96 protein-coding genes and 3 tRNA genes (1 of these 99 running past the window's edge) are annotated in these 115,343 nt (G+C 59.4%); 62 read left to right on the forward strand and 37 right to left on the reverse strand.

Going from position 1 to position 115,343, the window contains the following annotated elements:
• The coding region (locus tag AC1ATL_RS04935) for a transposase (RefSeq protein ID WP_476568965.1) at positions 1-401 on the reverse strand (401 nt) is incomplete at its 3' end.
• A 79-nt stretch (positions 402-480) separates the two neighbouring features.
• Between AC1ATL_RS04935 and AC1ATL_RS04940 the strand changes: the two genes are divergently transcribed.
• The 6 genes from AC1ATL_RS04940 to AC1ATL_RS04965 all read left to right on the forward strand — a co-directional run bounded on the left by AC1ATL_RS04940 (position 481) and on the right by AC1ATL_RS04965 (position 5,647).
• Complete coding sequence (locus AC1ATL_RS04940; protein WP_476568967.1) at positions 481-1,332, forward strand: lanthionine synthetase LanC family protein; 852 nt, start codon at positions 481-483, stop codon at positions 1,330-1,332.
• 57 nt (positions 1,333-1,389) lie between these two features.
• Positions 1,390-2,244, forward strand: a complete 855-nt coding sequence (locus AC1ATL_RS04945; RefSeq protein ID WP_476568968.1) for a transporter substrate-binding domain-containing protein — start codon at positions 1,390-1,392, stop codon at positions 2,242-2,244.
• Positions 2,244-2,942, forward strand: coding sequence for an amino acid ABC transporter permease (locus AC1ATL_RS04950; RefSeq protein ID WP_476568970.1), 699 nt, complete (start codon positions 2,244-2,246; stop codon positions 2,940-2,942). Before AC1ATL_RS04945 ends, AC1ATL_RS04950 begins: the two co-directional genes overlap by 1 nt.
• Positions 2,939-3,655: an ABC transporter permease subunit gene (locus AC1ATL_RS04955; protein WP_476568972.1), complete on the forward strand. Its 717-nt coding sequence runs from the start codon at positions 2,939-2,941 to the stop codon at positions 3,653-3,655. The genes AC1ATL_RS04950 and AC1ATL_RS04955 overlap by 4 nt, the downstream gene beginning before the upstream one ends.
• Before the next feature lie 9 nt (positions 3,656-3,664).
• Positions 3,665-4,420 carry an amino acid ABC transporter ATP-binding protein gene (locus AC1ATL_RS04960; RefSeq protein WP_476568974.1) on the forward strand — a complete coding sequence of 252 codons (756 nt, stop codon included), beginning with the start codon at positions 3,665-3,667 and terminating at the stop codon, positions 4,418-4,420.
• 273 nt (positions 4,421-4,693) lie between these two features.
• The gene (locus tag AC1ATL_RS04965; RefSeq protein ID WP_476568976.1) at positions 4,694-5,647 is read left to right on the forward strand and encodes an SPFH domain-containing protein; all 954 of its coding nucleotides are present in this window, start codon (positions 4,694-4,696) and stop codon (positions 5,645-5,647) included.
• A gap of 193 nt (positions 5,648-5,840) precedes the next feature.
• On the opposite strand, the gene AC1ATL_RS04970 is transcribed toward AC1ATL_RS04965, so the two are convergent.
• Positions 5,841-6,272 (reverse strand): transposase, encoded by a 432-nt coding sequence (locus AC1ATL_RS04970; RefSeq protein WP_476569337.1) that lies wholly within the window; start codon positions 6,270-6,272, stop codon positions 5,841-5,843.
• 163 nt (positions 6,273-6,435) lie between these two features.
• A complete protein-coding gene (locus AC1ATL_RS04975; protein WP_476568978.1) occupies positions 6,436-8,340 on the reverse strand; it encodes a 1-deoxy-D-xylulose-5-phosphate synthase in 1,905 nt (634 codons plus the stop codon).
• A gap of 175 nt (positions 8,341-8,515) precedes the next feature.
• Here AC1ATL_RS04975 and AC1ATL_RS04980 point away from each other — a divergent pair, with 175 nt between their 5' ends.
• From AC1ATL_RS04980 to AC1ATL_RS05000, 5 genes are all read left to right on the forward strand, one after another.
• Positions 8,516-9,517 (forward strand): zinc-binding dehydrogenase, encoded by a 1,002-nt coding sequence (locus AC1ATL_RS04980; protein WP_476568980.1) that lies wholly within the window; start codon positions 8,516-8,518, stop codon positions 9,515-9,517.
• Positions 9,518-9,569: 52 nt separating this feature from the next.
• Positions 9,570-10,067: a 5-(carboxyamino)imidazole ribonucleotide mutase gene (gene purE / locus AC1ATL_RS04985; RefSeq protein WP_003808571.1), complete on the forward strand. Its 498-nt coding sequence runs from the start codon at positions 9,570-9,572 to the stop codon at positions 10,065-10,067.
• Entirely contained in the window at positions 10,051-11,226 is a 1,176-nt protein-coding gene (purK, locus tag AC1ATL_RS04990; protein WP_476568982.1) for a 5-(carboxyamino)imidazole ribonucleotide synthase, read from the forward strand. The genes purE and purK overlap by 17 nt, the downstream gene beginning before the upstream one ends.
• An 11-nt stretch (positions 11,227-11,237) precedes the next feature.
• Complete coding sequence (locus tag AC1ATL_RS04995; protein WP_476568984.1) at positions 11,238-11,636, forward strand: Fur family transcriptional regulator; 399 nt, start codon at positions 11,238-11,240, stop codon at positions 11,634-11,636.
• A gap of 147 nt (positions 11,637-11,783) precedes the next feature.
• Positions 11,784-13,856: an LTA synthase family protein gene (locus tag AC1ATL_RS05000; protein WP_476568986.1), complete on the forward strand. Its 2,073-nt coding sequence runs from the start codon at positions 11,784-11,786 to the stop codon at positions 13,854-13,856.
• 219 nt (positions 13,857-14,075) lie between these two features.
• Here the strand turns inward: AC1ATL_RS05000 and purD are convergent, their stop codons facing one another.
• The 3 genes from purD to purF form a co-directional block, all read right to left on the reverse strand.
• Positions 14,076-15,338: a phosphoribosylamine--glycine ligase gene (gene purD / locus AC1ATL_RS05005; RefSeq protein ID WP_476568988.1), complete on the reverse strand. Its 1,263-nt coding sequence runs from the start codon at positions 15,336-15,338 to the stop codon at positions 14,076-14,078.
• 90 nt (positions 15,339-15,428) lie between these two features.
• Positions 15,429-16,463 (reverse strand): phosphoribosylformylglycinamidine cyclo-ligase, encoded by a 1,035-nt coding sequence (purM, locus tag AC1ATL_RS05010; protein ID WP_476568990.1) that lies wholly within the window; start codon positions 16,461-16,463, stop codon positions 15,429-15,431.
• Positions 16,464-16,482: 19 nt separating this feature from the next.
• Positions 16,483-17,997, reverse strand: coding sequence for an amidophosphoribosyltransferase (gene purF, locus AC1ATL_RS05015; RefSeq protein WP_476568992.1), 1,515 nt, complete (start codon positions 17,995-17,997; stop codon positions 16,483-16,485).
• Between the two features lie 237 nt (positions 17,998-18,234).
• On the opposite strand from purF, the gene AC1ATL_RS05020 reads away from it, so the two are divergent.
• The 3 genes from AC1ATL_RS05020 (at position 18,235) to AC1ATL_RS05030 (ending at position 20,575) form a co-directional block, all read left to right on the forward strand.
• Positions 18,235-19,848, forward strand: a complete 1,614-nt coding sequence (locus AC1ATL_RS05020) for a Y-family DNA polymerase (RefSeq protein ID WP_476568994.1) — start codon at positions 18,235-18,237, stop codon at positions 19,846-19,848.
• Complete coding sequence (locus AC1ATL_RS05025; protein ID WP_476568996.1) at positions 19,845-20,072, forward strand: hypothetical protein; 228 nt, start codon at positions 19,845-19,847, stop codon at positions 20,070-20,072. Before AC1ATL_RS05020 ends, AC1ATL_RS05025 begins: the two co-directional genes overlap by 4 nt.
• A 140-nt stretch (positions 20,073-20,212) precedes the next feature.
• Positions 20,213-20,575, forward strand: coding sequence for an SPFH domain-containing protein (locus AC1ATL_RS05030; RefSeq protein WP_476568998.1), 363 nt, complete (start codon positions 20,213-20,215; stop codon positions 20,573-20,575).
• Positions 20,576-20,728: 153 nt separating this feature from the next.
• On the opposite strand, the gene AC1ATL_RS05035 is transcribed toward AC1ATL_RS05030, so the two are convergent.
• From AC1ATL_RS05035 to AC1ATL_RS05055, 5 genes are all read right to left on the reverse strand, one after another.
• Complete coding sequence (locus tag AC1ATL_RS05035) at positions 20,729-22,150, reverse strand: ATP-binding protein (protein ID WP_476569000.1); 1,422 nt, start codon at positions 22,148-22,150, stop codon at positions 20,729-20,731.
• Between the two features lie 132 nt (positions 22,151-22,282).
• Positions 22,283-23,365, reverse strand: coding sequence for an ABC transporter permease family protein (locus AC1ATL_RS05040; RefSeq protein ID WP_476569002.1), 1,083 nt, complete (start codon positions 23,363-23,365; stop codon positions 22,283-22,285).
• Entirely contained in the window at positions 23,362-23,964 is a 603-nt protein-coding gene (locus AC1ATL_RS05045) for an ABC transporter ATP-binding protein (protein WP_476569004.1), read from the reverse strand. The genes AC1ATL_RS05040 and AC1ATL_RS05045 overlap by 4 nt, the downstream gene beginning before the upstream one ends.
• Positions 23,954-25,018, reverse strand: coding sequence for a peptidoglycan-binding domain-containing protein (locus AC1ATL_RS05050; protein ID WP_476569006.1), 1,065 nt, complete (start codon positions 25,016-25,018; stop codon positions 23,954-23,956). Before AC1ATL_RS05050 ends, AC1ATL_RS05045 begins: the two co-directional genes overlap by 11 nt.
• A 14-nt stretch (positions 25,019-25,032) precedes the next feature.
• Positions 25,033-25,668, reverse strand: coding sequence for a hypothetical protein (locus AC1ATL_RS05055; RefSeq protein WP_476569008.1), 636 nt, complete (start codon positions 25,666-25,668; stop codon positions 25,033-25,035).
• A gap of 174 nt (positions 25,669-25,842) precedes the next feature.
• Between AC1ATL_RS05055 and AC1ATL_RS05060 the strand changes: the two genes are divergently transcribed.
• A complete protein-coding gene (locus tag AC1ATL_RS05060) occupies positions 25,843-26,499 on the forward strand; it encodes a response regulator transcription factor (protein WP_476569010.1) in 657 nt (218 codons plus the stop codon).
• A 101-nt stretch (positions 26,500-26,600) separates the two neighbouring features.
• Positions 26,601-27,749: a sensor histidine kinase gene (locus AC1ATL_RS05065; RefSeq protein WP_476569012.1), complete on the forward strand. Its 1,149-nt coding sequence runs from the start codon at positions 26,601-26,603 to the stop codon at positions 27,747-27,749.
• 140 nt (positions 27,750-27,889) lie between these two features.
• Here the strand turns inward: AC1ATL_RS05065 and AC1ATL_RS05070 are convergent, their stop codons facing one another.
• From AC1ATL_RS05070 to purT, 3 genes are all read right to left on the reverse strand, one after another.
• Positions 27,890-31,624 (reverse strand): phosphoribosylformylglycinamidine synthase, encoded by a 3,735-nt coding sequence (locus tag AC1ATL_RS05070; RefSeq protein ID WP_476569014.1) that lies wholly within the window; start codon positions 31,622-31,624, stop codon positions 27,890-27,892.
• 146 nt (positions 31,625-31,770) lie between these two features.
• Positions 31,771-32,523: a phosphoribosylaminoimidazolesuccinocarboxamide synthase gene (purC, locus tag AC1ATL_RS05075; RefSeq protein ID WP_476569016.1), complete on the reverse strand. Its 753-nt coding sequence runs from the start codon at positions 32,521-32,523 to the stop codon at positions 31,771-31,773.
• 136 nt (positions 32,524-32,659) lie between these two features.
• Positions 32,660-33,913, reverse strand: a complete 1,254-nt coding sequence (gene purT / locus AC1ATL_RS05080; RefSeq protein WP_476569018.1) for a formate-dependent phosphoribosylglycinamide formyltransferase — start codon at positions 33,911-33,913, stop codon at positions 32,660-32,662.
• 26 nt (positions 33,914-33,939) lie between these two features.
• Between purT and AC1ATL_RS05085 the strand changes: the two genes are divergently transcribed.
• Positions 33,940-35,115, forward strand: coding sequence for a glycosyltransferase (locus tag AC1ATL_RS05085; RefSeq protein WP_476569020.1), 1,176 nt, complete (start codon positions 33,940-33,942; stop codon positions 35,113-35,115).
• A gap of 14 nt (positions 35,116-35,129) precedes the next feature.
• Here AC1ATL_RS05085 and AC1ATL_RS05090 read toward each other — a convergent pair whose 3' ends face one another.
• Together AC1ATL_RS05090 and AC1ATL_RS05095 are read right to left on the reverse strand one after the other, a co-directional pair.
• Complete coding sequence (locus AC1ATL_RS05090; protein ID WP_476569022.1) at positions 35,130-36,155, reverse strand: threonine aldolase family protein; 1,026 nt, start codon at positions 36,153-36,155, stop codon at positions 35,130-35,132.
• Positions 36,156-36,252: 97 nt separating this feature from the next.
• Positions 36,253-36,325: transfer RNA gene (locus AC1ATL_RS05095), tRNA-His, on the reverse strand.
• An 840-nt stretch (positions 36,326-37,165) separates the two neighbouring features.
• On the opposite strand from AC1ATL_RS05095, the gene rpsL reads away from it, so the two are divergent.
• From rpsL to gmk, 11 genes are all read left to right on the forward strand, one after another.
• Positions 37,166-37,537 carry a 30S ribosomal protein S12 gene (rpsL, locus tag AC1ATL_RS05100; protein ID WP_003808601.1) on the forward strand — a complete coding sequence of 124 codons (372 nt, stop codon included), beginning with the start codon at positions 37,166-37,168 and terminating at the stop codon, positions 37,535-37,537.
• Between the two features lie 5 nt (positions 37,538-37,542).
• Positions 37,543-38,013, forward strand: coding sequence for a 30S ribosomal protein S7 (rpsG, locus tag AC1ATL_RS05105; protein ID WP_003836460.1), 471 nt, complete (start codon positions 37,543-37,545; stop codon positions 38,011-38,013).
• 30 nt (positions 38,014-38,043) lie between these two features.
• Entirely contained in the window at positions 38,044-40,173 is a 2,130-nt protein-coding gene (fusA, locus tag AC1ATL_RS05110) for an elongation factor G (RefSeq protein WP_432624368.1), read from the forward strand.
• Positions 40,174-40,340: 167 nt separating this feature from the next.
• A complete protein-coding gene (tuf, locus tag AC1ATL_RS05115) occupies positions 40,341-41,540 on the forward strand; it encodes an elongation factor Tu (protein ID WP_476569025.1) in 1,200 nt (399 codons plus the stop codon).
• Between the two features lie 362 nt (positions 41,541-41,902).
• On the forward strand, positions 41,903-42,970 hold the full coding sequence (locus tag AC1ATL_RS05120; RefSeq protein WP_476569027.1) for an alpha-hydroxy acid oxidase: 1,068 nt from the start codon (positions 41,903-41,905) through the stop codon (positions 42,968-42,970).
• Between the two features lie 189 nt (positions 42,971-43,159).
• Positions 43,160-43,723 (forward strand): elongation factor P, encoded by a 564-nt coding sequence (efp, locus tag AC1ATL_RS05125; RefSeq protein ID WP_432623223.1) that lies wholly within the window; start codon positions 43,160-43,162, stop codon positions 43,721-43,723.
• 21 nt (positions 43,724-43,744) lie between these two features.
• Positions 43,745-44,188 carry a transcription antitermination factor NusB gene (nusB, locus tag AC1ATL_RS05130; RefSeq protein ID WP_432623221.1) on the forward strand — a complete coding sequence of 148 codons (444 nt, stop codon included), beginning with the start codon at positions 43,745-43,747 and terminating at the stop codon, positions 44,186-44,188.
• A 114-nt stretch (positions 44,189-44,302) separates the two neighbouring features.
• Entirely contained in the window at positions 44,303-45,493 is a 1,191-nt protein-coding gene (gene carA, locus AC1ATL_RS05135; RefSeq protein WP_432623230.1) for a glutamine-hydrolyzing carbamoyl-phosphate synthase small subunit, read from the forward strand.
• Positions 45,486-48,866 (forward strand): carbamoyl-phosphate synthase large subunit, encoded by a 3,381-nt coding sequence (gene carB / locus AC1ATL_RS05140; RefSeq protein ID WP_476569030.1) that lies wholly within the window; start codon positions 45,486-45,488, stop codon positions 48,864-48,866. The genes carA and carB overlap by 8 nt, the downstream gene beginning before the upstream one ends.
• A 2-nt stretch (positions 48,867-48,868) precedes the next feature.
• Positions 48,869-49,807: an orotidine-5'-phosphate decarboxylase gene (gene pyrF / locus AC1ATL_RS05145; RefSeq protein ID WP_432623217.1), complete on the forward strand. Its 939-nt coding sequence runs from the start codon at positions 48,869-48,871 to the stop codon at positions 49,805-49,807.
• A gap of 39 nt (positions 49,808-49,846) precedes the next feature.
• Positions 49,847-50,434, forward strand: coding sequence for a guanylate kinase (gene gmk, locus AC1ATL_RS05150; RefSeq protein WP_432623215.1), 588 nt, complete (start codon positions 49,847-49,849; stop codon positions 50,432-50,434).
• Between the two features lie 237 nt (positions 50,435-50,671).
• On the opposite strand, the gene ilvD is transcribed toward gmk, so the two are convergent.
• Positions 50,672-52,531, reverse strand: a complete 1,860-nt coding sequence (ilvD, locus tag AC1ATL_RS05155) for a dihydroxy-acid dehydratase (RefSeq protein WP_432623213.1) — start codon at positions 52,529-52,531, stop codon at positions 50,672-50,674.
• Positions 52,532-52,746: 215 nt separating this feature from the next.
• On the opposite strand from ilvD, the gene rpoZ reads away from it, so the two are divergent.
• The 6 genes from rpoZ (at position 52,747) to fmt (ending at position 59,938) form a co-directional block, all read left to right on the forward strand.
• Positions 52,747-53,031 (forward strand): DNA-directed RNA polymerase subunit omega, encoded by a 285-nt coding sequence (gene rpoZ, locus AC1ATL_RS05160; RefSeq protein WP_026646382.1) that lies wholly within the window; start codon positions 52,747-52,749, stop codon positions 53,029-53,031.
• A gap of 173 nt (positions 53,032-53,204) precedes the next feature.
• Complete coding sequence (gene metK, locus AC1ATL_RS05165) at positions 53,205-54,419, forward strand: methionine adenosyltransferase (RefSeq protein ID WP_476569033.1); 1,215 nt, start codon at positions 53,205-53,207, stop codon at positions 54,417-54,419.
• A 197-nt stretch (positions 54,420-54,616) separates the two neighbouring features.
• The gene (locus tag AC1ATL_RS05170; protein WP_476569035.1) at positions 54,617-55,897 is read left to right on the forward strand and encodes a class I SAM-dependent methyltransferase; all 1,281 of its coding nucleotides are present in this window, start codon (positions 54,617-54,619) and stop codon (positions 55,895-55,897) included.
• Between the two features lie 41 nt (positions 55,898-55,938).
• Positions 55,939-58,164: a primosomal protein N' gene (locus tag AC1ATL_RS05175; protein WP_476569037.1), complete on the forward strand. Its 2,226-nt coding sequence runs from the start codon at positions 55,939-55,941 to the stop codon at positions 58,162-58,164.
• Positions 58,165-58,229: 65 nt separating this feature from the next.
• A complete protein-coding gene (locus AC1ATL_RS05180) occupies positions 58,230-58,940 on the forward strand; it encodes an HAD family hydrolase (RefSeq protein ID WP_476569039.1) in 711 nt (236 codons plus the stop codon).
• Between the two features lie 35 nt (positions 58,941-58,975).
• Entirely contained in the window at positions 58,976-59,938 is a 963-nt protein-coding gene (fmt, locus tag AC1ATL_RS05185) for a methionyl-tRNA formyltransferase (RefSeq protein ID WP_476569041.1), read from the forward strand.
• Positions 59,939-60,007: 69 nt separating this feature from the next.
• Here the strand turns inward: fmt and serB are convergent, their stop codons facing one another.
• Positions 60,008-60,682, reverse strand: coding sequence for a phosphoserine phosphatase SerB (serB, locus tag AC1ATL_RS05190; protein WP_476569043.1), 675 nt, complete (start codon positions 60,680-60,682; stop codon positions 60,008-60,010).
• Between the two features lie 73 nt (positions 60,683-60,755).
• On the opposite strand from serB, the gene arc reads away from it, so the two are divergent.
• The 5 genes from arc to pafA all read left to right on the forward strand — a co-directional run bounded on the left by arc (position 60,756) and on the right by pafA (position 66,666).
• Complete coding sequence (gene arc / locus AC1ATL_RS05195) at positions 60,756-62,303, forward strand: proteasome ATPase (protein ID WP_476569339.1); 1,548 nt, start codon at positions 60,756-60,758, stop codon at positions 62,301-62,303.
• A 56-nt stretch (positions 62,304-62,359) separates the two neighbouring features.
• Complete coding sequence (dop, locus tag AC1ATL_RS05200; RefSeq protein ID WP_432623198.1) at positions 62,360-63,943, forward strand: depupylase/deamidase Dop; 1,584 nt, start codon at positions 62,360-62,362, stop codon at positions 63,941-63,943.
• A gap of 138 nt (positions 63,944-64,081) precedes the next feature.
• A complete protein-coding gene (locus AC1ATL_RS05205; RefSeq protein ID WP_476569046.1) occupies positions 64,082-64,912 on the forward strand; it encodes an inositol monophosphatase family protein in 831 nt (276 codons plus the stop codon).
• A gap of 96 nt (positions 64,913-65,008) precedes the next feature.
• Entirely contained in the window at positions 65,009-65,200 is a 192-nt protein-coding gene (locus AC1ATL_RS05210; RefSeq protein ID WP_432623194.1) for a ubiquitin-like protein Pup, read from the forward strand.
• Positions 65,200-66,666, forward strand: coding sequence for a Pup--protein ligase (pafA, locus tag AC1ATL_RS05215; RefSeq protein ID WP_476569048.1), 1,467 nt, complete (start codon positions 65,200-65,202; stop codon positions 66,664-66,666). The genes AC1ATL_RS05210 and pafA overlap by 1 nt, the downstream gene beginning before the upstream one ends.
• 26 nt (positions 66,667-66,692) lie before the next feature.
• Here the strand turns inward: pafA and AC1ATL_RS05220 are convergent, their stop codons facing one another.
• The 14 genes from AC1ATL_RS05220 to AC1ATL_RS05285 form a co-directional block, all read right to left on the reverse strand.
• A complete protein-coding gene (locus tag AC1ATL_RS05220; RefSeq protein ID WP_432623190.1) occupies positions 66,693-67,493 on the reverse strand; it encodes a beta/alpha barrel domain-containing protein in 801 nt (266 codons plus the stop codon).
• Entirely contained in the window at positions 67,490-67,846 is a 357-nt protein-coding gene (locus tag AC1ATL_RS05225) for a MarR family transcriptional regulator (RefSeq protein ID WP_476569051.1), read from the reverse strand. Before AC1ATL_RS05225 ends, AC1ATL_RS05220 begins: the two co-directional genes overlap by 4 nt.
• Positions 67,847-67,991: 145 nt before the next feature.
• Complete coding sequence (locus AC1ATL_RS05230; protein ID WP_003808664.1) at positions 67,992-68,273, reverse strand: HU family DNA-binding protein; 282 nt, start codon at positions 68,271-68,273, stop codon at positions 67,992-67,994.
• A 155-nt stretch (positions 68,274-68,428) separates the two neighbouring features.
• Entirely contained in the window at positions 68,429-70,942 is a 2,514-nt protein-coding gene (locus tag AC1ATL_RS05235) for a lysylphosphatidylglycerol synthase transmembrane domain-containing protein (RefSeq protein ID WP_476569053.1), read from the reverse strand.
• 45 nt (positions 70,943-70,987) lie between these two features.
• The gene (gene purB, locus AC1ATL_RS05240) at positions 70,988-72,430 is read right to left on the reverse strand and encodes an adenylosuccinate lyase (RefSeq protein WP_476569055.1); all 1,443 of its coding nucleotides are present in this window, start codon (positions 72,428-72,430) and stop codon (positions 70,988-70,990) included.
• Positions 72,431-72,469: 39 nt separating this feature from the next.
• Positions 72,470-74,029: a PGAP1-like alpha/beta domain-containing protein gene (locus tag AC1ATL_RS05245; protein WP_476569057.1), complete on the reverse strand. Its 1,560-nt coding sequence runs from the start codon at positions 74,027-74,029 to the stop codon at positions 72,470-72,472.
• A complete protein-coding gene (locus tag AC1ATL_RS05250) occupies positions 74,026-74,241 on the reverse strand; it encodes a hypothetical protein (RefSeq protein WP_476569059.1) in 216 nt (71 codons plus the stop codon). The genes AC1ATL_RS05245 and AC1ATL_RS05250 overlap by 4 nt, the downstream gene beginning before the upstream one ends.
• A gap of 263 nt (positions 74,242-74,504) precedes the next feature.
• On the reverse strand, positions 74,505-75,074 hold the full coding sequence (locus tag AC1ATL_RS05255) for a DUF6466 family protein (RefSeq protein WP_476569061.1): 570 nt from the start codon (positions 75,072-75,074) through the stop codon (positions 74,505-74,507).
• Complete coding sequence (locus AC1ATL_RS05260; protein WP_476569341.1) at positions 75,071-76,090, reverse strand: VWA domain-containing protein; 1,020 nt, start codon at positions 76,088-76,090, stop codon at positions 75,071-75,073. Before AC1ATL_RS05260 ends, AC1ATL_RS05255 begins: the two co-directional genes overlap by 4 nt.
• Positions 76,087-77,151, reverse strand: a complete 1,065-nt coding sequence (locus AC1ATL_RS05265) for a vWA domain-containing protein (protein WP_476569063.1) — start codon at positions 77,149-77,151, stop codon at positions 76,087-76,089. Before AC1ATL_RS05265 ends, AC1ATL_RS05260 begins: the two co-directional genes overlap by 4 nt.
• A complete protein-coding gene (locus tag AC1ATL_RS05270) occupies positions 77,151-77,672 on the reverse strand; it encodes a hypothetical protein (RefSeq protein WP_476569065.1) in 522 nt (173 codons plus the stop codon). Before AC1ATL_RS05270 ends, AC1ATL_RS05265 begins: the two co-directional genes overlap by 1 nt.
• Positions 77,669-78,622, reverse strand: coding sequence for a DUF58 domain-containing protein (locus AC1ATL_RS05275; protein WP_476569067.1), 954 nt, complete (start codon positions 78,620-78,622; stop codon positions 77,669-77,671). The genes AC1ATL_RS05270 and AC1ATL_RS05275 overlap by 4 nt, the downstream gene beginning before the upstream one ends.
• A complete protein-coding gene (locus tag AC1ATL_RS05280) occupies positions 78,619-79,686 on the reverse strand; it encodes an AAA family ATPase (protein WP_476569069.1) in 1,068 nt (355 codons plus the stop codon). Before AC1ATL_RS05280 ends, AC1ATL_RS05275 begins: the two co-directional genes overlap by 4 nt.
• 18 nt (positions 79,687-79,704) lie before the next feature.
• The gene (locus tag AC1ATL_RS05285) at positions 79,705-80,409 is read right to left on the reverse strand and encodes a uracil-DNA glycosylase (RefSeq protein ID WP_476569071.1); all 705 of its coding nucleotides are present in this window, start codon (positions 80,407-80,409) and stop codon (positions 79,705-79,707) included.
• 156 nt (positions 80,410-80,565) lie between these two features.
• On the opposite strand from AC1ATL_RS05285, the gene AC1ATL_RS05290 reads away from it, so the two are divergent.
• Both AC1ATL_RS05290 and groL read left to right on the forward strand, forming a co-directional pair.
• Positions 80,566-81,258, forward strand: coding sequence for a LytR C-terminal domain-containing protein (locus tag AC1ATL_RS05290; RefSeq protein WP_476569073.1), 693 nt, complete (start codon positions 80,566-80,568; stop codon positions 81,256-81,258).
• A 272-nt stretch (positions 81,259-81,530) separates the two neighbouring features.
• Positions 81,531-83,150, forward strand: coding sequence for a chaperonin GroEL (gene groL, locus AC1ATL_RS05295; protein ID WP_476569075.1), 1,620 nt, complete (start codon positions 81,531-81,533; stop codon positions 83,148-83,150).
• Between the two features lie 92 nt (positions 83,151-83,242).
• Here the strand turns inward: groL and AC1ATL_RS05300 are convergent, their stop codons facing one another.
• Together AC1ATL_RS05300 and AC1ATL_RS05305 are read right to left on the reverse strand one after the other, a co-directional pair.
• Entirely contained in the window at positions 83,243-86,137 is a 2,895-nt protein-coding gene (locus AC1ATL_RS05300; protein ID WP_476569077.1) for a choice-of-anchor A family protein, read from the reverse strand.
• Positions 86,138-86,260: 123 nt separating this feature from the next.
• Positions 86,261-86,551 (reverse strand): WXG100 family type VII secretion target, encoded by a 291-nt coding sequence (locus AC1ATL_RS05305; RefSeq protein WP_432624372.1) that lies wholly within the window; start codon positions 86,549-86,551, stop codon positions 86,261-86,263.
• A 79-nt stretch (positions 86,552-86,630) separates the two neighbouring features.
• On the opposite strand from AC1ATL_RS05305, the gene AC1ATL_RS05310 reads away from it, so the two are divergent.
• The 5 genes from AC1ATL_RS05310 (at position 86,631) to AC1ATL_RS05330 (ending at position 92,071) form a co-directional block, all read left to right on the forward strand.
• A complete protein-coding gene (locus AC1ATL_RS05310; RefSeq protein WP_476569079.1) occupies positions 86,631-87,524 on the forward strand; it encodes a TPM domain-containing protein in 894 nt (297 codons plus the stop codon).
• Between the two features lie 4 nt (positions 87,525-87,528).
• Positions 87,529-88,260 (forward strand): response regulator transcription factor, encoded by a 732-nt coding sequence (locus AC1ATL_RS05315; RefSeq protein WP_026646412.1) that lies wholly within the window; start codon positions 87,529-87,531, stop codon positions 88,258-88,260.
• A gap of 15 nt (positions 88,261-88,275) precedes the next feature.
• Positions 88,276-90,117, forward strand: coding sequence for a HAMP domain-containing sensor histidine kinase (locus AC1ATL_RS05320; protein ID WP_476569343.1), 1,842 nt, complete (start codon positions 88,276-88,278; stop codon positions 90,115-90,117).
• 150 nt (positions 90,118-90,267) lie between these two features.
• Positions 90,268-90,660: a cold-shock protein gene (locus AC1ATL_RS05325; protein ID WP_432624375.1), complete on the forward strand. Its 393-nt coding sequence runs from the start codon at positions 90,268-90,270 to the stop codon at positions 90,658-90,660.
• Positions 90,661-90,664: 4 nt separating this feature from the next.
• A complete protein-coding gene (locus AC1ATL_RS05330) occupies positions 90,665-92,071 on the forward strand; it encodes a DUF3027 domain-containing protein (protein ID WP_476569082.1) in 1,407 nt (468 codons plus the stop codon).
• A gap of 88 nt (positions 92,072-92,159) precedes the next feature.
• On the opposite strand, the gene AC1ATL_RS05335 is transcribed toward AC1ATL_RS05330, so the two are convergent.
• On the reverse strand, positions 92,160-93,167 hold the full coding sequence (locus AC1ATL_RS05335) for a universal stress protein (RefSeq protein WP_476569084.1): 1,008 nt from the start codon (positions 93,165-93,167) through the stop codon (positions 92,160-92,162).
• A 140-nt stretch (positions 93,168-93,307) separates the two neighbouring features.
• Here AC1ATL_RS05335 and AC1ATL_RS05340 point away from each other — a divergent pair, with 140 nt between their 5' ends.
• Entirely contained in the window at positions 93,308-95,908 is a 2,601-nt protein-coding gene (locus tag AC1ATL_RS05340; protein WP_476569086.1) for an ATP-dependent Clp protease ATP-binding subunit, read from the forward strand.
• Positions 95,909-96,148: 240 nt separating this feature from the next.
• On the opposite strand, the gene AC1ATL_RS05345 is transcribed toward AC1ATL_RS05340, so the two are convergent.
• Positions 96,149-97,576, reverse strand: a complete 1,428-nt coding sequence (locus tag AC1ATL_RS05345; protein WP_476569088.1) for a DUF349 domain-containing protein — start codon at positions 97,574-97,576, stop codon at positions 96,149-96,151.
• A gap of 114 nt (positions 97,577-97,690) precedes the next feature.
• Between AC1ATL_RS05345 and hisS the strand changes: the two genes are divergently transcribed.
• From hisS to AC1ATL_RS05380, 7 genes are all read left to right on the forward strand, one after another.
• Complete coding sequence (gene hisS / locus AC1ATL_RS05350) at positions 97,691-99,082, forward strand: histidine--tRNA ligase (protein ID WP_476569090.1); 1,392 nt, start codon at positions 97,691-97,693, stop codon at positions 99,080-99,082.
• A gap of 46 nt (positions 99,083-99,128) precedes the next feature.
• Positions 99,129-100,928: an aspartate--tRNA ligase gene (gene aspS, locus AC1ATL_RS05355; RefSeq protein ID WP_476569092.1), complete on the forward strand. Its 1,800-nt coding sequence runs from the start codon at positions 99,129-99,131 to the stop codon at positions 100,926-100,928.
• Positions 100,929-101,140: 212 nt separating this feature from the next.
• Entirely contained in the window at positions 101,141-101,899 is a 759-nt protein-coding gene (locus AC1ATL_RS05360; RefSeq protein ID WP_432623710.1) for an amino acid ABC transporter ATP-binding protein, read from the forward strand.
• Between the two features lie 67 nt (positions 101,900-101,966).
• Complete coding sequence (locus AC1ATL_RS05365; protein WP_476569346.1) at positions 101,967-102,779, forward strand: glutamate ABC transporter substrate-binding protein; 813 nt, start codon at positions 101,967-101,969, stop codon at positions 102,777-102,779.
• Positions 102,779-103,456 carry an amino acid ABC transporter permease gene (locus tag AC1ATL_RS05370; RefSeq protein ID WP_476569094.1) on the forward strand — a complete coding sequence of 226 codons (678 nt, stop codon included), beginning with the start codon at positions 102,779-102,781 and terminating at the stop codon, positions 103,454-103,456. Before AC1ATL_RS05365 ends, AC1ATL_RS05370 begins: the two co-directional genes overlap by 1 nt.
• Before the next feature lie 6 nt (positions 103,457-103,462).
• On the forward strand, positions 103,463-104,623 hold the full coding sequence (locus tag AC1ATL_RS05375) for an amino acid ABC transporter permease (protein ID WP_476569096.1): 1,161 nt from the start codon (positions 103,463-103,465) through the stop codon (positions 104,621-104,623).
• A gap of 127 nt (positions 104,624-104,750) precedes the next feature.
• Positions 104,751-105,737 (forward strand): PPK2 family polyphosphate kinase, encoded by a 987-nt coding sequence (locus AC1ATL_RS05380; protein WP_476569098.1) that lies wholly within the window; start codon positions 104,751-104,753, stop codon positions 105,735-105,737.
• On the opposite strand, the gene AC1ATL_RS05385 is transcribed toward AC1ATL_RS05380, so the two are convergent.
• A complete protein-coding gene (locus AC1ATL_RS05385; protein WP_476569100.1) occupies positions 105,719-108,277 on the reverse strand; it encodes a DEAD/DEAH box helicase in 2,559 nt (852 codons plus the stop codon). The genes AC1ATL_RS05380 and AC1ATL_RS05385 overlap by 19 nt on opposite strands.
• Before the next feature lie 80 nt (positions 108,278-108,357).
• On the opposite strand from AC1ATL_RS05385, the gene AC1ATL_RS05390 reads away from it, so the two are divergent.
• The 8 genes from AC1ATL_RS05390 to nhaA form a co-directional block, all read left to right on the forward strand.
• Positions 108,358-109,764, forward strand: a complete 1,407-nt coding sequence (locus tag AC1ATL_RS05390; protein WP_476569348.1) for a replication-associated recombination protein A — start codon at positions 108,358-108,360, stop codon at positions 109,762-109,764.
• A 142-nt stretch (positions 109,765-109,906) separates the two neighbouring features.
• Complete coding sequence (locus AC1ATL_RS05395; RefSeq protein ID WP_476569102.1) at positions 109,907-111,412, forward strand: MDR family MFS transporter; 1,506 nt, start codon at positions 109,907-109,909, stop codon at positions 111,410-111,412.
• 105 nt (positions 111,413-111,517) lie between these two features.
• Positions 111,518-112,138 (forward strand): ATP-dependent Clp protease proteolytic subunit, encoded by a 621-nt coding sequence (locus AC1ATL_RS05400; RefSeq protein WP_026646427.1) that lies wholly within the window; start codon positions 111,518-111,520, stop codon positions 112,136-112,138.
• 2 nt (positions 112,139-112,140) lie between these two features.
• Complete coding sequence (locus tag AC1ATL_RS05405; protein WP_026646428.1) at positions 112,141-112,842, forward strand: ATP-dependent Clp protease proteolytic subunit; 702 nt, start codon at positions 112,141-112,143, stop codon at positions 112,840-112,842.
• A gap of 106 nt (positions 112,843-112,948) precedes the next feature.
• Positions 112,949-114,262 (forward strand): ATP-dependent Clp protease ATP-binding subunit ClpX, encoded by a 1,314-nt coding sequence (clpX, locus tag AC1ATL_RS05410; protein ID WP_476569105.1) that lies wholly within the window; start codon positions 112,949-112,951, stop codon positions 114,260-114,262.
• Positions 114,263-114,352: 90 nt separating this feature from the next.
• Positions 114,353-114,429: transfer RNA gene (locus AC1ATL_RS05415), tRNA-Arg, on the forward strand.
• Positions 114,430-114,470: 41 nt separating this feature from the next.
• Positions 114,471-114,544: transfer RNA gene (locus AC1ATL_RS05420), tRNA-Arg, on the forward strand.
• A gap of 258 nt (positions 114,545-114,802) precedes the next feature.
• Positions 114,803-115,343, forward strand: the start of a protein-coding gene (gene nhaA / locus AC1ATL_RS05425; RefSeq protein ID WP_476569107.1) for a Na+/H+ antiporter NhaA. Its footprint extends 827 nt past the window's final position; 541 of the gene's 1,368 nt are visible here — the first part of the coding sequence; it begins with the start codon at positions 114,803-114,805; its stop codon lies off the right edge, out of view.

Here is a 115,343-nt window from a genome sequence, read left to right on the forward strand (position 1 = left end):
CGTCCGGACGCGACCGCGACCACCGCCTTCCGCTTCAGTTCCTCGGGCACCGGCCCGTGCCTCAGCTTGCGTTGGCCGGGCGCGAGCTCGTCGATCCACGCCATGAGCAGCTCCTTGCTTTTCGGATAGCCGAGCATCCGCATGGTGCGGCTGAGCCGTCTGCCGTATTCGAGGTAGTGGTCCACCGCGGCCCGCTTCTGCTTGTCGCTGTAGCGCCTGTAGCGTTCGCCGCGCCTGGAGGGGACGCCGGTGCGCTCCTCCTCGAGCCGGTCTTTGTGCCACATCCACAGCGAGCCCCTGCTGGGATAGCCGAGCTCGCGGATCACGTCGGCGGCGCAGCGTTCGTATTTGATGTACAGGTCCACGGCCCTGTCTCGCTGCTCCCTGCTGTACTTCGCCATAAGGGGGTTCTCCTCCCGGTCAGGGAGTCCAAGAAAACGTCACCACCTCACATCTGTTTTGTTGGACTCGGGAGTGGTGTTGTTCCTTCTTGATGCACAGGATGTTCTGCACGATCCCCGATTGGAAGAGACCATACTGAAAGCTGGCAAACGGATTCTGCGCACGGCTGATGAGACGCCGGATGGAGGCGTTCGCTTTGACATCTTCAAAGGTATCGAGGATTTCATCGAGCCTGGTTTCGAACTCGGGTCGGCGGGCGTCGGCTATCTGCTGGTCAAGCTGTATGAACACACGCACGACGACACGTATCTGAACGGTGCGAAGAAGGTCGACAAGCATCTGGACACCTTGCTCGTGAAGCAGGAGAGGGGAGCATTGCTGCCTTATCGGTTCAATCGAGAAACCGGTCAGCCGTTGGTCGAAGAGAACCAGATCGTCTATTATCTGGGGAATTGCCATGGTCCCGCGGGAACTTCGAAGTTCTATTATGAACTCGCCCAGGCTACCGGAGACAAGACCTATCTTGGGAAGATCACCGAGCTTGTCGATGGATTGGAATCCTTGGGAGCTCCGGATCGGCAGACCAATGGTCTATGGAATTCCGTGAACCTATGCTGCGGGCATGCCGGATTGATTCATTTCTTTATTGGATTGTATGCGGCTGACGGTGATGATCGTTGGCTTGATCTTGCGCGTCGGAGTGCGGCGGTGGTGCTTGGGCAGGAGGAGATTCTACCCAACGGTTCATCCGATTGGCCTCTGGCCTTCACCCGCATTGAACCGGATGTGTATTCAAGACCGATTGGATACTACACAGGCTCCGCGGGCATCGCAGCTTCCCTTCTCGAACTTTATACGCTTGAAACCGGTGAATACCACTGGCTTCGTTTGGCGGACGATCCTTTCCCGGAACGGCAGACGAAAAATTAATTGCCGGTTCTTCTTTCGTTCTATTTTGAAAATCAAGCTTTAAGGGGATTCCACACCATGAGGAAAAACATCAAGTATGTCGCATCGCTGCTTTCGGCCGTGTTGATTTTGCCGTTGACGGCGGCATGCGGCCATGTGGGCCAGGATGCTGAGGCTTCGGGGAATAACGATTCCGATGCTAAAACCATTGTGATCGGCGAGAACACCAAGACGAACAAGCCCGCAAACTATATCAACGAAGACGGCGACATCGACGGGTATGAGGCGCAGGTCCTCCGTAAGGTGGACGATCTGCTGCCGCAATACAAGTTCGAATACAAATCGCTTGACTGGCCGAATCTTCTTGTTTCCCTCGACACCGGGAAAATCGATGTTGCGGCAAGTACGCTGCAGCTGAACAAGGAGCGCAAAGCCAAGTATGAATATACGAGGCAGGGAGTGGGCAGCTACGTGGCACGTCTGGCTGTGCCGGAGAGCGACAATACGGTTCATAAGATCTCTGATCTTGCCGGCAAGACGGTGTATGCGTGGAATGGCGAGGCCACGGCGGACATACTGGAGCAGTACAACAAGGCGAATCCGAACAAGCAGATCAATCTTAAATATGGGGATTGGACCATCGAGCAGGCGCATGCGGCAGTCTCGAGCGGCGAAGCCGCGGCTGTGCCGTATACGGAAACCGGCATTGCGTCCGATAATAAGCAATACAAGACCAAGTTCAAGCCGGTGGGTGAGGTTTTGGACCAGCAGAATACTCAGTTCCTGCTTGGGAAACAGGACACGCAGCTGCGCAAGGACATCGATGGGGCCATCGCTAAGCTGCGTAAGAATGGGACGTTGAAGAAGCTGTCGGAAAAGTATTATGGCGGTGATTTCTCGGAGCCGGTCAAACCTAAGAGGTTGAGCTTCTGATGGGAGACTACTTCTCGTTTTCGCGGATGGTCAGCGCATTCCCGAAGATATTGGATTATCTTCCGGACACACTGATGATGGTGGGATATGCGCTGGCCATCGGCATCATCCTGGGACTTGTTATCGCCTATGTCCGCGTATTCCGAATTCCAGTGCTCAACCAGATTTTCGCGGTTTATATCTCCTTTGTCCGAGGGACGCCGGAGATCGTACAGCTGTTCATCGTCTATTACGGACTGCCGATTTTGGTGAAGGCTTGTTCCAACATCGATCTGGATTCAGTGGATGCGTTCTACTTCGCTGTAATCGCGTTGGGGCTTAACCAGTCGGCCTTCCTCGCGGAATTGTTCCGCGGGGCTTTGGAATCCATTCCGTCGGGACAGTACGAGGCGGGATACGCATCCGGATTGACCTGGTGGCAAACGTTCAGGCGCGTCATCGTACCGCAAGCTGTACGGTTGGTCATTCCAGGCTTGGGCGTAATGACTGTTGGTCTGTTCCAAACGACCGTACTCGCCTCCGCCATGGGCGTTATGGATGTGTTGGGTCGGGCCATTGCCCTGGGGAATGCGACGTCCCATAGCATCGAACCCTATGCGGATGCGGCAATCATCTTCATTGTCGTGAGCATACTTCTGGAGTTCATCTTCCATGTCGCGGACAAAAAGCTTTCCTTCGGAAAGGAGACCGCATTATGACCAGAGCCTTCAACTGGGCGCAATTGTGGATCAGCATCTCGCGAGGAATTCAGTTCGTTCCACAGACGCTCATCCTGGCATTTGCCCCTTTTGTCTTCTCGCTCCTGCTCGGATTGCTGGTATGCCTCATCAGGATTTGGAAAGTGCCGGTGATCGCTCCGCTGCTGAAGGCGATTGTGACAATCATGAAAGGCGTGCCGGTCTATCTTCTGCTGGTCACGGCCAGTCTGCTGGTCACACTGTATTTCAACGGTATCGCGGAAAAGCTGGGATGGACTGTTCGCGCCCGGAACATCAATGGAATCACGTTGGGAGTAATAGTGATTTCCATCGCCTCCATACCTATGATGTCCGAAGCTCTGCGCGGTGCGGCGTTGTCGGTTCCCCAAAGCCAATATGAGGCAGGTTATGCCGCTGGATTAAGCCGCTGGCAGATCACCCGAAGAGTCGTCATTCCCCAGATGATTCCGGAAGCGGTCCCTCTGCTTACCAATAACCTGGTATCGATGGTGAAAGCATCGGCATTGTGCTCGCTTATAGGCGTTCCCGAAGTGCTGAGCGCCTCCATCAGGGCTGCAAACCAACGATACGATCTGCTGGAGGGGTATATCGCCGCCGCTCTGGTGTATTGGGGACTTTGCTTCCTCATCGAAAAGGCGATGCGCCGTATTGAACTTTATACCGGCCGTTTCAAATCAATTCAGGCAAGCTGAGGTGGAAATATGATTGAAATCAGTCACGTGCGTAAAAACTTCGGAAAACTGGAAGTGCTCAAAGACGTAAGCCTGTCCTTGGAAAAAGGGGATGTCGTCTCCATATTGGGGCCAAGCGGCTCCGGAAAAACCACTTTCCTCCGGTCTTTGAATTTTCTGGAGAAGGCCGATGGTGGTACCTTGCGGATAGGCGGCGAAACCTATGATCTGCACAATGCCACGAAAAAGCAGATTCGGGATGTGCGGCTGAAAACCGCATTCGTGTTCCAGCACTACAATCTGTTCAACAACATGACGGCGCTACGCAATGTCATGGAACCGTTGGTCACCGCACGCAAGGTGCCGAAGGAGCAGGCGAGAAGAATAGCGGAGGATGCTCTGGCCAAAGTCGGTCTTGCCGATCGTCTCGATTATTATCCGTCCCAGCTTTCGGGAGGGCAGCAGCAACGTGTGAGCATTGCCAGGGCCATAGCGGTCAATCCCGAGGTCATTCTTTTCGATGAGCCGACGTCGGCACTGGATCCGGAGCTGATTGAGGAAGTGCTGTCGGTCATGCGTCAATTGGCGGATAACGGCACCACCATGATTGTCGTGACTCATGAAATGCGTTTTGCCCGCAATGTCGCCAATAAAGTCGTCTTTATGGAAAACGGCGTGATCGTGGAAGAGGGAACTCCTGAGCAGATTTTCGAACATGCTCAGCAGGAACGTACGAAACAGTTCCTGAATCGGGTCGATCTATCCTCCCAGATTCTATCTGCGTGATGGCTCTCATAATAAGGGGCGAGTCCGCTTGGTTGAATATGGGATTGGCGCTGCTGTTCATTGATGAAGGGAACGAGCAGCGCCAATCCCGTTTCGGCTCGTGAGATGCATGTTGTCCAGCTCCCGGACGCTCCCTGCCCGGCTCCCGGACAAAATATGCGGAAAAGTGCGATGCGTTGGTAAATTTTTACTTGGGTCCGGCAATGGTTGCAGAACCTACGAAAGGCCGTATGCGAAGCCTTTGAAGAGAAAACAAAGAAAGGGAGTAATGTCATGCCGTTCCTTGTAGCGCTCCTTGTCATTGCACTGATCATCGCGTTCCTGTTCCTGTCCACGTTGTTCATCGTGCCGCAGCAGCAGGCCTACATCATCGAACGATTCGGCAAATTCAACAAAGTCCAGTTCGCGGGCATCCACATCCGCATTCCGTTCGTGGACCGCATCGCAATGAAGACCAACATGCGCGTCAACCAGCTCAATGTGCAGCTGGAGACCAAGACGCTCGACAACGTGTTCGTCACCGTCGTGGCTTCCACCCAGTTCCGCGTGAACCCGGAGAACGTGGCCACCGCCTACTATGAGCTGCGCGATCCGGCCGGTCAGCTGCGTTCCTATATGGAGGACGCGCTGCGTTCCGCCATTCCGGCGCTGAGCCTTGATGACGCCTTCGCCCGCAAGGACGATGTGGCCTTCGATGTGCAGAAGACCGTCGGCAATGAGATGTCCCGTTTCGGCTTCACCGTGGTCAAGACCCTGATCACCGCCATCGATCCAAGCCCGCAGGTCAAGAACGCCATGGATTCCATCAACGCCGCCCAGCGCGAGAAGGAAGCCACCCGCCAGCGCGCCGAGGCCCAGCGTATCCAGATTGAGACCCAGGCTGCCGCGGAAGCCGAGAAGACCCGTCTGCAGGGCGAGGGCCAGGCTAATTACCGTCGTGAGATTGCCAGCGGCATCGTCGACCAGATCAAGAGCCTGCAGGCCGTCGGCATGAACATCGGCGACGTGAACAACGTGGTGCTGTTCAACCAGTATCTCGACGTGCTGCGCTCGCTGAGCGAATCCGACAACGCCAAGACCGTGGTGCTGCCCGCATCCACTCCCGGCGGATATCAGGACATGTACAACCAGATCACCCAGGCCATGATGACGGCCAACGAGACCGCAGAACGGAGCACGTACGCGCCGAAACCGTCCCATGCGACCCCATCGGTGCCGCGGATCTGAAGAATGTTGATCGAATGACGTCTTCGGCCGCATGCGCCGATTGTGGGGCATGCGGCCGAAGACGAACGAATCCCTCCTTCCATCGGGGAGCCGCGTGAATGTGACGGAGAATGCGGAAACGATGGAAAGAGGGATCGCGTATGGGTGCGTCGCCGTACCACGACGCACATCTGTTATGGGGGCGACGTGGCTGCTATTCCAAGCCGACGAGCGCCCCGCGGATCGGCATGGTCGGGCGTTCCGCCTCATGCTGTTCCGTTGATTGGATCTGCCTCTGCAGATCCATGACCTTCTTCTCCAACCATGCGATGGTCATGGATTGGGAGATGACGAGCAGGTCGCGTTGATCGGCCGCGGCTTCATTGGCGAACGACTGCGCCTCCAGCATGATCTGCGGATCGGCCTTCCAGCGTGCGATGGCGCGTTCGATGCGCTTGCTGCCCACGATTTTCGGATTGAGTCCCGCACTGGCGAAGATGCTGGTCGGTCCGTTGCCCCGCAGATACTGCGCCATGCAACGCACCTGGAAATCCCGGGAATAGGTGATGCGGTCCATCGACGCCCGCTCCACCGCGGGCAGGGTGTTGAGGTAGTAGACCTCCGCTTGTGTGAAACGACGTTTCATGATGTTCCCCCTCATGGTATGGAACCGTTCGGCTTCGTTTTCGATTCGTTGCGATGCCTTCATTGTATTTTCGTCGTTTTGCGGTTCACTGCCATTTGGCACGAAACAAGGGATTCTGGCATGAAACGAACGGCACGTTCCGTACCGGCGTCCATGCCTCCGCTCAGCGCGAGAGCGTCCGACGGATGCGGTCGACCACCGCATCCGCGGTCAACCCGTACCGTTCGTCAAGCTCGTCTAACGGCACACGATCGGTGAATTCCTTTGTTGCGCCGAAATTCAGCACATGAACGTCGGCCGCCTTCGGATTGGCAGAATTCGCATAATAGGCGGTCACTTTCTCACCCCAGCCACCTTCCAGCTGGCCATCCTCCAAAGTGACCACCACACGATGGCCGTCGGCGAGCACATCCAGCAACTCGCCATCCATCGTGGAATACTGCAACGCGTCGATGAGCGTCGCGTCGATGCCATCGTCATCCGTCAGCCTGCCGGCCACTTCGGCGGCCAGCGGCATTGTGTTGCCCAAGCCCATAACCGCCACTTCACGTCCCGGACGTACGATCTGGTACCGCATGAAGGGGCAATCGCCTGCAATGTCGACGGCCGTCTCATGCGCGTCGGCCCGTTCGGACGGGTCGAACGCCATATCGGCGGAACGCTCCATGGCGAGTATCTGTTCGCCGGGCATTCTGATGGCCACCACGCCATGGTCGGACGGGCCGGTGGCCCATGCCAGCATGTCCAGCATCTGCTCTCCGCCGGTCGGCGCCAGACAGGTCACACCGGGCGTATTGGCGAACATCGTCATATCGAACGTGCCGGAATGCGTGTTGTCCGCGCCGGAAATGCCGGCTCCGAAAATCAGCAGCGTCGCCGGAACATGGTTGAGCGAAAGCTCCTGCTGCAGCTGGTCGTAAATGCGCTGGAAGAACGTGGCGGAAGTGGCCAGAACCGGTCGCCCGCCGGCCTTCGCGATACCCGCCGCGAAGGCGGCCGCATGCTCCTCGGTGATGCCGGTGTCCACATAATGAGCGCCCGCGCGCTCGCGAAAATCGCGGGTGATGCCATTCGAACCAGGCGTGGCGGGGGATACGACCACCAGTCCAGGCTCTTGCGCAAAACGCGGTTCAAGGGAGGCCATGGCCATCTGGCCATAGTATTTGCGTGCGTCGAGCGGTTTGCCCAGAGCGCTGTCCGGATCCTGCCAATGGTTCGCCTCGCACTGGCCGGCATGAGGCTGCGGATTCGTCTGATTGCAGCCGTCCGAGCCATTCTCCGTTGCGGCTCCGTCGTCGAAGCCCAATCCCTTGGTGGTGTGGATGTGCAGCACGACGGGATGATCGATGTCCTTCAAATCCTCAAGCGCGTCGACGAGCGCATCCACGTCGTTGCCCTGCTCCACATACCGGTAGTCCAGGCCGAAAGCCTTGAACAGGTTCAGTTCCGCGGTGCCATTCGAAGCCCGCAGACGCGCGAGATTGCCGTACATGCCGCCGAAATCCTCGGCGATCGACATTTCGTTGTCGTTGACGACGATGATGAGGTTTCCGCCCTGCTCGGCCGCGTTGTTCAGCCCTTCGAATGCGATGGCCGAGCTCAGCGAACCGTCGCCGATGATGGCGACCACATTGCCGATGGGGCTCGTCCCCGTCGCAGCCCGCTGCATGTCACGGGTCTTGGCGAGACCACAGGCGAGGGAGATGGACGTGCCGGTATGTCCCAGGACGAAGGAGTCATGCTCGCTTTCCTCGGGATTGGTGAAACCGGTCACCTCGCCGAAACGCGATTCATCCAAATACGCTTCGGCACGGCCGGTAAGCATCTTGTGCACATAGCTTTGATGGGAGACGTCGAAGATGAAACGGTCGCGCGGCGAATTGAATACGCGATGCAACGCCACGGTGAGCTCCACCACGCCAAGATTGGAGCCGATGTGGCCGCCATGCCTCCTGCCGTATTCCAGCAGCGTGGAGCGAATCTCCGCACATAGGTCGCGCAGTCGCTGCGGGGGAAGAGCATGCACATCCGCCGGAGTATGAATCGAACCCAGTATGCCAGCGGTCATTATGCGCAACTGTCCTTCCCTGAACCTTTATCTTCTTACCGCGGAAAATCGTATCCCACCGTATGCCCTTGCGGGGTGTTTGCGGGCAAATGACCGCAAAGTCTACCCAACTACGGCACAATGGGAGAAGTCATCCGACATCGTGAATCGCTGAAAACCGCAAAGGAGCGCAATCATGAAAGCCGTATACGCAGCAGGGACCGATTATGCTGATCCGTTGTCGAAACTCAGGGTGGGGGAGCTTGAGGAGCCCCAAAGCAAGCCGTTCTGGAGCAATATACGCGTTGCCTCGGCGAGTGTGAACCATCACGACATCTGGAGTCTGCAGGGCGTGGGACTCGCCGCCGACCAGACGCCGATGATCCTCGGCACCGACGCCGCTGGTGTGCTCGAAGAGGACATTCCTGTTCGCAAAGGGCTGAAAGCCGGCTCCGAAGTGGTGCTCTACACCTTCGTCGGCACCGATGGCGCGGGCGTCATGCCGGGGGAGCGCCGCACGATCCTGTCCGAAAAATACGCGGGCACCATGGCCGAGATCACCCAGGTGCCCAGCGCCAACGTGTTCGCCAAACCGGCCAACCTGAGTCTCGACGAGGCGGCGACGCTCGGCACCAGCTGGCTCACCGCCTACTCGCTCCTGTTCACATCCGCCAACGTGAAGCCGGGCGACACGGTGCTCATCCAAGGCGCCGGCGGCGGCGTGTCCACCGCGGCCATCCAGCTTGCCCACGCCGCTGGATTGGAAGTGTTCGTCACCTCCCGAAGCGAAAGAAAACGCGACCTTGTCGTCTCCATCGGAGCCGACGCGGCCTTCGAAACCGGTGCGAGGCTGCCCCGCAAGGTCGACGCAGTCATCGAATCCGTTGGCGCGGCCACGTGGAGCCATTCCGTCAAATCCGTGCGTCCCGGCGGCACCATCGCCATCTGCGGAGCGACCACGGGAGACCAGCCCGGAGCCGAACTGACCCGCATATTCTTCCAGGACATCCGAGTGCAGGGCAACACCATGGGCTCCCGCGAGGATTTCGCACGACTGCTCAGATTCGTGGAACACGCGGACCTGCATCCCGTCATCGACTCCGCATACGCGCTCGCCGACGCTCCGAAGGCGTTCAGGAGAGTGGCCGAAGGGGACGTTTTCGGAAAGGTCGTGCTGCACATCGAGCCAAGTAAGTAAAGTAAGCGGTGTTCTGGAACACGTTGTCTACGTATATCTTCGGAGGTTCTTGATGGCAGATAACAAGCCTGAAGTTGCGGTGATCATGGGATCGGCGAGCGATTGGGAGACCATGAAGCACGCATGCGAGATGCTCGACCAGTTCGAGGTGCCATACATGAAGCAGGTGATCTCCGCGCACCGCACGCCGGAACTGATGGGCGAGTTCGCGCACAACGCCCGCGCCAACGGTCTGAAGGTCATCATCGCCGGCGCAGGTGGCGCGGCCCACCTGCCGGGCATGGTGGCGGCGCAGACCACACTGCCGGTCATCGGCGTGCCGGTGCGTTCCCACGCCCTGTCCGGCTGGGATTCGCTGCTGTCCATCGTGCAGATGCCGGGCGGCATTCCGGTGGCCACCACCGCTGTGGGCAACTCGGGAGCGACCAACGCCGGCCTGCTCGCGGTGAGCATCCTGAGCACTACCGACGAGCGTCTGGCCAAGGCGCTGCAGGATTATCGTGACTCCCTGAAGGAAAAGGTGGCTGAATCCAATGCCCAGCTTGTCTGAGGAAACCAACGGCCGTATCGAACGTCTGATGCCCGGAGCCACCATCGGCATCATCGGCGGTGGCCAGTTGGGCCGCATGATGGCCCTGTCGGCCCGCTACATGGGATTCCGCATCGGCGTGCTCGACCCCACTCCCGACTGTCCGACCGCGCAGGTGGCGGATTTCCAGGTGACCGCCGAATACGACGACATCACCGCAATCCGCGAATTGGCTGAGAAATCCGATGTGCTCACCTACGAATTCGAGAACGTGGACGCGGACGCCATCGACCAGGTACGTTCCCTCGCGGCGGCCCCGCAGGGCACCGATCTGCTGCGCGTCACCCAGGACCGCGTCAACGAGAAGCAATTCATCAACGATCATGGCACGCCCACTGCACCATGGAAGGCGGTCAACAGCGTCGAAGAGCTTGACGCTGCCCTCGACGAGATCCATTACCCGGCGGTGCTCAAAACCCGTTCCGGCGGCTATGACGGCCACGGTCAGACCGTGCTCAGGTCCGACGCCGATCTGGAGAAGGTGCGCGCCCGTGCCGACCGTGGTGGCGGCTTCCCACCGAGCATTCTGGAAGGATTCGTCGATTTCGCGTTCGAGGCGAGCATCCTCGTCGCTGGCAACGGCAAGGACTATGTGACCTTCCCGATTGTGCGCAACGAGCATCGCAACAACATCCTGCACATGACCATCGCGCCGGCGGAAGTGGATGAGACCGTCGCCAAGGAGGCGCACGAACTGGCGTTGCGGTTGGCCAAGGGCTTCGAGCTGTCCGGCATTCTGGCCATCGAACTGTTCATCACCAAGGACAACAAGGTGATTGTCAACGAATTGGCTCCGCGACCGCATAATTCCGGCCATTACACCATCGAGGCATGCTCGTTTGACCAGTTCGATGCGCATATCCGGGGCATTGCCGGCTGGCCGCTCGAACAGCCGCAGTTGCTCAAGCCCGCTGTCATGGTCAACGTGCTCGGACAGCATGTCGCGCCGACGCGCGCTCTCATCGCCGACCATCCCGAATGGAACGTGCACGATTATTGCAAGGCCGAAGTGCGCCATGACCGCAAGATGGGCCACATCACCGTGCTGACCGACGACACTGCCCGAACCGTGGCCGACCTTGAAGCCACCGGTTGCTGGGATGACTTGAAGAAAGCCTGACATCGCAAGCAATGAGTGAACATATCGTGCGGCAGACCCGACAGAAGGACGCCATCCGCGACGCGCTGAACGGCTGTGACGAATTCATCTCCGCACAGGAGCTGCACCGCAAGTTGGAGGACCGTGGCGAGCATATCGGCCTCGCCACGGTGTACCGGCAGCTCAACGCCTTGGCCGAGGCGGGCCGCGCCGACACGGTCCGCCTCGATGGCCAGCAGCTATTCCGCCTGTGCGGTGACGATGGGCACCACCATCACCTCGTCTGCACCGGTTGCGGCAAGACCGTGGAGATCGAATCGCCTTCGGAAAGCTGGCTGAAAGGCATTTCCGACAAATACGGCTTCACCATTGAACGGCATACGCTGGAAGTGTTCGGATTGTGCGCGGATTGCCGGAAAACGGACAAGTGACGGTCGCATGCCGTATTCCGCGGATGATTCTCATCACTGTCGGCACAACGCAATCGTATAAATCGTAAAGAAAATCAGGCCGGCGTTGTCTTTTCCAGACGCATATATGACAATAGGGCATTGCAAACAAGCTAAGTGGGGTTATGCGTGACCAAAGCAACAACGAGAAACGAGCCGATTGAGGAGCTCAGCATCGCTACCGTGGATCCGGCGGCCAGAAAGACGGGCAAGGAATTCCCGGGCTGGCTTTACGGCGTGCTGTTCGTCCTGTTCGACGCGGTGGGCGTCGCCGCATTGCAGATCGGCGTCAGCGAGTCCGCAACGCGAGTCCAGTTGTCGAACAACATGTGGCTCACCGGTTGGGGATTCGTCGGCAAGATGTTCACCAGCGCCAATTTCGTGGCGGTATTGAACCTCATCCTATGGGGTGTCCTGTATATCATTCTGCTGATGCTCACCAACCGTTTCTGGGTGGCCACGCCGGTTTTTCTGGCGGTGACGTTCATCGTCGCCGTGATTGAGCATTTCAAGGTCTCGATACGATACGAGGCGATTCTGCCGAGCGATTTGAACTTTCTGAAGGCCGACGCCGGCAATCTGATGAGTTTCATGCCCGCGGGCGCGCAATGGACCATTCTGATCGCGGTGGCGGCGTTCGCTGCGTTCGTGGCGCTGTTCGTTTTCCTGAACCGTCTCGACGCGCGCCATGGCAGACTGTTCCGCGGCTCCGACAAGCAATCCCGTTCCGTGAATGCAATCGCAAGACTGCTGCTGATCCTGCTTCCCGGCCTGTTCTTCACGCTGTATTCGATGCAGGTGAGCACCGTCGGTTCATGGGCCAAGGGCTTCGCCACCGTCATGGGGGACAAGCCCTCCATGTGGGATTCCGTGTATGACGCCCAGCGCAACGGGCCGCTGGTGGCGTTCACACGTCAGCTCAATCCGAAAGTCATGGTCAAGCCGGACAACTATTCCGAAGAGACCATGAAACAGGTGGCGGCCCGCTATGAGAAGGCCGCGAAGAAGATTAACGCGAAACGTTCTACGAACATGACCGACAGCACCGTCATCTACGTGCTGTCCGAATCCTTCTCCGACCCGTCCCGCGTGCCGGGACTCAAAGTCAACAAGGATTCCATGCCGAACATCCGCAAGATCAAGCAGAACACCACGTCCGGCTTGATGCTGTCTTCCGGATACGGCGGCGGCACCGCCAATCTGGAATACATGGGATTGTCCGGCCTGAGCATGGCGAATTTCGATTCCTCCCTGACCAGCCCGTACCAGCAGCTGGTGCCGAGCGAGCATTGGACGCCGACCATCAACCAGATGTGGGGCGCGTCCAAGAACTCCATCGGACTGCACCCGTACGAGTCGTCCATGTACTCGCGCGCCACCAACTACAAGAAATTCGGCTTCTCGCACTTCTACACGCTGACCGGACCGGACGTCATCTCGCATCAGGACAAGATCGACGATTCGCCGTACGTCTCCGACGAGGCCACCTACCAAAGCACGCTGGAGGAAGTCAGGAAAACCAAATCCAATCAGTTCCTGCAGGTCATCACCATGCAGAACCACATGCCCTACCATGACTGGTACAAGCACAACGACTTCAAAGCCTCCTCCACCACGGGAAAGCCTTTGAAGGACGACGAGAAGGAATCCATCGAAACCTATCAGAAGGGCGCGTCCCTGACGGATGAGGCGACCGCCGGATTCCTCAGCGAACTCGACAAGCTCGACAAACCGGTCACCGTGGTCTTCTACGGCGACCATCTGCCCGGCATCTACTCCTCGGCGTCCGCGGACGACGACAATTCGCTGGCCCTGCATCAGACGGACTACTTCATCTGGTCCAACAAGGTCTCCGGCACGCAAGGCAACAAGATCGACAACGCCGAATACTCGTCGCCGAACTTCTTCGTGGCTCAGGCGGCCGAGCATATGGACGCCAAAGTCTCCCCGTATCTGGCATTCCTCACCGAAATGCATTCCAAGATCTCCGCCATGGAGCCGCCGGTCGTGAACAACATCCAAGGCTGGGACCGCATTCCGGAAGGCCAGAACATCTATCTGAACTCCAAGGGCGAACCCATGGCCGAAGGTGATTTCGACACCGAAACCAAGCAACTGCTGGCCGATTACCGACTTATCCAATACGACATCACCACGGGGAAAAATTACTTGAAAAACACCTCGTTCATGACCCTGCCGTAATGAGGACGGCGCGCCTTCCGCACGGCACGACACTCGACGTACCTTTGTACGCCTTCGTGTCGTGCCGCGTGGAATTCGCGCGCGTCCTCGTTACGGCAGGGGTATGGGGTGTCTTTTCGCAGCAGGCACACCACACGCAATAAAAGGCAGGGGCTTGCTCCATCGATATGGAACAAGCCCCTGCCTATTGTGTCCGTCAGCTGTGATGATGAGCCGTCATCATGCATTCAAAGCCTTGAAGCCGATGTCGTGACGGTAGAACATTCCCTTCGTATCGAGCTTGTCGATGATGCCGTAGACCTTGTCCTGCGCGGTTTTGATGTCGGCCGCGGAGGTCTCCACGAAAAGCACGCGGCCGGAATTCGCCACCAGACCATGCTCGTCGCGGGCCACGCCGGCATAGTAGACGTGGGAATCGTCATCGACCTTGATTTCGGGAATTGCGGCGCCCTTGACCACATTGGTCGGATAGCCGTCGGATGCGAGCACCACGCCGAGGGTGGCGTTGTCCTCATCCCAAGTGAATTCCGGGGTCTCATCGTTCAGAATGGCGTTGATGCCGGCGCCGAGGTCGGAAGTGAGCTTCGGCAGCACCACCTCGGTCTCCGGGTCGCCGAAACGCGCGTTGAATTCGATGACCTTCGGGCCGTCCGCGGTGGCGATGAGACCGGCATACAGGATGCCGGTGAACGGCGTGCCCTCGTCGGCCATGGCCTGCACCGTCGGCTTCACGATGGTCTCGATGGCGGTGTCGATGACGTCCTGACCAATCTGGGGGACGGGGCTGTAGGCGCCCATGCCGCCAGTGTTCGGGCCCTTGTCGCCATCGTAGGCGCACTTGTGGTCCTGGGAAATCGGCATCGGCCAGAAATCGGTGCCGTTCACGAAGCTCATCAGGGAGAATTCCTGTCCCTCAAGGAAATCCTCGATGACCACTTTCGCACCCGCGTTGCCGAAGCGGTGATCCACGAAAATGTCTTCAAGGGCCTCGATGGCGGTCTTCTCGTCCATCGCCACGGTCACGCCCTTGCCTGCGGCCAGTCCGTCGGCCTTGATGACGATCGGCGCGCCATGCTCACGCACATAGGCGGTGGAACGTTCCAAATCGTCGAACGTCTGGTATTTCGCGGTCGGGATGCCGTGACGCTCCATGAGCTGCTTGGCGAAGTCCTTGGAACCCTCGATCTGCGCGGCGGCCTTGTTCGGGCCGAAAGCCTTGATGCCGGCGGCAGCGAAATCGTCGACGATGCCTTCGATGAGCGGCACCTCGGGGCCGACGAACACCCAATCATATCCATTGTTCTTCACGAAATCAATGAGCGCGGCATGGTTGGACGGGTTGAGCTGTGTGGTGCGGATGCCGTCAAGCTCCATGCCTGGATTGCCCGGGGCCACGGTGACTTCGCTGACGCTGCCGCCACGCATGAGCGCGTGGGCGATGGCGTGTTCGCGTGCGCCGGAACCAATGACCAGAACCTTCATTTTTCCTCCTGTAACGTCCCTTGTGGGAAAGCCTTGAAAAGCCAAAGAAATAATCGGGGGTGGCCGTTCCGGTCACCCCCGTATGTTTGTCTATCGCAGTTCGACGTCCTCGCTGGTCTTCTTGACGATGCCGCCCAGCACGTAGCCGGCCTCACCATTGGCCTTGAGCAGTTCCATGGTCTTGTCGGCGTCCTCGGCGCTGACTGCCAGCACCATGCCGATGCCCATGTTGAAGATGTTGAACATTTCCATATGATCGATCTCTCCGGCCTTTTCCAGCACGTCGAAGATCGGCAGAACCGGCCAGGAGCCGAGGTTGATGCGCGCGGCCAGGCCGTCGGGAATCATACGTGGGATGTTCTCGATGAAGCCGCCGCCGGTGATGTGCGCGACACCCTTGACTACGCCGGCCTTGAACAGCGGGGACAGCGTCTTGACATAGATCTTGGTGGGGGTGAGCAGCACATCGCCGAGCTTCTTGCCGCCGAGCTCATCCAGCTGGGTGTCGACGGTGTAGCCGGCCTGCTCGAACAGGGCCTTGCGCACCAAGGAGAAGCCATTGGAATGCACGCCGGTGGAGGGAAGGCCGATCAGCACATCGCCGTCGACGATCGAGGAGCCGTCGACGATGGCGGACTTTTCGGCCACGCCCACGGCGAAACCGGCCAAATCGTACTCGTCCTCGTCGTACATGCCCGGCATCTCGGCGGTCTCGCCGCCGATCAGGCCGCAATCGGCCTGCACGCAGCCGTCCGCCACGCCGGACACGACCTGCTCCAGCAGCGCCGGATCGTTCTTACCACAGGCGATGTAATCCAGGAAGAACAGCGGTTCCGCGCCCTGGGCCGCGATGTCGTTGACGCACATGGCCACGCAGTCGATGCCGATGGTGTTGTGCTTGCCTGCCATCTTGGCGACGACCAGCTTGGTGCCCACGCCATCGGTGCCGGAAATCAGCACCGGCTCCTTGTAACCCAGGGAGGCGAGGTCGAACAGGCCGCCGAAACCGCCGATGCCGCCGACCACGCCCGGACGGTTGGTGCGCGCTACATGCGACTTGATGCGCTTGACGACTTCGTAACCGGCTTCGACGCTTACGCCGGCTTCTTCATATGCTTTTGGCATATCAAACCTTTCTTGGGTCTCAGTGTTCTTCTTGGGATGAAGTGGTGGTGTATTCGTTACCTTCGTACTTGCTCTTGTACAGGGCAAATTCAGGCAGCCGGACGCGATCCTCCGGAGTCAGCGACTTCAGGAAGTCGGCTTCGTAATCATCCAGAGCGGTCGGGTAATCGCCGTTGAAATAAGCTACGCACAGGCCGCCATACGGCGCGTCCGCTCCCAGGCCGATGGATTCGACCAAACCGTCGAGCGACAGGAACGCCAGTGAATCGGCCCCGATGTAGTCGCGGATCTCGTCGACGGACATCTTGGCCGCGATGAGTTCCTTGGTGGTGGAGATGTCAATGCCGTAGAAGCACGGGTACTTCAGCGGCGGGGAGCTGATGCGCATATGGACTTCGGCCGCTCCGGCCTCCTTGAGCATCTGCACGATGCGCTTCGAGGTGGTGCCACGCACGATGGAATCGTCGATGACGACCACACGCTTGCCCTTGACCACGCCGCGCACGGCGGACAGCTTCATGCGCACGCCCTGCTCGCGTAGCTCCTGCGTCGGCTGGATGAAGGTGCGCGCCACGTACTGGTTCTTGATCAGACCCATTTCGTTCGGCAGACCGGCCTCTTCTGAATAACCGGATGCCGCAGACAGGGAGGAATTCGGCACGGCGATGACCATATCGGCGTCGACGGGGGATTCCTGGGCCAGACGCGCGCCCATGCGCTTGCGGGCCGAATGCACGTTCACGCCATAGATGTTGGAGTCGGGGCGTGCGAAGTAGATGAATTCCATCGAGCAGATGGCCAGCTGGGTCTGGTCGGTGTAGCGGTCGATGTGGTAGCCGCTGTCGTCCACGACCACGATCTCGCCCGGGCGGATGTCGCGCACCAGTTCGGCACCGACGGTGTCGAGCGCGCAGGTCTCGGAGGCGAGCACGTAGGCGCCGTTGGTCATCTTGCCAAGGGACAGCGGGCGGAAACCGTTCGGATCAAGTGCACCGATCATGGCATGTTCGGTCATGATCAGATAGGCGAAGCCGCCGTGCACGGTGTTGAGTGCTTCCTTGAGCTTGTCCATGAACATGGGCTTGTTGGAGCGGCGGATGAGGTGCATCAGCACTTCGGTGTCGGAATTCGAATGGAAGATCGCGCCCTCGTCTTCGAGCTTGCGGCGCAGGGAGGGGCAGTTGGTCAGATTGCCGTTGTGGCACAGGGCCATGTCGCCGTCGTGGAAGCGGAAGATGAACGGCTGGATGTTGTCGGTGCCGCCGGAACCGGCGGTGGCGTAGCGCACATGGCCGATCGCCTTGTCTCCTTTCAGGCGTTCGATTTCCCGTTCGTCGCTGAACACCTGGGTCAGTAGACCCGTTCCGCGATGACCGATGAGATGACCATTATCGTTGGAGACAATGCCGGCACCCTCCTGACCGCGATGCTGCAACGCGTGTAGACCGAAGTAGGTGAGTCGGGCGGCGTCCGAGTGGCCCCAAACGCCGAAAATACCGCATTCCTCGTGGATGTCTTCGAGTTCAGCTGACAAGCCAAAGCTCCTTCCAAAACCATGGAGACAAGGGGTTCGCTACCGTCCAACCCTACCAACGGGAGGCTACAAGCGAAGCTTCCCGGGGCGTCTCTCGTTCATGTCTCCACGAGCGGAAACAGACACATATTCGAACGGCTGTTCGAATATTCTGATATGATGGATAAGTCGAATCGCAAATCATGGTTTTTGACGTGTGGAACACGTCGGTGCGGACCGTCGCGTGGAAGGAGCGTCATGGTCGAACGGACATATGTGGCAATCGACCTGAAATCCTTCTATGCGTCTTCGGAATGCGTCGAGCACGGATTTCCTCCTCTATCCACGAATCTGGTGGTGGCGGACCAATCGCGCACCGACAAAACCATCTGTCTTGCGGTCTCGCCGTCGTTGAAGGAATATGGTTTGCCGGGGCGTGCTCGTCTGTTCGAGGTCAAGGCCAAGCTGAAGGAGGTCAATGTGGCCCGCAGGGCCGTCGCCCCGGGCGGAGTCCTGACGGGGGAGTCGTACGACGCGAAGGCGCTTGCTGCCAATCCGAATCTGGCGGCGGGAGTGTTCATCGCCAAACCGCGCATGTCGCATTATCTGGCGATAAGCGCGAAGATATATAGCATTTATCTGCGGTATGTATCGGCCGAGGACATCCATGTGTATTCGGTGGACGAGGTGTTCATGGACGTCACCGGGTATCTTCGCGCCTACGGCAAGGGCGTGGAGGAGATGGCGCGCGACATCATCCGTGACATCCACTCCCAGACGGGCATCACCGCCACCGCGGGCATCGGCACGAACATGTACCTGGCCAAGGTGGCCATGGATATCGTGGCCAAGCACATCCGCGCGGGGGAGGACGGCATTCGCATCGCGAGGCTTGATGAGATGTCGTATCGGAGGCTGTTGTGGGGTCACCGGCCGCTGACTGATTTTTGGCGTGTGGGTCGGGGGTATGCGCGGAGGCTCGAGGCCCAAGGTCTGCTGACCATGGGGGATATCGCGCGCTGCTCCATCGGCAGAGCCGACGAATACTACAACGAGGATCTGCTGTACCGGATGTTTGGCATAAATGCCGAACTGCTCATCGACCACGCGTGGGGATGGGAGTCATGCACCATCGCGGATATCAAGGCGTACAAGCCGGCCGGACACAGCATGAGTTCAGGACAGGTGCTGACGAAGCCCGTCGATTTCGGCGCAGCTCGTCTGATCGTGCGTGAAATGGCGGATACGCTGTCGCTGGATCTGGTGGCGAAGGGCGTGAAGGCGGGCCGTGTGGGATTGATGGTCGGCTATGATACGGCAAGCCTCGATCCGAAGAAGCTCGGCAAGGACGGAGCCAGATGGAAGACGGTCGCCGAACACGCCGTAGCGGTATATGACGGCCCGGTCTCTCTTGACAGATATGGCCGGCGTGTGCCCAAGCCGGCTTCGGGGTCGATCGCGTTGCCTGAACCGACTTCGGCGACATCGCGCATCTGCGAAGCCGTGGATGGTCTGTTCCGTTCGATTGTCGATAGGCGGCTGCTGGTTCGCCGTCTGAACGTGGTCGCCGCGGAACTGCTGACGGTCGATCGGCCGGAAGGACGTCAACCTGGCGATTTCGAATATGTCCAGCCTGATTTGTTCGAAACTCTGGACGATTCGTCCGAAAACGTTGCTTCCAACGGCGGAGCTATGTCGGAGACGGAGCGGTCGGGGAGTCCGAAAGACGGGGAGGCCGAACTCCACATGCAACGGACGCTGCTCGACATCAAACGCAAGTTCGGCAGAAACTCCGTCATCAAAGCCATGGACATGTTCGATGACGCGACCGGACAGCAGCGCAACCATCAGATTGGAGGGCATGCCGCATGAGTCTCACCGAAACGCATCGCTATGACGACATCATCGAATTGCCACACCACCGGTCGAAAACACATGCGCATATGAGCATGCACAACCGTGCGGCACAGTTCATGCCATTCGCCGCACTGACCGGCTACGACGACATCATCAAACAGACCGAGCAGGCCAGCAGCGAGGCCGTGGAACGTGCCAACACGCCCGTCGACCTTGCCGACGGCTACCTTCCCGCCTGATGGGCGATCGCGTCCCTCTTGCCAATAAAAGAGCCGAAAAGTCCGGTGCCAACTGGATCTCCTTTCGGTGAGGTCACGGCTCCAATGGGCGCGGCTCGGAAAGCATCATCAACGGCTCGAAGATTTATGTGCCGGAGAACATGGTGACATTCATTTTCAATCAGTCCGGCATTGAGAACATCGTCTCCCCGCCGGGCGGCTACGAATGCTATGACGGGCAAGACGGCATCTTCGGCGGCGAAGTAAAGAAATCGATTTTCAAGCAGATCGGTGGATGCGTCGGCTATGGTGGCATCACGTCCGATTACAAGAAGATCGCGTTTGTGAATCTGTGTGAGATCCGTGACATCAAGTTCGGCACATATGGTCCGCTCATGTGCAACGATTTGTACGTTTTGTTCTGTGGGGCGGATCTTGAGATTCTCGCGTATGGCTCGTCCGGTATTCAGATTGGCGATCCGGTGCGGTTCATTCGTAATTTCGTTCCGGCGACTGTCGCGTAATCTCGCTTACGTGCGGCATCCGAAGCGCGATATGGCGGAAACAAACCGCGGAATTGCGGCGTTCTGTTTTTGAATATCGGAAGAGATGCCACACGTAAGCGAGATGGTTGGCGTCAAGGTATGTCCGCGGGAACATCTGGCAGAAATATCCGATCACCGCACATCGTCGAACATGTCGTTCGCGCAGACGACGGTCAGATCGGGCTCATGGCGCTCGCGCGCGGCTGATGCTAGTTCATCCGTCTTGACGAACAATGCATAATGTCGTTCGGAATATCCGGGTATGAGGTCGGCGCGGGAACGAAGTGTTGCGATGGTGTCTGCAACGTTCAAATCGTTTTTCCATTTGCATTCGCCAAGCAGGATACGTTTTTCGGTTTCGTTCGCCGCGATTACGTCGATATCGGTCTGTTGCTTGGTTATAGGGTTCCCGCCCCACCATTTCCCGAATCGCAAGGCGACGAAAGGAAGCCGGTCGCTGCCGTTGACGCGCCAGAGCCATTGCATGCAGACGCTTTCGAACTGTTGCCCGACGTATGTGTCGAGTGTCGGGCCGAATACCATGTGCTGGGCGGTCAGCTCACCTTGGCCGTTTTCTACGTTCACGATGTTGGGGCTGACGAAACGGTACCAGAACGCGAAGAACGGGTCGGCGGGTTTCCATAGACCTTTTCGGGAACGGGCGGGGTCCTCTCCGAAGGGGACTTCGCGCTCGATCAATCCCAGGTCCTCAAGCACGCGAAGGTACTTGCTGAGGTTTGTGACCGGTTGTATGCCGGCCTGGTCAGCGATTTTGTTCTGCCTTGTCGTGCCGCTGCCGATCGCGTCCATCACCGAGTTGTAGACCGTTGGATCGCGCAATTCCTGCCGCAGCAGCATAAGCGGCTCTTCGTAGAGCAGTCCGTTGGGGGAGAACAGCAGATTGGTCACATTCTGTTCGTAAGACAGGTCTGGCCGTATCTGCTGCAAGTAGTATGGGGTGCCACCGAACGTGGCGTAGTACTTGATGACATCCTCCACGCCTGCGAAGTTGAGCATTTTTGCGGTGTCGAACACATCGAAGGGCTTGAGTCGCAGCTGCCCGGTTCTGCGTCCGTATAAGGGGCTTTTGTATCCCAGCACTTCGCTTTCCATGAATCCTTCGTTGCTGCCGCACAGCACCATCATGGTGTTCGTGTCCGCGAAGCCGTGATCTATGGCGACCTGCAACACGGATGGCAGTGAGGGGTCGGCCATGGCCGCGTAGGGGAATTCGTCGAATACTAGGAGGAAACGTTTCGTCTGGTTCTTGGTCTGTTCGATGATGAAATCGAACGCATCCTGCCATGTGCTGAAGATGAACATGCCTTCGGGCAGGTGGAAGAAGCGCTGGACTGCATGTGAGAAATCGCGCAGGTTGTTCTGTGTGGTTTGCTGGCGTGCGGTGAAGTACAGCGTGTTCTTGTCTTTTGAGAATTCGTCCAGCAAGGCGGTTTTGCCCACGCGTCTGCGGCCGAGCAGTACCATCATCTGAAACGTGGTCTGTTCCCACATGGTGTTGAGCGCTTCGAGTTCCTTGAGTCGTCCGACAAACATGGCTGCCTTCTCTGCTGTTTTATGCTTACGAGTATTATACTTATAAGTATAATACTCGTAAGCATAATATGGGATTATGCCTCATCAAATAGTAGAGAGATACAAGAAGGGAACGTTCCGCTTAGAACATTGCTATCGCTCTTTGAAATAAGCGAACAGATGTTTTTCCTTTATTGCGAGAACGCATCCTAGGGTGCCTAACACATAGGCCGAATATGCGGTGAGTATTGGGAGCGAAGCATTGAATAATACTTGCAGTCTGTCGGTTTTGTTGATGTATCCCACGGCCGCCAGATAGGACAGAGGCGCGGAAATCGTCGAAGAAACAGCAATAACGATCAGCGATTCGATGCATATTTGCAGCATCAATGCCGGTTTCGATACTCCGCAGTGCAACGCGGATGCGATTTCCAAACGTCTGACATGAACTAATGCGTATCCTAGGATCGCTCCAGCGCATGCGGCCACAATGGGAAGAAGAGCCGTGGAACGATGCCGATACATGGCCTGTCCATCGAAGGAGCTTCCGAGTGATGAGTTGAGCTGTCCCAAAGTGATTGAGCTGTCTTTGTCTGATTTGGCCGCTGGGGTGAGTGCAGACCAGATTATATCTTCCGTTTGGCTTGTCTGTGGCCAGATACTGACCCAGCAAGCATCAAAAGTTCCGGCTGAAGGCGTGGGGGAAAGAACCGCATACGAGTATCCGGGGGTTCTTCCGTCATCGGGGTATCTATAGATTCCTCGGATGCGGGTCTGGCTACCATCGCGTAATGCGAGATTGTCTCCCTCATGCAATCCGAAGGTTTTGGCCAGTTCCTTGGAAACGAATACTCCTTGGACTTTGTCGTTCTGCGTTGCATGTAATACGTGGGCGAAGCCTGGGGTGATGGCATAGCTTGGGATTTTGGTGTCGGGCAACGCCGATGCCGTCAACTGATCGCTCTCTCTGATCGCTCCGGAGGCCTGCACATCATTGAGTTTGGACAGCCGTTCACAAGCCTGTCCATCCACTCCGCCAGTGGCATTGAGCACCATGATGTTGCCGCCGGCGTTACGGTATTGTCGGGCTTGTCGAAGAATGCTTGAAGATGTCGATATCTCAAAGAGCGAAGAGCCGGTAACAAGAATGGTGATGGATAGTATCGCGAGAACGCAGCGGGATGACCCGCTGGATATACTGCGCCAGGCTTCGGAGCAGATGGAGAATAGTCTCATTGGAAATCCTTCAGGTCAATGACATCGGTGCATGCGTCGCGTGTTCGGGAATCATGGGTGGAGACGACGACGATGGTGTCGGATTGTGCGATTCGCGTCAGTGCGTCACTGATTGTGGCCGCGGTATGCATGTCAAGCTGGGCGGTGGGCTCGTCGACCAACATGAGCGAGGGATGTGCCACAAACGCACGTGCGAGCATGAGCCGTTGCGCCTCTCCTCCGGAAAGATCGGAGAACCGGTGATCGGCCACATGATTCAAGCCGAACCGCTTCAAAGCGGGAACAGCCTCATGTTCGGCCTGTTTCCGTGTCAGCCCTTTGGCGAGCAAAGGAAGGGAGACATGATCGAGTACCGTTCTTTGCGCGATGCCATGGGGATTCTGAAACACCCAACGCATGGAATCCACGTTCTGCTTCAACACTTCGCCATTTGACGGCTGTATCCAACCCGCGATAATGCCGAGCAGCGTGGATTTCCCGGAGCCGCTTGGACCGGTAAGCGCATAGACGTGGTTGGGGAGAAGCGCCGCGTTCAAGCCATGGAACAGTAGCGGCCCGCCAGCATATTGGTGTCCTATGTTGCTCAGTTCAATGCGCATCACATGTTGACTTTCCGGGATTCGTCTGGATGCTGCCAGGTGCTTTGCCTCCCAGCGTGACAAGGGTTCGTCCTAATGAACTGCCGACGACATGGGCTTTCAGAGCGGTTCCACTGGTACTGACGACGCAACCATCCGACTTATTGAGATCGACAAGTGCTTCCGCTGGAATCGAATAGACGTCAATCGGTTGTTTCAGGCGGTAGCTTACGGAAACGTCGGTGGTTTGCTCGCTATCCTTACGGTTCCCCGTATACCCTTCCCAAGAGGACATTGCGGTGAAGGCCTGTGGATTGTTCACTGTGCCGTCATCGCCAATGGAATATGTCTGGCCGTTGAGTTCGACGGTGCGTTCTCCGGCTACCCTGTCTGTCGGCAGATTCGTGGCCTTGATCGATTGTATTCCCTCGGCCGTCGTGAATGCGGCTGCGGAATCGTCATCGGATACGGACGATCCCAACTCGGTGGCGCAACCGGTGGTAATCAGGCTCTCGGCAGGAATCCAGATCACCAGTGTCTTATCGAATGTCCCATTCTGGGCTGTTCCGCCGTAAGCAGCATAAAGCTGTCTCCAGGCATTCCACGTACTCCAATCAAAAGTGCCTGACTGCGATGAGGAATATCCCAAACGTGTCAATTCGGCCTGCAGCGCCTTGACATCGGTTCCTTTATCTCCGTAGGAAAGGTCGCGATATAACGGTGTTTGAGCATATAGAGTCACCAGCGGTTCGCCATCCATATCGTATTCATGGGATCCCGAGACTATTACGCCATTGTCTGGGCAGGAAGCGTAAGTGACCTGTCCTGTTCTGCCGAAAGATATATTCTGCGCATGCGATGCCGTGACATTCAATGATATGGTGCGGGTGTCATCGAATTGCTCGGTTTGCAGAGGCAGATTTCCACTATCCGATGATGGTCTGAGCGAGGATGGCGTCTTGGATTGGGTAAGGCCAATGGCAAGACCGGCGCCGGAGCACAGACAGGCGACCATGCACAAGATTATGAATCCGAAGCCGTGGATTCTGCCATGAAATGTTGGTGGCAAGAACATGATGATAGTAATCCTCACTTATTCGGATTTGCCAGACATTGGGAGAACGATTCGGAATTGGTGTCCAGCTTCGAGCTGCCATCCGTTTTGGAGGATTCATTCAGATAATCCTGTTTGGTAAACGAGTTCGGAACCAGTTTTTTATGTTTCAGGCAGCTTACAATCAGTTCGATGTCGTCGGCATTCGAAGGATTGGTGGTCATGCGCTCGTATAGATCACGAATAAGCAGATTCGTTCCCTTCGCGCATGCGATGCTGTCGGAATTCACCTTATCGGAGTCGTAATCCTGACCGTCAACATCCATGCTTTCCTGCATCAGGCCTGTGGATTGATCCGTGCTGAACGCTATCTGGTCTCCTTTGGAAATCATGCATTGCTGGTATTTTTCGTTGGCCTCACGGTAATCGGCTTCGCTGATTTTCCCGGCTTTGATCGCTTTGGTGAGCACCTGCTTCTCGAAATCGCTGGTGGCGGATTGCAGCGCCTGACGCAATTGCGTCTCATAAGATTCGGTTGATTGTGAGGTGCTGGCGTCTGACGAGGATTGTGTGTTTAAATGGCTGCTGCTCAGGTTTGGTGAGCAGGCATTCAGCGTCAGTAACGAGACCGCAAGACCAGTGGCCAGCAACATTCGGAATGATTTGGACATCAGATTTTCTTCCTTCATTATTTGTTTTCCGATGGCGCGATATCGGTTGCAATCGTAAGAATCCATGGTCTGCCGGAATGCGTTTCTGCCTGGGAACTGACCTGACTTGACCTATTCCTGACCTCCGCAATCATGGCTGCTAAGGTGTGAGACGGAACGACAAGGATGGTGGCGGTGAAAGTTCTGATCGTGGAAGACAACACGAATCTGGCCGATGTAATTGGCATGGGACTGAATATGGAAGGCATGCAGGCCAAAGCCGTGTACGATGGCCGGGATGCCGTCGAGGAATTGGACAATGGCGAGTACGACATGGTCATTCTGGATCGTGATCTCCCAGGGGTGCATGGAGACGACATAGCCCGTATGCTCAGTGAACGGCATGCCTCCACCTATGTGCTCATGCTCACTGCGGCTTCCCAGACCGAGGATATCGTTCAGGGCTTGAACCTTGGCGCGGATGATTATCTGACCAAACCGTTCGAATATGCGGTTCTTCTGGCACGGGTCAATGCGGTTCGGCGTAGAAAAGAGCGAAATCGCGTCAGCACATTCCATAGGGGGAACTTTGAAGCGGATTTCCATACTGGCATTGTCACTGTTTCAGGACGTCGTTTGAGATTCGGTGCCAGAGAACTTGCTGTGTTGCAGACGCTGATCGAGGCAAATGGCGGCGTGGTGAGCACGGAGGAGCTGTATCAAAGGATATGGCATGATGACCATGCGCATACACGTGGCATCGTCAAGACCACCATATACGCGCTGAGAACGAAAATAGGCATCCCCGACTTCATCGAGACGATTCCAGGGCAGGGGTATCGGATTCCATGATGAGACGGAGGACGAATAACCGACATATTCAATGGTCCACAAGAAAACGACTCATCGCAGTTATCTTGGCCGTGTTCGTCTCATTAACGGCAATTATCTCCGTGACGACTCTCATCATCGTTGACCAGCAGGTCGACACGGTAACCATAGGACGCTTAGCGGCAGACCAACCTTCGGATGAACTATATGAGCAACGAGATTCCGTCAGATCCTCTCCGGACGGGTCATATTTCGAAGCGGGGAAGGACGGATCATCGGAAGGGTTTGCTGTTACCGCTTCCCGCGGTAACGAGGAAGCGCGCAATCTGTTGCTCCTTACCAGTGTGGTGCCGATTCTGATATTCGGAGTGCTTTCGGCCATTGCGACATGGAGCATATGCACGCGTTCCCAACACAGGATAGATGAGGTGGCGAGACAGATACGGGCTTCAAACGGGGAACTAACGAAACAAGTCATTCATATTACTCGGGAGAATGATGCGGCAACGGTAATAGCCGATGCCTATAACGATGCAATCGGTGACGTTGCCGCCTCCATTGCGAGGGAGAAACGGTTCATCGCCGACGCTTCCCATGAGCTCAAGAATCCACTTGCGGCTACGGCTACCGCTTTGGAAATACCGATGCATAACGGTTTGATTGATGGGAGGGCGCTTCCATTCATCGAAAAGGCTAGAGCATCCAATGCGTCATGCATTGCGCTGACCCGGCATTTACTTGATCTTGCTCATGTCCAGCAGCTTGAACGTGCCCAACTGGCATCGGTGGATATGGGAGCCCTTGTCGATGACGTGCTCACTTCTTTCTCCGATGATGCCGCCTTTGAAGGATTGACGCTGCATAAACGGATAGAGAAGAACGTATCCGTAATGGGAGATGGGCTTCTGCTTACGCAGCTTGTGAAGAATCTGACGCTCAATGCGGTACAACACAATATAGCGGATGGGCAGATATGGGTGTCCTTAGAGGAGTGCTCCGATGTGGACGGGCCAAAGACGGCATCGCTGAATATCGAAAATACAGGAACGGATTTACGCGAGATGGATCTTGACGACCTGTTCACCCCGTTCAACAAGGGACAAAACAGCAGAATCATGGAACATGATGACTCGTCTCAGTCAGTGGCGAATCACGGTTTGGGCCTGTCCATTGCCAAAGAGATCGTCGTACTGCATGATGGTTCGATACGGCTCCAGGCTAGGGATGGGGGAGGACTTCGTGTTTCCGTGGATATTCCGGTAACGCAATAAAACCGGAGATGACAGGACAAATGAAAAGCCGAGGGGATGTGCTTCAAGGGTTTATCTTGAAGCACATCCCCTCGGCTTTTCATTTGGAATCCGTCCGAATCGTCCGGGGCGTTCCTACATGATTCAGCCAGCCCAACACGTCAGGCGGCGAAGTACTCCACGCCGGCTGCGAACAGCGGCTGGTCCTTCTCGCCGGGCACGTTCACGAACGTGCCGTTGCTGTAGCGCTCGGAGTGGCCCATCTTGCCGAACACGCGGCCGTCCGGGCTGGTGATGCCTTCGATGGCCAGCAGCGAACCATTCGGGTTCACATCCAGGTCCATGCCCGGCACACCGTTCTCATCCACGTACTGCGTGGCGATCTGGCCGTTGGCCTTGAGCTGGGCGAGCACGTCGTCGGAAGCCACGAAGCGGCCCTCACCATGGGAGATGGCGATGGTGTGCATGTCGCCCACCTCGGTCTTCGCCAGCCACGGGGAGAGGTTCGACGCCACGCGGGTGCGCACCAGACGGCTCTGGTGGCGGCCGATGGTGTTGAACGTCAGCGTCGGGCATTCGGCGGTCATCGGCACGATGTCGCCGTACGGCACCAGACCAAGCTTGATGAGCGCCTGGAAGCCGTTGCAGATGCCGAGCATCAGACCATCGCGATTGTTCAGCAGGTCGCGCACGGCCTCGGTCACCGCCGGGGCGCGGAAGAATGCGGTGATGAACTTGGCGGAGCCGTCCGGCTCGTCGCCACCGGAGAAGCCGCCGGGGATCATGATGATCTGGCTCTTCTTGATCTCCTCAACCAGCGCATTGGTGGATTCGGCCACGGCGGCGGGGGTGAGGTTGTTCACGATGAGCGTGCTCACGTCGGCGCCCGCACGCTCGAACGCGGCGGCGGAATCGTATTCGCAGTTGTTGCCCGGGAACACGGGGATGATCACGTGCGGCTTGGCGACGCCGGTGCCGGTGTACACGGTCTTCTTCGGAGCCTCGAAGGACACGGTCTCGACGGTCTTGCCCTTCTCCTCGCCCTTGGAACGGTACGGGAACACGGATTCGATGCCGCCCTCCCAGGCGTCCTGCAGCTCAGCAAGATCCAGCGTCTCGCCGGCGGCCACGAACTGGTAGTCCTCGGTGGTCTCGCCGACTTCGTTGACCTCGACCAGGTTGGACACGGCCGGAACCTTCGCATTGTCCGCGAGCTCGATGATGAAGGAGCCGTAGGCCGGGGCGAACAGGTCGTCCACGGTGATGCCGTCGGCCAGCTTCACGCCGATCTGGTTGCCGACCGTCATCTTGAAGATCGCCTCGGCGCTCGCGCCGTAGCCCGGCGTGGACACGGCCAGCGCATCGCCGAAATCGGTGAGCTCCTCGACCGCGGAGAACGCCTCCAGCAGACCGTCCTTGTCCGGGGTGAGGCCATCGGCCTTGTATCGCGGTGCGATGCGGATCACGCGGTGGCCTGCGCCCTTGAATTCAGGGGAGGTGGCGCGCTTCATATTGCCCACCGCCACGGCGAAGGAGATCAGGGTCGGCGGAACGTCAAGCTGTTCGAACGTGCCGGACATGGAGTCCTTGCCGCCGATCGCGCCGGCACCCAGATCCACCTGGGCCATCAACGCGCCCAGCACGGCCGCCGTCGGCTTGCCCCAGCGTTCCGGCTCGTCGCGCAGCTTCTCGAAGTACTCCTGGAAGCTCAGGTACGCCTTCTCATGCTCGAAGCCGGCCGCAACCAGCTTGGAGAGCGATTCGACCACGGACAGATACGCGCCCGTGAACTGGTTCTTCTCCATAATGTACGGATTGAAGCCCCATGCCATCGCGGAGGCGGTGGTGGTCTCGCCGAACACCGGCAGCTTGGCGACCATGGCCATGTTCGGGGTCAGCTGCTTCCTGCCGCCGAACGGCATAAGCACGGTACCCGCGCCAATGGTGGAGTCGAAACGCTCGGAAAGACCCTTGTTGGAAGCCACGTTCAGATCGGTGAGCATGGTGTGCATGCGTTCGGCAAGGGTGCCGGTCTTCCACGGGGTGGCGTAGTCGTGCTGCGCCTCGACATGCACCACCTGATGCTTCGGAGCGCCGTTGGAAGCGAGGAATTCGCGGGACAGGTCCACGATCGTGTCGCCGTTCCATACCATCGTCATGCGCGGCTCCTCGGTCACGGTCGCGATGACCTCGGCCTCGAGGTTCTCCTCCTTGGCGTAGCCCAGGAACTCGTCCACATCCTCCGCGGCCACGTCGACGGCCATACGTTCCTGCGATTCGGAAATCGCCAGCTCGGTACCGTCCAGGCCCTCGTACTTCTTCGACACCTTGTTGAGGTCCACGTACAGGCCGTCGGCCAGCTCGCCGACCGCCACGGACACGCCGCCGGCGCCGAAATCGTTGCAACGCTTGATCAGACGGCATGCATCGCCACGGCGGAACAGACGCTGCAGCTTGCGTTCGACGGGGGCATTGCCCTTCTGCACCTCGGCACCGTCGAGTTCCAGCGATTCGACATTGTGCGCCTTGGAAGCGCCGGTGGCGCCACCGATGCCGTCACGGCCGGTACGGCCGCCGAGCAGGATGACCTTGTCTCCCGGAGCCGGGGTTTCGCGGCGCACGTGATCGGCCGGAGTTGCGGCCACGACCGCGCCCACCTCCATGCGCTTGGCCACATAGCCGGGGTGGTAGATCTCATCCACCTGACCGGTGGCCAGACCGATCTGGTTGCCGTAGGAGGAATAGCCGGCTGCGGCGGTGGTGACGAGCTTGCGCTGGGGGAGCTTGCCCTCAAGCGTCTCGGACACCGGCACGGTCGGGTCGGCGGCACCGGTCACGCGCATGGCCTGATACACGTAGGAACGGCCGGACAGCGGGTCGCGGATGCAGCCGCCGATGCAGGTGGCCGCGCCGCCGAACGGTTCGATCTCGGTGGGGTGGTTGTGGGTCTCGTTCTTGAACAGGAACAGCCAATCCTCGTCGTGGCCGTTCACGTCCACCTTCACCTTGACGGTGCAGGCGTTGATCTCCTCGGATTCGTCGAGGTTCTTCAGAATGCCGTTCTTTTTGAGCCACTTCGCGCCGATCGTGCCCATATCCATCAGACACACCGGCTTGGCGTCGCGACCCAGCTCGTGACGCATCTCAAGATACTTGTCGAACGCGGCCTTGACGGTGGCGTCATCGATCTGGACATCGTCGAGCTGCGTGCCGAACGTGGTGTGACGGCAATGATCGGACCAATACGTATCGATCACCTTGATCTCGGTGATCGTCGGGTCGCGCTGCTCCTCGGTGAAATGCTCGCGGCAGAACTGCAGATCGGCCAGATCCATGGCCAGACCGCGATCCTCGATGAACTGCTCGAGCTCGGCGTCGCTCATCGTGCGGAAGCCGTCGATGACCTCCACCTTGCCGGGCACCGGCACCTGGGTCTTGAGCGTGGTCTTCACGTCCAGCGAGGCCTCACGCGCCTCCACCGGGTTGATCACGTAATGCTTGATGGCCTCGACGTCGGCTTCGGACAGCTCGCCTTCCAGCGCGTACACCTTGGCGGAGCGCACGGTCGGGCGCTCGCCCTGGGAGATCAGCTGGATGCACTCGCTGGCGGAATCCGCGCGCTGGTCGAACTGGCCAGGCAGGTATTCCACGGCGAACACGGTCGCGCCGCCGAAATCGGGCAGGTCGGCGGACACGTTGTCCACCTGCGGCTCGCTGAACACGGTCGGCGTGGCCTTGGCGAACAGCTCCTCGCTGATGCCTTCCACGTCGTAGCGGTTGACGAGACGAACGTTCTTCAGGGCAGTGATGCCGAGGATGGTCTTGAGCTCATTGGCGAGCTGCTGCGCCTCGACGTCGAAGCCCGGTTTCTTTTCCACGTATACGCGAAAAACCATGGGTCAACTCCTTGAAAGGGGCTTAGAAAATTAGCGGGTTGATAGGAAAACGTTTGAAAACGTTGAAACGATGGAATGCTGAAAACGGATGCGAAACAACGAAGCCCGCATCCGAGCTGATACTGCAGATGCGGGCTGTACGTGCGTCATTCGGCGACTTCGATACCTTCGGACTTGGCGAGTCCGGCCAGACGGCTTTCGATCTCCTCGTAGGCGGGGATGATGTCGCCCAGATCGCGGCGGAACAGGTCCTTGTCGAGGTGCTCGACCTTGCCGGAGTGATCGCGCTGATCCCACAGACGGCAGGAATCCGGGGTGATCTCGTCGGCGAGCAGCAGCGTGCCGTCAGAGGTGCGGCCCATCTCGATCTTGAAGTCCACGAGCTTGACGTCGATCTTGGCGAAGATCTCGATCAGGGCCTCGTTGATGCGGCGGGCGAGCGGAGCGATCTCGGCCAGATCCTCACGGGTGCACACGCCGAACGCCACCAGATCGTCGTCGTTCACGAACGGATCGTGCAGTTCGTCGTTCTTCAGGAAGTATTCGAGCACCGGTTCCTTGAGCTCGATGCCCTCTTCGACGCCCAGGCGGGAGCAGAAGTGTCCGGCCGCGGTGTTGCGCAGCACGATTTCGAGCGGGAACATGGTGACCTTCTTGACCAGCTGGGAGGTCTCGCCCACGCGGGCCACCAGATGGCTGTCGATGCCGCGCTTCTTCAGCAGATCGAAGATCAGCGTGGTGATGAGGTTGTTCAGCCTGCCCTTGCCGGCGAAATCTTCCTTCTTCTCGCCGTCACCTGCGGTAGCGGAGTTCTTGTATTCGACCCAGAGGACCTCCGGATCGTCAGTTGCGTACAGTTGCTTGGCTTTGCCCTCGTAGAGCTTTTCCAACTTCTCCATTACTCGCCTTTCCTGGTGTTTGGGAGGTAGATAGTTTGGTGAACTTGACGGTTACAAGATACCAACGGGAGGCTACATTGACGCGGTTTTCGGGCGCGTTCCGTCAGGGCTTGCGCCGGCATCCGCCAATCGTCCGTCAGGCAATGTCGATTTCGAGCGATTCGGCCACGTTCCCGGCTTTGGCGCGCGCGTCGGCCGCGTCTTTTCCGATGGCCAGGGCCACGGCCATGCGGCGGTGCCCGTGCACTTCCGGCTTCGCGAAGACGCGCAGGTCGGTGCCGGGCTCCGACAAAGCTGTGGCGACGTTGCGGAATTCCGCCTCGCCATCGCCTTGGACGACGATTGCATGGCTTGCCGCGACGGTGCCTTCCGGAATCGACAGCGCGACATGCTCCTGCGTGATCGGCAGTCCGAGAATCGCGCGCGCATGCAGTGCGAACTCGCTCAACCGCTGGGACATCATCGTGACCATGCCGGTGTCATGAGGACGGGGGGAGACCTCGTTGAACAGCACGGAACCGTCGGTCAACACGAACAGCTCCACGCCGAACACGCCCCAGCCCTTTTCTCCGGAATTGCGGGCCTTCGCGACCAGTCCCTCCACAGCGGTGCGGGCGATATGTTGCGCCTGCTCGAGCACGTCCTGGGTGAAGGACGCCGGCTGCCATGATTCGCGATAGTCGCCGCTTTCCTGACGCTGCCCGATCGGCGAGCATGTCACGATGCCGGCGCTGGAGCTGACAGTCAACACCGTCAGCTCGTAATCAAGCGGTGCCAACGCTTCCACGATCACGCGGGAGACGTCGCCCTCGTCGTGTGCGCGCCGGCCTTCCTGCGCTTCCGTCCAGGCCGCGTCAATCGCGTCCGCGGAACGCACCACGGACTGTCCATGGCCAGAAGAGCTCATAATCGGCTTGACCACGCATGGATAGCCGACGATTTCGGCGCCCGCGCGCAGTTCCTCCAGGGAACCGGCGAAACGGTACGGGGTGGTCGGCAGACCAAGTTCCTCATGCGCGAGCACGCGCAGACGTTCGCGATCCATGCAGATCGCCGCGATCTCGGCGCTCGGCACCACCTGCGCGCCATGTTCCGCCGCGGCGGCGAGTTCCGAAGTGGCGATTGCCTCGACTTCCGGCACGATGATGTCCGGTTTGATCTCGTCGAACAGCGCGCGCAGTTCGGTTGCGTTGGCCATGTCGAGCACGCGGCATTCATGCGCCACCTGCTGGGCCGGAGCGCCAGCGTACGAATCGGCCGCGCACACCCATGCGCCCAGCCTCATCAATTCAATGGTGACCTCCTTGCCGAGCTCGCCGGAGCCAAGGAACAGAACACGGGTCGGATGCTTGCCAAGCGGAGTGCCAAGGGCACGATTCTCTTCGTTCATGGCTCCTATTGTGCCATCGGCGTAGGATGGAACGCATGTCCGAGATTGAGAAGAACGAAACGCGATGCCCCCTGACCATCGCCATGGTGGTCGACACGTCGGGAAACCGGGGCAATGGAACCTCGAATTCTGCGCTGCAATGGGCCCAGGAGTTGGAACGCCAAGGCCATCATGTCCGTCTCGTGGGCATCGGAGCGCCCGAGTATCCGGCGCGTGTCAACCATGTGCCGCTGGTCAGCTGGGTGGCCAAGAAACAGCAGATGCAGTTCGCCGAGCCGAGCGACACGCTGTTCCGCAAGGCGTTCGACGGCGTGGATGTGGTGCATATCTACACGCCGTTCCGATTCGGACAACATGCCTGCAAAATCGCCAGGCAGATGGGCATAGCCGTTACCGCCGGATACCATGTGCAGCCGGAGAACATCACGTATTCCGCAGGGCCATTGAAATACATTCCGGGCATCGATTCGTTTATCTACTGGCTGTTCGACATGTGGCTGTACCACAAAATCGGGCACGTGCATGTGCCGACGGAGCTGGGAGCGAGCCTGTTGCGCTCGCACGGCTACAAGTCGAAGCTGCACGTCATCTCCAATGGCTATGAATCACGGTTCACCGCGAAACGTCAGCGCGAGGCCGACGAGGCGGCACCGGTGCCGTTCCGCATCGTCGCGTCGGGAAGACTTACGAATGAGAAGAACCATGTCGCGTTGATTCGGGCGATCGCCCGCTGCCGGCACGCGCAGGACATCGAACTGACGATCGCCGGCACCGGTCCGCTCAAAAAGAAGCTGCAGCGCATGGCCGACCGTCTGCTGGCCCGTCCCGCCTCGATTGGCTTCCATAAGAACGCGGATATGCCGGCGCTTTTGCGTTCCGGCGATCTGCTGGTGCATCCGTCGATAGCCGATCTCGAATCGGTGAGCGTCATCGAAGGCATGGCGGCCGGTCTGGTGCCGGTGATCGCCTCGTCGACATTGAGCGCTGCCAGCCAGTTCGCTTTGCTGGACGAATCGTTGTTCCCCGTAGGGGACATCGACGCGCTCGCCCGACGCATCGATTGGTGGATCGACCATCCGGCGCAGCTTTCGCAATGGGGCGCCACCTATGCCGAACATACGAAAACCAACTATTCGGTCGAATCGTCCGTTCGCAAGTTCGTCGAAATGGAACGTGAGGCGATCGCCGACAACCAGCGCTGACCGGCGCAGGTCGTCTACAACAGCGCTATCAGCTGCTCCACCTGTTCGTCGGTGGTCGCCCAGCTGGTGCAGATGCGCATCACGGTATGCGTGTCGTCGGCCTTCTCCATGAAGCCGAGACGCACGTGGCGTTGCAGTCGTTCGGCGGTTCCGTTGTCAAGAGTGATGAAGATCTGATTGGTGGGCGCGTCGAACGTCAGCGTGTATCCGCGTTCCGTCAGCACGTTGCGGATACGGTCCGCCGCATCATTGGCATGACGGGCGATGCGGCTGTACAGGTCATCGGTGAAAAGCGTGTCGAATTGCAGTCCCAGCAGCCATCCCTTGGCCAGCAGGGCGCCATGGCGTTTGACAAGCGTCACGAAATGCTTCGGCATGTTGCCGTGCGTGAACACCACGGCCTCTCCGAACATCGCGCCCACCTTGGTGCCGCCTATGTAGAAGACATCGGCGAGCCTCGCCACGTCAGCAAGCGTGACGTCGTTGCCGGTCGCGGTGAGCGCGTAGCCAAGTCGTGCGCCGTCGATGAACAGCGGCATCTCGTATTTCGTGCAGACCTCGCGGATCGCCTCGAGTTCGGCCAACGAGTACAACGTGCCGTATTCGGTCGATTGTGAGATGTATACGCAACCGGGAAACACCATATGCGTGTAATTGCCGTCCGCATAGAACGTCGTGCAATACGCGTCAAGCTCCTTCGCATCGATTTTGCCGTCGTGATGGGGGAGGGTGATCACCTTATGCCCGGTGGCCTCGATGGCTCCGGCCTCATGCACGTTCACATGGCCGGTGGTCGCAGCCACCACGCCGGCGTACTGAGGGGTGATGGAATCGATGACGACCTGATTGGTCTGCGTTCCACCGACCAGGAAGAAGATTTCGGCATCGGGACAATCGCATGCCTGCCGTATCTTGGTCTTCGCGCTTGCGCAGATATCGTCGTTGCCGTAGCCGGGATACTGGTTGTGCGCGGTTTCGGTAAGACGGGCGATGATTTCCGGAGCCGCCGCGCAGGAATAATCGTTTTCGAAAGACAGCATGTGCAGCCTCCTGTTTTCGTGCGATTGAAAACATGTCGGTAGATGGAACGCAACAGATAGCAAAAAACCTCGGAGCGAATCCGAGGTTTTCCAGCTGGGTGGCTAACGCGGCTCGAACGCGCGACCTTCTGAACCACAATCAGATGCTCTACCAACTGAGCTATAGCCACCATGTTTTCACTTCCATGCGGAAGCGCAACAGATGAACACTATACACGGTTTTTTGAATTCGTGCGCATCGGCGTGTTGCGCTGCGGTGTTTGGTGTTTTTGGTGGGTATGTGAATGCGTCGGCGTTTCTCTTCCAAACGCGCAAGAAGAGACATTCATTGTTTGTTTCTGATCTATGTCAAAACGGGATTGTGAGCTTTTGTTATTTTCTACAGAACTGGACTTAGGCATTGGAAATATTAGGTTTGCTGGCTATTTTAAACTTGCCAAATGTGCGTTTTGATGTATACTGAAAGTGAAGGCCGGAGTTGCGGATCGGTCGAGGATTCGTCAGGTCGCAACGAAGCGCCGATGGCCGTGAGGCCCATGCGCAACGCCTTCAAGATAATTGAAGATAGCGATTCGAGAGGGCGGCATAGGTTGTACGGCAAGGATGCCGGGCCGCATGATTTATGACGGAATGCAACGTAACGAAAACGGTGCGCGCAAGGTGGCGCGCGAGGATTTGGTGGCTCCGACGCCGGGATGGCGTCGGAGCCACTCCTTTTTGGGATGTGATTTATCGAACGATGTCGACCGCGACACGAATGGCATTTCGTTGTCCGACTAATCCGTATACTGGTAATTCGTGTGTGCCAACGGCATGCCTTATGTGACAGGCGTGTGGGTTGGGATATCCCGGAACTCGATTGAATCACGCGCAGCAATGCGGCGGTGGGAGAGTGATGGGCCATCGGGCCGGTGGACTGTGGCTATCTCTACGATTCATGTCGTTGGAGTGTGGGTGCAGTGCGGCGGTCACACGAAACCAAAAGAAACCACTGAATCGGAGAATTCAAGTTGCCTACTATTGAACAGCTCGTCCGTAAGGGACGCCAGGCAAAGCCGAAGAAGTCCAAGACTTTGGCACTGAAGGGAAGCCCGCTGCGTCGCGGCGTGTGCACCCGTGTTTACACCACCACCCCGAAGAAGCCGAACTCGGCACTGCGTAAGGTTGCCCGTGTGCGCCTGAGCTCCGGTGTCGAAGTCACCGCTTACATCCCGGGCGAGGGCCACAACCTGCAGGAGCACTCCATCGTGCTCGTGCGCGGCGGCCGTGTCAAGGATCTGCCGGGTGTTCGTTACCACATCGTTCGTGGCGCACTCGATACCCAGGGTGTGAAGGATCGCAAGCAGGGTCGTTCCCTGTACGGAGCAAAGAAGGCGAAGTAAGAGATATGTCACGTAAAGGACCTTCCAAGAAGCATCAGCTGCTGCCGGATCCGATCTACGGTTCCACCGTTGTGGCACAGCTCATCAACAAGATTCTGCTTGACGGCAAGAAGTCGATCGCTGAGGACATCGTCTACAGCGCCCTCGATATGGTCAAGGAGAAGACCGACCAGGAGCCGGTCGCCGTTCTCAAGCGCGCTCTGGACAACATTCGTCCGTCCCTCGAGGTTCGCTCCCGCCGCGTCGGTGGCGCTACCTATCAGGTCCCGGTCGAGGTGAAGCCGGCCCGCGCCAACACCCTGTCCCTGCGCTGGCTCACCGACTTCTCCCGCGCCCGTCGCGAGAAGACCATGGCCGAGCGTCTGGCCAACGAAATCCTCGACGCCTCCAACGGCCTCGGTGCTTCTGTCAAGCGCCGCGAGGATACTCACAAGATGGCAGAGGCCAACAAGGCCTTCGCTCATTACCGCTGGTAATTAGTCAAGAACGAGAGTTAAGGAACACTCATGGCACTAGACGTGCTTACTAATCTGAACCAGATCCGTAACATCGGCATCATGGCTCATATCGATGCTGGTAAGACCACCACCACCGAACGTATCCTGTACTACACCGGCAAGAACTACAAGATCGGCGAGACCCATGATGGCGCCTCGACGATGGACTTCATGGCTCAGGAGCAGGAGCGCGGCATCACCATCCAGTCCGCAGCCACCACCTGCTTCTGGAATCGTCAGACCCACGACGTGAAGGACAAGTTCCAGATCAACATCATCGATACCCCTGGCCACGTGGACTTCACGGCCGAGGTGGAGCGCTCCCTGCGAGTGCTCGACGGTGCTGTCGCCGTGTTCGATGGCAAGGAAGGCGTGGAGCCGCAGTCCGAGACCGTGTGGCGTCAGGCCGACAAGTACGGTGTCCCGCGTATCTGCTTCATCAACAAGATGGATAAGCTCGGCGCCGACTTCTACTACTCCGTCGACACCATCAAGAAGAAGCTGGGTGCGACCCCGCTCGTCGTGCAGCTGCCTATCGGTGCTGAGAACGACTTCGCAGGCGTCGTCGACCTGATCCGCATGAAGGCCTACGTCTGGAACGACGTCAAGGATGATATGGGTGCTCACTACGACACCGTCGACATCCCGGCCGATCTGCAGGACAAGGCCGAGCAGTATCGTTCCGAGCTGCTGGACCAGGTCGCGGAATCCGACGAGGAGCTGCTCGAGAAGTACCTCGAGTCCGGCGAACTGACCGAGGACGAGATCCGCGCGGGCATCCGCAAGCTCACCATCAACCGTGAGGCCTACCCGGTGCTCTGCGGCTCCGCCTTCAAGGACAAGGGCGTGCAGCCGATGCTGGATGCCGTTGTCGACTACCTGCCGAGCCCGGAGGACGTGCCGTCCATCGTCGGTTTCGACCCGCAGGACGAGTCCGTCGAGATCGACCGCAAGCCGACCACCGACGATCCGTTCTCCGCACTGGTCTTCAAGATCTCCACCCACCCGTTCTACGGCAAGCTCGTGTTCGTGCGTGTGTACTCCGGCTCCGTCAAGCCGGGCGACACCGTCCTCGACTCCACCAAGGAGAAGAAGGAACGCGTCGGCAAGATCTTCCAGATGCACGCCGACAAGGAGAACCCGGTGGATGCCGCCGAAGCCGGCAACATCTACACCTTCGTGGGCCTGAAGAACGTCACCACCGGTGATACCCTGTGCGACGAGAAGGCTCCGATCTCCCTCGAATCCATGACCTTCCCTGATCCGGTGATCGAGGTGGCCGTGGAACCGAAGACCAAGGCCGACCAGGAGAAGATGAGCATCGCTCTGGCGAAGCTCTCCGACGAGGATCCGACCTTCCAGGTGAAGACCGACGAAGAGTCCGGTCAGACCCTGATCTCCGGCATGGGCGAGCTGCAGCTCGACATCATCGTCGACCGTATGCGTCGTGAGTTCAAGGTGGAGTGCAACGTCGGTAACCCGCAGGTTGCATACCGCGAGACGATCCGCAAGGCCGTCATGAACCAGGAATACACGCACAAGAAGCAGACTGGTGGTTCCGGCCAGTTCGCAAAGGTCCTGATGAACTTCGAGCCGCTCGACACCGAGAACGGCGAGACCTACGAGTTCGTCAACGAGGTCACCGGCGGCCACATCACCAAGGAATTCATTCCTTCCATCGATGCTGGCGTGCAGGAAGCCATGGAATCCGGCATCCTCGCTGGCTTCCCGGTGGTTGGCGTCAAGGCTACCGTCACCGACGGTCAGGTCCATGATGTCGATTCCTCCGAAATGGCCTTCAAGATCGCAGGTTCCATGTGCTTCAAGGAAGCTGCCCCGAAGGCCAAGCCGGTCATCCTCGAGCCGATCATGGCCGTGGAAGTGCGTACTCCGGAAGAGTACATGGGCGATGTGATGGGCGACATCAACGCACGTCGTGGTTCCATCCAGTCCATGACCGACTCCACCGGTGTCAAGGTCATCGACGCCAAGGTCCCGCTGTCCGAGATGTTCGGCTACATCGGCGATCTTCGTTCCAAGACCCAGGGCCGCGCAATGTTCACCATGCAGATGGACTCCTACGCAGAGGTTCCGAAGAACGTCTCCGAGGAGATCATCAAGGCCCAGCGCGGCGAGTGACACGCGCCGCCACTGAAGTGGAAACTGTCTCCAGTCAGCGCTAGTATTTTGTAGCGCTGACTGGGTTCGGGCTCCAAAGTGGCACAAACCCGTCAAACCCAGTAAAATGTAGCGAGTGCCTTGAAATGAGTTCAAGGCTTACTACGAGACGTCCAGGAGGACAACACATGGCAAAGGAAAAGTACGAGCGTACTAAGCCGCACGTTAACATTGGTACCATCGGCCACGTCGATCACGGCAAGACCACTCTGACCGCAGCTATCTCCAAGGTGCTGCACGAGGAGTACCCGGATGTGAACCCGGAGTATGACTTCAACCAGATCGATTCCGCTCCGGAAGAGGCCGCCCGCGGTATCACCATCAACATCGCCCACATCGAGTACCAGACCGAGAAGCGTCACTACGCTCACGTCGACTGCCCGGGCCACGCCGACTTCGTGAAGAACATGATCACCGGCGCCGCTCAGATGGATGGCGCCATCCTCGTTGTGGCCGCCACCGACGGCCCGATGGCCCAGACCCGCGAGCACGTCCTGCTCGCTCGTCAGGTTGGCGTTCCGAAGATCCTCGTCGCTCTGAACAAGTGCGATATGGTCGATGACGAAGAGCTCATCGAGCTCGTTGAGGAAGAGGTCCGTGACCTCCTCGACGAAAACGGCTTCGATCGCGACTGCCCGGTCATCCACGTGTCCGCTTACGGCGCACTGCACGATGACGCTCCGGACCACGAGAAGTGGGTTGAGCAGATCAAGAAGCTCATGGACGCCGTCGACGAGTATATCCCGACCCCGGTCCACGATCTGGACAAGCCGTTCCTGATGCCGATCGAGGATGTCTTCACCATCTCCGGCCGTGGCACCGTGGTGACCGGCCGTGTCGAGCGTGGTAAGCTCCCGGTCAACTCCAACGTCGAGATCGTCGGCATTCGTCCGACCCAGACCACCACCGTCACCTCCATCGAGACCTTCCACAAGCAGATGGACGAGTGCGAGGCTGGCGACAACACCGGTCTGCTGCTCCGTGGCATCAACCGTGACCAGGTCGAGCGTGGCCAGGTTCTGGCTGCTCCGGGCTCCGTGACCCCGCACACCAAGTTCGAGGGCGAAGTCTACGTGCTGACCAAGGACGAAGGCGGCCGTCACTCGCCGTTCTTCTCCAACTACCGTCCGCAGTTCTACTTCCGTACCACCGATGTCACCGGCGTCATCACCCTGCCGGAAGGCGTCGAGATGGTTCAGCCGGGCGATCACGCCACCTTCGGCGTTGAGCTGATTCAGCCGATCGCTATGGAAGAGGGCCTGACCTTCGCAGTGCGTGAAGGCGGCCACACCGTCGGCTCGGGCCGTGTCACCAAGATCATCGAGTAGTCTTACCCGATATCGGAAGACACGCTTTGAACTAGCGTGAATATGCCCTTGGAGGTTTACGCCTCCAAGGGCATATTTTGTTTTCCGCCAATTCTTGCACCCCCTTTGCTTCCTTGAATCAGGAACAAGGCATCGGTTTTGATCAAAGGACCGTTCCGGAACGTTTCCCGCGTCAAACCGTCATCCATCCGCGGCTGAATACGCGCTATTGGTAAAAGCGATAACCATTCGTGCCGAATAACGGACGTAACCGCCGGAGCTCCATATCGTTTCCGTAGTGTTCGAGAGTGACCGGAGCGGAAAACCTGCGATTGCTTCCGCCCCTGACGTTCGAGAATTCGGATAGCAAAGGAAGGGACACAATGGATTGGCGTACGATTCATGACAAAGCCGTTGAGAACATGACCACGGCCGGTCTTCTGTATGAGGATGGCAACGCCGACATCGACAGCGGAACCAACGATATCGATACCTTGGCATGGAGAAGGTATGGCATCCTGCCCCGAACGTTCCACAACGTGGGCGATATCGACACCTCCGTCACCGTGGGCGGTGTGCACATCGACACCCCGATTTTCGGCGCGCCCACCGCATATCACCGTCTTGCCAGCAAGAAGGGCGAGATCAGTTCGCAGAACGGCATGCACCGTGCAGGATCGTTCATCGTCTACCCGACGAACGCTTCGGAACCGGTGGAGCATTTCGCTCAGGAGGTCCAGGGCGAATGGTGGCAACAGGTCTATCTGTTCGATGACCGCAAGGTTTCCGCAGGCTTTGTGGAACGCTCCGTCGAAGCGGGGGCGAAGGCTCTGATGCTTACCTTGGACTGCCCCGGATATCGCCGCGATTTTGGATTCCGCAATGGCATTGATGGCACCTGGGAGGGTTCGAGCGGGAACTTCCCGAACATGCATATGACCGACTGGACTTTGAATTTGGCGACGTCGATCACGCCCAAGGACATCCAGTGGCTTAAGGATCTTTCCGGTCTGCCGGTCTACGTCAAGGGCGTCATGCGTCCCGAGGACGCCGTGACCGCTATGAACGCCGGCGCCGCGGGAGTCATGGTGTCGAACCATGGACGACGCCAGGTGGACGGCGTGGTCCCGGTTGCCTACGCTCTGCCCCGCATCAGAAAGGCCTTGGGGCGTGATGCAGAGATCTTCGCCGATACCGGTATCCGCACTGGTGGAGACGTCTTCCGCGCTTTGGCTTTGGGTGCCAACGCGGTCGGTCTTGGCAGGCCGATTCAGTGGGCCGCGGCGGCCGGTGGCGAGGACGGCATCGTCGACATGGTGGGTAAGATCACCGATGAGCTCGCCCATACCATGAATTCGGCTGGAGTGTCGCGCATCGCCGACATCGATGAATCGCTCCTCGTGGAAGGGCAGGGTCCTGCGGCCATCGCATCCTATGGGGTTGGGTTCTGAGTCGTAATCATCCAAGGACGAAACCAAGAACGCAACGTGCCGGAGACTTTTCGTGCATCCCGGATTCCATCGAAGACGGGGGACGAAGTCCACGGCACGTCGCATATACGTGATGGTCAACTCGTCATGGCATAATGAGTAAGGCTTTTTGTAAGCTTTCCCGTTAGATGAAGAAATAGGTGAGTTAATTTGGCACAGACTACCAACGACATCAAGAACGGTTCCGTCCTGAATCTTGACGGACAGCTGTGGACCGTCATCAAGTTCCAGCACGTGAAGCCGGGCAAGGGTCCCGCCTTCGTGCGTACCACCATCAAGAACGTGCTTTCCGGCAAGATCGTCGACAAGACCTTCAACGCGGGCATGAAGATGGATTTCGAGACCGTCGACAACCGCAACCTCCAGTACTCCTATGAGGACGGCGACAATTTCGTGTTCATGGATATGACCACCTACGATCAGATCTTCATTCCGAAGACCCTGGTCGGAGACCAGGCCAAGTTCCTGCTCGAAGGCACCGACTGCGTCGTCTCCTTCCACGACGGCACCCCGCTGTCCGTCGAACTGCCGGCTTCCGTGGTCCTGACCGTCACCCACACCGAACCGGGCCTGCAGGGCAACCGTTCCAACGCCGGCACCAAGCCGGCCACCGTCGAGACCGGCGCCGAGATCCAGGTGCCGCTGTTCATCGGCGAGGGCGAGAAGGTCAAGGTGAACACCACCGATGGCTCCTACCTCGGCCGCGAGAACTGAGAGTAAGGACAGCGAAGTTTCATGGCACGTTCCACCGCTCGTAAGAGGGCTCTGAACACGTTGTATGAAGCGGATGAGAAGGGACAGGACATCCTGTCCCTTCTTGCTGAGCGCATCGAGCAGCCCGGCGCTCAGACACCGCTGCCTGAATACGCCATCGAAATCGTACGTGGCGTGGCGGAGCATATCGCCGCCATCGACGCCATGCTTGACGAGCATTCCACCGGTTGGAAGGTCAAGCGTATGGGTGTTGTGGACCGCAATATATTGCGCATCGCCACGTGGGAGATCATGTTCAATGACGATGTCCCCAACATGGTGGCCATCGATGAGGCTTTGGGCCTTGCCAAGACGCTGTGCGATGATGATTCGCCGGCGTTCATCCACGGTCTGCTCAGCGCCGTGAGCGCGGATGCGCAGGCTTCTCCAGTGGATGGGCAACCGACCGAACCTTCGGCTGAATAAAGCTGGAAGTTAAGCGATTCGGCCGGGTCGCGAGTCCTAACCGGCCGCTATCCTTGGTACGAATACCTTGACTATAAGGGGGTTTTGGTGAACCAGTATGATTCCGAAGCCGTGATGTTTGACCCTCAGGATGCCGTTCTCGTTCTTGAAGACGGACAGGTGTATGTGGGTGAGCCATACGGTGCGATCGGCACGACCAGCGGGGAGATCGTTTTTGCGACCGGCATGACCGGCTATCAGGAAACGCTTACCGATCCCAGCTACGATCGGCAGATCGTGGTACAGACGTTCCCGCATATCGGGGACACGGGAATCAACGGGGAGGATCCGGAATCATCCAAGATTTGGGTCGCCGGTTATGTGGTGCGCGATCCCAGCCCGAACGTGAGCAATTGGCGCGCCACCGGCAGCCTTGACGATGACTTGGAATCCAACCACATCGTCGGCATCAGCCATATCGACACCCGTAAGCTGGTTCGCCACCTGCGTTCCGCAGGTGTCATGCGTGCCGCCATCTTCTCCGGTGACGCACTGCTCGATGACAACGGCAAGCCGCGTTCCATTGAGTCCATGCTCGACGAGGTCAAGGCCACTCCGCAGATGAAGGGCATGAGCCTCTACGACGAGGTCAGCACCAAGGAAGCCTATACCATCGAGCCATGCGGCGAATTCGAAGGCAAGGATCCGTTGTTCACCGTCGCGGCGGTCGATTTGGGCATCAAGGCCATGACCCCGCACCGTATGGCGGAACGCGGCTGCCGTGTGCATGTGGTTCCGTCCACCATCACCTTTGACGAGCTTGAGGCGCTCAATCCGGATGGCGTTTTCTTCTCCAATGGCCCGGGAGATCCGGAACAAGCCGATCCGGAAGTAAACCTGCTGCGTCAGGTTCTGGATGCGGGATACCCGTTCTTCGGCATTTGCTTCGGCAACCAGCTGCTGGGACGCGCGCTTGGTTTCGGCACATACAAGCTCAAATTTGGCCACCGCGGCATCAACCAGCCGGTCAAGGACATGACCACCGGCAAAATCGAAATCACCGCCCATAACCATGGCTTCGCCGTGGACGCGCCCATCGGCGAAACCGTGGACGCTCCGTTCGAAGACGGCAAGTACGGCAAGGTGTTCGTCAGCCATGTCGATTTGAACGACAACGTGGTCGAAGGCCTGCAATGCGTCGATATTCCGGCATTCTCCGTGCAGTATCATCCGGAAGCCGCCGCCGGTCCGCACGACGCCGCCTACCTGTTCGATCGTTTCGTCGATCTTATGCGTTCCACCAAGGAGGGAACCCGCAATGCCTAAGCGCACAGACATCAAGTCCGTGATGGTCATCGGCTCCGGTCCGATTGTGATCGGACAGGCCGCGGAATTCGATTATTCGGGCACCCAGGCCTGTCGCGTGCTTCGCGAAGAGGGCATCCGGGTCGTTCTGGTCAACTCCAACCCGGCCACCATCATGACCGATCCGGAAATGGCCGATGCCACCTATATCGAGCCGATTTCCACTCCGATCCTCGAGCAGATCATCGCCAAGGAACGTCCTGACGCGTTGCTGCCGACCTTGGGCGGCCAGACCGCTCTGAACGCCGCCATGGCGCTGGGCGAGGCCGGCGTGCTCAAGAAATACAACGTCGAACTGATCGGCGCCTCCCTTGACGCCATCGACCGCGGCGAGGACCGCGAGCTCTTCAAGAAGGTCGTGGAGGAGGCCGGCGCCGAATCCGCGCGTTCCGACATCGCGCACTCCCTTGAGGAAGTGGACAGGATCGCCGAGAAATTCGGCTATCCGCTGGTGGTCCGTCCGAGCTTCACCATGGGCGGCCTCGGATCCGGCATCGCGCATGACGAGGACGAGCTGCACCGCATCGCGGGCGCGGGAATCCATTATTCCCCGACCGACGAGGTCCTGATCGAAGAGGGCATCGAAGGCTGGAAGGAATACGAGCTCGAGCTGATGCGCGACAAGAAGGACAATGTCGTCGTGGTCTGCCCGATCGAGAACGTCGATCCGGTCGGCGTGCACACCGGTGATTCCATCACCGTGGCGCCGGTCTTCACCCTGACCGACCGCGAATACCAGAAGCTTCGTGACATCGGCATCGCCATCATCCGCGGTGTGGGCGTCGACACCGGCGGCTGTAACATCCAGTTCGCCGTCAATCCGGACACCGGACGCATCATCGTCATCGAAATGAACCCGCGTGTCTCCCGTTCCTCCGCCCTGGCATCCAAGGCCACGGGCTTCCCGATCGCCAAAATCGCCACGAAACTGGCTCTCGGCTATACGCTGGACGAGATCCAGAACGACATCACGCAGTCCACTCCGGCCAGCTTCGAGCCGACCATCGATTATGTGGTCACCAAGGTGCCGCGCTTCGCGTTCGAGAAGTTCCCAGGCGCCGATCCGACCCTGACCACTTCCATGAAGTCGGTCGGCGAAGCCATGGCGCTTGCGGGCAACTTCCAGGAGTCCTTGGGCAAGGCCATGCGGTCCATCGACAAGAGGCACATGGGATTCAACTGGGATGGCGACAAGCCTTCCCAGGAGGAAGTCAGCCAGCTGCTCGACGCCATCAAGGTGCCGACCGAACACCGTTATCTGCAGATCCAGCGTGCCCTGTGGGGCGGCGCCACCGAGGAACAGATCTTCGCAGCTACCAAGATCGATCCGTGGTTCATCCGCCAGTTCGAGCTCATCAACGAGACCGCGTTGGAGGTCAAGAACGCGGAGAAGCTCTCCAGGAAGCTTCTCAAAAAGGCGAAGCTCGCTGGTCTGTCCGATCTGCAAATAGCGCATCTGCGCCGTCTGGGAGACGAAGGTGAGAACACCATCCGCGAGCTGCGCTGGTCGTATGATCTTCGTCCGGTATACAAGACCGTCGATACCTGCGCCGCCGAATTCGATGCGGCCACGCCGTACTACTATTCCTGCTATGCGGATGAGACCGAGCTGCGTCCACGCGACCGCGAGGCCGTGATCATCCTCGGTTCCGGTCCGAACCGCATCGGCCAGGGCATTGAGTTCGATTACACTTGCGTGCATGCCGTGCAGGAGCTCGGCAAGGACTATGACACGATCATGGTCAACTGCAATCCGGAAACCGTGTCGACCGATTACGACATGTCCGATCGCCTGTATTTCGAGCCGCTCACCTTCGAGGATGTGCTTGAGATTTACGAAGCCGAAAAGAAGATGGGACCGATCAAGGGCGTCATCGTCCAGCTCGGTGGACAGACCCCGCTGTCCTTGGCCGCTCGACTGAAGGCTGCGGGAGTGCCGATTCTCGGTACCACCCCGGAATCGATCGATCTGGCCGAAAACCGCGAGCTCTTCGGCGAGGTGCTGAAGAAGGCCGATATGAACGCGCCGCGTTACGGCACCGCATTGAGCCTGGACGAGGCCCGTGAGGCAGCCCACGCCATCGGATACCCGGTGCTGGTACGTCCGAGCTACGTGCTTGGCGGCCGTGGCATGGAAATCGTCTATGACGATGCCCAGTTGCGCAAGTACGTTGATCGTGCGTTGAAGGAAGCCCAGGCCGATACCGTCGTCTCCGGTCGTCTGCCTTCCCCGCTGCTCATCGACAAATTCCTGCAGGATGCCGTGGAAATCGACGTCGATGCCTTGTTTGATGGCAAGGAACTGTATATCGGTGGCATCATGGAGCATGTCGAGGAGGCCGGCGTGCATTCCGGCGATGCCGCATGCACTTTGCCGCCAAGCACGCTGTCCGACGATCAGATTCGTCGTCTGCGCGAGGGCACCTATGCCATTGCCAAGGGCTGCGGAGTCCAGGGACTGATCAACGTGCAGTATGCCTTCATGGCCAACACGCTGTACGTCATCGAAGCCAATCCACGTGCCTCCCGTACCGTGCCGTTCGCCTCCAAGGCCACCGGTGTGGCGCTGGCCAAGGCCGCCGCGCGCATCATGGTTGGTGAGACCATCCAGCAGCAGCGTGACAATGGTCTGCTTCTGCCTCATGGAGATGGCGGTGACATCCACCGTGGCCAGCAGGTTGCCGTCAAGGAATCCGTGCTGCCGTTCAAGCGTTTCCGTACGCCGCTCGGCAAGACCGTCGACGTGCTGCTTGGACCGGAGATGCGTTCCACCGGTGAGGTCATGGGCTTCGACCGTGACTTCCCGCATGCGTTCGCCAAGAGTCAGCTCGCCGCCTATGAGGGTGGTCTGCCGACCAGCGGCAACGTGTTCATCTCCGTGAACGACACCGACAAGCGTCAGCTGCCGCTGTTCGCGGCAAGGCTCGTTGAGCTTGGCTTCAAGATCTGGGCCACCGAAGGCACCGCCTCCGTGTTGCGCCGCTATGGCATCGATTCCAAGATCGTCGACAAGATCAGCGTCCGTATGGATTCCGATCCGGAAGAGCCGATCACCACGTACCATGCGGCGGGCAGCGTCGGCAAGAACGTCGTCCAGCTGATCGAAGAGGGTGCGATTGATCTGATTCTCAACACGCCCAATTCCCGTGGTTCGCGTTCCGACGGATATGCCATCCGTTCCGCGGCCATTGCGGCCGATTTGCCGCAATTCACCACGATGACGGAATTCTCCGCCGTGCTGATGGCTATCGAGGCTGTACGCAATAATGATTATCAGATCATGAGTATTCAGGATCATTCCAAGCAGCTATTCGATTTGGAAAGCCGTGAGTAGTGATGAGTAGCCCCAGCAGCAAGGAAGTGAGTGCCCAACGCTCGGATTTCGGTCTGAGATTGAGCAATTCGATGGCGAAGTATGGCCCGCTATGCGTGGGCATCGATCCCCATCGAAAACTTCTTACCGATTGGGGCTACAACGTCGATGCGCTGGGTGCCGAACTGTACGCCATGCGCATGCTTCAGGCGGCCAATGGCCGTGCCGCGGCCGTCAAATTCCAATCGTCCATGTTCGAGCGTTACGGTTCCAAAGGTTTCGCGGCGCTCGAACGTGTGCTGTACGCGGCACGGCAAATGGGTGTCATCACGATTGTGGATTGCCTTCACGGCGGACTTCCCACCACGATTTCCGCGATCGCGGACGCGTATTTCAAACCCGGCTCGCCTTTGCTGGCGGATGCCATCACATTGTTGCCGTATTATGGCGCGCGGTCTCTGGGAGGCGTCATCAATGACGCGCTCAACAACGGCAGAGGCGTGTTCGTGGCGTCGCTGACGTCCAATCAGGAAGGTGCCAGTCTGCAGACCGCCATTCGCCAGGCCGGCGAATACAAAGGCAAGACCGTGGCGTACGGCATCGCCGGCACCGCGCAGAAATTCAACAAGGGCATCGACGGCATGGGGTCGGTAGGGCTCATCATCGGTGCCACCATCGGCCAATGGATTAATGATTCGGGCGTCGACCCAGCCAGATTCACCGGCCCGATTCTTTCTCCCGGCTATGGATGGCAGGGCGCGGAGATGGAGGATCTGAAAACCGTGTTCAAGGGGACCAAAGGCAATGTGTTGGTCACCGTTTCACGCTCCATCGCCACTCATGGTCCGGACATCGCCAAACTGACCGAGGCGACCGCGTCGGTGGCAAGGGACATCCGTCAGGCGTTGACGGAAGCCCAGAACGAAAGCTCCGGCGAAGAATCCGGTAACACCGGCGAATAGTTTTTGAAGCATGACATTTATGAAAATGGGGGATGTGGAATGACTGATATGCGTCATGGACGTCTGATTGTGCTTTGCGGACCTGCCGGCGTGGGTAAAGGCACGGTTTTGGGACGGGTGCGGGAACAACATCCCGAAATCTGGCTGTCGGTGTCGGCCACGACGCGCAAGCCTCGTCCGGGCGAAGTGGACGGAGTGAACTACTTCTTCATGAGTGAACAGGAGTTCCTGGACAAGGAAGCGGCGGGGGAGTTCCTCGAAACCGCCGATGTGTTCGGGCTTGCCCACTATGGAACGCCCGTGAAACCAGTCGTGGAACATTTGGAACGCAATATTCCCGTAGTACTGGAAATCGATCTTCAAGGCGCTCGGAGTGTCAAACGCCGTGCGAAGGAGCTTGGCCTTGAAGTGCTTACGGTGTTCATCGAACCGCCGTCCTTCGAGGAGCTGAAGCGTCGTTTGATTGGACGTGGCACGGAAACTCCGCAGCAGCAGGCCAAAAGGCTTGAGACCGCCAAGACCGAGCTGGCGGCGGCGCCTGAATTCGATAGGCGTATCGTCAACAATGTGGTCGATGAGGCGGCTGACGAATTATGGAAGATCATAGCCGAGGAATTCAATCTCTGACTTGGCGGCACCACTGTCATGCCGGGAAGAAAGGCCGTGACCACGTGTATGAATCGCGGTCACGGCCTTTCTCATTGGAATCATTGCGTCCATGTTCGGTCATGCGCCTGCGAACGGGCAACATCTAGTGACGCACGAAACGGTGTGTGTCTGGCGGAAAAGAAATAAAAGGATGGCCTCCACGAAATATTTCGTGGGGGCCATCCTCTTATGTCCACGCGATGCGTGGATTATCGATCAGGCGAGACCAGAGAGCTTATCGATCAGCTCCGGGTCGCGGGTGGCGCCCTTATCGGCGGAACGTGCGAAGGCTGCGTAGGCCTTCAGTGCCTGGGACACCTTGCGGTCGCGGTGTGCCACGTAGCCGTCGCCGGCTTCGAGTTCTGCGCGGCGCTGGGCCAGCTCCTCATCGGAAAGCTCGACGTTCACGGTACGGTTCGGGATGTCGATGTTGATGATGTCGCCGTTCTTGATGAGCGCGATCGGGCCCTTGTTCGCAGCCTCAGGCGCGATGTGGCCGATGGCCAGACCGGAGGAACCGCCGGAGTAACGGCCGTCGGTGAGCATGGCCACCTGTTTGCCGATGCCCTTGCCCTTGACGAAGGAGGTCGGGTACAGCATCTCCTGCATGCCCGGGCCGCCCTTCGGGCCCTCGTAGCGGATCACCAGCGCCATGCCGGGCTTCAACGTGTCGTTGAGGATGACCTCGATGGCCTGTTCCTGGGATTCGACGACCAGCGCCGGACCGCGGAACGTCCAGATCTCCTTCGGCACGCCGGCGGTCTTCACCACGCAGCCGTCAGGCGCGAGGTTGCCGCGCAGCACGGCCAGACCGCCTTCGGTGACGGCCGGATGGTCGATGTCGTGGATGGCGCCGTTCACACGGTCGCGGTCGAGCGAATCGAACAGGGTGGTGTGCGTCCACGGTTCGGGGGAGACGATATGGCCCGGAGCCGCAAGATACATCTGCTTGGCCTGCTCGGTGCAGGTGTCGCGCATGATGTCCCAATCGTTGAGCTTGTCCTCCAAGGACTTGTAGTCGATGGAATGCACGTCGCGGTGCAGCTTGCCCGCACGGTCGAGCTCGCCGAGGATGCCGGTGATGCCGCCTGCGCGGTGCACGTCGGAAATCTCCCATTCGCCGGACGGCGAAGCCTTGCAGATGCACGGCACGGTGTGGGAGATGCGTTCGATGTCGTCCAGCGTGAAGTCCACATCGGCGGACTGTGCCATGGCGAGGATGTGCAGCACGGTGTTGGTGGAGCCGCCCATGGCCACATCCATGGTCATGGCGTTCTCGAAGGCCTTCTTGGTGGCGATGGAACGTGGCAGCACGGAATCATCGTCATTGTCGTAATACTGCTTGGCGATCTTGACAACCTGCTGGGCGGCACGCTTGAACAGATCCTTACGGTAGGAGTGGGAGGCCAGGATGGTGCCGTTGCCCGGCAGGGCCAGGCCGATGGCCTCGGTCAGGCAGTTCATCGAGTTGGCGGTGAACATGCCGGCGCAGGAACCGCAGGTCGGGCAGACGGTCTTCTCGTAGGCGAGCAGATCCTCTTCGTCCAGGTTGTCGTCGGCGGAGGCGTACATCACGTCAATCAGATCGGTGTTCTTCTTCACGGTGCCGTCGGGCAGCACGGTGGTGCCGGCCTCCATCGGACCGCCGGAGACGAACACGGTCGGGATGTTGAGGCGCAGCGCCGCCATGAGCATGCCCGGGACGACCTTGTCGCAGTTCGGGATGCAGATCAAGGCATCGGCGCAGTGCGCGTTCACCTGGTATTCCACGGTGTCGGCGATGATGTCGCGGCTCGGCAGCGAATACAGCATGCCGGTATGCCCCATGGCGATGCCGTCGTCCACGGCCATCGTGTTGAACTCACGGGGGATGCCTCCGGCTTCCTTGATGGCCTCGGAGATGAGACGACCGACCTTGTTCAGGTGCACATGGCCCGGCAGGAACTCGTCGAAGGAGTTGGCGATGGCGATGATCGGCTTGCCGAAGTCCTTGCCGTCCACGCCGGCGGCGCGGTAGAGGGCGCGAGCGCCCGCGAATACACGTCCATTCATTAGTTTTGCAGATCGCATTTCCATGTCTTCTATTGTGCTGGTTTAACGGGACACGCGATTTGTCAAGAGTCACTATGTGGAATTGTTGCGGATTCCATTTCCGAGGGATGTTGAGACGTCCAGTGCGGACGTGCAAGGAGGTTCTGTGAAAAGGAATCGATCCGGTCCAGTGGACTCCCTATACTAAAGACTTTGGAAAAGAAGCTTTTGGCTTATCTGATGATTTGGAGATAATCACTATGGCATTCGGCACTGAGCCAACCCCGACCGGTCTTGCGGATCCGCCCATCGATGATTTGATGGAACATGCGGACTCCAAGTACGCTCTGGCCATTTTCGCGGCCAAGCGTGCCCGTCAGATCAATTCCTATTTCACCCAGCTCAACGAAGGTCTGCTGCAGAACGTCGGACCGCTGGTGGAATACCAGAATCAGGAGAAGCCGCTGTCCATCGCATTCCGCGAGATCAACAACGGTCTGCTTGAGGAGACCCTCGGCGAGGACGATCTGACCGAAGGCAACTGATTCGAGAGGCTCCCGCAAGGGACTCCACATGGATTTCATACGCTCCGATACCTGAGCGGTGCGCTTTGAATAGTTGGTTAATAAGCTATTGATTGCGTCTGCGAGGGACGGGGCGTTTTTCGTAGGCAATCACCAGAGGCGAACGGTTGGGCGTTCGCGAAAGGAGCAGCCGTATGGCTGAATTGAAGTTGATTTCCGCCGAATCGGTGACGGAAGGTCATCCGGATAAGGTCTGCGACCAGATTTCCGATGCGATTCTTGACGATATGCTCGCGCAGGATCCGCATTCCCATGTGGCGGTGGAGACCTGCGCCACCACGGGGCAGTTCTTCGTGTTCGGCGAGGTGACCAGCGAAGGCTATTGCGACATCCAGAACATCGTGCGTTCCGTGGTCCGTAACATCGGTTACACCAGCTCCCGCGTCGGCCTTGACGCGGATTCCTGCGGCGTGGTGGTGTCGCTGACCGGTCAGAGCGCCGAAATCAACCAGGGCGTGGCCCGTTTGAGCCAGGAGCAGGAGTCGGAGGCCAGCCGTGAGGAGCGGTACGAGGCCCAGGGCGCTGGTGACCAGGGCGTGATGTTCGGTTATGCGTGCGACGAGACCGATGTGCTGATGCCGCTGCCGATTCATCTTGCCCATCGTCTTGCCTATCGTCTTGCCGAGGTGCGTAAGAGTGGCGAAGTCGCCCACTTGCGTCCGGACGGCAAAACCCAGGTCACCATCGAATACGACGAGCATGACAGGCCGGTACGCCTGGATACCGTGCTGATCTCCACCCAGCATGATCCGGAAGTGGATCAGGCGTGGCTGAAGGAGCATCTTGTGGAGCGTGTGATCAAGCCAGTGCTCGATGATGTGCTTGGCGACAAGGTGGCCCACGACGAATACCGAGTGCTGGTGAATCCGACCGGTTCGTTCATTCTCGGAGGACCGGCCGCCGATGCCGGTCTGACCGGTCGCAAGATCATCGTCGACACCTATGGAGGCGCGGCCCATCATGGCGGCGGTGCGTTCTCCGGCAAGGATCCGAGCAAGGTGGATCGTTCCGCGGCCTATGCCGCCCGCTGGGTGGCCAAGAACATCGTGGCCGCGGGACTGGCCCACAAGGTCGAGGTCCAGGTCGCTTACGCCATCGGCGTAGCCGATCCGGTGTCCATCAACGTGGAGACCTACGGCACCGAAATCGGCGTGACCCGCGAGCAGATCCAGCAGGCCGTGCGCAAGGTGTTCGACCTGCGTCCCGCCGCGATCATCGATGAGCTCGACCTGCTTCGTCCGATTTACTCCAAAACCGCCGCATACGGTCATTTCGGCCGCAATGATGCCGATTTCACTTGGGAACGCACCGACAAGGTCGATGAGCTCAAGGCCGCCATCGCCGGCTGAATACGTCATCGGAAGGACGTTGCCGGAGGATGCGATTGACAGCCGGTCGTCCATCATGGGAACCATCGCTCACGCAGGGGTGGTTCCCTTTTTTGTTTGTGCGATGGACGAATATCCGTTCCATATGGGCTTCGTATGATTCCGCCGCGCGTACAATACCAGTTGATTAGGCGCATTGTGACCGTTAAGGAGGCAATATGCGAATGAAAGTCGCCGATATGGTGCAGCTGTTCATCAAGCCCGGAGCCCCATTGAGGGTCGAGGCATTTGATGGATCTTCGATGGGGCCGGAGGACGCCCCGCTGTGCATCCAGGTCAAAAACTCCCGTGCCGTGTACTACATGGTCGACAATCCCGGCGAACTCGGCCTGGCCCGCGCCTACCTGCAGGGCGACATCGACTCGCCGCAGCTGATTCCAGGCAACCCGTACGGGGTGTTCAAGCAGCTTTCACGGCTCAAGCCATACGTGCGCAAGCCCAATCCGGTCAAGCTGGCTGAAGCGCTGGGCACGGTCGCCAGCCATGGCATCCGCCATCCCGAACCGCCGAGCATCGAAGGCCCAAGCAAGCTCAAGCGCATCAGCGAAGGTCTGTTGCCACATTCCAAAGCCGGAGACGCCGCCACCGTCAGCTACCACTACGACCAGTCGAACGACTTTTACGCGATGTTCCTCGGTCCGTCTATGACTTACACCTGCGCGGTGTTCGACACACCGGAGACTACGTTGGAGGACGCGCAGAAGGCCAAGCTCGACCTTGTGCTCGACAAGCTCAACCTCAAGCCCGGCGATCGGCTGCTCGACATCGGCTGCGGCTGGGGCTCCATGGAGATCGAGGCCGCCAAGCGCGGCATCCACGTGCTAGGCGTCACCTTGGCCGAAGAGCAGGTCAAGTGGGGCCAGGAGTGGATCAGACGCGAAGGGCTGGAGGATCTGGCCGAGATTCGTCTGATGGATTACCGCGATGTTCCCGAAGGCGACTTTGATGGCATCTGCTCGCTCGGCATGATGGAGCACGTCGGCGTCAAGCATTACCCGGCCTACTTCAAGGAGATCTACGACAAACTCAAGCCGGGCGCCATGCTGCTCAACCACCAGATCACCCGCACTTGCTCGTATGCCGGCAAGTCCGCCGGACCGTTCATCGACCGGTACATCTTCCCGGACGGCCAGCTCGCATCTCCGGGCGAGATCGAGCTGAAGGTGCACGACGCCGGCTTCGAGGTCATCCATGAGGAGAACCTGCGCCAGCATTATGCGCTCACCCTGCACCACTGGAACGAGAACCTGGTGGCGCACTGGGATGAGGCCGTGAAGATGGTCGGCGAGCCCAAGGCGCGCCTGTGGGGCCTGTATATGGCCGGATGCGCCTACAACTTCGAGATGAACAACATCCAGATCCACCAGTATCTGTGCGTCAAGCCGAACCGCGACGGCACCGACAGCTATCCGCTGCGCCCGTGGTGGCCTCTGCACTGATGTCGGCGCGACGAGTGGCGTGATGCGTTAATCTTGGAACCATGACATATGAGGATGCCGAGCAGCTGGCGTTGGACGGACTTGCCCCGCGCAAGCGACGCAAACGCAAGCCCGTTGCCAAAAAGCCGGCGGCCGAGCATCCTATCGCCCAAGTGGTTTTGGACATCCAGGCCACGCATCTGGGACAGACCTTCGACTATTTCGTCGAGGAGAAGCACTCCGAGGCCGCGCGACCCGGAGCGATGGTGCGTGTGCGCTTCGGCGGGCAGCGCGTCAACGGCATCGTCTGGAATCGCGTCGATGCCAGCGCGACGCCGGAATCGTCGATGCGATACATCGAACGTGTGCTGTCCGACCGCGTGATCGTTCCCCGGTCGATGCGCGATGACATAACGCGCATCGCAGACGCGTTCGGTGGCACGAGGGCCAACATTCTGCGCTTGGCCGTGCCTCCGCGCATAGCGAAGGTCGAAGCGGAGGTGCGTACGGGGAATCGCAGGAAATCCGCTGCGGAAACGGAACGTCTCGCCGCTGTGGAAGAGGAGGCATACGGCCAGCTGCAACGGCAGTACGGCAACATCAATATGCTGCGTGACGCATTGCAGGGAAGACGTTTCCAAGCATTCGTCTTCGATCCTCTGCCCGGCGCCGACCATTGGCGGCGTTGCGCGGCATGGATGGTGGTCGCGGCGCTCGCCCAAGACAGGCCGGCGGTACTGGTTCTGCCGACCATGCGGGAAATCGCCGATATGGCGGAGACGCTGCGGTCGGTCGGTCTGCGTCCATTCGCTCCGACACAGGCGTCGAATGGACGGTACGATGGCGATTTCGCCGTGCTCAACGCGCAGATGGCGCCCGCGGAACGATATCGTGCGTATCTTGCAATCGGCGGAGGACAGGTGCGTTGCGTGCTCGGCACGCGTGCCGCCATGTACGCGCCGGTGGAAGGCAACGCGTTGTTCTTCATTCTGGACGACGTGTGCTATCAGGGCGCGGACGGCATGATGCCGTACGCCAATGCGCGTGGCGTGCTTCGTCTGCGTGCGAAATCGCATGACGGCGTGTTCGTGGCGATGGCCAATGCCCGCAGCGCGCAAAGCCAGTGGGAGACCGATTCGGCGCACGTCGGCGACACACAGGTGAGCGGTTTCAGCACGCCCATACATGCATTGCCGGCCGCGACCAAGGAGATGTCGCCATGGATCCGCTGGCTCAACCGTGACGAGTTGGCGAGGATCGCCGACCCGACCATTGGAGCCCGCGTGCCGCACACCGCGGTCCGGATACTGTCCAAGGCCCTGCAGACCGGACCGGTGCTGCTGTCCATACCGCAGGATGGCATTTCGGAGGCGTTGAGCTGCTCAAAATGCCATCGTCAGGTACGGTGCGCGCGTTGCACGGGTCCTTTGGAACGATTGAACGACGGGACGATTCGTTGCCGGTGGTGCGGCATGGCCACCGTGCGCTGGTCATGTCCCGCATGCCATAACGAGCGTATGCGTGTGGTCAGGGTCGGGGCCGCCGGCACGGCTGCGGAGCTGGCCGGACTGTTCCGCAGCGTTCCCATGGTGCTGTCCACACCGAACCAGCCAAGAGGCATCGTGCCCGATGTGGGATTCGCCCCGCAACTGGTCATTGCCACACCCGGTGCTGAGCCACGTGTGCGCGGAGCCACGCCCGCGCAATGCGAATACCGTGCGGTGGCCATTCTCGACGCGTGGACGAGTCTGTACGCGTCCGGCATCGACGCCGACGTGGATACGCTGACCAGTTGGATGCGCGCGGTGTCGTTGTGCGCACCACGGACCCGTGGGGGACAGGCTTTGCTGATCGGCGAGAGTGATTCGGTGCTCGCGCAATCGCTGACACTGTGGAATTCGCCGATGCTGGCCCAAGCCGAATTGGAGGACCGTACCCAAACCGGCTTGCCCCCGATATTCGCGGCCGCCTGCGTATGGGGGCGGCGCGATGCGGTCACGACGACATTGCGAAGAATCGGGGCATTGGAGAATGGCGATATGGCCTCCATCGACACTGTCGCCGGTACGATACCATCCGTATTGGGTCCTGTGCCGATTCCCCAGCCGCGCACCATCGACATGCGTGAGCTGGAGGTGACCGCGGACAGGGTCAAGGCCATCGTTCGCGTGCCGCAGGGCAGGCGCGGGGAACTGGCGTCGAGACTCCGCTCCGCAAGCGCCCGGCATATGGCGTCGCGCGAACCGGGGGAGCTCCGATTCCAGATGGATCCGAAGGAACGCATCTGACACGTCCCCTCGGCATGGAACACTGGAACGGTCCAATAAGGCCGATGGCAGGGATGGAGGAACGCATGAAAGGCTGGCCCGGCGAACCGGAAATGGAATACGATGTGCTGGTGGCCGATGGCGACGCCGCGCGGAATGCGGGCAAACCGATCACCGATGTGATTTTCGATTTCGGCAATGTGCTCGTCTACTGGGATCCGAGGGCGGTTATGACTCCCCGGTATTCGGACGAGTTGATCGATCAGTTCCTCGACAACGACGTCTCCGGTTTCTACGACATCAATGACGAGTTGGATGCGGGCATGTCCAATGATGAGGGTGTCGCATTGATGCGGGAACGTCACGGGGACAAGTGGGCCGACATGATGCGATACTATCTTGACAATTTCGTCGATTCGCTGACCGGCGTGGTGCCTGGCGCGCGCGTGCTCATCAATGATCTGCAATCCGCGGGCATCCATGTATGGGGCCTGAGCAACTGGCAGAAGGATCTGTTTCCGGTGGCGCTGGAGCGCTACGATATCCTGAGCAGCCTCGAGGATCGTGTGGTGTCGGGATACGTGGGCCTGCGCAAACCGCACCGGGACATCTACGATTACGCGTTGAGGCAGTTCGGCATCGACGCTTCGGGCGCGCTGTTCGTGGACGACAAGGCGATGAACATCGTCGGCGCGAACGAGGCCGGGATACGAGGAGTGCGATTCAAGGATTCGCGTGCGTTGCGCGCGCTGCTGATTGATGCCGGCGTGGACATCCCCGCGGTACGGAAGGCCTGAGATCGCGGGCATATGAGGATTAGGAGGTTCGTTCCGTGTTGAAAGTGCTGTTTGCCGGTACGCCGGATGTGGCGGTGCCGTCGTTGAGGTTGCTGGCTCAGGATACCGAGCATTTCGAAGTGGTCGCCGTGCTTACCCGTCCGGACGCGCCGACGGGGCGCGGCCGCAAACTGGTGGCCAATCCGGTCAAGCGCGCCGCCCTCGAGCTTAGCCTTCCGGTCATCGAATCCGATCCGGGTGAGGAGACATTCGTCTCCGAACTCGCGGCCACAGGCGCGCAGGCCGCGGCCGTGGTGGCCTATGGCCGGATTCTGAAGCAGGATGTGCTCGACGCCCTGCCGATGGGATGGTACAACCTGCATTTCTCCCTGCTGCCGCAATGGCGTGGCGCGGCGCCGGTGCAACGCTCCATCTGGGCGGGGGAGAAGGTGACTGGGGCCACGGTGTTCCGCATCGTCCGGGCCATGGATGCCGGTCCCATTCTGTCGCAATCCACCGTGGAGATCGGCGCGCACGAGACCGCAGGCGAACTTCTGGGGCGTCTGGCCGAAGATGGTTCGCATTTGCTGGCCGCCTCGTTGCAGGCGCTGGCCGACGATCAGATTGTGCCGGTGGAGCAGCCTGCCGGTGCGTATGAGGTCGCAAGGAAGATCACCGTGGACGACGCGCATATCAGATTCGACACGCCGGCCTTCGCAGCCGATCGTCAGATTAGGGCGTGCACGCCGAATCCGGGGGCATGGTGTGAGCTTCACGCCAACGCGGACGCCGAACCATCCACGCTGCATGTGCTGCGCGCCCGCATAGCCGATGTGTCCGATCGCAACGTGCCGGAATCGCTTGAGCCCGGGCGCGTGGCGGCGGGCAAGAGGAACGTGTGGGTCGGCACATCGACCGAGCCGCTCGAACTGCTGGAGGTCAAAGCGCAGGGCAAGAAAGCCATGCGCGCCGCCGACTGGGCCCGTGGAGCGCATCTCGACAACGCCTTCTGCAAGTGAAGCCGGAAACGTCGGATGGCGCCGAGCCGCGTCATCCGACGTGCGGCGGCACGTTCATGGAAGTTGCCGTCACCTGAGAAAATCGAGAATCTTCGTCAGATCACGTTCATCGAGCCGGTTCGGCGCCTCCGCCTGGACCTTCGGCTTCGCGCAGAACGCCACGCCAAGACCGGCCGCATGAATCATCGGAAGATCGTTCGCGCCATCGCCCACTGCGACGGTCTGCTCCATGCCGATACCCATCCGTGTGGCCCATGCCCGCAACGATTCCAACTTCGCGTCCTTTGTGACGATGTCGCCCTGCACCTTTCCGGTGAGCTTGCCGTCGACGGTCTCCAGACGGTTGGCTATCCAGTAATCCAGCTTCGCATCGGCGGCGAGACGGTCCACCACCTCATGGAATCCGCCGGAGACCACGCCGACCTTCCAACCATGCCCGTGCAACGTGTCGATCAGGTCGAGCGCGCCATGTGTGAAGTGCACACGGCGGTACACTTCATCGAAAATCGAGGTCGGAAGCCCCTCCAGAAGCGCCACCCGCGCGCGCAACGCCTCACGGAAATCAAGTTCGCCGTTCATGGCACGCGCGGTGACGGACGCGATCTGCTCTCCGACACCCGCGGCCGCGCCGAGTTCGTCAATGACCTCCTCGTCGATCAGAGTGGAATCCACGTCCATCACCAACAGCCCCGGAGCTGACAGTGTGGGCATGGATGCGATGTTCGGCGTTTCTTGTTCAAGCATGGTTTCGATTGTCGGAAATCATTAGGACAATGGGTATTCTTGAGGGGTGAACGTGTTGGAAAGCGAGGTCGACATGAACGATTATGACGAGGAGACGCTCGCGTCTTTGGGACGGGACAACGACCAGCTCATGGCCAAGAACCATGCCCTGGCCAAGGCGTTGAGCCGGGCCACGCAGGAGCTGGCGAAGGCGAAGGCCCAGTTGAACCAGCTGGCCGGACCTCCCATGACCTTCGCAACCATGGTCCGGGTGCATTCGGCCAAAACCGACGAGCAAGGCGTTCAACATGCCAGCGCCGAAATAGCCGCCGGCACACGTCGATTGATTGTGCCGATCGCGGCGAATCTGCAGGCTTCCAGACTCGAGCCGGGACGTACGGTGCTGCTCAACGAGAACATGGTCGTGGTGTCCCAGCTTGACACCGATACGTTGGGTGCGGTACGCACGGTGCGGCAGACGTTCGACGACGGCCGTCTGCTGGTCACGGACGGCGGCGGCAACGCGATGCTGGTCCGCGCCGCCGGAGCGCTCAGTGGGGAAAACGTGAATGTGGGCGATCGGGTGAACGTCGATCCCTCCATGCGATTCGCGCTTTCACTGGTGCCTCCCGAAAACGACGGCGATCTGGTACTGGAGGAGGTGCCGGACGTCACCTTCGCCGACATCGGTGGCTTGGACGAGCAGATCGAACGTATCCGCGACGCGGTGCAGATGCCGTTCCAGCATAGGGAGCTGTTCGAACGTTACGATCTGAAACCGCCGAAAGGCGTGTTGCTGTACGGTCCTCCGGGAAACGGCAAGACGCTGATCGCCAAAGCCGTGGCGAACGCGCTCGCCGAAGGCACCGAAGCCGGACGTGGGGTGTTCCTGTCGGTCAAGGGGCCGGAGCTGCTCAACAAATTCGTGGGCGAGTCGGAACGTCTCATCCGCATGATCTTCAAACGCGCGCGCGAACGCGCCGCGGACGGCAGGCCGGTCATCGTGTTCATCGATGAGATGGATTCGCTGCTGCGCACCAGGGGGACGGGCGTCTCATCCGATGTGGAGACCACCATCGTCCCGCAGTTCCTGACCGAATTGGATGGTGTGGAGTCGTTGGACAACGTCATGGTGATCGGTGCCTCCAACCGCATCGACATGATCGATCCGGCGGTGCTGCGTCCGGGACGGCTTGATGTGAAAATCAGGGTGGATCGTCCGGGTGCCCAGCAGGCGACCCAGATCATCCGCCACTATCTGACGGACAAGCTGCCGTTGTCTGCGAACGTGGATGCGAAGGCGCTGATCGGCGTGCTGGTCAACGACATCTACGCGCAGGACGAGCATCGGCACCTGTGTGACATCTGCGACGACCATGGGCAGTGGCGTCCCGTGTATCTTGCCGATGTGGTGTCCGGAGCGGTGCTCAAGAACATCGTGGACCGCGCCAAGACCTATGCGGTGAAACTGTCCATCACCACCGGCCAGGCTGCGGCCATCGGCATCAACCTGCTGGCCAAGGCTGTGGACGAGGAATACTGCGAGACCCGTGACGCGCTTCTGGATGCCGATCCGGAACAGTGGAGCCGCATCAATGGACTGGACGCCGGACGGGTGACCGGCATCAGGCCGGTGGCATGAGCACGAATGATGCCGACGCGGGACGAGGATCCGAATAAGGAAAGGAACGACACGCGATGAGCGTTCGCAGAGTCATGGGCACGGAAACGGAGTACGCGGTCTCAACGCCGGGGCAAGGGCATTACAATCCGGTACGGCTCTCATTCGATGTGGTCGGCGCCGCCGCGGACAAGAAACGTAGCCATATCCGTTGGGATTACCGGCAGGAGGACCCCGTCAACGATGCGCGCGGCACCAGACTGAGCCGTGCCGCGGCCCATCCCGATCTGCTTACCGACGCCCCGCAACTCAACATCACCAATGTGATCGCGCCCAACGGCGGCCGTGTCTACGTCGACCACGCGCATCCCGAATACTCCGCGCCGGAAAACACGGACCCCTTCGAAGCGGTGCGGTACGACCATGCGGGAGACGTCATCATGCGAGCCGCCGCCGATAAGGCGAGCGAGAAGACGGGACAAAGAATCGTGTTGCATCGCAACAACGTCGATGGAAAAGGCGCAAGCTGGGGCACGCACGAAAACTACATGATGCTGCGTTCCGTGCCGTTCGATCTGGTGACCCGGCTCATGACGGCCCATTTCGTCTCCCGTCAGATCTTCACCGGCTCGGGGCGCGTCGGCATTGGCGAACGCAGCGAGGAAGCGGGATATCAGCTGAGCCAGCGCGCCGACTATTTCCATATGAAGGTCGGCCTGCAGACCACGTTCGACCGTCCGATCATCAACACGAGGGACGAATCGCATAGCACCGAGAAATACCGCAGACTGCATGTGATCGTTGGCGACGCCAATCGCATGGATGTGCCGCAGGCGCTCAAACTCGGCACCACCAGCATGCTGCTATGGCTGCTCGAACATGCCGACGAGGCAGGAATCGACCTGGACGGTGCCTTGCAGGCGCTCACGCTTTCCGACCCGGTGGAGGCCATGCATACGGTCTCCCATGATCTGACGCTGTCCGCCGGGCTGCCTTTGCAGGATGGCGGAGACACCACCGCATGGCAGATGCAGGTCACCTTGCGTGGCCTGGTATACGCGGCTGCATCGGTGGTGTATGGCACCGACGTCTCCGGCGAACCAGCGTGGCCCGACCGTTCCACCCGCAACATCATGGCGATGTGGGGACAGGCGCTCGCCGATGTCGCGGCGGTCCGTCACGCCGATGACGACGAACGATTGGCGATGCGTGAGCAGGCGTCGCGTCTCGAGTGGCTGCTCAAATGGCAATTGCTGGAGAAACTACGTCGCAAAACCGGTGCGGATTGGTCAGACAGGCGTTTGACGGCCATCGACCTGAAATGGGCCGCGCTTGACCCGTCGGATTCGGTTTTCTCCCGGCTTGTCGGACAGACGGAGCGGCTGATGACGGACGATCAGGTTAAATCGGCTGCCGTCGAATCGCCGAAGGACACCCGGGCATGGCTGCGTGCGGAAATCGTGCGCCGCTTTCCGGAACAGGTCGTGGCCGCGTCATGGTCCCATATCACGGTGCGCGGCGTGTCCTCCGGTGATGAAACCGTGGAGAATTCGATGGCCTCGTTGGACATGTCCGATCCGTTGAAATACACGGAAGCCCAATGTTCCGGTATATGTGAGCGTGTCCACGACGCGAACGGGATCGTGGAATCGTTGCGTTGAATCTCATGTTGTGCGGGTACCATTGCCGACAAGGGCAGAGGCTACGGCCATGTCCGCGTATGAATGAAGCAAAACGGCGGGGCGCGTGAGGGATAGGTGCGTCGGCGTCGGTTATGAGGAAACGAAAAGGCATAGTACATGGAACTGAGGCAAGTGGCCCTCGAAGTGGCCCGTATCCTGCAGGATGCAGGCAAGCACGCGCTGAATGATCAGATGAATCCGCGCGATCTGAAAAGCTTTGAAATGACGGACGACCATCTGCATTTCACGTCCGACATCGACAAGCGGCTGTCGCAGTTCATCAGCAACCGCATCACCTACGTGGATGTGTTCGATGGATTCTGGCAGTTCCGCCCCGATGAGTGCCATCCGGGCGAACGGTACTGGTGCGTAGGCGGCATCGATGGTGCGATCAATTTCGTGCGCAGCATGCCGGAATGGACCATCACCGTTTCGCTGTTTGAATTCAATGACCAATGTTCCGCCCAGCCCATCCTTTCGGTGGTGCATGCGCCGGCCCTGGGTTTGACGTATCTGGCGGTTCGCGGGGCGGGCGCCATCCGCATCCGTAGAACGCAGCTTGGTGACAAGCGCGAGAAGATCATGCCGTCCACCACCAAGTCGCTCGATTACGCGGTGGTGAGCTTCGGCATGTCCCATGTGCCGGAGGAATCCAAACGTGCGCTAGATGTGGTGGCGCGCATAGCCGGCCGTCCTGCCGACATCAAGCGCGTCGGTCCGGCCTCACTGGATCTGTGCAAGGTGGCGGATGGCACGTATGATGCGTATTTCGAACCGCACCTGCACAAATGGGATGTTCCCGCGGTCTCCGCTGGCGCTGTCGTGGTCTGGGAGGCGCAAGGGCATTTGAGTCGGTGGAACGGCGATCTGGTCCATTGGCGTCAGGAAAACGATGTGCTCGCCACCAACGGTCTGATCACAGAGGACCTACGCCGGTATTTGGCATAGGAATGGTTGTTCGCCCCGCATCCGGGATAAGGTGTGGGGCGGTATCATATCCGCTATGGGGATCCCGCGGGGATTCCCTCAGAGGAAGGAAGAGTCATGCCCCAGGAGTTCAAGCAGCAGCAATCCGTCGAACAAAATCAGGATGAGGACGAGACCGCCATGCGGACCGGCACCCAGGTCGATGGGACGGTCGATGCGTTGGATGCGGTGCTGGACGACATCGAATCGGTGCTTGAATCCAATGCGGAGGAGTACGTGGGCAGCTTTGTGCAGAAAGGCGGCGAGTGATGCCGCAACTGCGGGACAGCGGCAATCATTCCACGACTCCGTTGAGTGGACGGACCTTGGACGAGGTTCATTCCTTCGCCCGTATCTTCGGTGTCGAAACCGAATATGGCGTCAGCGTGACTGGTGCGGACCGAGCGTGCGACGCCAGTCAGACGGCGATGATGATGTTTCAGCCCATCGTGGCCAAGGCGAGATCGACCAACACATATATTGAGAACGGCTCACGACTGTATCTTGATGTCGGTTCGCATCCCGAATACGCGACCGCGGAGGCCCGGGACCCCATGGACGCCTTGGCACTGGATGTTGCCGGCGAACGGGTGATGCGCGACCTTGCCATGGATGCGCAGCGCAGGCTCCGTGTCATGTTCGGAGCCGGATCCACGGTCCACGTGTTCAAGAACAACGTGGATTCCGCCGGGCATTCCTTCGGATGCCATGAGAACTATCTGGTGCGCCGGTTTGTGCCGTTGCAGACGATAGAGCATGAGCTTTTGCCGTTCCTGATCACCCGTCAGCTGTTCACCGGCGCCGGTCGTATGGGAGAGGACGGATTCCAGATCACACAGCGCGCCGATTTCCTCGACGAGGCCGTTTCCTCCGCAACCACCCGGTCGCGTCCGATGGTCAATACCCGTGACGAACCGCATGCCGATCCGGATGCGTTCCGGCGCCTGCACGTGATCATCGGCGATTCGAATCGCTCCCAATGGGCCACGATGATGAAACTCGCCACCACGCATCTGGTGCTGTGCGTCATCGAGCAGGCCGGTCGGGAAAATCGTGAATCCGGGTTCGGATGTTTCGCCTTCGCCGACGCCAGCGTGGCCAACCATGCGGTTAGCCGTGACCTGTCGGGCGTTGAGGCCTCTTTCGATATGGCCGATGGCACCGTATTGCATGGTGGCGCCGTGGCGGTCCAGGAGCGTTATCTTGAAGCCGTGGAACGTTTCATCGAAAAGCATCCGCAGGTGGCGTCCTCGTTGCCCCATACGGATGTGCGCGAGGTGATACGGCAGTGGAGGGAGGTCTTGCAGGCGTTCCGCTCCGGAACGAGCACGATGCTTGCCGACCGAATCGATTGGATCTGCAAGCATCGTCTGTTCGAGGCGCTTCGCAGACGCGACGCCGACGGGCTGTCCCACGACAAGCTGGAGCAGCTGGACATGGATTACCATGATGTCGCCAATGGAAAGCTGTATGTCTCGCTGTGCCGTCGTGACGCCATGCGGCAGTTGGTGGATGAAGCGCGCGTGCGGGTGGCTCGCACGACGCCTCCCACTGATACCAGGGCCTCGTTACGCGGACGGTTCATCCAGCTGGCCGAATCGCGGGACGCACGGTATTCCTGCGATTGGACACGACTGTTGCTGACTGCACCGGAACGGATGGAGATGACGTTGATTGACCCGTTCGACTCTCGTCCATCCGATCAGTTCCGCGCGATGCTGGAGGCCATGGAGTAGGAAGTTCGGCGTGCCTGGATTTGATTTCAGGCTTCGCCTCTGTACTTGGCCATCATCTGCGATTGCAGCTGCTGAGCGCTCGGCGGCGTCCAGGTGATGGCGTCGGCACCGGCTTCGATGGTGGCGAGGATGCGGTCCTCGCGCCCGCCGCCGGATGCCAGAATCGGAATCTCCGGATGATGGGCTCGGATGCTGGCCACGACCTGTGCGGTCCTCGCGCCCGCCGCCACATTGATGATGGCCGCGCCGGCAAGGATCTTGCATTCGGTGATCTCGTCATCCTCGGTGACGGTGGCGATGACGGGAATGTCCACCATCGACATGGTCGTCTCGATGGTTTCCGCCGGAGCCGGGGCGTTGATGACCACGCCGGCCGCGCCCTGCATTTCGGCCACCATGGCCAGTTCCGCCACGCGAGGACCCGTTGTCGTGCCACCGCCCACGCCGACAAACAACGGCATTTGCGCCACCGTGAGCAGCGCCTGCGTGATCACAGGTTCTCCGGTGAACGGATACACCGCGAGTATGGCGTTGGCGTTGGTGTTGCGGATGATGACCGCATCGGTGGTGTAGGCGAATGATTTGAGCGTATGTCCCTTGACGGTAATGCCGCCGCAACGTTGGGTTATGATCTCCGGAACCCTGGCGTTGGGGGATGTGAGCCTTCCTTCGACTCGTGCGGTGCCGTAGGTGCTGCGTGACACGTGTGGCACGGACGAATGCTGTTCCACCGCGATTGACGAGCTGGGAGTGAACAGCGAACGCTTGTTGAGGCGGATGAGATCCGGATCGTCCGCATTGGCATCGGTTTTCTGTTCGGCACTCATTCCCGCACCTCCGTGTCCGTATGGTTCAGCATGAGGAACTCATGAATCGCCTTGCGACGTTCGGCGATTTCCTCATCCAGAACTTTGGTATCGGTGTTGTCGATGATACGCTGCAGCAGTTCGCTGAGGGTGGAAAGCTCGTCCTCGTTCAGACAGTCGAGCATATGGATATCGGCGTCATGTGCCTTTGGCATCTGCTGGATTGGTGCTCCACGTCGGGCAGCTTCGACGTTCCGTACGCGCGTGGTCGCCCTTGATACGGTTTGGGCGCGTGTGGCTTTGAGTTTGGTATGAAGGAGCAGGATATTGAGTTTGTGGATTTCGTCGATGATGCGCTTTCGTTGGTCGACCATGGCAACCCCTGTCTATCTGGTCATGCTGCCTAATATCATAGCGCACGGTATGAAGGGAATTGGATTGCGAAGACTCTGACGGACAATGAAAAACCCCAGCCATCCGCGGCTGGGGTTTTTCATTGGACCTATGTGGGGTCGGCGACTACTTGGTGACGGCCTTCTTCAGCAGGGAGCCGGCGGAAATGCGGACACCGTAGGTTGCCGGAATCTCGATGGTCTCACCGGTGCGCGGGTTGCGGCCGGTACGAGCCGCACGCTTGACGCGCTCAGCGGAGAACAGACCGGTCAGCTTCAGGCCTTCGCCGGACTGCATTGCCTCGACGAACACGTCCTGGAAAGCGTTCACTGCCGCTTCAGCCTGAGCCTTGGTCAGGTTGGACTTCTGAGCGATCTTCGAGACGAGATCAGACTTGTTGTATGCCATAAAGCATCCTTCTTGAGTCAGGGGATATTCCGCTTATGAACATCCACGTTCACTGTAATAATAGCGCACGGTTGCGCCAAAAATGCCATTTCCCAAGGGTTTTAGGCCCATTGATCTTGTCCTAGGGGTAAAAATCGTGTTGACGGGGGTGTCGGTCAGATCAAATTGTGTCTGTCGAGCCATTTCATGGCTATCGCGCCCATCGGAATTCTCAGCCAGTAGAAGGCGATTCGATAGACGAGAGTAGCGGAGACGGCGATGGTGGAGGGGATGCCCACGGCGGTGAAGGCCACCGAAAGCGCCGCTTCGACCGCGCCAAGGCCTCCTGGTGTCGGCACCGCTGAACCAAGCGTGTTGGCCAGCAGGAAGATGAACGTGGTCTCCACCGGGTTGGTATGGCAGCCGAAGGCCATCAGCGCCATCCAGAACCCCAATCCCGTAGCGATATTGAGCACCAGCGCACCCGCTATGCCGAAGGCCAGTTCCTTCGGACGGGACAGTATGTTGATGAGGCTGCGCGCATACGACTTGACGAGGGGCAGGTATTTTTCCGTGACCATATGCCGTATCGGCGGAATGGCCATGGCCGCGGAAAGCGCCAATGCGACGATCGCGATCGCCAGAATCAGCGTATTGGTGGGAATCATTCCTGACAACGTGTTGCGTCCGGTGAAGATGCCGATCGTCAACAGCAAGATGACGGTGGTGCCGCCCTGCACCGCCCATACGGCGCTCATGATGGCGGTGGCGGTGGTGCTGCGGTAACCGCTCTTGCGCAGGAACTGCAGATTGACGAATGCGGGTCCGACGCCGGCCGGCATGGAGACTGCGGTGAAGCCCGAAGCCATTTGGGAACAGTAAAGTCCGATCAGATTGCGTTTGTCGGGGTCCATGAAACCACCCAGCGTCATGGCGGATCCGAGCCAAGCCACAAGTCCGAAGAGCACGCATAGCGCGGCCATGGGAATATTGGCCTCCCTGACCGCCTTGATCATCTCGGCCGGCTGAATCTGCGTGAACACCACATAGACGGCGATGACCAGCAACGCGATCGCACCGAAGGAGCGGAGACTGAATCGAGAAAGCGAGACCTTCTCCATGGAGTCGGCGACCTCCTGCGGAGCGAGGGCCGCGATCCGGGAACGAAGGTTGTTGAGCATGTGCTTGTCGCAGGTAGGTAAAGCCCGTGTCGCCGCGGGAATCGCGGCCTTCTGTATGAACGGGGCCAAATCGATCAGCTGGTCGTCCCCCCATGTTCTGCGTGCGCAGGCGATTGCGCGGTCGATGCCGTTCAGCGCGCTGAGCAGAACCAGAAGCTGCACCTTGTCCAGCGCGTAGTTCGGAGGCGCACTGCCGTAATCGCCATTCTGCCATCCGGCGATCACAGGCTGTCCGTCATCCATGCGGGACAACGTCTCGGGAGTGATGCGCCGATGGGTGAAACCGTGGCGATGGGCCTTGGAAAGATACGTCATGAACCTTTCCATGTCATGGTCGGACATGGTGTTCGGATTGCATTCCAACGGCATGTTGTCACGATGGAACACAAGGATGGACGATTCCGCGGTGTCGCTGACGCCATAGACGGTCGGCGTGGACAGACCGGCATTCGCCAAGCCGAGGATCATCGCGTAATGATGGTGGATGGTGTCGAACGAGGAACGATCGCGGCGCATCGAGACCCCGGTAAGCCTGACCCACTGCCAGAGCTGGTTGAGATAACCGGGCGTATGCGCCTGATTGTCCAACACGGAGACGGTGTATTGGATTCCAGCGGAGTCGCTTGCGTCGTAAATGCGTGAATTCTCGGTCAGATCGTCATCGAGTGTCGTCTTCAGCACGCCCGATTCGACGCCGTTGCTGTAACGACGGGACAGTGAGATGACATCGATGCCAATGGCGCGCAGCGCCTGAACCACCTGATTGCCCCATGCGCCGTTGGTCTGGGTACCCAGCATGAAACGAATCAGCATTCCCAATGTGCGTCCCACGGCGAAGGACACCAATACTCCGGACAGCGAGTTCCATGACAGCACGACGAACAGCACCGCGACCGTGTACAGGACGTTCCATCCCCACTTGGCGCCGGAGCGGGTACGGCGAGGGCCTGCGACCGTCAGGAAAGCCGCCATCGCGGCATAGAAGTCGGGCAGCAGTCCGATGCCTACGGCCGTGCCGTTGGACAGCAGCGCCCAGATCAGCGTGACGTTTCCAGAACCGCTGATGAGCGCCGACACTCCCCATATGGCGGCGAAACCAAGAATCAGCGCGAGTATGGAGACCACGCTCTGCAGCCATTCCCTGGCCACAAGCAGTTGGACAAGCACACTGACGGTGATGAAGACGATGGCGAGCTGTTGCAGCAACGACGTCGGCACGTCCATAAGCCAGCTAATGGCGTGGCCGGCGGAACGCACGTCGGACTGCACGCCTGAGGCGGTGCCATGCAGATAGATGGAGAACAGAATCACCACCACGCCGATGAGCAGAGCGAGAAACGCATGGAGCAGATCGGCGAAATCGCGGTTCCGTTTCGGTGGGGTGTCATCGATACGGGGTTCGTGTTTGCTATTCGGGGAGACGTTGGACACTGTTGACCTGGCTTTGTGGAGGCGTGGACGAGATGCGTTTTGTGGTGCCGTCCATCGTCGCTTTCGATGATACGCCATCGGCGATATGCGTCCAATGGCGTATCATGCGACGACTTCCGTCGCTCAGCGGTCGAAATCGACCAACTTATCGGCCGCTCCCGTGTACGTGGCCGGAGTCAGCGCCTTGAGACGAGTCGCGGTCGCCTCGTCGAAGGACTGCTGGTCGATGAACCGTTCGACGTCCTCCTTGGAGATCTCATGGCCGCGCATAAGCTCTTTGACCTTCTCATACGGTTTGTCCATTCCCGGCAGGCCGGCCAGCTCGCAGGCGCGCATGGCTGTCTGGATCGGCTCGCCAAGCACCTCCCAATTGGAATCAAGCTCGGCCTGAATGGCGATGTCGTTCGGATGGATGGAATTCAGACCTCCCATCAGGTTGTTCAGCGCCAGCAGTGAATAGCCCAGCGCGGAGCCGATGTTGCGCTGGGTGGTGGAGTCGGTCAGATCGCGCTGCCAACGGGATTCCACCAATGTCGCCGACAGGGTGTCCAGCAGCGAGCAGGAGATCTCGAAATTGGCCTCGGCGTTCTCGAAACGGATCGGGTTGACCTTGTGCGGCATGGTGGAGGAGCCGGTCGCGCCCTTGACCGGCACCTGCGCGAATACGCCACGGGAGATATACATCCACACGTCCACGCACAGGTTGTGCAGAATACGGTTGGTGTGGCTGATGGTGCCGTACAGCTCGGCCTGCCAGTCATGTGATTCGATCTGTGTGGTCAGCGGATTCCAGGTCAATCCCATGCGATTGGTGACGAACTCGCGGGAGACGGCCACCCAATCGACGTCTGGGCAGGCGGCCAGGTGCGCGCCGAACGTGCCGGTGGCGCCATTGATCTTGCCGAGGTACTCCTGTGCCTTGATCTTGTTGAGTTGGCGGTTCAGACGGTATACATAGACCGCGAGCTCCTTGCCCAACGTGGTCGGCGTGGCGGGCTGGCCATGGGTCAGCGACAGCATGGCCTTGCCGCGGTACGCGTCGGCCTTCTCAGCCAGATGGTCGACGATGGCCTGCGCCGCGGGCAGCCACACGTTCTCCACGCCGTTCTTCACGCAGCGGGCGATGGACAGGTTGTTGATGTCCTCCGAGGTGCAGGCGAAATGCACGAGGGTCTTCAGGCCGGTCAGCTGGGTGTCGTGTCCCAGCGCGTCGGCGGCCTTCTCCAGCTGGTCGTCGATGTAGTATTCCACGGCCTTCACATCATGGTGGGTCGTGGCCTCATACTCGGCATGCCGCGCGATGCCTTCCGCTCCGAAATTCTCCGGAATGGAACGCAGGTACGCCTGCTCTTCATCGGTGAGCGGCTTGACACCCGGAACGATGGTCCGGTTGCCGTTTCCATCGAAGCCATTGGCGAGCAGAATCATCCATTCGACTTCGACGCGTATGCGCTCGCGGTTCAACGCCGGTTCGCTCATGTATTCGACAAGGGGAGCGGTCTGCTTGTGGTAGCGGCCGTCAAGAGGGGTCAGTGCGATTGCGGGGGAGATATCAGTAAGCTTCATAGGCAACAGCATACGTTTAGCCGTGAACCATTGGGGCCGTCACTTGCTTATCCGTCCCTGATAATACTGGGTTTCCTGAAACTCACCGTCCACGACGTCCTCGAAATGCCGGGCATGCTCCCGGACTGCCTTGTTTCCCGTGTCATAGGCGTACTGATACCCCGCTTCATGGTATTTCAGATAATGCGTCGATTCCCTCTCCCCGGAGGAATCCTCGACCGCGGCTCCCGAAAAGACGCCCTGCGGCGTCCCATCATCCTCACGGACCGAGCCTCGTATGGTGAGCCAGTTCTCGGTATCGGGATTGGCCGCTCCGTCAAGGGCCGCGATGCCTTCGTTGTCCATTTCGATGGCGGTGACCATGGTCTTTTCGGGAATGTCGAATTTCGCGATGGGTGACCCGAATGTGACGATGTGCTGGATGTCGTATTCGTCCTGCATATCGGCCGCGGCAGCGGCGGCGATGATGCCTCCCTGCGAATGGCCGACAAGCTCCACAGGCTCGTCCGGCTGGATTCCGGCATCTCTCATGGCCTCACGGAGGAAGCGGAGACTCTCCGCGGATGCACGCTGCTGTTCGTCCGCGCTCATCAACTCGAAATTGGTGTACCAGTCCATGGGGGAGTCATGGTTGCCATCCGTTCCGGGAATGGTGATTCTCCATGCGTATGTTCCGTTGTCCTTGAGATATTTGCCTACTGCGATGGTCCCATATTCCAATCCGCTTTCACGGTCGCCGTTCAGCGGTCCTTCGGAAAGCCGACGCTGGTCGGCTATGGCATCCTGCATGCTTGTGCCGCCTCTGACCACATCGGTTTTCGGGTAGACGCGGGTCACCGTAAGATTGTCTCCGTGGGTCGCGTCGAAATGTGGTATGAGCAGTCTGTCGATTTTTTCAAGGCCTAGGTTGACCGATTTTCCCGAGTGATTGTTCTGTGCGAAGGTTTTGATGCCGATGAGAGGGAACATCCGGCTGGTGATCAACTCCAGGGTGGATTTGAAATCCTTGGGTTGTTCGGGGATATTGAGCTTTGCCGCGTAGAACCCGATGGCACTTACGAGTGGTTCATGCATCCATGCGGTGGATTCCACGATATAGCACCAGTTGAGTTTTCCTTCCTTGGCGAAACTGGTTCTCACGCCATCCATCGCGCTGAGGCCAAGGGCGAGGCCGGCGATTTGGGGAGTGTTTATGAAAAACGCGCGCAGCACACTGTTCATTACTCGTCCGCTGGCTTCCTCGGCATGTTCGTAGAGCGATTGGGCCCGGATGATGGCGTCCGACAATTCGGTGAGTTGGGATGACATGGTCTGAAGCGCCCTGGCATGGTCCTCGCACCGTTCGAGCAGATGCCGGTACGGCAGATTGACATGGTCCGGCGCCGTGCACAGCAGTCCTCCTCCGTATAACGTTCCCAGAAACGGTGCGATATAAGGATGTGCTTTGAGCTCCACGCTCATGGCGGTGAACTCCTTTTGGGAGATGCCGAGTTTGCGCGCTCCATCGCTCAGGCTCTGCGCAGTGTTGAGATATTCCTTGTATTCGGCGGTGGAGAGCTTTTTCCCACCGATGATTCTGGCTGTTACCCGCTGGTTCATGCCACGCCCTCCGACCATAGGAGGCGCGAGGTGGCAAGTATGCCATCGCGCAACAGCGCTGATTGCCTGGCGATGCGGTTGAGGCGGTCGCGGTATTCTTCTGCTGCCTCTCCCGTCCAATCGGGCAGTCGGCCGGATGCCGCTGAGACGTCGATGTCGTCAAGACGGCGCAACGCGGCGGTGAGTCCGGCGTTGATCAGCATTTGGGCCATCTGGACTCCGATACGGCATCGGCATGGAGCTCCCGGCTGCGATGCCGGGGCATGCGATATTCCGCTTCCCGGAATTGCGTTTGATAAGGATGTGTCTGGAATGTTCATGACGCCATTGGAACATGCTTCGCGTCATTGTCGCCACGTGTGCGCTGCCTGTGGTCGGAGAACGCCGGAAATGCATGCTGTCGGCGTGTCGTCGTTGGAAAATCAACGAATATATGCCGACAGCATGGTGGATAACTTTGGTTGTGGCGTCCCTCTCACCAGGGTTTGGCCTGTGATGATGACTTGTCCGTGTTCTGTTTCGCGGCGGAACCGGTGTTATTCGCGTCCGAGTCGGATTGTGTGGATTGGGCGTTTTGCTTCAACAGCTCTTCCACTTTTTCGCGTTGCGCGTCGGTGAGCTTGGTGTCTTTCTTCGACTCCGAGCCGTCCGTCCGTTGTGCGTCGGCATTCGTATCGGAGTTGGATTGATTATTCTTGTCCGATTTGGCCTTTTCGATGATGGCTTTGGTGAGTTGGTCGGAGACACGGCTGTTATGGTCGATCGATTCACGCAATTGGGGCAACAGCAGTGCCCGCATCTCGCCGGCATCATCGAATTGGGCGTCCGTCTGCTGTTGCCGGACGCGCAGCTTGTCCCAATCGACATTGTCCTGTCTGCTGGTTTTGATGTTCTCCTGCAAAGACTGCGTGGCATGGTTGTAATTGCCGTTGGCGGCGAGGTTGACCACGGCTAGCAACGCGACCGCGCCCAATAGCACGGACAGAACGACCAGTCCGATGCGTATGGTCAGTGGAGCGCGTGACCTTTTCGGTGTTCCGTTCACAGCAGCCTCCTTGATTGCGCCATCCATGCCCCCAGCTCGCAGGCAAGCAGCAGGCCGGCCGCAATGGCCAAAGGCCACACGACGGCCACCGTTCTGGTGCGCCGTTTGTTCGTGCGTGTGACTCGCCACTTGTCGGGCGCCTCCTTGGACGCGCCATCCCGCATGGTATGGGAGTCGTCCAGTACCAGTGCGGTGCCGCTCATCTCATCGGCGATGGTTTTCATCTCCTCCGTGTTCATGCGCGACACGCCAGGTTGGCCGGTATCCGGGTCGGTCACCCATTGGTTGTCAGCGTCACTGGCACCGTCCACGGACAATGGGACATTGCCGCCCTGCTCGCTGCCGACGGCCACGGTGAACGCGTCTGACAGGTATCGGCGTAGCGACGAGAACGTACGTCGCGCCTTCGCCGCGGTCTGCTCGCCGTCGGAAATCAGGTACAGCACGATCGCGTCATCCGGATGCTGCTCGTGGATGGACTTGCATGTCAGCAGCAGTCGGTCGATCGGAACATCCAGCGTCGAGCCCGCGGACACGGAGGTCGCCTCCGGGGCGAGCGTATCCGCCCAGTTGCCGATCGCGTTCGAATCCGGGGTCAGCGGCACATCCAATGTGCTGGAAGCCCCGAACCGCAAGGCGGCGAAGCTGGAATTCGGGTAAAGGCCGGTGATGTCTTTCACCGCCTGTTTGGCCGCGTCAAGACGGCTAATCTGTTCGTCGGATCCGTATCGCGCGTCCTTGACCGCCATGGATCCGGTCACGTCGACGGCCACCACCACATCGGTGGCGTTCACCGCCCGGCTGTTCGTCTCGGCCACCATGCTGGGTGTCAGCGCCATGATGGAGACGAGTACGCATAGCAGCACGCGGCGGACGCATGACCAGACGGTCTCGTCGCTATCCGCGCGACGCCGGACGTGCAGCACGATCTGTGTGACGGCGCATGCCAGCATGACCAGGGCGATGACGGTGCCGACCGGCCATCCCAAAGCAGGGGAGAGCGTCAGATGGTTCATCGTCTCAACCTCCAAGTCAATGCCAGCCAAATCACCAGAACGATGGCCAATGCGAGCGTCCACCATCCCGGAGCGTCCGTTATCGCGGCCTTGTTCTTTGCCTGGCTTTCATGGTTTCTGCGTGATTCGATCTCCTTGACCAGCGAGGAGACGGATGCGCCGTCCGATTGGGTGAGAAACACTCCGTGGCGTGTCTCGATGGCGGATTTGAAATCCTTGGTGGTCTGGTCGGATTCGCTTTGTTTCGGTCCGGAGAACAATCCATCCACGGAGATTTTTGCCTGACGGGTCAGATCCAGTGCTTCGGTGAGCGTGTACGTCGGCTTTCCGGAAACGACGTTGTCGGTGGCGAGCACGATCGATGCCGCGCGTTGACGGCCGGCGTTCGTGGCAGTGGCGTTTCCGTAGGCGAATCCGGGAAGCATGGCTGCGCAGCTCACCACGCCGTCGCCGATCAGCGAGGTGGATTCCTTGCGGTTCTGCGTGCCCTCCAGCCAATCGGAGAGTGCCTGATAGTCGCTTTCCTTCATCTTGTCGATATCGTCTTGCGATTCGACGCCTTTGAGGATGTTGCTCGCCTTGTCGAGCTGCTTGGATACCAGCTCGTAATCGTCGGTCAGCGGGAAGACGGTGCGTGACGTCGAATTGAAGATGCTCAGTCCGATGCGTTCGCCTTTGAAATTGTCCACGAGCTTGCGATAGGTGTCGATGACCTCGCGGTCGTAGGGAAGCGTCGAGCCGGAAACGTCCAGACACAGTACGATGTCGCGGCTCGCGGCCTTCTCCTCGCTTTCATCGACGGTGCCGGGGCGTGCCGTCAGCGCGATGGCGAGCATTAGCGCGATCGCCAGCATGGCCGCCGCCAGCCGGGACAGAGTCCGCCATTGCCGGAAAAGCCTCGATGCTGATTCGGTATTGAGATCGTCGTCTAGGCTGAAAGTACGGGCGTGTTCATCGTCGTCTTTACGGCGTGACGCGCACACCAGCATGACTGCGACGATGGTGATTGACATTATGATGCCGGCCAAAGCGGCCCAAGGCCATTGCCATGTCAGTTGCATTACCGCCACCTTTCCACAAGATGGGCCACCCATTCGCCGGCCTGCTCGACAGTGGCGTCCTTGGCGATGCGGTTATGCTCGGCGTTCGCGAATTCCGGAGGATAAAACGCCTCGATGGTCTGCCTGAGCAACGTGAGATTCTGCTGGTTGCCGGTGGTCCGAGGCATCGCTTCGATATCGGTGAGCGTCCGGCTGCGCATGTCCGTTCCAGTCGCGGAGGACACGAAATCCCTGACCGTCGCCGCCAGCAGTGCGAAGGCCTCCTCACGCTCCAACTTGCCGGCGGCGTGACGTGAGACTATATCCTCGATGCGCTGATGCCATACGGATCTTTCGGCAGGTGCGTGACGACCGTGATCGTCGTTTCTGGGCGGTCTCGAACTCGGTTTGGACAGCCACGCCGTAAGCGCGATCAGGATGACGGCGCCCAGCAGACAGGCCACGATGGTGGCGATCAGGCCGCTTTCGAAATGAATCTGTCCTTTGACGGAGAGATTCATTTCGGCAAGGAGAAACGTCATACCTTGCCTCCCGGATTCGACGTGGATGGGATACCCGGCTGGTAACGCGTGGACCGTGCCACGGAGATGGAAACCATATGCACGAATTCATGGAACATGCGTTCGCTGGAATCGGAACGGATGACCGTCGAGCCGTAGCGGTTCAGCTCATGTCTGATGGCTGCCGCCAGATATTCGCGGTGCGTGCGTACTTGGCCCGCCGTCCGCGCGTTGCGCAGGAAAGCGGGGACGCGTCGTCCGCTTCGGCCGTCGACCACCGAGTCGGCGTGACCGGTGTCGAAGGGATTGATGGTGGCCACGTCGATAAGCACCATCGGGTGGGTTCTTGCGATGGCTTTGATATCGTGCAGGTGGCGCTCCTCCAGTGCATGCTCCTCGGTGGCGAGCACGATTAGCGCGTCTCTGTCGCGGATGCTCCGCGCGTACTCCAACAGCGCGTCGATATTGCGAGGTTTGTTCCAGTCACGTTGTAGCGCGGTATCCAGAGTCCGTTCGAATTGAGCCAATCCGCCGTTGAATGGCACGCGGGTTATGGCCGAGCTGTCGCCGAACACGATGGACACCTCATCGCTGCGACGCAGACTGAGCGCGGCGAACATACACAACGCGTTCGCCGCCACTTGATACGCCTGCTCTCCAGACGGACATGTGGCGGTCATCTCCTGGCCGATGTCGAGTAGAAGCCAGGCCTTCGACGTCGATGGACGTTCGCGTAGTACCACCATCGGACGGCCCACGCGGGCGCTGGTTTTCCAATCGATGCGCTTGGCCTCGTCACCGGGCTCGTAGGCATGGATGTCCATGACGTCGTCCGATCCGAAACGCTTGCTCGACGCATGCGCTCCTTCCAGAACGCCGAGTGCCTTGCGCACCGTAGGCAGGCTCATCGTGGTTCCAAGCGTTTCGATTTTCCTGCGGATCGGATTGTCGGAACGGATCTGGCCGATCATGGAACGGGAACCGCCTGGACGATCGAATCCACGACCTGGTCACTGGTGACGCCATCGGCGAGCGCTTCGAACGTCAGCAGTACACGATGGCGCAGCACTTCGTGGACGAAGGCTTTTACGTCTTCCGGAATGACGTAATCGCGTCCCTGCAGCAGGGCGTTTGCCTGTCCGATGCGGACCAGCGCGATGGACGCGCGTGGTGAGGCGCCGAGACGGACTAGGGAGGACAGGCCCTGCACGGGCTTGGTGCCGGCGCCTCGGGACGTGGCCGTGATATTGACGACGTATTGCATGATCGCGTCGGACACGTGCACGCGGCGGGCCGCGGAGCGCAGGAATTCGACGTCGCTGATGGAGACGGGGGTTCCGGTCAGGGTATTCTGGTCTACGGTGTCATAGCCGCGATGGGTGAGCATGGCGAGTATGCTCTGTTCCTCTTGAGGCGTCGGGTAGGTAAGCACGGTCTTCATCATGAAACGGTCCATCTGCGCTTCCGGAAGGTTGAAGGTGCCCTCCTCCTCGATTGGATTCTGCGTGGCGATAACCATGAACGGCTTTGGCAGTGCGATTCGTTGTCCGCCGATGGTGGTGGCGCCTTCCGCCATGGCTTCCAGCATGGCGGACTGGGTTTTCGCGTTGGATCGGTTGATTTCGTCCAGCAGCACGAAGTTGGCGTGGATCGGTCCGATTTGCGTGGAGAACTTCTGCGTGGCGAAATCGAAGACCTGCGTGCCGATCAGATCGGAAGGCATCAGGTCGGGCGTGCATTGCACGCGTTTGAACGAGCCGGATACGGAAGTGGCCAGCGTTTGGGCGGCGGTGGTCTTGGCCAGGCCGGGGACTGATTCGATAAGAATATGGCCGCCTGCCACCAAGGTGGTGATCAGGGATTCGCGAAGGTCGTCCTGTCCGACCAGGGTCTGTGCGAAACGGCTGCGAATCTGCGATCCGATGTTTTTGGCGCGTGCGATGTCTTCGGCCGACAGAGTGCTTGGTTTTGTGGTCGTCGGCATCGGGATGGGCGTTGGAATCGGAGCCGGTTTTTTAGGAGGGAATAAAGCCATGAGTGCTACCTTACCGGGTCAAGCTGACGGGAGAGCCCAGTCCACAGGCGTCTCTCCGGCTTCGATGAGCGCTTGGTTGGCGCGGGAGAAAGGTTTGGAACCGAAGAATCCGTATCGTGCGGACATCGGGCTGGGATGCGGTGATTTGATGATGAACGCGTTGGTCAGCAATGGTTCCAGCGTCTGGGCCTTGCGTCCCCACAGGATGGCGACCAAAGGCTTGATGTTGCCATCGGGGCCGCGGCGGTTGTTCAACGCGCTGATGGCCGCGTCGGTGACCTCTTCCCAGCCTTTGCCCTGGTGGCTGCCTGGTTTGCCGGGCTCGACGGTCAGGCATCTGTTGAGCAGCATGACGCCTTGCCGGGTCCAAGGTGTCAGATCGCCGTTGGCGGGCATGGGAACGCCCAAGTCGTCGGTCAGTTCCGCATAGATGTTCGCCAGGCTGCGTGGAATGGGCTTGACGTCCGGTGCGACGCAGAAGCTCAATCCCACCGGATGCCCCGGTGTAGGGTAGGGGTCCTGTCCTACAATCAGCACCTTGATGCTGTCGAACGGGATGGTGAATGCCCGTAGAATGTTCTTGCTTGCCGGAAGATACCGCCGTCCCGCCGCGATTTCCGATCGCAGGAAATCGCCCATGCGATGTACTTGGGGCTCCACGTCGGCAAGGGCTTGCGCCCATCCGGGCTCCACGAGTTCTTTCAATGGTTTGATATGGGTCATATTGTTCTACTGTACGACGGGCGGTGCGGCCGGCCGCGTCGATTTTCGCGAAACGACGTATGGGAGCGGGGTGTGGAATCGGTCGTATCGATTGTGGACTGACTGTACGGGTCGTTACACTGGGTGGTACAAGCGCAAGAAATGAGGTTGCAGAAAATGGCTAAACAGGGCAAGGAGACCTACGAATCCTACGCCAAGGATATGTTCGATAATCCTCCGGCCGGGCCGATGGGCGTGCATCGTGGCGCGCGTTCCACGGCGTCCCGAGCCATGCCGTATGTGATTGTCGTTGTCGCGTCCCTGCTTGCGGGCCTGTTGTTCTGGGGAATCTACTCGGGAGAGGCCGGCAACCTGAAGATGCCTTGGACAGCCAAGGAAAGCTCTTCCACTTCTTCCAGCTCCTCCACCAGTTCTACCAGCGCTGGCAAAAAGTCTGAGAGCAAGTCCGCGACGACGAACAAGAATACGGACAAGAACAAGGGTCAGGCCGGTGATTCGTCCGATGAGCAGTCGAATGATGCCACGGATTCCGACCAGAATGCCAATCAAAACTCCGATCAGGATGCCGAATCGAGCCAGAGCGTGAATCTGGGCACGCAGATTCGTGTGGTGAACGCCACCAATATCACCGGTTATGCCAAAAGCAAGGCGGATGCCCTGACTCAGGCCGGATATACCAGCGTGACCGCCGACAATCCGACGGGCAACGTCCCCAGCCAGACCGTGGTCTGGTATCAGAACGAAGCCGACAAGGCGACCGCGGAGAACGTCGCGCAGACCCTGAACATCACCAATGTCGAGCAGTCGAGCGCCTTGACCACTCCAATCGTCGTGGTGTTGCTGAACTGAAAACGCCGTAGTGATTTTGTGGGAGTCTCGCCCCGGTGGGGCGGGGCTCCTTTTGTTTTCCTTGGTCTTCCAAGGATTGTCGATTGTTTGGTCGGTGCTCTCATCTTGCTCACAGCGCAAAGATCGGCGTAGAGTTTGGCACTCTCGACCTGAGAGTGCTAATCTGCGAATTAGCACTCGACGAGTGAGAGTGATAACCGGCAGCTGACGGCTGGTTCTGATTGTCGCTCCGAAGGTGGAAACAGTACCGTGTAGCCATATGTGGAGGAACAATGGCAAAGATGATTGCATATGACGACGAAGCTCGTCAGGGAATGCTCGCGGGTCTCGACAAGCTCGCTGACACCGTCAAGGTCACCCTTGGTCCCAAGGGCCGCAACGTGGTGCTTGACAAGACTTATGGCGCTCCGACCATCACCAATGATGGCGTCTCCATCGCCAAGGAAATCGATCTGGATGACCCGTATGAGCGCATCGGCGCCGAACTGGTCAAGGAAGTCGCCAAGAAGACCGATGACGTCGCTGGCGACGGCACCACTACCGCGACCGTGCTGGCTCAGTCCCTGGTGCATGAGGGTCTGAAGAACGTCACCGCCGGTTCCAACCCGATCGCGCTGCGTCGTGGCATCGAGAAGGCTTCCGACGCCATCGTCAAGGAACTTATCGCAGCCGCCAAGGATGTCGAGACCAAGGACCAGATCGCTGCCACCGCAACGATCTCCGCCGCCGATCCCGAGGTCGGCGAGAAGATCGCCGAGGCTCTGGACAAGGTTGGCCAGGACGGCGTCGTGACCGTTGAGGACAACAACCGCTTCGGCCTGGATCTGGACTTCACCGAGGGCATGCGTTTCGACAAGGGCTACATCGCCCCGTACTTCGTGACCAATGCCGATGATCAGACCGCAGTGCTCGAAGATCCGTACATCCTGCTGACTTCCGGCAAGCTGTCCTCCCAGCAGGACGTGGTCCACATCGCCGAGCTGGTCATGAAGACCGGCAAGCCGCTGATGATCATCGCCGAGGATGTCGACGGCGAAGCGTTGCCAACCTTGATTCTGAACAACATCCGCGGCACCTTCAAGTCCTGCGCCGTCAAGGCTCCGGGCTTCGGCGACCGTCGCAAGGCCATGCTGCAGGATATGGCCATCCTGACCGGCGCCCAGGTGGTGTCCGACGAGCTGGGCCTGAAGCTCGACTCTGTCGACATGTCCGTGCTCGGCACCGCCAAGAAGGTCATCGTCTCCAAGGACGAGACCACCATCGTGTCCGGTGGCGGCTCCAAGGAGGACGTGGCTGCCCGCGTGGCTCAGATTCGCGCCGAAATCGAGAACACCGATTCCGATTACGATCGTGAGAAGCTGCAGGAGCGCCTGGCCAAGCTGGCCGGCGGCGTTGCGGTCATCAAGGTCGGCGCGGCCACTGAGGTCGAGGCCAAGGAACGCAAGCACCGCATCGAGGATGCCGTGCGCAACGCCAAGGCCGCCATCGAGGAAGGTCTGCTGCCGGGTGGTGGCGTGGCCCTGATTCAGGCCGCAGCCAAGGCCAAGGACGATGTCAAGCTCGAAGGCGACGAGGCCACCGGTGCCGCGATTGTGTTCCGCGCCGTCGAAGCTCCGATCAAGCAGATCGCCGAGAACGCCGGACTGTCCGGTGACGTGGTGATCGACAAGGTTCGCTCCCTGCCTGACGGCCAGGGTCTGAACGCCGCCACCAACGAGTATGAGGACCTGCTGGCGGCAGGCGTCACCGATCCGGTCAAGGTGACCCGTTCCGCCCTGCAGAACGCTGCTTCCATCGCCGGCCTGTTCCTGACCACCGAAGCTGTGGTGGCCAACAAGCCGGAGCCGCCGGCAGCCGCCACTCCGGCAGCCGGCGCCGACATGGGCTACTGATAGGCGATATCCGGTAGCCCCTGTCCTACGCGGATAGGTGTATAGGGTCCGTTTCTTCGATGCTGGGGAAACGGACCCTTTCCTTATTGACGTCAATGGCCGCTTCTCTGAGCATGTCGGTCGTTGATCGCAGATGCGCTGGAATGACGTCTCCGGGACACGAGCATCGCTCCGACGGCCACGGCTATAGTCGATATGCCGCCGCAGATCAATACGAGCCGTCCCATGCCGTAGGGGAATCCCGTCATCGGCAGAGTTGGCGGTTCGATCGCGCTCCACTGCTCCTCGTCGATGTCGATACCGAGCAGCGGTTCCAGCCCGAATGCCCCCTGTTGATCGACTATGCTCAGGTCGTACCAGTATCTGCCGCTCTTCCACGCTTCCCAGCCGAAATCCTCGGGAATGAATTCGGGACCTTTGCTGGTGCCGTGCGCTTGTGCCACGGTGTTTTTCGCGATGGAACGTTCCGCTTGGGAGCCCTTGGCGTCGGAACACCAATTCAATGTGCTGACGACCTGGAGTGAAGATACCGCTTCGAATTCCATGATGATGCTGTCGTACACGGCGTCGGCATCTCCCGCGTATCGGAATGTGTCCGCCGCCTTGGTCCGTGCCTGACGTGTCTCGGCAAGCACTTGGAATTGCTCCTCCGGATCCGTTCTGCCATCATGGGTCGCAGAGGTGGCGAGCGGCACCACCGTTCCGGACGTGTCCGTCACATCCGCGGGGTCGATGGACACGTCGAACCAATAATGCTCCGACTCACGCAGATTCTGATGCCAGTTTCCGGTGAAACCAAGGTCCGTCGGAACGAATTCGGGAGAATCGACCTTCACGGCGTCTTGAGGGGGTATGCGCGTATTCGAAACGGTTTTCGTCGAACGTGCGATTCCGTCTGGACCTGGATAATTCAGTGTGACGTGGATCGTTCTGACGATTATCTCGATTGTTCCGTTATTGATGAGGGAGACGGCGTCGGTGACCGCATTCGCGTTGCCGGTCGACGCGTCGTTCGGATCCGCCTTCGTCGTAAGTCCCAGCGGAAGCGCATCCGGCGAGATGACGAATCGTTCCGCATCATCGTTCGAGCCATCCAGCACAGCCGTTCTGCTGAGCGATGATCTCACGCCTTTGGACGCGTCGTCGATACTGATGCCGGCGCCTGATACATCAAACCAGTATTCGCCCGCCTCCCATGAGCCGAGACCAAGGTCTCCGGGAACGAAATCGGGACTTTCCAAGGTTATGGCCGAACCTGATTTTGGCACGGTCGCCGCGGCGAACGTCTTCGGACCGCTTCTCGAGATGTTTCCGGACGGGGTGCGATACGACAACGTCACGGACAGTCCCGTCACCTGCAGGTCGAATATCGTCGTTCCTTGGCCGTTGGGGCCTGTGGAACGCAGTGTCAATGTGTCGTGGACGGCTTCGTCTCCGGCGTATGACGCCTGTGAGGCTTCCGCGCGGGTGGTTCCGTGCAACATGAAACGTTGCGGTTCGTCGAAGCCGATCCATGGGGCATTATGATGCTCCCATACGTTGAAGTCGAGGTTTCCGCCGATCAGAAGTCGCCCGTTGGTGTCCGCGTAATCGGTCATGCTGCCGTCCGGCAGAAGGATGGAGCCGGGAAACAATGATCCCTTGCCCAGCATAGTGCCGTACACATCGTTGCCGGCCGTCACTCCGTAACCGTTTTTGTTCAGCGTTCCATGCGAATAATCGAGTTTCAGATATGCGACATCAGGGTAGTTCCACATGATGCGGCTGGCGACATCGCGGAACCTCGACCAGGAATCTCCACGGGTGTTGATTGTGGTGGAATGGCTCTCGCCATTCATCCAGACGCGCCACCCGGGACTCCAGGTCCGTTTCCCGGATCCGGACACGTTGATGACGATGGCCTGACCGTCGGGAAGATTTCTGAAATCAAGACTCCACTGGTTGACACCGTAGGCAGTTTCCGCCGCCTTGAGTGCATTCAGATCAAAAGAAAACACCTGTTTTTCCGGATTACCGGTTCCTTGGAACACGATGCGTCCCTCATTGCGGATCGACACGGCATAATCGTCGAAGAACACATGCGCGTCCTCGTCGGGAGCCTTCTCGAATGAGACCATGCCGTTCGTGGCAAGCGACGCAAGCTGGCGGCTTAATGGTCTGAGGGTCGTATCGACGTAATCGTTATAGTCGACGACGCCGCCTTTCCCGTCGATATCAGCCTTCAATGCCTCGGTTTTGCCGAGACTGTGCGTGATTTTTGCGGTCGAGGGCAAATCCGGGTATGTCCATGATCGGACCTGGGAGGCATCGGCATCCCATCCTAGGTCCGTCATATTGCCGTGCGTGGCAAGATACAGGGGCTTGTGGCCGTTGGAATTGATTTCTTTGCCGTTGCCCCACGCCATTTTGCCTCCGAACCGTGCCGATCCGCTGACCCATTGTGGATGTTCCCCGGTGTGGTTGCGGAATTCGCCGCCCACGGTGACCATATCGGCGCCGGCCGGAGGATTGAACCCCATGCCCCACATAACCTTGCCGGCGAGGAGGCTTTCCGGCATGTGCCGTTCGATGGATAGGTCGCCGTCGACGACGATGCTTCCTTCCGTCTCGACATTATTGTGGTAGGTCATGTCGCCTCCCACGTAGATGCTGGTGGCCGGGTCTTCGATGTCATGCACTCCGCTGACGATCTGGCCTTCGGCGAGAATGCCGTCCATACTGCTCGACGGGGATTCTCCTGCTTCGGCGTCTGATTGGTTCGGCTGTTCGAGATTCGATTTCCTGGTCGCCTTCCTAGTGGAGTCCGCGACGTTTTGGATGGTGGCTCCGAATGATGGAACGGCTTGCGAATCTGGACGGGATGTTTCCTGTATGGTGGTTGTGGCCCGGTGCGGTTGTTCGGCATATGCGTTGCCGTTCATTGCCATGGCCAGTGTGGCCAGTCCCACGATGCAGGCCAGGATTCTGGTACGTGGACGAAGATTCATCGTAGCGTCTTTCTGTATTGGTGGTGCTATTGGCGGTACGGCATCCGACCCGACGTCCTGTATTGGCGGCGGAACGTTCCGTGGCGGACACAGGACGACGGGTCGGTTTGGAAAAGTCCTGGATTATTGGGCGAACAGACGCGATGCCTGCATCTCGGTTTCCGAATACAATGCGGACGCTTGCGTCAGCGCGCGTTGGATCGATTCGAGGGATTGCTCCATCTGCTGTTGCGCCGCGCGCCACTGCTCCGCCACTGCGGTGAACTGCGTCGCAGCACCGCCACGCCAGACGCTCTGCAGGTTGTTGAGATTGCCGTACATCCCCTGCACGGCCTGTCTGATTGACTGGATGGAAGCGTTCACGGCAGCGCTGGAGGATTGGATTTGCTCGCTGTCGACTTGATACTGGGGCATGATGGTCCTTTCGTCGTCGGTTGATTGTTTCCCACCGTGCGGTCTTGGGTTGGCGCAACCGAACGGTACAGTGGACGATATGTCTTCAGTGAACGTGTACGACGGAAAAACCGGGGTTGTGGTCGGAGAACCTGCGAATTCGTGGTCCAACGGCGTGTCGTGGAATCGCGATGGTGCGGAGAAATGTTGGAAAAAAGCGGTTTGCGCACTGATTGTGGGCATCTTCGTCCTGTTCATGATGCTGTGGATAACTCCGATGGGATATGCGGATGACGATGATGCCGATTCGGGCGTCACGGCCACGGAGAACATCACCGACACGCAGAATCTGCTTGGATCGAACGTCTCCGAAATCACGGATGCCATCAACAGAACGAAGAAGGAGACCGGCGTCACCGTCCGTCTGGTGTATCTGGACAGTTTCAATGCCAACGGAAAGCCTGACAAATGGGTGAGTTCGCTGTTGGAATCGCTCCATCCGAAACCGAATACCGTGATGCTGGCCGTTGCTTCGAGTGATGGCAATCTGGTGGTGGCCGTGTCTTCGAATTCCGAGGAGTGGTTGAGAAGCAAATCCACTGTGGACGCGCTTTCCGATGCCGCGCAGAAGCCTTTGATGGAAAGCGATCCCGATTGGGCGAAATCCGCCACCGATATGATGGACCAGATCGCAGTGCAGAAGAAGACCTCCACCTCTTCCAAAACAGTCTGGTTCAGTGTGGGGATCTTCATCGGCGTGCTGGCACTGCTGGTGGTCGTTCTGGTCGTGTTCCACATATTGCGGAAGAAAGGCGTAATCTCACGTCGACGCAAGGGACGTCATAGCCGCCATGACGCCGTCTCCGAAAGGGAACGGCCGGTCAAGGTGTGGGGAGACGATTCGGAGGAAAAGACTGACGGAAACCATGCTGAAGCATCAACACAAGATTCAGAATCCGTTCAGGAAACATCCAGCGAAGTGAGTGATGCTTGAAGTCATGAGCAAGCCTATTGAAGCATCCATTGTCGTTGTCGATGACGAGCCGTCCATCCGCGAACTGCTGGTGGCGTCCCTGCATTTTGCCGGCTTCGAAGTGAACACCGCGGCGTCAGGTTCCGAGGCCATCGAAGTCATCGAGAAGATCCAGCCCGATCTGATCGTCTTGGATGTGATGCTTCCTGACATCGATGGTTTCACCGTGACCCGTCGTATCAGGCAGGAAGGCATCACCACGCCTGTGCTGTATCTAACCGCCCGTGACGATACTCAGGACAAGATCATGGGGCTGACTGTGGGCGGCGACGACTATGTGACCAAGCCGTTCAGCCTCGAGGAGGTCGTGGCTCGTATCCGCGCTATTCTGCGTCGCACCCAGGAACAGGTCGAGGACGATCCGATCATCCGCGTGGGCGACCTTGAAATCAATGAGGATTCGCATGACGTATCGCGCGCGGGTCAGCCGATCGAGCTGAGCCCGACGGAATACAAGCTGCTTCGGTACCTCATGGACAATGAGGGGCGCGTGCTGTCCAAGGCGCAGATACTTGACCATGTGTGGCAATACGACTGGGGCGGGGATGCGGCCATCGTCGAATCGTACATCTCCTATCTGCGCAAGAAGGTCGATGGCATCGTCGTGGAGGATGAGAACGGCGAGAAGCACAAAGTGACTCCGCTCATCGAGACGAAGCGTGGCATCGGCTATATGATCCGCGCTCCCAAGAACTAACCTTCCATCATGATTATGGATTCCAATCCTCCATCCGCCGGCACCGTCCCCAACTCTTCGGTGGCTCCTCCTCCCGCGCGGCCTCCTCGTTCACTGCCAAAGCACGGAAAGCTGTGGAGCCGTTTCACCCGCAGAGTCCAGGCGATCCCACTGAGCACGAAACTGGTCACCTGCATCATCGTGCTGCTGACCATCGGAACCATCGGTATCTCCTTTTCCATACGGACATTGGTGGGCAACTATCTGTTGCAGAAGACCGATACTCAGCTGATCAACCAAGCCCAGCTGATCTTCAACAGCATGGATTCGCTTGGCAGCGACAGCGGCGATGACGGGCGAAGCCTCATGAACACGTATTACGTGGAGGTGAGGGATAGTGAGTACCGGAGCACGGGCGTGGGGTCGGTGCCCATGCTCCGTGATGGAGTGGTTTCCGAACCGAGTCTTCCGGCGGATGGCAGCATAGATGGCGTCACGCTTGGACAACCGTTCACGACGCGTGCGGTGGTGCATGTCACCACAAGCCGCAATCCCGACCACGCCATTATGCAGGAGGCCCAATCGCCTTGGCGTGTCGTAGCATTGCCGTGGAGTGAAAAGACGCGGGCCGGACAGGTCAAGGACAGGGGCATCGTGTTCATCGGATTGTCATTGAGCGACCAGATAGACACGGCCGATACGCTGACGAGGTTCTGCGCGATGGTCGGTATCGCCGTGGTGCTGATCGGCGCGATACTCGGAACCATCCTGGTGCAGGGAACGCTCGCGCCATTGAAACGCATCGAGAAAACCGCGGCGAAGATTGCGGCGGGGGATTTGAGCCAACGTGTGCCGGATCTGCCGGAGAACACCGAGGTCGGTTCGCTCTCCGTGTCCTTGAACACCATGCTGGCGCGCATCGAGGAAAGCTTCCACGCGCAGGAGGAGACCACCGAGAAGATGAAGCGGTTCGTCTCGGACGCCAGCCATGAGCTCCGTACTCCGCTTGCCGCTATCCACGGATACGCGGAATTGTACAAGATGCAGCGCGATATGCCGGGAGCGTTGGAACGTGCAGACGAGTCCATCGCGCATATCGAGGCGTCCAGCGCCCGTATGACGGTTTTGGTGGAGGATCTGCTGTCCTTGGCTCGACTGGATGAGGGCCGCGGCATCGACATCACGCAGCAGGTGAAATTGACCTCCGTGGTGAAGGACGCCGCCGACGACTTGCACGCCCTTGACCCTGAACGTGGCATCTCATGCGGACAGGTGGTCCTTCAGTCCGGAACGGATTTGGGCAATCCGACGAGATTGGCGTTCAGGAAGGGGGACATGCCGCAGATTGTCCTCAAAGGTGATGCGTCGCGCTTGCGTCAGGTGGTCACCAACATCGTGGGCAACATCCATCGTTACACGCCGACGGATTCCCCGGTGGAGATCTCCATGGGGGTGCTTCCCGCATCGATCAGCCCCGAATCGCTGTCCCGTATGCCGTCCAACGAGCAATCGCTGCGCCATCTGATTGAGGCTATCGAAGTGGGGCAGTCGATGCAGGTTGGCATGAACTACGCGATTGTGCGGTTCAGCGACCACGGTCCCGGTGTGCCGCCGGAGGCTCGGTCGAAGATCTTCGAGCGGTTCTACACCGCCGATCCGTCACGTGCGAGGCAGAAGGGAGGCACCGGTCTCGGTATGGCGATTGCGCAATCCGTGGTCAAGGCGCATCATGGTTTCATCTGTGCGTCGGGTAGCGACGGAACCGGATTGACCCTGACCGTGGTGCTGCCTGTCGCACCGGTCGAGCCGAAGCCTCAGCCGGCGCCGCCGGAAGACGGCCACAGGAATGAGAAGTGGAATCGCAAAGCGAAGAAATAGGCTTTCCTTGCTTTGCTGTCCGATGGGAACAACGCAGGGGATGGGCGTATAGCCCACCTCTTGCGCTAGACTGTATCTTTGGTTTGTTATTGGCGGATGGCGTTTGACCATTCGCATGAAGGTATGTGATTAGCGAGTAGTGAGGTGACAATGCCTAGCGGACGTGTTCGTTGGTTCGATGCGAACAAAGGCTATGGATTCATTCAGACGGATGAGGGCGCGGATGATGTGTTCCTCCCCGCGGCCGCCCTTCCCGAAGGCGTGAAGACACTACGCAAGGGGGCGAAGGTCGAGTTCTCGGTGGTGGACGGTCGTCGTGGACCTCAGGCTATGGGCGTGACGTTGGTGGCGTCGGCTCCGTCTTTGGTCAAGGCCACGCGTCCGAAGCCGGACGACATGGCAGCCATCGTGGAGGATCTCATCAAGCTGCTGGATTCCGCAGGTAACCAGTTGCGTCGCCACCATTATCCTTCGCCGTCCGAGAGCAAGAAGCTCGCCGTGCTGATGCGCGCGGTCGCCGACAACTTCGACGTACAGGATTGATTTCATGTCCGATACCACAATGGAACCCAAGTCGATCGCCCGGGCGGTAGCCGTCGCCGTGGCTGACGAGGAAGGACAGGTCGGCGACTTCGTGGAAGCCATTGACCTGGAGGACGGCGTCACCGATTTCCGCTTCGAAGCACATGTGCGTGGCTACGAGGGTTGGCAATGGTCCGTGACGATGTACCATGACGTCGAATTGGACCATTGGACCGTCAATGAGTCGTCCTTGGTGCCGACCGATGAAGCGTTGCGTCCGCCGAAATGGATTCCTTGGAAGGATCGCCTCGAGCCGGGTGATCTGGCGGTGACTGATTCGATCGGCACCGATCCGGACGATCCCCGGATGGAGGATGGCTTCCGCAAGACGCGGCAAGACGCGTCGGAGAATTCCGATGCGGACGATGACACGTCGAATGGGGCACCGGATGACGGTCGCGCCGCGGATCAGGAAACGGCTCCGGACGTGAAAGAGGATGACGGGACCGTTCAGGGGACGGGAACGGCGGACAGCGTGGAATCGGATGGCCAATCCATGACATCCGAAGAGGATGTCGATGAGGCCGTCGAGGAATTCGATCTGTCCCGCAGGCATGTGATGACTCCGCTTGGTCGTTCCCAGACCGCGAAGCGTTGGTATGAGGGCCCCCATGGGCCGAAATCATTGTCCACCAAGACCTCGGACGGCAATCCCTGCTCCACGTGCGGATTCTTCATTCCCCTGAAAGGCGAGTTGAATCTGCTGTTCGGCGTATGCGCCAACAAATGGAGTCCGGATGATGGCAGGGTCGTGTCCGTCGATCATGGTTGCGGAGAGCATTCCGAAATCGCCCCGCCAGAGCCTTCGCATCTGTGGGTGCAGTCGAAGCCCGCGTTCGATGACATGCACATCGATATCATCGCGCAGGCGCCTCGAGACGAGCGTGGATCAGTGGAACTTATCGAAAGCCTTTCCTCGGACGATGAACATAATCCGAATGAGGATGAGGAAGGCTCTGAGGCCGATATCGAAGCCAATACCATCGACGACGACGCAAGCCAGGAGGAGGTCATCGAGCACACGTCGTCCGATGATGAGCCCGAAGTGGAGGCTACCGTCGAAATCGACGGGAACGGGTCGGATTCGACGAAGGATTCCACGCAGACGGACGACGGAACTGATACGGCGTCCGAATCCGAAGACGCCGCTGCACATGAGCCCGTTGTCGTCGAAAACGCTCCTGAAGACACGATCGGGAAAGCGGAGGAAGCCTCTGAATCGGAGCCGGAGCAATCACCGATTCCGAATCCGCTGACTGAACCTGAATCCGAAAGCGGAAACTCGACTGAAACGGCTCTCGATACCTCGGACGCCGAAGATGAGACTCCGGTCGAGGAGCAACAAACCGTGCAAGATGAGGAGACGGAATAGTCGTCGACGCGTCCTGTCGACACGTTCATAAGGAAGGCCGATGTCCGGAATAGGGATATCGGCCTTCCTTTATCTCGTCGGTATGGGATCAATGTACGACGGTGACCGTGCAATCGGCGAAATTGATGATCTGCTTGGACACTGATCCAAGGAAATGCGCATCCAATCCGGACAATCCACGCGAGCCCACCACCAGATGGCGTGCGTAACGGGAGGCCTCGATAAGGCCCTTTGCGGCGGAGATATGGAATGCGTGCGATTCAATCCGGAAATCGTCGGGAATGTCCTGTGCCGGAACCTGCACCGAATCGAGAAGCTCGTCGAGCATGCGTTCCGCGTACTCCTGACCGACGGCGATAGGAGCCACGGCGTTCTCGTACCCCTTGATGGTGCCCAGGTCCTTCAGCTGCCAGCAGAACATGACCTGCAGCGGAGCATGGTGCAGCGCGGCGAATTCGATGGCGAAACGCAGCGCATGTTTGGAAATCTCCGAACCATCGACGCCGACGACCACCGGACGCTGGCTATGCGGCAGGGGAGAGCCGGGCATCTCATAGGAGACCGTCTCATCGGCGGGTGTGAGCGCATTGGCGATGGCGTCCTGTACGGAAGCCTCCTCGTCATCGAGGATGCGGACCACGGTGACTGGCACTTTCGCCTCCTCGGCGAGGGATGCCGAAAGGGAACCCAGGAACCATCGTGCCACGCGGCCTAGCGAGCGGCGTCCGACGACGATCTGTTGGGCGTCCTTGCCGATCTCCAACAGTGCGGACGTACCGGTGGCTTTGACGGAAGTGAGGGTGACGCGGTCCTTGTCAATCGTCATGCCTTGCGAGGCTTGAACGACCCACTCCCGTAGACGTCGGGCGATGTCGTGACGCTTCTCGGCCCATTGCTCCTCGTCTTCCGGTTGGGAACCCGTGTCCCATGAATGGGACCATGCGTAGACCGCATTCACTCGTTGGCCGGTCAACGACGCCTCGCCGAGAGCCCAGCGCAGCGCCGCGAAGGATTCGTCGGAGCCGTCGACGCCGACGACGATGTCGCCTTGACGTGTGTCCGTCGCATCATTCGATTGTAGGGTGGTGTCGCTCATTGTGGTGACCTCCTTGGTCGTTGCCATAGCTCAAGCATATCCGTTCCTTTGCGTTCACAGCGCAATTTACGCGCCGTTGGAATAAACGTCACTGTGAATCGGTAGAGTGTTGAAGGACTAACAAGAGTGGAAGGACAAGCATGTTCGAACGGTTTACCGACCGTGCGCGGCGCGTGATCGTGCTGGCGCAGGAAGAAGCTCGTACCCTCCAGCACAACTACATCGGCACCGAGCATCTGCTGCTCGGCCTGATTCGCGAGGGTGAAGGCGTCGCAGCCAAGGCGTTGGCCTCGAAGGGTGTGACTCTGGACGACACCCGCAAACAGGTCGAAGAGATGATCGGCAAGGGGAATGCGTCGCCGAACGGCCATATTCCCTTCACTCCGCATGCCAGGCAGGTGTTGGAGCTGTCGCTGCGCGAGGCGTTGCAGCTGGGGCACAGCTATATCGGCACCGAGCATATCCTGCTCGGTCTGATTCATGAGGGCGAAGGCGTCGGCACGCAGGTGCTGATTAAGATGGATGTCAATCTTGGCGAACTGCGCAGCGCCACCATCGATTTGATTCGTGGCAATTCCAGCGATGGCAAGAACGATGGCAAGGGCGAGCTCGCCAATGCCGGAGGTGTTCAGGATCGGCGTAATCAGACCGGTTCCGCGATTCTCGATCAATTCGGACGCAATCTGACCGCCGAGGCTGCGGCCGGAAAACTCGATCCTGTGATCGGACGCTCCAACGAGATCGAGCGTGTGATGGTGGTGCTGAGCCGCCGCACCAAGAACAACCCAGTGCTGATCGGCGAACCCGGCGTCGGCAAGACCGCCGTCGTCGAGGGGCTCGCGCAGAAAATCAACGCGGGCGATGTTCCGGAGACGCTGAAAGGCAAGCAGGTCTATTCCTTGGATCTCGGATCCATGGTGGCCGGTTCCCGATACCGCGGTGATTTCGAGGAACGCCTGAAGAAGGTTCTGAAGGAAATCAAGACGCGTGGCGACATCGTGCTGTTCATCGATGAGATTCATACCATCGTGGGCGCCGGCTCTGCCGACGGCGCATTGGGCGCTTCCGACATGCTGAAGCCGATGCTGGCCCGCGGCGAACTGCAGACCATCGGCGCGACCACCACCGACGAGTACCGCAAGTACATCGAGAAGGACGCCGCGCTGGAACGTCGTTTCCAGCCGATCCAGGTCCATGAGCCGACCATCGCCGAGACCATTGAGATTTTGAAGGGTCTGCGCGAACGGTACGAGAATCATCATCATGTGACGATCACCGATGGCGCGTTGCAGGCGGCGGCCGAACTGTCGAGCCGTTACATCCAGGACCGTCATCTGCCGGACAAAGCCATCGACCTGATCGACGAGGCCGGTGCGCGTCTGCGTATCCGCAGGCTTACCGCGCCTCCGGAATTGAAGGAACTGGACGCCAAGGCGGCCAGACTGGCCCAGGAAAAGGACCAGGCCATCAAGGACCAGGATTTCGAGAAGGCGGCCGAACTGCGCGACAAGCAGGAGAAGGTCGAGGCTGAGCGCAAGGAGAAGGAATCCTCCTGGCGTGAAGGCGAATCCGATGTGAAGATGGTGGTGGATGAGGATGTCATCGCTGAGGTGATCTCCCAGACCACGGGCATTCCGGTGTTCAAGCTCACCCAGGCCGAATCCAAGAAGCTCATGAGCATGGAAAGCGAACTGCACAAGCGCATCATCGGCCAGGACGAGGCCGTGTCCGCGCTGAGCCGCTCCATCCGCCGTGCTCGTGTCGGTCTGAAGGATCCGAAGCGTCCCGCTGGTTCGTTCATCTTTGCCGGTCCGACCGGCGTCGGCAAGACCGAGCTGGCCAAGGCGCTCGCCGAATTCCTGTTCGACGATGAGGACGCGTTGATCCGTGTGGACATGTCGGAATTCTCCGAGAAGTACGCGGCCTCGCGTCTGTTCGGCGCGCCTCCGGGATACGTCGGATATGAGGAGGGCGGCGAGCTCACCGAGAAGGTGCGTCGCAAGCCGTTCTCCGTGGTGCTGTTCGACGAGATTGAGAAAGCCCATCCGGATATCTTCAACACGCTGCTGCAGGTGCTGGACGATGGCCATCTGACCGATGGACAGGGACGCAAGGTGGACTTCAAGAACACCATCATCATCCTGACCACCAACCTCGGCACGCGCGACATCGCCAAGGCGGCCAACACTGGTTTCAACCTGGGTACGAACACCGAGTCGAGCTACCAGCGCATGAAGGAACAGGTCTCCGCGGAACTCAAGCAGCAGTTCCGTCCGGAATTCCTGAACCGTCTGGATGACATCATCGTGTTCAAGCAGCTCACAGAGCCGCAGGTTCGCCAGATCGTTGATCTGGACGTCAAGCAGCTCAATGATCGCCTGTTTGACCGCCATATGTCGCTCGAACTCACCGATGCGGCCAAGGATCTGCTCGCGCAGAAGGGATTCGACCCACTGCTCGGAGCCCGTCCGCTGCGTCGTGTGATTCAGCGCGACATTGAGGACGCCATTTCGGAGAAGATTCTCATGGGTGACCTTGAGGATGGCCAGCGTGTGAAGGTCGATGCCGAAGGCGAAGGCATCCTAGGGGAGTTCACCTTCACCGGCGAGGCGTTCGAGGAACCGGAATCCACGGATCAGACCAAGGCTTCGGAGGAATCCGCCGAGCCGGTGCGGCAGGAAGCGTCGCCAGTGACGGTCGAATCCGCGGAACCGACTGATTCCACGTCTTCTCAGGAATGATTTCATGTTTGCCGGACGATGTGTCCGGCAAACAGTGAGGGCCGTTGGTCTTATGATGACCTATATTCATGAGATCAACGGCCCTCACTCGTGTCTACATGCACTATTGCTTTCACAGCGGTGCCCATGCACACTGTCCGGTCGATAGCGCCGATATGAATAAGCGGGTCGTCGCTCATGATCATGAGCGACGACCCGCTTATTCCGTTGCGTTGGTTTCCGCTGTACCGCCTTGGAAAACTACTTGATGGCGTTCAGCCACTGTTCCTTGGTGGCTTTCTCAGCCTCAAGCTTGGCCTTCTTCTTCGAATCGGACTCGGCGGCGATCTTCGCGTCAAGCTCCTCGAGCTGGGCGTTCAGCTGCTCTTCGAAGGAGTTCTTACGGGCGTCGGCTTCCGGATCGGACTGCTTCCAAGCGGCATCCTCGACGGCCTTGATCTGCTTGTCTACGGCATCAAGACGGCTTTCGATGCGGTGGACCTCGTCTCGCGGAACGTATCCGATCTGATCCCATTCCTCTTGGATGGCGGCCAACGCCTGACGGGCCTGCTTGGCTTCCTTCTCGTCCTTGACCGGCACCAGAGCCTCGGCCTTGGTCAGCAGCTCCTCCTTCTTGGCGAGATTCTCCTTCTTGGAGGAGCTGATCTGCTCGCGATCGGCCTGACGGGCGTTGAAGAAGGTGTCAGCCGCCGCACGGAAGCGTGCCCACAGCGCGTCATCGTCACGACGGCCCGCACGGCCAGCCTTCTTCCAACGATCCATAAGCTCGTTGAACTTGCGGGAGGTCTCGACCCAGGCGGTGGAGTCCTGGATCTGTTCGGCCTCGGCGATGATGGCCTCTTTCGCGGCCTTGGCGGCGTTGCGCTCCTCATCGCGGCCTTGGGCCCACTTGCGGCGGGCGCTGTTGAAGGTGGTGCGTGCGGAGGAGAAGCGTGCCCACAGCGCGTCCGCATCGGACTTGTTGAGACGGACACTGTTGCGCTGATGCTCCTGCCACTGCTGGAACAGCGAACGGAACTTGTCTGCGGTGGAACGCCAGTTGGTGTTGTCTCCCAAGGAATTGGCCAAGGCTTCGGCCTTTTCCACAATTGCGGTGCGTTCCGCCAGCGCCTTGGCGACAGCGGCCTTATGCGCTTCGCTCAGCTCGTTCTTCTTGGCCTCTCCGGCCTCCTTCAGCGCGGTGAACTGGGTCTTGAGCGCCTCGAGGTCGCCGACGACGGCCGGCTGCTCGGTCTCGGAGGAGAGGGTCTTGAGGGTCTCATCGATCTCGTGGCTCTTCACGTTGTTGGACCTGAGCCTATTGGCGAACAGGTCGAGCTTGGCCTTCAGATCCAGATAGCGGCGTGCGTACAGTGCCAGGGCCTCTTCCTTGGAGGCATCTGGGAACTGTCCGACCTCGCGTTCCCCTTCTCCATCCTTCACAAACACCGTGCCGTCATCGGCGACACGACCGAAAGCCTCGGCCGCCTTGACATCTTCTTCGGAGAATCCGGTGGCCGCCGGTGCGCGCTTCGGCGCCTTCTTGGCGAAGGCGGCAGGACTCGGCGCATGCGGTTTCATGGCCGCTGGGCTCGGGACGGCCGGTTTGCTGGCCTGGGTCGCGGGCGTCGCTGCCTGCTCGTTGGTTTCGGTGGTGTTTTCGGACGCGGTGACATTCTCGTCGGCCATGGCCAGCTCCTTACGTAAGCTTCATGTAGTGCAGGGGCAACGGTCGATGACGCCGTCTTCCAAACCTTGAAAAACGCGCGGCATTTTCCGTAACCTCATTTATTATAGAGAACCGTGGCTAAAGGTGCATCTATTTCAGGATTTCCAGAGTGGCTCCCCTCTGAGCGTGTTGTGGAGCAGCGTGTCATCGACACGCTCCGTAATGTATTCGAGCTGAATGGTTTCATAGGCATTGAAACCCGTGCGGTTGAGCAGGGTTCCAGCCTGCTCAAGAAAGGCGAGACCAGCAAGGAAATATACCTGCTGAGCCGTCTTCAGGAGGTCGGACATGAATCCGACACTCCGATTGAGGACCGTCTTGGTCTGCACTTCGATCTGACTGTTCCGCTGAGCCGTTATGTCGTCGAGCATTCCGGCGATTTGGCGTTCCCGTTCAAGCGTTGGCAGATTCAGAAGGTCTGGCGTGGCGAGCGTCCGCAGGAAGGTCGTTTCCGTGAGTTCGTTCAAGCCGATATTGATGTGATCGGCAACGGCGATCTGCCCGACCATTACGAGGTCGAGCTCCCGCTGGTCATGGTATCGGCATTGGAGCGCCTGCGCGAGTTCGGTCTGCCGAAGGCCACTGTGCATGCGAACAACCGCAAGCTTTCCGAAGGCTTCTACCGCGGTCTGGGACTTACCGATATCGAAGGCGTGCTGCGTGAGATCGACAAGCTTGACAAGATCGGCGCCGACGAGGTGGCCAAGCTGCTGGTCGAGGGTTGCGGCGCCGACGAGGGGCAGGCCCGTGCATGCCTCGAGCTGGCAGAGCTGACTGCGGCCGACGGCAAGGAACTGTCCGAGAAATTCGATGCGCTGTGCTCCAAGCACGGCATCGCGGCCGATTCCGACGCTTACGTGCTGGCCCGTCAGGGTCTTGACACTTTGGCGATGATCGTGGATGAGGCGGCACGCATTCGTCCGGGCTCCGTGATCGCGGACCTGAAGATCGCCCGAGGTCTGGATTATTACACCGGTTCCGTGTATGAGACCTTCCTCGACGGCGCCGCGGCTTTGGGATCCATCTGTTCCGGAGGCCGTTACGACAACCTCGCCTCGCAGGGCAACAGGAAGTACCCGGGCGTGGGCCTGTCCATCGGTCTGTCCCGTCTGGTCTCCTATATGCTGCACACCGCAGGCGCCCACGCCAACCGCGTGTCCCCGGCGTCCGTGCTGGTGGCCGTGTGGAACGAGTCCGATCGTACCGCCTCCAACCTGATCGCCAACCAGCTTCGCGCCCGTGGCATCGCCGCGGATGTGGCCCCGACCGCTGCCAAGCTCGGCAAGCAGATCAAGTATGCCGACAAACTCGGCATACCGTATGTCTGGTTCCCGGCGGACGCTTCCGCGGAAGGCGCACAGGACGAGGTCAAGAACATCGTTACGGGCGACCAGAAGCCGGCCGATGCACGGTCTTGGGAGCCGGATACTGTGTATGCCCAGCAAACCGTTACCGTTGAAGCCTGACATTGCAGGACTTCGCAAATCAAGAGGATTAAGGAATAGGGGAAGCATGAGCCAGACGGCTTACAGAACACATCATGCAACCGAAGTGACCGAAGATCTCGTCGGCCAGAAGGTGACGCTCGCCGGTTGGGTGGATCGTCGCCGTGACCACGGTGGCGTGGCATTCATCGACCTGCGCGACAACACCGGTCTGGTGCAGGTCGTCATCTACGACGAGGAGATGGCCCGTCCGCTGCGTTCCGAGTTCGTGATCCAGGTCGTCGGCGAGGTTCGTCTGCGTCCGGATGGCAACGAGAACGAGCATCTGGCCACCGGCAAGATCGAGGTCGTGGCCGAAAGCATCAAGGTGCTGGCCAAGTCCGACGCGTTGCCGTTCCAGGTCTCCACGGCGCTCGAGAATGAATCCGAGAACAAGCTTCCGGGTGAGGACGTCCGTCTGAAGTACCGCTACCTTGATCTGCGCCGTCCGTCCATGCAGCGCAATCTGAAGCTGCGCGCGCAGATGTCGAAGGCGGCTCGCCACGCTTTGGAGGAGATGGGCTTCGAGGAGATCGAGACTCCGACCATGATCAAGTCCACGCCGGAAGGCGCCCGCGACTTCGTGGTGCCGGCTCGCCTGGTGCCGGGATCTTGGTATGCCCTGCCGCAGTCCCCGCAGCTGCTGAAGCAGTTGCTCATGGTCTCCGGTGTCGAGCGCTACTACCAGCTGGCCCGCTGCTACCGCGACGAGGATTTCCGTGCGGACCGTCAGCCCGAGTTCACCCAGCTCGATATGGAGATGGCGTTCGTGGACCAGGAGGACGTGATGGCCATGGCCGAGAAGGTTATCGCGGCCATCTGGAAGTCCGCCGGATACGACATCAAGCTGCCGATTCAGCGCATCACCTGGCAGGATGCCATGGACAAGTACGGTTCCGACAAGCCGGATCTGCGCTTCGGCAACCCGCTGATCGAGCTGACCGATTACTTCAAGAACACTCCGTTCCGCGTGTTCCAGGCTCCGTACGTCGGCGCCGTGCTCTTCAAGGGTGGCGCGGCCACGCCTCGCCGTCAGTTTGACGCATGGCAGGATTGGGCCAAGCAGCGTGGCGCCAAGGGTCTCGCCTATGTGGTCTTCGCCGAGAACGGCGATCTCAAGGGACCTGTCGCCAAGAACCTTTCCGAAGAGGAGCGCAATGGCCTGAAGGAAGCCGTCGGTGCCGAAGACGGCGATGCGGTGTTCTTCGCGGCCGGCCGTCGCACCTCCTCCCAGGAGCTGCTGGGTGCCGTGCGCGTCGAGCTCGCCCGTCGCGCCGGTCTGCTCAAGCCGGACGATTTCGCCTTCACTTGGGTTGTGGACTTCCCGCTGTTCAAGCCGACCGACGATCCGGATGACGACGATGTGGCGGTCGGCCACTCCAAGTGGACCTCCATGCATCATCCGTTCACCATGCCGTCCAAGGATTGGATCGACAAGTTCGACAAGGATCCAGAGCACGCCATGTCCGATTCGTACGACATCGTGTGCAACGGCAACGAGATGGGCGGCGGCTCCGTGCGTATCCATCGTGACGACATTCAGGACCGTGTGCTCGACGTGCTCGGCATCACTCCGGAAGAGGCGAAGGACAAGTTCGGCTTCCTGCTCGAGGCCTTCAAGTATGGCGCTCCGCCGCACGCGGGCATCGCCCTCGGTTGGGACCGCACCGCAGCCATTCTGGCAGGTGCCGACTCCATCCGCGACGTCATCGCCTTCCCGAAGGCTGGCGGTGGCCGTGATCCGCTGACCGGCGCCCCGGCTCCGATCTCCGCCGAGCAGCGTGCCGAGACCGGTGTCGATTACGATCCGGATGAGGATGAGGACTGATAGTCTTTCTGCCCGAAAACGAATGAAAACGTCCGTGCGCGATTGGCGTGCGGACGCTTTTTTGTTCGTGATTCATCCGTAAAACGATATGTGCCGTCTCACATTCTGGGCAAAGTGAGACGAACGGACGGCTGGGAAACATAAATTTCCCATTTGTTTTCTATACTGCCCGTATGTCTGAAATCAAAGAAACCGAAGCGAAGCGTTCCATCATGCCGGACGCCGGAGCGGACGACAGGCCGCTCGTCGAACTGACCCATGTCGAAAAGCATTATGGTGACCTGCATGTGCTCAAAGACATCAATCTTACCGTAAGGAAAGGCGAGGTGCTCGTCATCGTCGGTCCGTCCGGATCTGGCAAATCCACGATGTGCCGCACCATCAATCGTCTGGAGACCATCGACTCCGGAGATATCCGCATCGACGGCAAGCCGCTGCCGCAGGAAGGCAAGGAACTCGCCAGTCTGCGCGCGGAAGTGGGCATGGTGTTCCAGTCCTTCAACCTTTTCGCCAACAAGACCATTCTGGAGAATGTGACGCTGGCACCGATCAAGGTCCGTCGCATGGACAAGAAAGAGGCCGAGGACCTCGCCATGGATCTGTTGGGCCGCGTGGGTGTGGCCTCCCAGGCCAACAAGATGCCGTCGCAGCTTTCCGGCGGTCAGCAGCAGCGCGTCGCCATCGCCCGCGCCCTTGCCATGCAGCCGAAGGTCATGCTGTTCGACGAGCCGACCTCCGCCCTTGATCCGGAAATGGTCAATGAGGTGCTTGACGTCATGGTTGAGCTAGCCCATGAGGGCATGACCATGCTGTGCGTGACCCACGAGATGGGCTTCGCGCGCAAGGTGGCCGACAAGATCGTGTTCATGGCCGACGGCCAGATCCTTGAACAGAGCACGCCGGAGGAGTTCTTCGAACATCCGAAGACCGATCGTGCCAAGGACTTCCTGTCGAAGATTCTCACCCACTGACAGTGATGTGAAATACCGGCAGAAGAGGAAACCAATGAAAAAACCATTATCTATCGCGGCGAAACGCATGCTCCGCAGAGGCGTGGCGGCGCTCTGTGCATTCGCATGTGTGTTCGCCGTCTCCGCGTGCGGCGCGGATGACGCGGATGGAAGAATCCGCATCGGCATAAAATTCGACCAGCCGGGTCTGGGCTTCAAAAAGAACGGCACCTACGTCGGTTTCGATGTGGACGTGGCCAAGTACATCGCCAAGAAGCTTGGCTATTCCGAGGACCAGATCGTATGGAAGGAGGCGCCGTCCAAGCAGCGTGAGGCTATGCTGCAGAACGGCGATGTCGACTATATCGTGGCGACCTATTCCATTACTGACGAACGCAAGAAGGTCGTGTCCTTTGCAGGACCGTATTTCGTGGCGGGACAGGATCTGCTGGTCCGCAAGGATGAGAAGGGCATCGACGGTCCGGAGGATCTCAATGGCAAGCGTCTGTGCTCGGTGACGGGATCCACCTCCGCGGTGACGGTCAAGGAGAAGTTCGCCAACGAGGTGCAGCTCATGGAGCAGCCCGGTTACGCCGAATGCGCGACCGCGTTGTTCTCCGGCATCGTCGACGCGGTGACCACGGATGACATCATTCTGGCCGGTCTGGCTTCAGCGTCGCGCGGACGTCTGCGCGTGGTGGGCAAGCCGTTCACCCAGGAATACTATGGCGTCGGCATCAAGAAAGGCGATACGAAACTCGCCAAGAACATCAACAAGGCCATTTCCGAGATGATCAAGGACGGTTCCTGGAAGCGCGCCATCGCCGACAACACGAAGGGTGTCGACTACACGCCGGACGCCAAATACAATCCGCCGAAACCGAAGGAAGGGGAGAAGTGATGCAAGCGTTCATCTCGCTGTTCAGTCAATACGATGTGCCGGCCGCCTTCCTGGTGAATATCGAGCTGACCCTGTGGTCGGCCCTGTTCTCCATGATTCTCGGCGTCATCCTCGTGATGATGCGCATCTCGCCGGTCGCCTCGCTCCGCACCGTTTCCTGCGCCTACGTGGAGCTGTTCAAGAACATGCCATTGACCATCATCATGGTGTTCATGGTGCTTGGCGCCTACGCCCAGTTGAAGCTCAGCTTCTCCGACACCTTCGCCACCAACTTCTTCTGGCTGGCGGTGACTGGCCTAAGCCTGTACACTGCGGCGTTTGTGTGCGAATCGCTGCGTTCTGGCATCAACACGGTGCCGCTCGGACAGGCGGAGGCCGCCCGTGCGCTGGGACTTAACTTCATGCAGTCCGCCACCCAAATCATCCTGCCGCAGGCCTTCCGTGGATCTGTGGCGCCTTTGGGTAACACCTTGATCGCGCTGCTGAAGAACTCCACCGTCGCGGCGGCCGCGTCCGTGGCCACGGAGACGTCCTCGTTGATGAGCGAAATGATCGAATACCGTTCTGATGTGATTATCCCGATCTTCCTGATCTTTGCATTCGGCTACGTGATTCTGATCATTCCGATCGGCATGCTGACCACATACCTGTCCAACAAGCTCGCGGTGAGGAGGTGACGCGCCATGGCAAGCAATGAAAGCGCGGTGTTGTTCGACCAGCCGGGTCCGAAGGGCCGCAAGACCATCCGTATCGTCAATTGGATAGCCGGCATCGTCTTCGCGGTGGTGCTCGTGCTGATTCTCATGCGTCTGCATAATCCACCGGACGGCGAGAACCAGCTGAGCTGGGAGCTGTGGAAGCCGGCGCTTGACGCCGAGGCATGGACAGACTTCTATCTTCCGGGCCTGTGGGCGACGATCCGGGCCTCGGTGCTGGCCGTCATCGGAGCCGTGGCATTCGGTCTGCTCTTCGGCATCGGACGACTGTTGCCGAACGTGATTATCCGTGCGGTTTCCGGCGCGATCGTCGAATTCGCGCGTGCGGTTCCCGTGCTTCTGCTCATGATCTTCTTCTGGCGTTGGTTCGCTTTCGCGGGATTGCCCAGCCCGGCATACTGGGCTGTGGTGCTCGCCTTGGTGATCTACAACGGTTCCGTGGTGGCCGAACTGGTGCGTTCCGGCGTGGGCAACCTGCCGAATGGCCAGCGCGAGGCGTCGCTGGCTTTGGGATTGACCCGTACGCAGTCGTTGATTCAGGTAGAAGTGCCTCAGGCCATCTACGCCATGTTGCCGGCGGCCGTGACCCAGCTGGTCGTGGTGTTGAAGGACACCGCGCTCGGATCGATCATCATGTACACGGATCTGCTGCAGGAATCGCGTCGCCTTGGCTCGATGTACTTCAACATCCTGCAGACCCTGGTGGTGGCCGCGGTCGTATACTTCATTGTCTGCTGGCTGCTGAGTCGTCTCGCCGAATGGCTTCCGTCGCGTATGCAGCAGCATACCGCCGCGCCGGCGGAACCTGAGCCGGTTGCGCCGATCGCCATCATGGATCCGTCGAATGTGAATCAGATCGCCGTGGCAAAGGAGGGCGTGCCGCTGGGCGGCGCCCAGCGGCTGTACCATGTGCATCATCGTGGCACGAATGCGTCGATTCACCGTTGGCGTGAGACACGCTACGTCCAAGGATATGACGAGACGCATCCCGAAAGCCAGATCGAGTTCGACAAGAACGGCAAACCCATCAAGGACAATCCATTGGAGGACTTGATGAAGGAGGCTAAGAAAAAGGAGGCCGAGCACCACCAGGAGAAGGGCCAGCCAAAGACTGGTCGGAAAGCCTGACGGCTCATATGGCTTGTGACATGGCCGGTGTTTTGGAGACGCGCGCATGCGAAATCCGGAACACCGGCCATTGTCATGCTTAGGATGGAACTATCATCATGTCTGATCTCAAGCAAGGAGGCTTGAAATGGCGGATAAGAGCAAGGATCCGAAGATGACGCCGATTGCGAAGACGCTGAACAAGGTCGAGAACAGATTGGCGCAGGGAGCGAATTGCGGCTCCGTCGCCGAAGGACTGGCGAACGTGGCCAAGGCAAGTGAACTGCTGAGCTCGGTATGGACGCTGCCACCGAGCCAATTGCTGCGATTCCATCACGATGTCAATGTCGCCACTGTGGACGGTGGAGCCACACCGGGGTTCGACGGCAACAAGGAGGATGCCGAACGATTCATCGCCATCAGTTCGTCGGAAATCGCCCGCTACCAGCGGTTGATGTACGCCAACGGTGTGAAAGGCTCGCATCATCGTCTGCTGATAGTGCTGCAGGGCATGGATGCGTCAGGCAAGGGCGGCATCGTGCGCCACGTGTTCAGTCAGGGCGATCCGATGGGCATGCACTACCATGGTTTCGGCGCGCCGAAAGGCGAGGAATTGGACCATGACTATCTGTGGCGTGTCAAGCGCGAACTGCCGGCGAATGGGTGGATCTCCATCTTCGACAGGTCGCATTACGAGGACATCGTCATGCCACGCATCTACAAGACCCAGCCGGAGGAGGTCTGGCAGGCGCGGTACGACGAGATCAATCGTTTCGAATCGCAGCTGGCGTCCGATGGCTGCGCCATCATCAAGATCTTCCTCGTGGTAAGCAAGGAGGAGCAGAAGCGTCACTTCTTGAGCCGTCTTGAGGATTCGACCAAATATTGGAAGTTCGATCCGAGCGATCTTGAAGCGCGCGCACGTTGGGACGAATACATGACCGCATGGCAGGACGTGTTCCTGCGCACCAGCACGGACCAGGCGCCGTGGTATCTGGTGCCCGCGGACAACCGCTGGTACTCAAGGGCGGTCGTTTCCGAGCTGCTGCGCAACACACTCAAGAATATGAATATGATCTGGCCTCCGCTCGAAGTCGACGCCGACGAGATGCGCCGTCAGTTGGAAACCATGTAGTCGAAGAACACGACCTCGCCGCTGGACTGGGTGGCATCCAGATCGACGGTTCCGGTGATGGCCCAATCGTGGTCTCCGTCGGAATCGTCGATGATCTGCCGCACCTTCCAGGAATGCTCGCTGTCCTCCTTGCTTTCGTCGAGGATGAACAGCTCGCCGCTGCGTGCTTTGGCGTCGGTGTTGACATACTCGTGCTCGTCGTAGTAATCGTCGAGCGTGTCCTCCCATTCATGCACGCCATAACCCCAATCCTTGTCGAGCGCGCCCAATTCGTCGGGCCTATCGAGATCCATAAGCTGCACACGGCGGAACAAGGCGTTGCGTACCAGCACGGTGAGTCCGCGACGATCCTCCACCACGGACTGCCTGGTTCCGGGGGCGGCCAGATTGGCGGCTTTTTCGGAGGCGTCGGCATCAGAACCGGCGTTCTCCCACTCGTCCACCAAAGAGGAATCGATGGAACGGACCACCACTCGGAGCCATGAGATGATGTCATCCAATTGCTCGTCGCGTTTTTCCTGGGGCACGGTACGGGCCAGCGCGCGGTAGGCGTCGGACAGGTAACGTAGCAGCGTGCCTTCGGAGCGTGCGATGTTGTAGCGTGCGATGTAGCCGGTGAAATCGGAGGCGGTCTCCACCATGTCGCGCACCACCGATTTCGGGCTCAGCCAATAGTCGTTCGCCCATGGCACATCATGACGGTATTCATCGAATGCGGCCTGAAGCATGTCCTCCAGCGGTTTCGGATAGGTGATTTCCTGCAGCTTGTCCATGCGCTCGTCGTAGTCGAGGCCATCCTCCTTCATACGGATCATGGCCTCATCTCGGGCCTGCCGCTCTTGGGCGCGAAGCACCTGCTTGGGATCCTCCAACGTAGCTTCCACCATGGAGATCACATCCAGCGCGTAGGTGTCCGATTCCGGATCGAGCAGTTCCAGCGCGGCCAGCAGGAACGGGCTCAGCGGCTGGTCGAGGGCGAAATCGTCCGGAACGTCCACGGTCATGAAATAATCCTTGCCGCCGTCGTCGCGGTCTTCGGTTTCGATGACGTTCGTGTCGAACAGGGTCTGGAAGATCTCATCCGCGCGCGCGTGCAGGCGTTCCTTCTGCTCCGGGGTCTGCGCCGAATCGTCGATGAGCCGGTTGATGCGCCGTCGGGCGTCGCCGCCCTGCTCCACCTCGTTCAGCACCATGGAGTGCGTGATCTTCATATGCGGCACCAACGTTTCCGGAGCCGCGCCGATGAGTTTGTCGAACGTGTTCTCGTTCCATGTGACGAAACCTTCCGGCGCCCTCTTGCGCTTGACCTTCTTGAGTTTCTTCGGATCGTTCCCCGCCTTGGCCAAGGCCTTGGCGTTCTCGATTTCGAATTCGGGGGCCTCCGCGATGACCAGTCCCTCCGTGTCGAATCCCATACGGCCAGCGCGACCGGCGATTTGATGGAACTCGCGGGCGCGCAGCTTGCGCATCCTCGTGCCGTCGAACTTGGTCAGCGCGGTCAGCACTACGGAATGGATTGGCACGTTGATGCCGACGCCAAGCGTATCGGTGCCGCAGATCACCGGCAGCAGACCCTGCTGGGCGAGCTGCTCCACCAGACGACGGTAGCGGGGAAGCATGCCGGCGTGATGGATACCGATGCCGGTGCGCAGCAGACGTTGCAGGATCTTGCCGAACGCGGTGGTGAACTTCGTGCCTTTGATGGCTTCGGCGATCGCGGCGCGCTGTTCCTTACTGGATACGCCCGTGCTGGCCAGCGCATTGGCGGTCTCCAACGCGGCGTCCTGGGAGAAATGGACCACGTAGATCGGCGTCTCGCCCTTGCCGAACGCCAGTTCCACCGTCTTCTCCAACGGGTCCAGCGTGTACTCATAGCTCAGCGGCACCGGTCGTGGCGCATCGGCGATGATGTCCACGTCGGTGTCCGTCATGTCCTCGAGCTTGTCGGCGATCGCGTCGACATTGCCAAGCGTCGCGCTCATCAGCAGAAATTGCGTATGCGGCAGCGTGAGCAGCGGCACCTGCCACGCCCAACCGCGCTCGGGATCGCCATAATAATGGAATTCGTCCATCGCCACGCAACCGACATCGGCATGACGACCTTCGCGCAGCGCCTGGTTGGCGAGGATTTCCGCGGTGCAGCAGATGATTGGCGCGTCCGCGTTAATATGCGTGTCGCCGGTGATCATGCCGACGTTCTCACGACCGAAGACTTCGACCAAATCGAAGAACTTCTCCGATACGAGAGCCTTGATCGGCGCCGTGTAATAGGAGCGGCGCCCCGTGCACAGCGCCGCGAAATGCATACCGAGCGCCACCAAGGATTTGCCTGAGCCGGTAGGGGTGTTCAGGATGACATGGTCGCCTGCGAGCAGGTCCATGATGGCCTCCTCCTGATGAGGCCACGGTTCGACGCCTTTGACGTCCGACACCCAGGTGAAGAAGCGTTCGTATATCTCGTCCGCGTCGATGTTGCGTCCACCCTCGTCCCAGTTCGGGGCCAAAGCGCCCAGCGAGCCATAATTCGTATCGTCTGCCATGCTTGCCAGTCTACCGGTTGGGGCGAATCCTTACGTCGAACGTGTGTTCGAATCGTGTGCCGTTTTGCGGTACAGTGGGAATCATGACTGATGATTTGTTTGCCGCGATGGACGTGCCGGATGATGTGACGCGTCCGTTGGCCGTGCGGATGCGTCCGTCGAACATCGACGAAGTGCTGGGGCAGTCCCGCGTGCTGGGGGAAGGGTCTCCGTTGCGCAGGCTCGCCAATCCCGCCTCGAAGGGCTCGCTCACCGCGCCGAGCTCCGTCATTCTGTTCGGCCCTCCGGGCGTGGGCAAGACCACTCTCGCCTACATCGTCGCCAAACAGTCCGGCCGTGTGTTCGAGGAACTGTCCGCGGTCACCTCCGGCGTCAAGGACGTGCGCGACGTGCTGAAACGCGCGCATGAGCGCCTCGTCTCGGAAGGCAGGGAGACGGTGCTGTTCATCGACGAAGTGCACCGTTTCTCCAAATCCCAACAGGACGCCCTGCTGCCAAGCGTTGAGAACCGTGACGTCACCTTCATCGCCGCCACCACGGAAAATCCAAGCTTTTCCGTCATCAAACCGCTGCTCAGCCGATCCGTGGTCGTCAAACTCGAATCGCTGGAACCGGAGGATCTGAAAACCCTGATCGGACGTGCCATTGTCAGTGAGCATGGCCTTGACGGCGAGGTCGAAATCACCGATGAGGCCACTGATGAGATCGTTCGCATGGCGGGGGGCGACGCACGCAAGACGCTGACGATACTCGAAGCGGCGGCCGGAGCGCTCACCGGGGACAAAAAACGGAAGAAAGGTTCAAAACGACCTGTCATCACGCCAGACGTTGTGTCGAAGGTCATGGACGTGGCCACCGTGCGTTACGACAAGGACGGCGACGACCACTACGACGTCATCTCCGCGTTCATCAAATCCATGCGTGGCTCCGACCCGGACGCCACCATGCATTACCTGGCCCGCATGCTGCGTGCCGGCGAGGACCCGCGTTTCATCGCACGACGTATCATGATTGCCGCATCCGAGGAGGTCGGCATGGCCGCCCCGCAGGTCCTGCAGGTCACCGTCGCGGCCGCGCAGGCCGTGGCCATGATTGGCATGCCGGAAGCGCGCATCATCCTCGCCGAGGCGGCGCTCGCTGTGGCCACCGCGCCCAAATCGAACGCCAGCTACAACGCCATCAACGCGGCGCTCGCCGATGTGGACGCCGGACTCATCGGTCAGGTGCCGTTGCATCTGCGCAACGCGCCGACCGCCTTGATGAAAAGCTGGGGCAACCATGAAGGGTACCGGTACGCGCATGACTGGCCCGGAGCGGTGGCTCCACAGCAGTATATGCCCGACGAGCTGCAGGGGCGCGAGTACTACCATCCGAACGACCGCGGCTACGAGCATGAGATCAAGCCGAGATTGGAGAAGATCAGGCACATCCTGCATGAGGACGATTCGGGCGATGGATCCGTGGAACAAGGCCATGTGAGCGGTTAGCCGAATCGTTGGGATGGACTGGCGGCCGTTCTGGCGGTCAGAGGCTCGGTTAGACTGCACTATGGGTTGGCGCGTCATGCAACGTCATGCGTCGATCGCGGCATCGCACATGGCCGCAGGAAAAAGTGCGCGGAAAGAACATATGCAGGAACGTAATACAACGCTCGAAAAAACCGAATCCGACAACAAAGCAGACGAGAATGCCAATGCCGTGGACGAACGCATTCCCGGCAAACTCATCGGCGCCATTGTGGCTGTGGGGTCCCTTGCCTTCATCGGCATCCTGACCGAAACCGTGATGACGGTGCTGTTCCCACAGCTGATGCGCGAGTTCGATGTGGACACCGCCACGGTGCAGTGGATCACCACCATTTACCTGCTGACGGTGGCTGCCACCATGCCGCTGTCGTCATACCTCAACCGCCGATTCAAGCATCGGACCTTGTTCCTTGCGGCCGTCGTCCTTGCGGTGCTGGGCTCGCTGACCATGATCTTCGGTCATGCGTTCCCCGTGATTCTGATCGCCCGTATCATTCAGGGCGTCGGCTCCGGCGTGGCCACTCCGCTGATGATGAACATCATCCTCGAACAGTCGCCGCGAAGCAAAGTCGGGCGATTGATGGGCGTCGGCTCACTGGTCATCACCGTGGCTCCGGCAATCGGCCCGACCGTGGGCGGCGCGGTGTCGAGCATTCTGCCATGGCGTGCGATCTTCATCATCGTCATTCCCGTGATTCTGCTGATTTCGCTGCCTGTCGGCCTGAAATGCATCGAGCAGCACCGTCCGACGGAGGAGGCGCGCCTGAACCCGTTGCAGTTCGCGTCGATCGTGCTGGCATTGTGCGGTCTGGTGATGTTCCTGAACCAGGCCGGTGTGGCAGTGGCCGCCGCAGTGGCGGGTGGCAAGGCCACGGTTCCGGGTATCTTCGCCGCGGTCAGTCTGATTGTCGGATTGGGGTCGCTGTTCTTCTTCGGATGGTCGTCCCGTCGTTCCTTCTCTCCGCTGATTCGTTTGGGCTGGCTGCGTGACCCGATGGTTCTGCTGCATCTGATCGCCTATATGCTGCTGCCGATCGTCGGCATCGGTTTCGGTTATGTGATCACCAACCTCGCACAGCTGTCCTTGGGGACGAACGCGTTCCTTGCAGGCGCTTTGGTATTGCCCGGCGCGTTGGTCGGGGCCTTCTTCGCGCCGATAGGCGGTACGCTGTACGACCGTTTCGGACCGGTCCGTCCGATTCTGGGCGCGTTCCTCCTGGCGATCTGCGGTCCTATTCTGCTGCTGGTCTTCTCCATGCGGCTGACTCCCGCCACGCTTGCGGGCTTCTATTTCATTTTCGGACTTGGCTATTCGCTCGGCTTCTCCAACATCATGACCAATGCGCTGCGCAATATCGCACCGCAGTTCATGCCGGATGGCAATGCGGTGTTCAACACCTGTCTGCAGTTCGGTGGCGCCGCAGGAACCGCGTTGTTCTCCACTGTGTTGTCCGTGGCCCAGTCCGGGGCCGGCAAGGAGGGAAGCGTGGCATTCCGGCACGCCACGGCCGTCGGTGGCAGTTGGACGTTCGCCGTCATGATCGCACTGGTGGCCATTGCGATCTGCTGCCTGATTGTCGCCTTCCGCATGGGTGCGAAGCGCAGGTAGCCGCCTTTTCGCCGCCGGCTTCTCCACTGTAAGCGCAATCGCGTTACCCGTCGCTTCGAAGCGGTAGGCTGTGAAACTATAGAGAACACTGGAAAAGGAGACAAGGTGAGCAATCTGAGTGCACCCCTTCCCGTCATGGCTGGAGAAGACATGCCTGCGGGACCCGCCGATCCGATTTTCAACCGCCTGCTGAAGGACCGCATCATCTGGATGGGTGAGGAGGTCAAGGACGAGATGGCCAACCGCATCTGCGCGCAGATGCTGATGCTGGCCGCCGAGGATCCGAAGAAGGACATCTGGCTGTACATCAATTCCCCTGGTGGCTCCATCACCGCGGGCATGGCCATCTACGACACCATGCAGCTCATCGAACCTGACGTGGCCACCGTGGGTTTGGGCATGTGCGCCTCCATGGGCCAGTTCCTGCTGAGCTCCGGAACCAAGGGCAAGCGTTTCCTGACCTCGCATGCCCGAGTGCTGATGCACCAGCCGTCCGGCGGCATCGGCGGTACCGCCACTGACGTGCGTATCAACGCCGAGCTCATCATGGATATGAAGAAGACCATGAGCGAGCTGACCGCCGAGCAAACCGGTCATACCGTCGAGGAGATCTACCGCGACAACGAGTACGACCACTGGTTCACCGCGCAGGAAGCATTGGAATACGGTTTCGTGGACAAGCTCGTATCCACCCACGACACGATGAGCGCCAGCAAGGGAGAGTGACCATGGCAAGCGAAGAAGCACAGTTTGTAGCCCGCGCCGAGCGTCTGGCCGGACCGGCCGGCGTCGTCGGCTTCCAGGGTGCGGCGGCCCGCGAAGCGGCGTTCGCACCACAGAACCGTTATGTTCTGCCTCAGTTTGAGGAGAAGACCCCATACGGGTACAAGAGGCAGGACCCGTACACCCGGTTGTTCGAGGACCGCATCATCTTCATGGGCGTGCAGGTGGATGACACCTCCGCCGATGACATCATGGCCCAGCTGCTGGTGCTGGAAAGCCAGGATCCGAACCGTGATGTGATGATGTACATCAATTCCCCGGGCGGTTCCATGACGGCCATGACCGCCATCTACGACACCATGCAGTACATTAAGCCGGACGTGCAGACCGTATGCCTGGGGCAGGCTGCCTCCGCCGCGGCCATCCTGCTGGCCGCCGGAGCCAAGGGCAAGCGTCTGATGCTGCCGAACGCTCGCGTGCTCATCCACCAGCCGGCCATCGACCAAGGTTTCGGCAAGGCCACGGAAATCGAAATCCAGGCCAAGGAGATGCTGCGCATGCGCGAATGGCTGGAGAACACGCTGGCCAAGCACACCGGCCGTGACATTGAGAAGATCCGCAAGGACATCGAGGTGGATACCTTCCTGACGGCCCAGGAGGCCAAGGAATACGGCATCGTCGACGAGGTGCTGGAACACCGCGGCTGACGGTGCGGATGTCGAATTCGCGTCTTGACGCACAATACCCCTGCTGGGTTCCGGCAGGGGTATTGTGTTCTTTGGATGACTGTCTTATGAAACGAAGGGGTATTGAATGGGACGTGTGGTCAGCTACAACGACGCGGTGCCAAGATGCACGTTCTGTGGCAAATCCGAGAACCAGGTGCGCAAGTTGGTCACCGGGTCGGGTGCGGCCATCTGCGACGAATGCATCGGACTTTGTGTGGACATCATCTCCGAGGAGCGGGTCAAGGACGCCCGGGCCGGTGTCCTGCAGCTGCCCAAGCCAGCGCAGATCAGCGCCTATCTCGACGATTACGTCGTCGGCCAGGAATCAGCCAAAAGAACGCTTTCCGTGGCCGTGTACAACCATTACAAGCGTGTCAACATGGAGATGGGCGAATCGGCCCATTTTAGCGTGAAGTCGTCGCATACGCACGAAGATCCGCTTGCGGGTGTGCAGGTGGCCAAGTCGAACATTCTGCTGCTTGGGCCGACGGGAGTGGGCAAAACGTATCTGGCGCAGACGCTTGCCAAAGTCATGAACGTGCCGTTCGTCATAGCCGACGCCACCACACTGACGGAGGCCGGCTACGTGGGAGATGACGTCGAGACCGTGCTGCAGCGCCTCATCCAGGCCGCCGATGGCGATGTGGCCCGCGCCCAGCAGGGCATCGTGTATATAGACGAGATTGACAAAATCGCCCGTAAAAGCGGCGAGAACACGTCCATCACGCGCGATGTGTCCGGTGAAGGCGTACAGCAGGCTTTGCTCAAGATCCTGGAAGGCACCGTTGCCAACGTGCCGGTGGAGGGATCCCGCAAGCACCGCGAGATGGAGACCGTGCGGATTGACACCCGAGACATCCTTTTCATCTGCGGTGGCGCGTTCGTGGGACTTGACGACATCGTGGCGCAGCGTTTGGGTGCCCGGGAAAGCGGTTTCGGCGCATCCTGGCATGATCATGAGGTGCCGAAACGGGAATTGCTCGCGCAGGTGTCCGCCGACGATCTGGCCGATTTCGGCCTGCTTCCGGAATTCATCGGAAGATTGCCGGTGGTCAGCGTGCTGGAGGAGCTTACCGAGGACGATTTGGCGCGTATCCTCGTCGAACCGGAGAACGCGTTGGTCAAACAGTATCAGAAGCTGTTCGCGGTCGATGGCGTGAAGCTGACTTTCACCGATGTCGCGGTGCGGCAGATCGCGGCCACGTCGATTCGACGCGGAACAGGCGCGCGTGGCTTGCGTTCGATCATCGAGAAGGCGTTGGAGGATACCATGTTCCAGCTTCCCGGCATGGAAGGCGTCGCCGAGGTGGTCGTCGACGAGGCCGCCGTCAACGGCGCGGGCACACCGAAACTGCTCAAGGTGCCGACGCAGGAGATTCCTCGTCTGAGAGAGGCATGATTCCGTTGAAATCCGCCGCGACACGCCGAGATTTTGTTTGAAGCTCGTTTGGGTGTATCTTATTCGAGTTGCCGGAAACAAGGCAACGTTGCGCGAGTAGCCCAGCGGATTAGAGCAGCTGACTACGGATCAGCAGGTCGCAGGTTCGAATCCTGTCTCGCGCACCAGCCACCAGTCATCAGGTGGCTTTAGAAAATGAGATGACGTTGCGCGAGTAGCCCAGCGGATTAGAGCAGCTGACTACGGATCAGCAGGTCGCAGGTTCGAATCCTGTCTCGCGCACAAGAACCTCCTTCGCGAATGCGGGGGAGGCTTTCTTTTTCTCCAATGGGTTTTCTGCCCATACCATCTTGAAGCCGCTCCGGAATCGTTCCGGATTGTGGGAACGTCTTATGACGAGAGCGGACATATGCCGGAGCGATTGCGCGCACAGATGAGCGTGGATGAGGGTCCGGGGCCAAACACCAGACCCTCCGATACACTGGATAATGCGATTTTTCCACGGACATCGCGGTCGGACGGGGCCGCAAGACAAGGAGCATGATGGCCACATCGAAGAGGGGAATCTGGACAACCATCCGACGCATAGCCGCGTCCGACCGTATATCCGGTCTGATCATGCTTGGCTTCGCTCTTGCCGGTCTTCTACTGGCCAATCTTCCCTTCACGGCGCATGCGTTCGAGCAGCTTGAGAACTTCCGTATAGCCATTCCCCACACCAATATCGACATGGGATTGGGACACTGGGTGCAGGATGGTCTGCTGACGGTGTTCTTCCTGACAGTGGGACTGGAGTTGAAGCAGGAACTCACCACGGGATCACTGTCCAATCCCAAGGCCGCCGCGGTGCCGATGCTGTGCGCCGTGGGAGGCATGCTGGTGCCGCCGGCGCTGTTCATCGGCGTGATCTCGCTGTTCTCCGCGGCGGGAGCCGGTCGCCTGACGATAGCGTCGGGCGAGGTGTTCTCCTTCGCGCAGATGTCCCATGGATGGGCGGTGCCTACGGCCACGGATATCGCGTTCTCGCTGGCTGTGCTGGCCTTGTTCGCCAAAGCGCTGCCGGGCTCCATCCGTGCGTTCC

Source organism: Bifidobacterium sp. LH_743 (genome assembly GCF_056355775.1).

What these genes read in the sequence shown, in the direction of transcription:
- AC1ATL_RS05045 (WP_476569004.1), bottom strand. Translation starts at nt 23,964, where the DNA reads ATGCGCATTGAACTGAGCAACATAGGACACCAATATGCTGGCGGGCCG.
- AC1ATL_RS05235 (WP_476569053.1), bottom strand. Translation starts at nt 70,942, where the DNA reads ATGGCGTATCATCGAAAGCGACGATGGACGGCACCACAAAACGCATCT.
- dop (WP_432623198.1), top strand. Translation starts at nt 62,360, where the DNA reads ATGAGCGTTCGCAGAGTCATGGGCACGGAAACGGAGTACGCGGTCTCA.
- AC1ATL_RS05210 (WP_432623194.1), top strand. Translation starts at nt 65,009, where the DNA reads ATGCCCCAGGAGTTCAAGCAGCAGCAATCCGTCGAACAAAATCAGGAT.
- arc (WP_476569339.1), top strand. Translation starts at nt 60,756, where the DNA reads ATGAACGATTATGACGAGGAGACGCTCGCGTCTTTGGGACGGGACAAC.
- AC1ATL_RS05340 (WP_476569086.1), top strand. Translation starts at nt 93,308, where the DNA reads ATGTTCGAACGGTTTACCGACCGTGCGCGGCGCGTGATCGTGCTGGCG.
- AC1ATL_RS05335 (WP_476569084.1), bottom strand. Translation starts at nt 93,167, where the DNA reads ATGAGCGACACCACCCTACAATCGAATGATGCGACGGACACACGTCAA.
- AC1ATL_RS04970 (WP_476569337.1), bottom strand. Translation starts at nt 6,272, where the DNA reads ATGAAACGTCGTTTCACACAAGCGGAGGTCTACTACCTCAACACCCTG.
- AC1ATL_RS04960 (WP_476568974.1), top strand. Translation starts at nt 3,665, where the DNA reads ATGATTGAAATCAGTCACGTGCGTAAAAACTTCGGAAAACTGGAAGTG.
- AC1ATL_RS05310 (WP_476569079.1), top strand. Translation starts at nt 86,631, where the DNA reads ATGTCTTCAGTGAACGTGTACGACGGAAAAACCGGGGTTGTGGTCGGA.
- metK (WP_476569033.1), top strand. Translation starts at nt 53,205, where the DNA reads ATGGCTGAATTGAAGTTGATTTCCGCCGAATCGGTGACGGAAGGTCAT.
- AC1ATL_RS05395 (WP_476569102.1), top strand. Translation starts at nt 109,907, where the DNA reads ATGCAGGAACGTAATACAACGCTCGAAAAAACCGAATCCGACAACAAA.
- AC1ATL_RS05025 (WP_476568996.1), top strand. Translation starts at nt 19,845, where the DNA reads ATGAGTCTCACCGAAACGCATCGCTATGACGACATCATCGAATTGCCA.
- AC1ATL_RS05280 (WP_476569069.1), bottom strand. Translation starts at nt 79,686, where the DNA reads ATGGCTTTATTCCCTCCTAAAAAACCGGCTCCGATTCCAACGCCCATC.
- AC1ATL_RS05035 (WP_476569000.1), bottom strand. Translation starts at nt 22,150, where the DNA reads ATGTTTGTCGGACGACTCAAGGAACTCGAAGCGCTCAACACCATGTGG.
- rpoZ (WP_026646382.1), top strand. Translation starts at nt 52,747, where the DNA reads ATGGCATTCGGCACTGAGCCAACCCCGACCGGTCTTGCGGATCCGCCC.
- AC1ATL_RS05305 (WP_432624372.1), bottom strand. Translation starts at nt 86,551, where the DNA reads ATGCCCCAGTATCAAGTCGACAGCGAGCAAATCCAATCCTCCAGCGCT.
- AC1ATL_RS05245 (WP_476569057.1), bottom strand. Translation starts at nt 74,029, where the DNA reads ATGAACCAGCGGGTAACAGCCAGAATCATCGGTGGGAAAAAGCTCTCC.
- AC1ATL_RS04965 (WP_476568976.1), top strand. Translation starts at nt 4,694, where the DNA reads ATGCCGTTCCTTGTAGCGCTCCTTGTCATTGCACTGATCATCGCGTTC.
- tuf (WP_476569025.1), top strand. Translation starts at nt 40,341, where the DNA reads ATGGCAAAGGAAAAGTACGAGCGTACTAAGCCGCACGTTAACATTGGT.
- purD (WP_476568988.1), bottom strand. Translation starts at nt 15,338, where the DNA reads ATGAAGGTTCTGGTCATTGGTTCCGGCGCACGCGAACACGCCATCGCC.
- fusA (WP_432624368.1), top strand. Translation starts at nt 38,044, where the DNA reads ATGGCACTAGACGTGCTTACTAATCTGAACCAGATCCGTAACATCGGC.
- AC1ATL_RS05205 (WP_476569046.1), top strand. Translation starts at nt 64,082, where the DNA reads ATGGAACTGAGGCAAGTGGCCCTCGAAGTGGCCCGTATCCTGCAGGAT.
- ilvD (WP_432623213.1), bottom strand. Translation starts at nt 52,531, where the DNA reads ATGGAAATGCGATCTGCAAAACTAATGAATGGACGTGTATTCGCGGGC.
- AC1ATL_RS05290 (WP_476569073.1), top strand. Translation starts at nt 80,566, where the DNA reads ATGGCTAAACAGGGCAAGGAGACCTACGAATCCTACGCCAAGGATATG.
- AC1ATL_RS05170 (WP_476569035.1), top strand. Translation starts at nt 54,617, where the DNA reads ATGCGAATGAAAGTCGCCGATATGGTGCAGCTGTTCATCAAGCCCGGA.
- AC1ATL_RS04975 (WP_476568978.1), bottom strand. Translation starts at nt 8,340, where the DNA reads ATGACCGCTGGCATACTGGGTTCGATTCATACTCCGGCGGATGTGCAT.
- serB (WP_476569043.1), bottom strand. Translation starts at nt 60,682, where the DNA reads ATGCTTGAACAAGAAACGCCGAACATCGCATCCATGCCCACACTGTCA.
- AC1ATL_RS05285 (WP_476569071.1), bottom strand. Translation starts at nt 80,409, where the DNA reads ATGACCCATATCAAACCATTGAAAGAACTCGTGGAGCCCGGATGGGCG.
- purC (WP_476569016.1), bottom strand. Translation starts at nt 32,523, where the DNA reads ATGGAGAAGTTGGAAAAGCTCTACGAGGGCAAAGCCAAGCAACTGTAC.
- purK (WP_476568982.1), top strand. Translation starts at nt 10,051, where the DNA reads ATGCCCAGCTTGTCTGAGGAAACCAACGGCCGTATCGAACGTCTGATG.
- AC1ATL_RS05380 (WP_476569098.1), top strand. Translation starts at nt 104,751, where the DNA reads ATGGCGGATAAGAGCAAGGATCCGAAGATGACGCCGATTGCGAAGACG.
- AC1ATL_RS05020 (WP_476568994.1), top strand. Translation starts at nt 18,235, where the DNA reads ATGGTCGAACGGACATATGTGGCAATCGACCTGAAATCCTTCTATGCG.
- AC1ATL_RS05270 (WP_476569065.1), bottom strand. Translation starts at nt 77,672, where the DNA reads ATGACGTTTCTCCTTGCCGAAATGAATCTCTCCGTCAAAGGACAGATT.
- AC1ATL_RS05370 (WP_476569094.1), top strand. Translation starts at nt 102,779, where the DNA reads ATGCAAGCGTTCATCTCGCTGTTCAGTCAATACGATGTGCCGGCCGCC.
- AC1ATL_RS05260 (WP_476569341.1), bottom strand. Translation starts at nt 76,090, where the DNA reads ATGAACCATCTGACGCTCTCCCCTGCTTTGGGATGGCCGGTCGGCACC.
- purM (WP_476568990.1), bottom strand. Translation starts at nt 16,463, where the DNA reads ATGCCAAAAGCATATGAAGAAGCCGGCGTAAGCGTCGAAGCCGGTTAC.
- AC1ATL_RS05175 (WP_476569037.1), top strand. Translation starts at nt 55,939, where the DNA reads ATGACATATGAGGATGCCGAGCAGCTGGCGTTGGACGGACTTGCCCCG.
- AC1ATL_RS05275 (WP_476569067.1), bottom strand. Translation starts at nt 78,622, where the DNA reads ATGATCGGCCAGATCCGTTCCGACAATCCGATCCGCAGGAAAATCGAA.
- AC1ATL_RS05300 (WP_476569077.1), bottom strand. Translation starts at nt 86,137, where the DNA reads ATGAATCTTCGTCCACGTACCAGAATCCTGGCCTGCATCGTGGGACTG.
- AC1ATL_RS05220 (WP_432623190.1), bottom strand. Translation starts at nt 67,493, where the DNA reads ATGAGTGCCGAACAGAAAACCGATGCCAATGCGGACGATCCGGATCTC.
- AC1ATL_RS05325 (WP_432624375.1), top strand. Translation starts at nt 90,268, where the DNA reads ATGCCTAGCGGACGTGTTCGTTGGTTCGATGCGAACAAAGGCTATGGA.
- AC1ATL_RS05085 (WP_476569020.1), top strand. Translation starts at nt 33,940, where the DNA reads ATGGAACGCATGTCCGAGATTGAGAAGAACGAAACGCGATGCCCCCTG.
- AC1ATL_RS05385 (WP_476569100.1), bottom strand. Translation starts at nt 108,277, where the DNA reads ATGGCAGACGATACGAATTATGGCTCGCTGGGCGCTTTGGCCCCGAAC.
- groL (WP_476569075.1), top strand. Translation starts at nt 81,531, where the DNA reads ATGGCAAAGATGATTGCATATGACGACGAAGCTCGTCAGGGAATGCTC.
- AC1ATL_RS04980 (WP_476568980.1), top strand. Translation starts at nt 8,516, where the DNA reads ATGAAAGCCGTATACGCAGCAGGGACCGATTATGCTGATCCGTTGTCG.
- AC1ATL_RS05250 (WP_476569059.1), bottom strand. Translation starts at nt 74,241, where the DNA reads ATGGCCCAAATGCTGATCAACGCCGGACTCACCGCCGCGTTGCGCCGT.
- AC1ATL_RS05230 (WP_003808664.1), bottom strand. Translation starts at nt 68,273, where the DNA reads ATGGCATACAACAAGTCTGATCTCGTCTCGAAGATCGCTCAGAAGTCC.
- AC1ATL_RS05180 (WP_476569039.1), top strand. Translation starts at nt 58,230, where the DNA reads ATGAAAGGCTGGCCCGGCGAACCGGAAATGGAATACGATGTGCTGGTG.
- AC1ATL_RS05405 (WP_026646428.1), top strand. Translation starts at nt 112,141, where the DNA reads ATGGCAAGCGAAGAAGCACAGTTTGTAGCCCGCGCCGAGCGTCTGGCC.
- pyrF (WP_432623217.1), top strand. Translation starts at nt 48,869, where the DNA reads ATGAGTAGCCCCAGCAGCAAGGAAGTGAGTGCCCAACGCTCGGATTTC.
- aspS (WP_476569092.1), top strand. Translation starts at nt 99,129, where the DNA reads ATGAGCCAGACGGCTTACAGAACACATCATGCAACCGAAGTGACCGAA.
- AC1ATL_RS04950 (WP_476568970.1), top strand. Translation starts at nt 2,244, where the DNA reads ATGGGAGACTACTTCTCGTTTTCGCGGATGGTCAGCGCATTCCCGAAG.
- nusB (WP_432623221.1), top strand. Translation starts at nt 43,745, where the DNA reads ATGGCACGTTCCACCGCTCGTAAGAGGGCTCTGAACACGTTGTATGAA.
- AC1ATL_RS04995 (WP_476568984.1), top strand. Translation starts at nt 11,238, where the DNA reads ATGAGTGAACATATCGTGCGGCAGACCCGACAGAAGGACGCCATCCGC.
- AC1ATL_RS05375 (WP_476569096.1), top strand. Translation starts at nt 103,463, where the DNA reads ATGGCAAGCAATGAAAGCGCGGTGTTGTTCGACCAGCCGGGTCCGAAG.
- AC1ATL_RS05055 (WP_476569008.1), bottom strand. Translation starts at nt 25,668, where the DNA reads ATGTCCAAATCATTCCGAATGTTGCTGGCCACTGGTCTTGCGGTCTCG.
- AC1ATL_RS05120 (WP_476569027.1), top strand. Translation starts at nt 41,903, where the DNA reads ATGGATTGGCGTACGATTCATGACAAAGCCGTTGAGAACATGACCACG.
- rpsG (WP_003836460.1), top strand. Translation starts at nt 37,543, where the DNA reads ATGTCACGTAAAGGACCTTCCAAGAAGCATCAGCTGCTGCCGGATCCG.
- AC1ATL_RS05050 (WP_476569006.1), bottom strand. Translation starts at nt 25,018, where the DNA reads ATGTTCTTGCCACCAACATTTCATGGCAGAATCCACGGCTTCGGATTC.
- purB (WP_476569055.1), bottom strand. Translation starts at nt 72,430, where the DNA reads ATGAAGCTTACTGATATCTCCCCCGCAATCGCACTGACCCCTCTTGAC.
- AC1ATL_RS05070 (WP_476569014.1), bottom strand. Translation starts at nt 31,624, where the DNA reads ATGGTTTTTCGCGTATACGTGGAAAAGAAACCGGGCTTCGACGTCGAG.
- AC1ATL_RS05030 (WP_476568998.1), top strand. Translation starts at nt 20,213, where the DNA reads ATGGTGACATTCATTTTCAATCAGTCCGGCATTGAGAACATCGTCTCC.
- AC1ATL_RS05090 (WP_476569022.1), bottom strand. Translation starts at nt 36,155, where the DNA reads ATGCTGTCTTTCGAAAACGATTATTCCTGCGCGGCGGCTCCGGAAATC.
- AC1ATL_RS05040 (WP_476569002.1), bottom strand. Translation starts at nt 23,365, where the DNA reads ATGAGACTATTCTCCATCTGCTCCGAAGCCTGGCGCAGTATATCCAGC.
- AC1ATL_RS05345 (WP_476569088.1), bottom strand. Translation starts at nt 97,576, where the DNA reads ATGGCCGACGAGAATGTCACCGCGTCCGAAAACACCACCGAAACCAAC.
- AC1ATL_RS05360 (WP_432623710.1), top strand. Translation starts at nt 101,141, where the DNA reads ATGCCGGACGCCGGAGCGGACGACAGGCCGCTCGTCGAACTGACCCAT.
- AC1ATL_RS05315 (WP_026646412.1), top strand. Translation starts at nt 87,529, where the DNA reads ATGAGCAAGCCTATTGAAGCATCCATTGTCGTTGTCGATGACGAGCCG.
- AC1ATL_RS05225 (WP_476569051.1), bottom strand. Translation starts at nt 67,846, where the DNA reads ATGGTCGACCAACGAAAGCGCATCATCGACGAAATCCACAAACTCAAT.
- AC1ATL_RS05365 (WP_476569346.1), top strand. Translation starts at nt 101,967, where the DNA reads ATGCTCCGCAGAGGCGTGGCGGCGCTCTGTGCATTCGCATGTGTGTTC.
- clpX (WP_476569105.1), top strand. Translation starts at nt 112,949, where the DNA reads ATGGGACGTGTGGTCAGCTACAACGACGCGGTGCCAAGATGCACGTTC.
- purE (WP_003808571.1), top strand. Translation starts at nt 9,570, where the DNA reads ATGGCAGATAACAAGCCTGAAGTTGCGGTGATCATGGGATCGGCGAGC.
- AC1ATL_RS05265 (WP_476569063.1), bottom strand. Translation starts at nt 77,151, where the DNA reads ATGCAACTGACATGGCAATGGCCTTGGGCCGCTTTGGCCGGCATCATA.
- AC1ATL_RS04945 (WP_476568968.1), top strand. Translation starts at nt 1,390, where the DNA reads ATGAGGAAAAACATCAAGTATGTCGCATCGCTGCTTTCGGCCGTGTTG.
- pafA (WP_476569048.1), top strand. Translation starts at nt 65,200, where the DNA reads ATGCCGCAACTGCGGGACAGCGGCAATCATTCCACGACTCCGTTGAGT.
- AC1ATL_RS05320 (WP_476569343.1), top strand. Translation starts at nt 88,276, where the DNA reads ATGGATTCCAATCCTCCATCCGCCGGCACCGTCCCCAACTCTTCGGTG.
- AC1ATL_RS04955 (WP_476568972.1), top strand. Translation starts at nt 2,939, where the DNA reads ATGACCAGAGCCTTCAACTGGGCGCAATTGTGGATCAGCATCTCGCGA.
- gmk (WP_432623215.1), top strand. Translation starts at nt 49,847, where the DNA reads ATGACTGATATGCGTCATGGACGTCTGATTGTGCTTTGCGGACCTGCC.
- purT (WP_476569018.1), bottom strand. Translation starts at nt 33,913, where the DNA reads ATGAACGAAGAGAATCGTGCCCTTGGCACTCCGCTTGGCAAGCATCCG.
- AC1ATL_RS05330 (WP_476569082.1), top strand. Translation starts at nt 90,665, where the DNA reads ATGTCCGATACCACAATGGAACCCAAGTCGATCGCCCGGGCGGTAGCC.
- carA (WP_432623230.1), top strand. Translation starts at nt 44,303, where the DNA reads ATGTTTGACCCTCAGGATGCCGTTCTCGTTCTTGAAGACGGACAGGTG.
- carB (WP_476569030.1), top strand. Translation starts at nt 45,486, where the DNA reads ATGCCTAAGCGCACAGACATCAAGTCCGTGATGGTCATCGGCTCCGGT.